Raw genomic sequence first — 113,651 nt, forward strand, 5'->3', positions numbered from 1 at the left:
CCGCCCCACCGGCCACCAGCCCTCCGGCTACCGGCTACCGGCCACCGGCCACCGGCTACCGCCAGCCGGTCACCAGCCCTCCGGCCACCGCCCCTCCGGCTACCCGCTCTTCGCCTCCAGCGGTGGTGAGGTCACGTTTCCGTGGGTGCGGCACTCCGGGCGGACACAGCCCGGGGTCGGCCTGCGGACCAGCGCGAACGCCAGGGCCGACCCCACCACCAGCACCCCCGCGCAGATCGGCATGGCCCGGTCGAACGCCGCGTCGAAGGCCGCGGGCGACCGGTAGGCCTCCGGCCCCATCCCCGCCAGCAGCGGCAGGGCCGCCACCGCGATCAGGCTCCCCGCGCGGGCCGCCGCGTTGTTGATACCGCTGGCGACACCCGCCCGGGCGGTGTCCACGGAGGCGAGGACCGAGGCGGTGAGCGGGGCCACCAGGGTGACCATGCCGGCGCCCATGACCAGGACCGCCGGGAAGACGTCCGTCAGGTAGTTCGCGTGCGCGCCCACCCGCAGCATCAGCATCATCGCCGTGGCGCAGAGCAGCGGTCCGACGGTCAGCGGCAGCCGGGGCCCGATCTTGTCGGCCAGCGCGCCCGAGCGGGCCGAGAAGAGCAGCATCAGCGCGGTGGAGGGCAGCAGGGCCGTGCCGGCGGCCAGCGCCGAGTAGCCGGCCACCACCTGCAGTTGGAGCGCGGTGAGGAAGAAGTAGCCGCCGAACGCGCCGTACACGCACAGGGTGACCACGTTCAGCGCGGTGAACTGGCGGGAGGCGAAGATGTCCAGCGGGAGCATCGGGTCCTGGCGGCGCTTCTCGACGTACACGAAGGCCACGCCGGTCGCGAGGCCCGCGAGGGCGAGCAGGGACGTGGTCCCGGCCTCGATCAGCGCGTAGGTCACGAATCCGAGGGTCAGGGCGGCCAGCACCGCGCCGAGCACGTCGAAGCCGCCGTGGGCGCGCCCTCCCCCACTCTCGGCTCCGCTCGCGCGGGAGGTGCCCTCGGCGGAGGACTCCGGGACATGGCGCAGCGCGACCGGGACGCAGAGCAGGGCCAGCGGGACGTTCAGCAGGAACACCCACCGCCAGCCGGGGCCGTCCACCAGCCAGCCGCCCAGGAACGGGCCGACGGCCGCCCCGATGCCGCCGAATCCGGACCAGAGGCCGACCGCCTTCGCCCGGTCGTCCGGATGGAAGGAGGCCTGGATGAGGGCGAGGGAGCCCGGTGTGAGGAGGGCGCCGCCGATGCCCTGAAGGGCGCGGGCCGCGATCAGGACGATGTCGTCGGGGGCCAGGCCGCACAGCAGCGAGGCGGCGGCGAACCAGACGACCCCGAGCACGAAGATCTTCCGGCGGCCGTACCGGTCGCCGAGCGAGCCGCCGAGCAGGATCAGCCCGGCCAGCGTCAGCATGTACGCGTTGACCGTCCACTGCAGGGCCGCGAGGCTCGTGCCCAGGTCACGGCCGATGCGGGGCAGGGCGACGTTGACGACGGTCGAGTCCAGCAGCACCATGCTGGAACCGAGGACGGTGGTGAACAGGATCCACTTGCCCTGCGAGGAGGCCAGCCGGACGTCGGGCATGGTTCCAGGTATACAGCGGACCCGGTGCCGTAGCATCGGGTCCGTGGAAATGCCGACTACTTGATCTTGTTGCCAGCCGAGCGCAGGTGCTGGGTGGCCTCGACGACACGGGCGGCCATGCCCGCCTCGGCCAGCTTGCCCCAGGTGCGCGGGTCGTAGGTCTTCTTGGAGCCGACCTCGCCGTCGACCTTCAGGACGCCGTCGTAGTTCTTGAACATGTGGTCGGCGACCGGACGGGTGAAGGCGTACTGGGTGTCGGTGTCCAGGTTCATCTTCACGACGCCGTTCTCCAGCGCGGTGGCGATCTCCTGCTCGGTGGAGCCGGAGCCGCCGTGGAAGACGAAGTCGAACGGGGACGCCTTGCCGAACTTCGCGGCCACGCCGTCGGCCAGCTCCTTGAGCAGCTCGGGGCGGAGCACGACGTTGCCCGGCTTGTAGACGCCGTGCACGTTGCCGAAGGAGGCGGCGAGCAGGTAGCGGCCCTTCTCGCCCAGGCCCAGCGCCTCGGCGGTGCGGATCGCGTCCTCGACGGTGGTGTAGAGGGAGTCGTTGATCTCGTGCGAGACACCGTCCTCCTCGCCACCGGTCGGGGTGATCTCGACCTCGAGGATGATGTCGGCCGCGCGGGCCTGCTCGAGCAGCTCCTGCGCGATGGCCAGGTTGTCCGCGAGGGTCTCGGCGGAACCGTCCCACATGTGCGACTGGAACAGCGGGGTCAGACCGGCCTCGACGCGCTTCTTGGAGATCGCGATCAGCGGCCGTACGTACCCGTCGAGCTTGTCCTTCGGGCAGTGGTCGGTGTGCAGCGCGATGTTGACCGGGTACTTCTCGGCGATGACGTGCGCGAACTCGGCGAGCGCGACCGCGCCGGTCACCATGTCCTTGCTGTACTGGCCGCCGAGGAACTCGGCACCACCGGTAGAGATCTGGACGATGCCGTCGCTCTCCGCCTCCGCGAAGCCGCGCAGCGCAGCGTTCAGGGTCTGGCTCGAGGTGACGTTGATGGCCGGGTAGGCGAACTTGCCTGCCTTCGCCCGGTCGAGCATCTCGTTGTAGACCTCGGGGGTTGCGATGGGCATCTGTCCGCTCCTTGAGTGTGCGGGTCGGCGTACTGCTGGTTCTCTACGGCCCTGACCTAGACCTTGAGGTACGACGTCATCGTCGTCCCCATCTTTCCAGACATGAACCGATGCTCCGGGCGCCGGGCGCCGGTCGCATCCGGGTCAATCCCACTCGTCGACCGGGGTGTCAGTCCAGCCCCAGTTCATCCTTCGAGAAGGCGAACAGGTACGGCACGCCCGCACCTTCGCGGATCTTCTCGTCGGCGCCGGTGGCCCGGTCGACGATGGTCGCGACGGCGACGACCTCGGCGCCGGCCTCGCGCACGGCCTCCACCGCGGCGAGCGGGGAGCCGCCGGTGGTGGAGGTGTCCTCCACGACGAGGACCCGCCGGCCCTTGATCTCCGGCCCCTCCACCCGGCGCTGCAGCCCGTGCGCCTTCGCCGCCTTGCGGACGACGAAGGCGTCGAGGTGACGGCCGCGCGCGGCGGCCGCGTGCAGCATCGCGCCGGCGACCGGGTCGGCGCCCATGGTGAGCCCGCCGACGGCGTCGTACTCCAGGCCGTCGGTCAGGTCGAGCAGCACCTGGCCGACCAGCGGGGCGGCGGCACCGTCGAGGGTGACGCGGCGGAGGTCGACGTAGTAGTCCGCCTCCAGCCCCGACGACAGGGTCACCCTGCCGTGCACCACGGCCTTGTCCTTGATCTGTTGCAGCAGCTCAGCGCGTACGTCCGTCATGCCGACCAGCTTAGAGGCGGCGGACTCAGAGGCGGCGCCACGTCCAGATGGTGGTGGCTTCCAGCGGCTCCAGCGGGGTGACGAGACGGGGGAGCGTGTTGAGGCCGTTCGGCGGACCGGTCTGCGGCTCCACGCACACCGCCGCCTCCTGCTCGTCGTAGACCACGACCCACTGCTCGCGGCTGGCGACCTTCAGCTCCAGCTGCCCCGGCCAGGTGAGGGTGACGTCGACGCCGTCGGGCATCCCGAAGCAGTCGTCCCAGGGGCCGGGTTGGGGGTCGATGCGGTTGCCGGTGGGCAGATGGTCCGCGCCGCGCTCCTCCTGCCAGGCGGGGGCGAAGCCGACCTGGGCGTCCTGGCCGCCGAGGTTGCGGTTGAACCAGGGATGCCAGCCGATCTGCGCCGGGAAGGAGTTGTCGTACGTCTCCACGGCCATCGTCAGCGTCAACGAGTCCTCGGTGAGCTGGACCGCGTGCGTGACGCGGGCGGGGTGCGGCCAGGGGTCGCCGAGTTCGCACGTGATCACGGCCTCGTCCGCCGAACGGCGGGCGATGCGCCAGGCGCCGTCGCGGGCCGTGCCGTGGATGGCGTGCGGCGGGGAGTTGAGCGGCATCTGGACGATGTCGGCGCCGTCGCGGAAACGGCCGTCCCGGATACGGCCGCACCAGGGCACCATCGGGAAACAGCCGAAGCGGTCGCCCTGGCGGAGGAGTTCGAGGGAACCGACCTCCAGTCCGGCGATACGGCCGCCGTTGCCGGGGTGCAGGTGGAGGGTGGCGTCGCCAGCGGTCAGCGTGATGTCTTCGTTACTCACGGGATGAGAGTAGTGGGGAGGGGGGTTTGGTTTCGGGTGCGGGTGGGTGGGGGGTTGCTCGCACAGTTCCCCGCGCCCCCAACGGGGCGCATCAACTCATTCAGCCGCGGGCAGTCGTGCCGCTGGGGCGGCACGGGTGGGCGCGGGCGGCCTCCGGCCGGCGCCGGTGAGCGTCCCCACGGCCGGGCCCCAGCGCACCCGCACTTGTCACCGCCGGCGCCGCAACGCCCTCGTCACCACGATCGCCGACGCCAGGGCCAGTGCCGCCGCCGGTGCGGCCCAGCGCAGTGCCGAGGCCGCCGCCACCGTCTGCGGTGCCGGCACCGGCGCGTAGCGGCCGCGGGGCGGCGCGTGGTCGACCTCCTCCGCGCTGCGGCCGATCATCGTGCGGCGGGCATGGGCCGCCTCGGCGAAGATCTCGGGCAGCGGCTCCTCGACCGGTTCGGGCGCCGGCGACGGCGGCGGGACCTCCGTCTCGAAGATCGACACCGGTTGGTCCGGGGGCTCGGGCCGCACCTCCCCCAGGCCCTCCACGAAGCGGTTGAGCAGCCGCGTAGCCGCCGACTCCACGGCCTCCGGCGCCAGTTCCGCGACCCGCCCGTCGGCGGAGGCCGTGCCGGTCACCGTGACCTGGCAGCCCTCGTCGGTGTCCGTGAGGCGGAGCGTGAGCGCCAGCTTCACCGTGCCGGCGCCGCGCGCCTCGGTGGCGTCGCCGTCGAGCGCGTAGGAACCGTCGGCACGGGCGCTGACGCGCAGGGAGCCCCGGTAGGTGATCGAGTGGCTGCCGATGCGGACCTTGACGCGGCCGGTGCCGGGCGCGGCGCCCGTGTCCTGCTGGAGGCCGGGGAGCGCCCGGGCGACCCGCGCGGGGTCGGCCAGCGCCTCCCTGAGCCGCGAGGCCGGGGCCGGGACGTACACCTGGTGCTCCATGCCGACTGAGCCTACCCAGGAGTCAGGCCGGCGTACCCTCCGCGACGCACGGCACGCAGCCGGGGTCCGGGCTCCCCGTGGCCGGGTCCGGGCTCAGTACCGCGGATCCACCAGCGTGGAGGCCGGCAGTTCGGTCGGCGGGCTCTCCAGCGCGTCTTCGCGCAGGTCCCGCCGGGTCAGCGTGTGCAGCCGCGGACCGTCGGCCGGCAGCCGCAGCCGGGGCCCGCGCGAACCCTCCGTCGCCAGGATGAAGCCCCAGTCGTGCGGGGCCCTGGACTCGCCCGCCGAGCGGTCGGGGCCGGGGGTGAAGCCGGGGTCGCGGCCGAGCACCCGGTAGGGGGTCGTGGCCAGGCCGGCGGCGCGCATGGTCGCCGCGACCGTCCAGAAGTCGCGGGGGCGGGCCCGGACCGGGCCCGCGTGCACGACCAGGCGGCCGCCGGGGGCGAGGGCGCGGCGGGCCAGGCCGTAGAACTCCTCGGAGTACAGCTTGGTGCTGGCCGTGATGCCGGGGTCGGGCAGGTCGGCGATCACGACGTCGTACGCGGCGGGCGGCGCGGTCCGGCGCAGCCAGCAGAAGGCGTCGGCGGTGACCACGTGGACGTGCGGGTCGTCGTAGACATGGCCGTTGAGCGCGGAGAGGGCGGGGTCGTGGCGGGCGAGGCGGACCAGGCCCGCGTCCAGTTCGACGACGTCGACGCGGTCGATGCCGGTGTGCCGGAGCACCTCGCGCGCGGCCATGCCGTCGCCGCCGCCGAGGATCAGCACGCGCGCGTGCGGGCCGCTCATCGCCGGCTGGACGAGGGCTTCGTGGTACCGGCGTTCGTCGCGGCCGCCGACGCGCAGCCGGCCGTCGAGGAAGAGATCGAGGGGACGTCCGTGGGTGCCGCCGGTGAGGACTATCTCCTGGACGTCCGTCTGGAGGGCCACCCGGACGTCGTCGCCGTAGACCGCGTGCCGGGCGGCCCGTTCGAAGTCGTCGACGTGGGCGGCGGCGGAGGCGAGGACGCCGAGGACGGTCACGTTGACGGCGAGGAGGATCCAGCGGGCCCGGCGGGACAGGTCGCGGCGGAACAGGCCGAGCACCAGGGCGCCGCCGGCCACGACGTTGACCGTGCCGGTGAGCAGGGTGCCCGTCAACTGGCCGAGGAAGGGCAGCAGGAGGAACGGGAAGGCCAGGCCGCCGACCAGCGCGCCGACGTAGTCCGCCGCGAACAGGTCGGCCACCGCGCCGCCCGCGTCCTGGCGGCGGATGCGCTGGATGAGCTCCATCAGCAGCGGCACCTCGGCGCCGATCAGCAGGCCGATGGCGAGGGAGAAGGCGACCAGGAGGCAGCGCGGGCCGGCCGACCACAGGCCGCCCCAGCCGCCGGTCCAGGCGAAGACGGCGTACAGGGCCATGGCGCTGCAGCCGCCGACCAGTGCCAGCGCGGCCTCCACCGCGCCGAATCCGGCCGCCGCGTGCCAGCGCAGCCGCTTCGCGGCCAGTGAGCCGACGCCCATGGCGAAGACCATCACGGACAGCACCACGGAGGCCTGGGTGACCGAGTCGCCGATCAGGTACGAGGCGAGGGCGACGAGTTCGAGTTCGTACACCAGCCCGCAGGCCGCGCAGACGAAGACGCACGCGAGGACCAGGAACCGGCCCGTCCCCGGCCGCACGGGCAGCGGCGCGGGGGCACCCCAGGGCGGCGGTGCGCCGGGAGGGGCGGGTGCGTGCGGATCGATCACTCTGCGACGTTACGTCACTCGCTCGGTACGCTTCGTCACCCACACGTGTGGAAATCGGCCGTCTTGACGGCCCGTTGGTTTATGTCACCCGGGGAGGTGTCGGGCCACCGGAACCCGGACGCCGACCCTCGTCCGGGTCGCCACCAGCTGGCCGTCCTGCGGGTACGCGTGCCAGGTCCGCCAGTGCACCTGGCCCTCGTGGCGCTGGGCGAGCAGCGCGGTGAACGCGTGCGGGCTGCCCGGGAAGACCCCGGCCAGGCCGTGCGGGTGCTCGGAGACGAGGGCGAGCAGTTCCTGGGCGCGGCCGGCGAAGGAGCCCGGTGACAGCACCTCGACGCGGGCCGCGAACTCGTACTCCCAGTCGCCGATGCGCTTGGCGACCCCGAGCGGCAGCGGGGTGCTGGACCCCGGGATGCACGCCACCGTCTCCGAACAGCCGCCGCACTCCTCCTCCAGGAGTACCTGATGGGACGCGCCCAACAGTCTGAGCTGCAGTTTCGCCCCGGACAGTTCCAGGTCGAGGGTGGCCAGGGCAGGCAGCGGCTCGCGACCCAGGGCCCAGGCGAGGTCGGCCGCGCGCGTATCGGTGTAGGTGGTGTTCAGGGTCGTGAGCATGGATCGGCTCCGCTAACACGCAAATGGGGAGGAGGGGGGGTCCGGCGCACCTCGGTGGACACCGGGAGATCGGCCCGGTCGGCCCAGCCGGGGGAGGGGTGTCGTCAGGACGTCCGAGGCGCTGCTTTGGTGATTTAGAGGGAATCATGAACTGTGGCGCTGCCACAGCGTTTTTACCCAACTTCGTGGGGTTTCCATCCCTCAGAGGGCTCCACAGCTCAACTGTTCAACCACGTTGTGCGCCCTGCTCCCTCTGGCGCACGCCGGGGCGCCCGGAGAAGGCCACCCACTCGCCGTCCGGACGCCCCGCTCCCCCACTGCCCCGCTCCCCCGTGTCCCCCGTGTCCCCCGTGTCACCGAGGCTGCGGGTCAGCTGCCCCCGCCGCAGCCACCCCCGCCGCCGCAGGACGAGCCCCCGCCACCACAGGACGAGCCGCCGCCGCAGGAGGAGTGCCCTCCGCCGCACGAGTGACCTCCGTGCCCCCCGTGCCCGCCGTGCCCGCCGTGCCCGCCGTGGCCTCCGTGCGACGACGACCCCGAGTCGCCGGCCCACCAGCTGCCCGAGCTGTCGTAGGAGGAGGATCCGCCCCGGCCGGACGCCCCCCTGCCCACCCCGCCCTTGCGGGCCGCGCTTCCGACGATCACCAGGCAGACGATCGCGGCCGCCGCCACGATGAAGACGATGCCCATGGCGTCACCTTCTTTCGGTTCGCGCGGAGCGACCCCCCGTGGGCGCCCCGGCCGCCGCGTGACCGCGGCGTGCCCCGGTGATGCCCGGGCCGCCCGGCAGCCAAAGCGGAGTTGAGGAACTCCAGAGCTTGGGCGCAGGATGACCGGCATGACCTCCAGCGAACGCCCTCTACTGAACCGCCGGCTCGCAGAGTTCGGGACCACGATCTTCGCCGAGATGTCCGCCCTGGCGCTGCGCACCGGGTCCATCAACCTGGGGCAGGGCTTCCCGGACACCGACGGCCCCGAGGAGGTCAGGGAGGCGGCCGTGCGGGCGCTGCGCGAGGGGCGCGGCAACCAGTACCCGCCGGGGCCGGGCGTTCCCGAGCTGCGCACCGCGATCGCCGCGCACCAGGAGCGCCGGTACGGGCTGTCGTACGACCCGGACGCGGAGGTACTGGTCACGGCGGGCGCGACGGAGGCGATCGCGGCCGCCCTGCTCGCCCTGGTGGAGCCGGGTGACGAGGTCGTCGCCCTGGAGCCGTACTACGACTCCTACGCGGCGTGCATCGCGATGGCCGGCGGCACCCGGGTCCCGGTCACCCTCCGCCCGGACGGCGCCGCCTTCCGCCTGGACCTCGACGAACTGCGCGCCGCCGTCACCCCGCGCACCCGGCTCCTGCTGATCAACACGCCGCACAACCCGACCGGCACGGTCCTCACCCGCGCCGAACTGACCGCGATCGCCGAACTTGCGGTCGAACGGGACCTGCTGGTCGTCACCGACGAGGTCTACGAGCACCTGGTCTTCGACAAGGCCGGGCACCTCCCCCTCGCGACCTTCCCGGGCATGCGCGAGCGCACGGTCACCATCGGGTCGGCCGGCAAGACGTTCTCCTTCACCGGCTGGAAGGTCGGCTGGGTGACGGGCACGCCGGACCTCGTCACCGCCGTACGGTCGGCCAAGCAGTTCCTGACGTACGTGGCGTCGGGGCCGTTCCAGTACGCCGTGGCCGAGGCGCTGGCGCTGCCGGACACGTACTTCGCGGCGTTCCGTGCGGACATGCTGGCCAAGCGGGACGTGCTGGCGGCCGGGCTCACGGAGGCGGGGTTCAAGGTCTTCCAGCCGGCGGGCACGTACTTCATCACCACCGACATCCGGCCGCTCGGCAAGTCCGACGGCTTCGCCTTCTGCCGCGCGCTCCCGGAGCGCGCCGGGGTCGTCGCCATCCCGAACGCGGTCTTCTACGACCACCGGGAGGCGGGCGCGCCCTTCGTGCGGTTCGCGTTCTGCAAGCGGACCGAGGTGCTTGAGGAGGCGGCGGAACGGCTCCGCAAGGCATTCGCGCACTGACCGCCGCCCTACGGGGAGCTCTCGCGCCGGAGGCCGCCCGGTCAAACGGCAACGAGGGATCGGCAAACCGGACCCGCTCAAGCACGGATTCCAGGGCTATTGGTCGCGCCGCGGCAACGACGAGCACCGACTGATCTACAAGGCCACCGAGGACGCCGTCCTGATCGCGCAGTGCCACTACCGCTACGAGAGCTGACAGGACTCAAGGATCGAGCAGGCCCGCGATGCGCGTTCGGCAGCGCCACCCTGCGCGGCTCCTCCCGGCCGGTCGCGGCCTCCGTCGTCCTGCGGATGACGTTCCCGCCAGCGAGCGGACGGAGTGCTTCCCTGAGCCCGCCCGGTCACGTACGCGCCACAGGGCCAGGCGTTCACCTGCATCTTGTGGCCGCCCGGGATGCTCCAGCTGTTGGAGGCCGACGCGCCCGGCACCGCAGTCGGCACCCGCACGCATGTTCAACAGATTTCTACGGCCTCGCCACGCCCGTCACCATCGCACCTTCGGGCACCCTGCCCTCCAGGGCTACCAGCCCAACTCGGCTCAGCTCCGCTTCGCGCACGTCTTCTGCTTCGCCAGACCCGACACGATCCCGGACACCTTCCCGATGACGGCGTCCTGGTCCTTGATCTGCTGCGACACCGTGACCTCGGCCGCGGGACTACGCCCGTACGACAGGACCGTCTTCACCCCGTCGTGGGTCTTCCTCGCGTTCACGACCCAGTCGACGCCCTTCACCGACGTGCACGAAGCCGACTCCGGAACGTCCGAGATGTTCCCGCACCGCAGAACCACATCGCCATCTCCCCACACAGCCGTCCCCTTCTGGTCGGAATCGCTGCGCTCGTAACCCCCCAGCTTCTGTGGGGCCTTGCCCACCAGACTGGAGCAGGCGGCACTGTCACCCCCCGGAGCCCCCGACACGTTGTAAGAACGCGACGAGGCCCCGCAGGCCGCAAGAGCGGCGGCACACAAGGCGATCACACCGGCCTGTGCCAGACGCCGGGCAGAGGTCATCTCCATGAGTCATCCCTTGTCCAGGTAACGCTGCTATGGGTTCTCTTCGGCGAAGGCCGCCCGGGGTCAGTCCTCGCGGACGCTGAGCAGGTCGCCGGGTTGGCAGTTCAGTTCGCGGCAGATGGCGGTGAGGGTGGAGAAGCGGATCGCCTTCGCCCGGTCGTTCTTCAGGACGGAGAGGTTGACCACGGTCACCCCGACCCTGGCCGCCAGTTCGGAAAGGGTCATGCCGCGCTCGACGAGCAGCCGGTCCAGGTGGACCTGAACCCGGTGTTCGTCCTCTGGCGGCATCAGACCAACCCCTCGGTGTCGGCGCGTAGCTTCGTGCCGCGCCGGAAGACCTCGCCCAGGGCCAGGATGAGGAAGGCGAGCAGGACGTACTCGCCGGTGAAACTGACCGAGAAGGGGATCTGTTCGGCCATGGGGGTGCCGCTCACCAGCACCTGCGTGGTGAGCGCCGGCAGCACTGGGGAGAGGACAGCCAGCACCAGCACCGTGAGCCCTATGACGCTCAGACGGCGGGCGTTCTTCGGCACGAAGACGTCGCCGTCGCGCAGGGTCCTGGCCATCTGGACGAGGAGGGCCAGGACGAGGAGCAGCAGCAGGCTGCCGATGACGTCCGGCAGCGCGAGCAACAGACGCCGGCCCAGGTCGGGATGGGCGAAGACGAGGTCGGCCCGGTGGGTGCCGGTGAGGGTCATGCCGTGGCCCGCCACCGCGTCGGTCACGGTGCCCGGTACCTGCGTCGCGGTCGCGGTCTTGACCTCGCGGCTGTCCACCGGGGCGATGAGGCCGACCACCCCGAGGACCGGGACCAGCACCCCGAAGACGCCGACGAACAGAGTGGCCAGGCCCAGAGCCACCTCGAGCAGTCGGTTGTCGGTCCGGCTCCACCAGGACTTCGTACCCACGGTTCCCCCTGTCGTCCGCAGTGCGCATATCGCTTATCGATACTATCGATAAGCGATATGCGCACTGTCAAGCCCAGGGTGTGACGGCGTGCCGGACGGGCCCTCACGGGAGGAAGGCGAACGAGATCCTCAGGGACGGTTGGTGAGGCTGTCGTGATGGGCGTAGGCACAGAGGGCCGCTTCAGTGCGGCTGGATACTTTGATCTTGGTCATGAGGTTGGTCAGGTGCGCTTTGACGGTGCGTTCGGCGATGCCGAGCCGACGGCTGATCTCGCGATTGTCGGCGGCGTGGCCGAGCAGGGTGAGGACTTGGCGCTCCCGGGGGGTGAGGGAGGGAATGGCGTCGAGGTCCCCGGGAGTGGGAGGAGCGGCTGGGACCGAGCTGAAGTCCTCTCGTGGTCCCGTTCTCTGGTTGTCCGTCGTGCGGTAAGTCACAGCGGTGGTCTCCCCGTTCGTTTCTGTCTGACCGCTCCAGCCGGTTGTCCACGAAGACATGGGCGGGATCGACGACGAAGCCGCGCCGTTCGGCGATCTCGCGGCAGATGGGCTCCTGGCGGTACTGAGGTTGCCCCTGGTGGGCCTGTTACGCGACACGCGAATGGGTGCACGAGAGAGGCGTCACCTGGGTGACCTCGACGCCGGAGCTGGTCGCGGCGGTGCGGTCGGCGAAGCAGTTCCTGACGTACGTGGCCTCGGGCCCCTTCCAGTACGCGGTCGCGGAGGCCCTCGCCCTCCCGGACGCCTACTTCGAGGCCTTCCGCGAGGACATGCGGACCAAGCGCGACATCCTGGCGGGGGGCCTCGCGGAGGCGGGCTTCAAGGTCTACGACACCGCCGGCACCTACTTCATCACCACCGACATCCGCCCTCTCGGAGAGGACGACGGCTTCGCCTTCTGCCGTTCGCTCCCGGAACGGGCCGGGGTCGTCGCCATCCCGAACGCGGTCTTCTACGACCACCGGGAGGCGGGGGCCCCGTTCGTGCGGTTCGCGTTCTGCAAGCGTGCGGAGGTGCTCAGGGAGGCGGCGGAGCGGCTGCGGCGGCTCGGGTAGCCGCGCCCGATACCACCCCCGGGTTCGCCAACGGCCCGCGCCACGCCAGGAGGCGTACCCCTCCGGTACCCCATCGGGCGCATATTTCTCGCACTTCGCCCCGGTCCCCCGCAGGGTGCGAATGTGAGCCACGCCAGCACCACCGCCAGTTCGACCACCGGCACGACCACCGGAACCGCCGCTCTCGCCCCGTCGCTCGTCACCGCGGGCGGTGTCGCGGTGGGGCTGTTCGCGGCCGCCCGGCTCACCGGCATGGCCGTGGTCGCGCTGGCCGCCTGGGCGAGCGGCAGGCATCCGCTGACCCTGCTCGGCCGGTCCTGGGACTCGGTCTGGTACCTGGGCATCGCGGCGCACGGCTACGGCCGCACCCTGTACTTCCGCCCCGACGTCATCCACAGCGACCTGGCGTTCTTCCCGCTCTACCCGGCCCTGATCCGGATACTGACGGCCGTCACCCCACTGAGCGGGGCGGGCGCCGGCCTGCTGGTGTCCTGGACGGCCGCGGGCGTCGCCGCCGCCGGCATCTACGCGCTGGGCGCCCGGCTGCACGGCCGCGCGGTGGGCACCGCCCTCGTCCTGCTCTGGGGGCTGCTCCCGCACTCCGTGGTGCTGTCCATGGCGTACACGGAACCGGTCCTGACCGCGTTCGCCGCCTGGTCCCTGTACGCGGTCCTGGCCGGAAACTGGCTGTGGGCGGGCACCCTGGCCGCCCTGGCGGGCCTGTCCCGGCCGAACGGCTTCGCGGTCGCGGTGGCCGTGCTGCTCGCCGCCGTCCGCGAGATGCACCGCTCCCGGGGCCGGGTTGCCCACAGGCTGTGGACGGGCGCGGGACTCGCCCCGCTCGGCTGGCTCGCGTACGTCCTGTGGGTGGGGCGCCGCGCCGGCGATCCGCTGGGCGGCTACTTCGGCGTACAGCGGCTGTGGGGGTCGCGCTTCGACTTCGGCCGGGGCTCGCTCCGCTTCGTCCGCGACCTGCTGCTGCGCGGCGACCGCTTCGTCTTCCCGACGGCCCTGGTGATCGTGGCGGCGGCGGTGGTCCTCTTCGCGCTCCTGCTGCTGGACCGGGCGCCGCTCCCGCTCGTCGCCTACACCGCCGTGCTCCTGCTGATCACGCTCGGCGGCTCGGGCTTCTTCGAGTCCAAGCCGCGCTTCCTCCTGCCGGCCTTCCCGCTGCTCCTCCCCCTGGCCCGGGCGCTGGTCCGCACGGCGAGAGCCCGGCCCTGGCACGCGTCCGTGGTGGTCGCGGCCCTGGCCGGGCTCTCGTTCGGCTACGGCGCGTACCTGGTCGTCTTCGCCGGCACACCCCTGTAGCGCTGCCTACTCCTCGTCGTCGCCCTCGGGCTGGTCGGCGTCGTTGACGGCCTCCTCCAGGCCGAGCTGCTCGACGAGCCACTTGTCGAACTCGATCGCGGCCCGCACCCAGCTGACCGTGGACGACACGAAGTGGTTGATGTCGACACCCATGCCGATCAGCATCTGTGCCTCGCCGATGAGACGGACGGTGCCGTCGTCATGGGTGTGGGTGTAGACCTTGGGCCACAGCGTCCGGCGGTTCCAGTCGTCGATGGACTCCAGGAGCTGGGGCTTCTCGTCGATCTTGTGGGGGCGGTCGTAGAACGTCCGCACCGAGAAGACCGACTGCTCGTCCTCACCGCGGAACATGAAATACGTACGGAACTGTTCCCACGGCGCCGCGAGGTCGCCCTCGTCGTCGACGACGTACTTCAGCTCCATCTGGTCGAGGAGCTGCTTCACAAGATCCTGATCCGGGACGACGGGGCCCGCCGGTCCTTGGGGCTGCGGCTCGGGCTGGCCCCCGAAGTTCGGAATCGAGGACGGGTCGATGGTCACCGTGATTTTCCCTTCATACGGATCCCGCCATCCTCCCCCATCCGGGGAGGGGGGTGGCAACCCCCGCCCCGGCGGGTTCATCTCCCGTTGGCGGAATTCCGCTCAGAGCGTTTTCCCGGTCTCCTGACCGGTGCTTTCGACGGCTTCACCGGCCGTTTCGGCGGCCGATTCCCCGACCGATTCGCCGACCGCTTCCTCCGCCGTCACCGGGCCCACGATCAGGCCCTCGCCGAAGGCGTCCACCCGGATCGTGTCGCCGTCCTTGACCTCGCCGGACAGGATCTCCCTGGCGAGGCGGTCGCCGATGGCGGTCTGGACCAGACGGCGCAGCGGGCGGGCGCCGTACGCCGGGTCGTTGCCCTCCTCGGCGAGCCAGGCCAGGGCCTCCGGGGTGATCTCCAGGGCGAGCCGGCGGTCGGCCAGCCGCTTGGCCAGCCGGTCGATCTGGAGCCGGGCGATCCGGGCCAGCTCGTCCTTGGCCAGGGCGGAGAAGACGACCAGGTCGTCCAGGCGGTTGAGGAACTCCGGCTTGAAGGAATGCCGGACCGTCTCCAGAACCTGCCGCTTCTTCTCCTCCTCGCCGAGCACCGGGTCGACCAGGTACTGGCTGCCCAGGTTGGACGTCAGCACCAGGATGGTGTTGCGGAAGTCGACCGTGCGGCCCTGGCCGTCGGTGAGCCGGCCGTCGTCCAGCACCTGGAGCAGGATGTCGAAGACCTCGGGGTGGGCCTTCTCCACCTCGTCCAGGAGGACCACGGTGTAGGGGCGGCGGCGGACCGCCTCCGTCAGCTGGCCGCCCTCCTCGTAGCCGACGTATCCGGGCGGGGCGCCGACCAGCCGGGCCACGCTGTGCTTCTCGCTGTACTCCGACATGTCGATCCGGACCATCGCCCGCTCGTCGTCGAAGAGGAAGTCGGCGAGCGCCTTGGCCAGTTCCGTCTTGCCGACACCGGTCGGACCGAGGAAGAGGAAGGAGCCGGTCGGGCGGTCCGGGTCGGCGATACCGGCACGGGACCGTCGTACGGCGTCCGAGACCGCGCGTACGGCCTCGGTCTGGCCGATGAGCCGGCGGCCCAGCTCGTCCTCCATGCGGAGCAGCTTCTGGGTTTCGCCCTCCATGAGGCGCCCGGCGGGAATGCCGGTCCAGGCGGCCACCACGTCCGCGATGTCGTCGGAGCCGACCTCGTCCTTGACCATGGTGTCCCGGGAGGTCTCCACCTCGGCCTCGGAGGCGGCCTCCAACTCCTTCTCCAGTTGCGGGATCTCGCCGTACAGCAGCTTGGAGGCGGTGTCGAAGTCGCCGTCGCGCTGGGCGCGTTCGGCGGTGCCGCGGAGTTCGTCGAGCTTCTCCTTCAGCTCGCCGACCCGGTTCAGGGACTGCTTCTCGCGCTCCCAGCGGGCGTTGAGGCCGCGCAGGTCCTCCTCCTTGTCGGCGAGGTCGCGGCGCAGCTTCTCCAGGCGCTCCCGGGAGGCCGGGTCGGTCTCCTTCTCCAGCGCCAGCTCCTCCATCTTCAACCGGTCCACGACACGCTGGAGTTCGTCGATCTCCACGGGCGAGGAGTCGATCTCCATGCGGAGCCGCGAGGCCGCCTCGTCGACCAGGTCGATGGCCTTGTCGGGGAGGAACCGGGAGGTGATGTAACGGTCGGAGAGGGTCGCGGCGGCCACCAGGGCGCTGTCCGCGATCTGCACCTTGTGGTGAGCCTCGTAACGGCCCTTCAGGCCACGGAGGATGGCGATGGTGTCCTCGACGGTCGGCTCCGCCACCAGCACCTGCTGGAAGCGGCGTTCCAGCGCCGGGTCCTTCTCGATCCGCTCCCGGTACTCGTCGAGGGTGGTCGCGCCGACCATGCGCAGCTCGCCGCGGGCCAGCATCGGCTTCAGCATGTTGCCGGCGTCCATGGCGGAGTCACCGCCGGCTCCGGCGCCGACGACCGTGTGCAGCTCGTCGATGAAGGTGATGACCTGCCCGTCGGAGTCCTTGATCTCGGCGAGGACGGTCTTCAGCCGCTCCTCGAACTCACCCCGGTACTTCGCACCCGCGACCATGGCCCCGAGGTCCAGCGCCACCAGCCGCTTGTTCTTCAGCGACTCGGGCACATCGCCCTTGACGATCCGCTGGGCCAGTCCTTCGACCACGGCGGTCTTGCCGACGCCCGGCTCGCCGATGAGCACGGGGTTGTTCTTGGTACGGCGGGACAGCACCTGCACGACCCGCCGGATCTCCTGGTCCCGTCCGATGACGGGGTCGAGCTTGCCGTCCCGCGCGGCGGCCGTGAAGTCGGTGCCGAACTTCTCCAGCGCCTTGTACTGGCCCTCGGGGTCGGCGGTGGTCACCCGGCGGCCGCCGCGCGCCTTCTGGAAGGCCTCCACCAGCTTCTTCGCGGTGGCCCCCTGCCGGTCGAGCACCTCGCCGGCCGCGCCGCCCTTCGCGGCGATGCCGATGAGCAGGTGCTCGGTGGAGAGGTAGTCGTCACCGAGGTCGCGGGCGCGCTCGTCCGCGTCGGCGAGGACCGCGAGCAGGTCACGGTTGGGCTGCGGGGGCGCGACCGTGGAGCCGGTCACGCTGGGCAGGGCGGCCAGCACCCGCTCGGCGCCCTGCCGTACGACGGCCTGGTCGGCGTCCACGGACGCGAGCAGGTCGGTGATGTTCTCGTTCTCCTGCCCCGCCAGCAGAGCCAGCAGCAGGTGGGCAGGCGTGAGGTCCGCGTGCCCCTCGGTCACGGCCCGGCTGCTGGCCGCGTTGATCGCGTCCCGGCTCCTGTTGGTCAGCTCGGCGTCCACGTTCGCGTTCTCCTCCTCGGCATCGTTCGGCTGACTCAGCCAACGTACACAAAGTTGAGTCTATTCCACTCAAGGTGGAGACGGGACCCCTTCCGGGGACCAGCTTCCGGGTGCGTGGACCCGGCCCGCCGAGGGGCGGGCGCGGAGGGGGCAGATGGCCGGAAGAAGCGGACCGGGGCGGCTCCGGCGGCCGAGCGGGGGGGGCGGTGCGGGCGCCAGGGGGCCGGTGGAGGTGCGCGCAGCGGTACGGGAGAGCGGCGGGGGACCACGGGAGAGTGGCCGGGGACCACGGGAGAGCGGCCGGGGACGGGGAACGCCCTCCGCGACGGCCGTCACGGCCACGATGGCGCGGATTCCGGGGCCGGGGAGCGGGAACGAGCCGCCGGCCCGGGGCGGCCGCCCCGTTCTGTCGGCGCTCCAGCGACAGGTTTCAGCCACGGTGGACCTTGGCCGAAACCGGCCGATAGGCAGAAATGTCCCCAGAAAACTGCAGCGGCGTCACCGTGTTCAGGTCACGGTGACGCCGCTGCGGGGGGAAGCACCTGAGCGATCTTTTACGACGGGGGAATCGCGTCAGGCACTGCGGGGGGTGGCCGAGATGGTCCTCACGTCCGGGACGTCCGGCCCAGCCAGCCGGTGGTCCCGTTGGTCCAGATTCACAAAAATCATTCCGTACCGGACGGCGCACCGCACGGGCTGCGGCGCACCCCGGGGCTTGCGCAGGCACCGGTAGGCCCGTACGTCCTCGTCCTCGTCCCGCGTGACGACGACCGGCTCACCGAAGACGGTCACCATCAGCGAGTCGCCGCTGTGGGGGATGGCGGTGACCAGGTCGATGAAGTGCCAGCCGGAGCGGTAGGCGGTGGCCATTTCACGCCGGAAGGATCGGTCGTCGGGTGGGGTGGTCACGTCAGCTCCCAGCTCCATCTGCTGCAGAATCTGCCCCGCTCGTGTCGCCCGTGGGCGCCGTCGCAGTCACATCCGTCGGCCACCAGGTGTTCGCTCGTACATCACTCTGCGCGCCGAAGACACCACTCAGCGCACAGAGGGCAATAGCGGCCAAGGAGGCGGCAACGAGCGTCGAGCGAAGCACTCTGTCTCGCATAGTCGGCTTCGTCCTCACTTGAAGGTCCCCTTTTCCCCCGTCAGGTAAGACGATGGCTCATTCGGGCACGTGGTGGCCACACAAACAGTGCATCATGTTCCTGCATGTTCAGGACCCTGGGGGGTGGAGATTTGGTGCCGAACCAGCCAAAAGCGACACATCCCCACGCAGCTACCCCGCTGTGCGACGAAGGCAGCCGCATCTACAGCGCCGCCCTCCGTGCGGGACGGGTTGCCCGCGTGGAGACGGAATCGGCCCCCTGCCTCAGGGAGCTCGCCCTCCTCTACCCGGATCCGGACGATCCCAACTGGCTCCACCCGGTGCCGCCCTCGGTCGCCCTGGCCCAGCGGCTGAGCCCCATCGAACATGAGATAACCGAGCGCCGTCGCGTGTCCATCGAACTCGCCGAGGCTTTCGAACCGTTCATGGCGCTCACCCCGATGGCCCCCATGGACAACGACTCCGTCACGGTGCTGGAGGGCAGTGAGCGGATCAACGCCGCCCTCAACGTCGCCACCGCGCAGTGCCAGACGGAACTCGTGACAGTGCAGCCGAGCGCCCGCGTCTCCGAGAGCAGTCTGCTGGCCGGTCTCGAACGCGACCGGCCTCTGATCGAACGCGGCGTGCGGCTCCGCAGCCTCTACCAGCACACGGCGCGCCACAATCCGGACAAGCTGGCCTACGTGGCTCAGCTCTCCAACGGCAAGGTCGAGTACCGCACCATCGACGAAGTGGTCGAACGGTTGATCATCTGCGACGGTACGGTCGCGTTCATTCCAGCCCGCGACGACCAGCAGGTCGCCCTGGAGCTCCGCAACCCCGGCCTCGTCCGCTACCTGATGAAGGTTTTCGAGTACCTGTGGGACCGCGCCGTCCCGATGAACGCGGGCGCCCCCTACGAAACCGCTTCGGACGGCATCACCGACATCCAGCACTCCATCGCCAAGCTCCTGGTCGAGGGCCATGTCGACGAGGCCATCGCCCGTCGGCTGGGCATGAACGTCCGCACCTGCCGCGCCCACATCGCCAAACTGGCCCAGGCGCTCGGCAGCGGCAGCCGCGCGCAGCTCGGCTACCTGATCGCCCACTCCGGGATTCTGGACCAGAAGCTCCCCGAGGAGGGCAGCAACCGTTGACCCGGGCAGCCCCGCACACCGAGCACGGCATCGACGACCTGTGCGCCGCGGGCACGAGACTCTACGAGCGCGCCCTGCGCGAGGAGCACATATCCGCCCAGGACGCCGCCGGCGCCCCCTGCCTCACCGGCCTCGGCCTGCTCCACCCGGCGCCGGACGACCCCGGCCACCTGCGGCCGGTGGACCCGGCCGTCGCCCTGAACCGGCTGGTGCGCGGCGTGCGCGCCCGGGTCGCCGACGAGTGGCGGTTCGAGGAGCGGCTGGTGGACCTCTTCACGCCGCTGACGCGCTTCGAGGGCACACTCGACACGGCGGCGGACTCCCCGGCGCTACGGCTGCTCAGCGGGACCAAGCGGATCAACCAGGCCATCACCGAGGCCATGGCCGAGGCCCACCGGGAAGTCCTGTGCATCCAGCCGCACGCCGGCCTCGTCGGTGAGCGCGGCGCCGTCGCGTACCCCATCGCCAACGAACGCGACCTGGCCTTCCTCGACCGCGGCGGCCGTATCCGCACCCTGTACCAGCACACCCTGCGCCATGTGGCGAACGTGTACGTCTACGTGGAGCAGCTCAGGGGCGACACCGTGGCCCGCGGTCTCGACGAGGTGCCCGACCGGCTCGTCGTCATGGACCGCGAAGTGGCCTTCCTCCCCGCCAACGACGACGGCTCGCTGGCCCTGGAAGTGCGTCAGCCGGCCCTGGTCCGGTTCATCGCGACCGCCTTCGACCGCCTCTGGCGCCTGGCCACCCCGATGTTCCCCGAGGCCGAGCAACGCCCCACCGTCAACGGCATCACCCCCCGCCAGCAGGCCATCGCCGCCCTCCTCGTCGAAGGCCACACCGACGCCGTCATCGCCGAACGCCTCGGCATGAACATCCGCACCGCCCGCGTCCACATCGCCAAACTCGCCACCACCCTCGGCAGCGAGAGCCGCGCCCAGCTCGGCTACCTCATCGGACGTTCCGGGATCCTCGATCAACCGGAGACGGTCTCATGAGCCGCTGCGACCACGGCGTCGAGGAGCTGTGCGCGGCCGGGGCGAAGTGGTACGAACGCGCCCTGACCGTGGGGCACGTATCCGCTCGGGACGCCGCCGAGGCCACCTGCCTCACCGACTTCGGTCTCCTGCACCCCGCCCTCGACGACCTGGACCGGCTGGAACCCGTCGCCCCGACCGCGGCCCTGCACCGGCTGCTGCGCTCCTCGGCCGCCCGGATCGCCGACGAACGCCGCCGCGAGGAACGGCTGACGGCACAGTTCGCGGCGCTGACGCGCATCGAGCACCGGACCGACGCGACGACGGACTCCCCGGCACTGCGGCTGCTCAGCGGCACCCGGCGAATCAACGAGGCCATCACCGACGCCATGGCCGACGCCCGGGAGGAAGTCCTGTGCGTCCAGCCGCACGCCGGCTGGGCCGGTGAGCGGGGCGCCGCCGTCTACCCCGCCACCAATGAACGGGACCAGGCGTTCCTCGACCGGGGCGGCCGTATTCGCACGCTCTACCCGCACACCCTGCGCCATGTGCCGAACGTCTACAACCTCGCCGAGCACCTGGAGGGCGACACCGTGGCCCGCGGTCTCGACGAGGTGCCCGACCGGCTCATCGTCATCGACCAGACGGTCGCCTTCCTGCCCGCCGACGACGACGGCACCCTGGTCCTGGAGGTCCGCCAGCCGGCCCTGCTCAAGTACCTCGCCACCACCTTCGACCGCCTCTGGCGCCTGGCCACCCCGATGTTCCCCGAGACCGAACAACGCCCCACCGTCAACGGCATCACCCCCCGCCAGCAGGCCATCGCCGCCCTCCTCGTCGAAGGCCATACCGACGCCGTCATCGCCGAACGCCTCGGCATGAACATCCGCACCGCCCGCGTCCACATCGCCAAACTCGCCACCACCCTCGGCAGCGACAGCCGCGCCCAGCTCGGCTACCTCATCGGACGCTCGGGGATCCTTGATCAGGAAGGCTGACCACGGCCGGTGTCCCGCTCGCCTCGCCCGGCGGCCGGTCCAGCCCCACCTGCGCTATCCGCACGCCCAGTTGGGTACGGCTGGCCGCGCCCAGCGTCTCCGAGAGGCGGGCGATGTGGGCACGGCAGGTACGGACGCTGATGCCCAGGCGTTCGGCGATCACCGCGTCCTGGTGGCCCTCCGCGAGCAGCGCCGCGATGGACTGCTCCCGGTGTGAGATGCCCTCGATACCGGTGTCGGGGAGCGGGGCGGTGAGGGGGATCGCGAGACGCCACAGGCGTTCGAAGACGGTGACGAAGTACTCGACCAGGGCGGGGTGGCGCAGCTCCAGGGCCATCGTGCGGTCGGCGTTGGCGGGGATGAAGGCGACCGTGCGGTCGAAGAGGATGAGGCGGTCGATGACCTCGTCGAGCGTCCGGGCCTCCACCGCGTCGCCCATCAGCTCCAGGTAGTTGAGCAGGCCCTGGCCGTGCCGGGCGACATGGGTGTACAGGTCCCGCATGCGCACGCCCCGGCCGCGCAGGGCGACCGCCCGGTGCAGTCCCTCGGTCAGCTCCGACTCACGGCGGATACCGCCGGGCTGCACGGTCAGCACCTCACTGGTGCACGCCTCCGTCGCCTCGTCCATCGCCGCCTGGATCCGTGACAGCCCGTCCAGGACCCGGATCGCCGCCGTGCCCTCGGCGGAGGCCGACGCGACCTGCAACTGCCGTCCCAGACCCGCGTACCACTCGAAGGCCGCGACCGCCGATCCCACCCGCCGCTGGCTGTCGGTGACCTCGTCGTAGACCCCGCGCAGCAGCCGGGTCATGACCTCCTGCGGGGAGGTCGGCACCAGCCAGTCCATGTCGTCGGGGTCCGGGTGCAGCAGCGCCAGCTCCAGCAGACAGGGCACCGCGTCGGCGTCCGTGCGCGGTACCCGGCCCCGGCGCACGGCACGGGAATACACGCGATCCCCGGCGGCGCACAGTCGGTCGGCACCGTGTGGATGCTTGTCCGTCCCGTGCCCGGCCATCGCCCATTCCACCCCCGGTTTGCTGCCTCTTCCGCAGCGCAACTATGAGCGGTCCGGACCGGGTCCGCAACACGGCTCCCCGTGCGCCGGGGGGCGTGATACGCGGATACGCACCACTATCTCCCGGCCTCCGCAGCCCGCACTGCAACAAGATGACGGTGTTGGCGGAGAGACCTGCGGGGCATCGTGGACACCGCTTCCCACGGGTGTTCGCCGGACACCCGGAGGGGCCCCGGTCCGGCCTCCCCCGATCGGTTCCGGGGCCCCCGCAACGCGCCCACGGGGGAGGCGCGTTGCGGGGAGGGCCGCTCGCGGGCACGTCACGCGGGGGACCTGGCGAATCCCCGAAATCCGCCGGTGATCACCGTGTTACGTGCCCGCTCTAACGTCCCTTCATGGCGGACATATTTGACGCGTACGCGTTGGCCGACGCGTGGGACGAGATGTTTGTGCGGCCGGGTGAGGTCAGGACCGCCTACGAGCCGGTACTGGCGGCACTCCAGCCGATCGAGCCGAGTGAACTGCGTTTCCGGGCCGACCAGATGGCCCGTGCCTTCACCGACCGCGGGGTGACCTACGCCTTCGCGGGCGAGGAGCGGCCCTGGCCGCTGGACCTGGTCCCCAGGATCCTCGACGCCCTGGAATGGGATCTCGTACGCCGAGGTGTCGCCCAGCGCGTCAGAGCCCTGGAGGCCTATCTCGCGGACGCCTACGGGCACGCCCGGGCCTTCGAGGACGGGGTGGTGCCCTGGCGGCTGCTGCTGTCCTCGCCCCACTTCCACCGGGCGGCGCACGCGGTGGAACCGCCCGGCGGGGTGCGCATCCACGTGGCCGGAATCGACCTGGTGCGGGACGAGGCCGGCGAGTTCCGGGTCCTCGAGGACAACGTGCGGGTGCCGAGCGGGGTGTCGTACGTCATCGAGAACCGGCGGGCGATGACCCGGATCTTCCCCTCGCTCTTCGCCGAGCAGCACGTGCTGCCGGTGGACGGGTACGCCGGGCGGCTGCTCGCCGCGCTGCGCGCCGCCGCGCCCGGCGGGGCGGCGAGCGACCCCCGGGTCGTGGTGCTCACCCCGGGGCCCGGCAACGCGGCCTACTTCGAACACGCCCTGCTGGCCCGGCTGATGGGCGTGCAGCTGGTCGAGGGCCACGACCTGGTGTGCCGCAACAACCGGGTGTGGATGCGGACCACCCGCGGCGAGGTACCCGTGCACGTCGTATACCGGCGCCTCGACGACGACTTCCTCGACCCGCTCCATTTCCGCCCCGACTCGGTGATCGGCTGCCCCGGCATCCTGAACGCCGCCATCGCCGGTCACGTCACACTCGCGAACGCCGTGGGCAACGGCATCGCGGACGACAAACTCCTCTACACCTACGTCCCGGACCTCATCCGCTACTACCTCGGCGAGGAACCGATTCTCCCCAATGTGGAGTCCTACCGACCTGATGAACCGGGCCAGTTGGCGGCGGTTCTTGACCAGCTCGACCAGCTGGTGGTGAAGCCCGTCGACGGCGCCGGCGGACAGGGCATCGTGATCGGGCCGAAGGCCGACGCCGAGACCCTGGAACGCACTCGCAAAGCCGTCCTCGCCGACCCGCGCGGCTTCATCGCGCAGCGTCCGGTCGCCCTCTCCACCTCCCCCACCCTCGCGGGTGAACGCATGGCACCCCGCCACATTGACCTGCGCCCGTTCGCCGTGAACGACGGCGACGACATCTGGGTGCTGCCCGGCGGACTGACCAGGGTTGCCCTCCAGGAGGGCAACCTGATCGTCAACTCCAGCCAGGGCGGCGGCTCCAAGGACACCTGGGTGCTCGCCGAGGGCCCCGCCGAGCGGCCCGCGCCCGCCCCGGCCGGCGCCGTCCCGGAGATCGCCCCGCGCCGCCTGGGCCCCGACGGCACCCGTCCCGACGTACCGGAAGGAGCGCACCAGCAGTGAGCGACGTGATCCTCTCCCGTATCGCCGAGGCACTGACCTGGACCGGACGGTACGTCGAGCGCGCCGACGCCACCGGCCGCATCCTCGACGCCTACCTGCACCGGATGCTGGAGGACCCCTGGCGCGACGAGGACACCGCCTGCCGGTCGCTGTACGCGATCCTCGGTGTCGACGCCGGCCCGGAGCCCGTGGACATGCAGCAGGTCCTGGAGCAGCTCGCCTTCGACGCCCGCTCGACGGGGGCGATCGAGGGGGCGCTGGGCGCCGCCCGCCGGAACGCGCGCAGCGCCCGTGAGGCCGTCTCCTCCGAGATGTGGGAGTGCCTCAACTCCACCTGGCACGCCCTGGCCGGGCAGCGCCTGGCGGCCCGCCGCACCGGCCCGTACTCCTACCTGGAGCTGGTACGGCGCCGGGCCGCCCTCTTCTTCGGCCTCGCCGACTCCACCATGAGCCGCGACGACAGCTGGCGGTTCGTCGTCCTCGGCCGCAGCCTGGAGCGGGTGGACATGACCGTACGGCTGCTGTCGGTGCGCGTGCTGGACGCGGCGCACGCGCCGGACTGGCCGACGCTGCTCAGCGCGAGCGGCGCCGACGAGGCCTACGCGCGGGTGCACAGCGGGTTCGGGGACACCCCGAGAGTGGCCGGGTTCCTGCTCCTGGACCGGGACTTCCCGCGCTCGGTGCTGCACGCCCTGACCACGGCCGAGGAGTGTCTGGCCGCGCTCGGCCGGCCGCGCCAGGATCCGGCGCGGTCACCGGTCGGGCGGCTGCGGACCCGGCTGGAGTACCTGGACACGCACGCCCTGGAGGACCAGCTGCCGGTGCTGCTGCGGGACCTGCGGCAGGCCTGCATGGCGTCCGCCGATGCGGTGGCGGAACGGTTCTTCCCGTACCAGGGGCCCGTCGAGTGGGCCCAGGAAGGAGCCTGACATGGCTCGTCGCCTTCGGATCCGGCACGTCACCCGCGTCGCGTACGCCCGGCCCGCGGCCTCCTCGCACAACGAGGTCCGGATGACCCCACTGACCCTGCCGGGGCAGACCACGCTGGACGCGCGGGTCACCGTCGCGCCGGCGACCACCGTCTGGTCGTACTGGGACTACTGGGGGACCCAGGTCACCGGGTTCGACCTGCTGGAGCCGCACGAGGATCTGACCATCACGGCGTCGAGCCTGGTGGAGACCTCGGCGCCGGGGCCGTTGCCGGAACCGCCGGCCTGGGCGGAGGTGGCCGGACGGGCGGGCGGCTCACGCCTGTCGGAGTTCGTGACCGGGACGTCCCGGACGACGGTGCCGAAGAAGCTGGTGAAGAAGGCCCGGGAGGCCGCGGCCGGGCTGGGGCCGCACGAGGCGGCGGTGGCCGTCTCCCGGATGGTGGCCGACCGGGTGGCCTACCTGCCGGGGGCGACCAGTGTGAACACGTCACCGGCCGAGGCGTGGGCCCAGCGGGCGGGGGTGTGCCAGGACATCACGCATCTGACGATCGCCCTGCTGCGGGGGCTGGGGCTGCCCGCCCGGTACGTCTCGGGGTATCTGCACCCGGAGCGGGAGGCGGAGCTGCACCGCCCCGTCGCCGGGCAGAGCCACGCCTGGATCGAGTACTGGGCGGGTGACTGGTGCGGCTACGACCCGACGAACCGGGTACGGGTCGACGAGTCGCACGTGGTGGTGGCCCGGGGACGGGACTACGACGACGTCACGCCCCACAAGGGGATCTACCGAGGGGTCCCCGGTGGAACTCCTGAGGTGACGGTGGAGTTCACCAGGGTCGCCTAGCGCTCGCGGGCACCGGGCGGGGGCCGGTGCGGGCCGGGCGGGGGCCGGTGCGGGCCGGGCGGGGGCCGGTGCGGGCCGGGCGGGGGCCGGTGCGGGCCGGGCGGGGGCCGGTGCGGGCCGGGGCCGCCCGCCGCGGCGGGGCCTACTTGAGGCCCGCCGCCGCGCACGCCGACTTGTAGTCGGCCGTGCAGATCTGCGAGATCTTGTAGATGCCGTCCGCGACGACGGTGTCCTTGATCTTGCTCTTCGTCACGGCGTTGACCTGCACCAGCTGGGCCGGGATGTTCTTGGTGGTCGGGCTGTCGACCTGGTCCTGGGTGAGCGCGTCGAACTGGATGTCCTTGCCCTGCACCTTGTAGACGGCCATCTGGGCGGCGGCCTCGGCCTCGTCCGGGTAGGGCTTGTAGACGGTCATGTACTGCTGGCCGATGAGGATCCGCTGAATGGCGTCGAGGTCCGCGTCCTGGCCGGTGACCGGCGGCAGGTTGGTGATGCCGGCCGCCTTGAGGGACTTGATGATCTCGCCCGCCATCGCGTCGTTCGCGGAGTAGACGCCGGCGATGTTGTCCTTGCCGATCGCGTCGATCGCCTTGGTGGTCTCCTTGCCGGCGGTCGGCGGGTCCCAGTCCTTGGTGTCGAACATGGCGCCGTCCGGAATCGTCACCTTGCCGGTCAGCTCGGACAGGGCGCCCGTCTTGAACTGCTTGGCGTTCGGGTCCGTCGGCGAGCCGTTGATCATGATGACCTTGTCGGAGGTGTCGACGTTCGACCCGAGGCCCTCCAGGAGCGTACGGGCCTGCACCTCGCCCACCAGCTCGTTGTCGAAGGAGACATAGGCGTCGATCGGGCCCTCGGCGAGGCGGTCGTAGGCGATGACCGGGATGCCCGCGTCCTTGGCCTTCTTCACCGTGGGCGCGATGGCGTGCGAGTCGACCGAGTCCAGGACGATGACGTCGACCTTGTCGTCGATCATCTTCTGCATCTGCTCGGCCTGCTTGGAGGCGATCGACCCGGCGTTCGCGTACGCGATCCGCCCCTGCTTGTTGGTGAGCTCGGCGATCTTGGCCTTCATGATCGGGTAGTCGAAGTTCCGGTACCGGGTGTTGATGATGTCCGGCATCAGCACCCCCACGGTGATGTCGTTGCCCTTGGTGGGGCTCGCGGTGGTCGACGATCCCGTCGCGTTGAACACGCCGCAGCCGGCGAGCGAGAGGGTCATCGTGGACGCGGCCACAAACATGGGTATACGACGCATTCGGGGGCTCACTTCAGGTGCGTTCCGGACATGGGGCTGCTTGCGACCCAGATGTCTGAAAAGACAACGCGTACGCCACACCCGGCGTCAAGCGGAACTACTTAACGAGTGCGCAACACTACCCTCCGCTGCACCTGTGAAGGCGAAGCGGAATCGTCTCCAAACACTCTTTACGGACCCTCCATCCAAAGGGAGTTCACGGGTAGGCAAAGATCAGTACAACCAACTCCTTTCCTCATGAGTCGACATCGGCAACGGCCATCTCCGTCGTAACGGAAACGACCAGAGGATCGAATGAAGCCAGCCAGACGCACCGCGGCCGGCGCCGTGGTGCTCGCCACCGCCGGCACCCTGCTCGGCGGTGCCACCGTGTCCGCCTCGGCGGCCACGACGACCTGCACCGCACCGGTCTACAAACGGCAGCTGTTCGCGAACACCACGTTCAAGGGCACCCCGAAGAAGACCGCCTGCGACTCCGCGATCAGCGAGAGCTGGAGCGGCGCCCCCGCCTCCGGCCTGCCCAAGGACAACTTCGGGGTGCGCTGGAGCGTCACCCGCGACTTCGGCTCCGGCGGCCCCTTCGCCCTCGCCGTCTCCGGACTCGACGGGATCCGGGTGTACGTCGACGGCGGTCGCAAGGTCGACCTGTGGAAGAACACGTCCAAGACGGTGACCAAGACCGTCAACGTGACGATCCCCAAGGGCCGGCACACCCTGCGGATCGACTACGTCAACTGGACCGGAGCCGCCAAGGTCAAGTTCAGCTACACCCCGAGGACTTCGGCCTCCGTCGACAAGGTCAGGCCCCTCACCCCGCTGGATCCGCTGGTGTCCTACGACGGCGACGCCAACGCGACGAAGCTGAGCTGGACGAAGAACCGGGAGATGGACCTCGCCGGCTACCGGGTCTACCGGCGCCTGCGGTCCAGCACCAGCTGGACGAAGGTGGGAACGACCACGGCGACGTCCCTGACCGACATCCCGCCCGCGACCGGCGCCCTCTACTACTACGAGATCCGCGCCTACGACAAGGCGGGTCACGAGTCGACCGGCACCGCCGACGCCCTGGTCACCAGCACCGTGCTGCAGACGCCTGCCCGGTTCACCGCGTCCGCCACCGACACGGGCGCCGAACTGAGCTGGTCGGGGGTGCACGCCGCGGTGAAGTACCGGGTGGAGCGGACCGACTTCTACGGCGTCGTCACCAAGTCCTGGGAGCTCAAGTACACCGTGAGCCTCACCGACGACACGCTGGCACGTGGCGAGGTCGCCAAGTACCGGATCGCGGCCGTGGACGGCTCGGGCCACGCGTCGCCGTTCACCGACCTCCAGGAGGTGACCCGCCCGCTGGCCGCACCCCGCGAGCTCACGGCGACCGCGGGCATCGGCAGCGCGACCCTCCAGTGGACGGTGAAGCCGGAGGACGCCCCGTACGACGAGTTCCGCGTCTACCGCTCGACCACGCTGCCCGTGGACACCTCGACGGCGCGGTGGGTGACCTGCACGACCAGCTTCACCACCCTCTCCGACGGGTCCCGCCGCTACAGCTGCGGCGACTTCTCGGCCGAGGAGGGCACGACCTACCACTACGCGGTGGCGAACGTGCAGGGGCCCCACGTGTCCGCGCTCTCCAACACCGCGACCGTCACCACGCTGGTCTCTGACAAGCCGCCCGCCCAGGTGACCGGGCTGACGGCGACGGCCACGGAGTACGGCGTCGAACTGGACTGGGACGACAACACCGAGCCCGACCTGAACCGGTACGCGGTCTACCGGGGCACGGTCCTCGGTGAGGAGGGCGACGAGCAGGTCTGCTCCGGCTCGGAGTGGGCGTGGCTGCCGGCGGGCACCTCCCACTACCGGGACGTACGGCTGCCGGACGGCGACCACGCCTGCTACTGGGTGGACGCGATCGACAACGCGGGCAACTCCAGCAGATGGCTGGGGCCCGTGTCCGCCGTCACCGTCGACGAACTGGACCTGACCCCGTCGGTGGCGACCCCGGAGGGCTCCCCGCTCACCCTGACGACGGACCCGACCGACTCGGGTGTCGGCCTGTCGTGGAACGCCGTCGAGTCGGCGACGGGCTACCAGGTCTACCGCTGGAACCCGGCCACGCGGACGTACGAGAAGCTGGCGGCCACCACGGACCGCTCCTACGACGACACCACGGCCGCCGCCGGCACCACCCACTACTACTGGGTGACCGCGCTGTACGCCGACGGCACGGAGTCGGCGCCCGGTGCGGACTGGGCGATCCTGGAGCCGTGAGCACGGGAAGGGGCCCGGAGGATCTCTCCTCCGGGCCCCTTCCGCACCAAGCCGCTAGTCCTTGGCCTTCTTCGGACGCCACACCACCAGCGCGCTGGTCTGCTGGACCTCCTGGTACGGGACCAGGTCACGGCGGTACGAGGCGTGTACCGCCGCTTCGCGCTGCCGCATCGCGGCCGCCGCGCCGTCCAGGGCCGCTTCCATCTCGGCCACGCGGGCCTGGAGCGCGGCGACCTGGTTCTCCAGTTCGATGATGCGCTTGATGCCGGCCAGATTGATGCCCTCGTCCTGCGACAACGCCTGCACCTGGCGGAGCAGTTCGATGTCGCGGGCCGAGTAGCGCCGGCCCCGCCCGGCCGTGCGGTCCGGGGAGACCAGGCCCAGGCGGTCGTACTGGCGCAGCGTCTGCGGGTGCAGTCCGGAGAGCTGGGCGGCCACCGAGATGACGTAGACCGGGGTCTCCTCGGTCAGTTCATACGGCCCACGGAAATTGTCACTGCGTCGACGGCCGTCCATCTCAGTCATGCTCCCTTCGCGGCCTCGAACAGCTCGGCACGCGGGTCCTCACCCGCGGTCGCCTCGCGATACGCCTCCAGCGCGTCACGAGCATTCCCCGACAGGTCCTTCGGGACCCTCACCTCGACGGTGACCAGGAGGTCGCCGCGGGTGCCGTCCTTGCGGACCGCGCCCTTGCCACGGGCGCGCATGGTCCGGCCGTTGGGCGTGCCCGGGGGCAGCTTCAGGGTGACCGGCGGTCCGCCCAGGGTGGGCACCCTGACCTCGCCGCCGAGCGCCGCCTCGGTGAAGGTCACCGGGACGGTCACCGTGAGGTTGTCCTCCTTGCGGCCGAACACCGGGTGGGTGTCGACGTGGACCATGACGTACAGGTCGCCCGCCGGACCGCCGCGCTCGCCCGGTGCGCCCTTGCCGCGCAGCCGGATCCGCTGGCCGTCGGTCACCCCGGCGGGGATGCGGACCTGCATGGTCCGGGACGACTTGGCGCGGCCGCTGCCCTTGCAGTCGAGGCAGGGGTGCTCCGCGATCAGGCCGCGGCCCTTGCAGTCCGGGCAGGGGTCGGTGAGCGAGAAGCCGCCTCCGGATCCCCGCGCCACCTGGCCGGTGCCGACACAGGTCGGGCACACGCGCGGTGTGCCGTTCTTGTCGCCGGTGCCCGAACAGGCCTTGCAGGGGGCCTGCGAGGACATCCGCAGCGGGACCGTGGCGCCCTCGATGGCCTCCGTGAAGCTGAGCGTGACCTCGGACTCGATGTCCTGGCCGCGCCGGGGCTGGGTGCGCGTGCCCGCGCCGCCGCCCCGGTTGAACAGGCCCCCCAGGACGTCGCCGAAGCCCCCGCCGAAACCGCCCCCGCCCTGCTGTTGCGCGTTGCCCCCGAAGAGGTCGCCCAGGTCGAAGTTGAAGTTGCCGCCGCCCGCGCCCGGCCCCGGGCGGAAGCCGCCGTTGCCGAAGAGGGCGCGTGCCTCGTCGTACTCCTTGCGCTTCTTGGGGTCACCGAGGATGTCGTTCGCCTCGGAGATCTCCTTGAAGCGCTCCTCGGCCTTGGCGTTGCCCTTGTTGGCGTCCGGGTGGAACTCGCGGGCGAGCTTCCGGTACGCCTTCTTGATCTCGGCCTCGGTGGCGTCCTTGGGGACGCCGAGGACCTTGTAGTAGTCCTTCTCGATGAAGTCCTTGGTGCTCATCCCCGACGCCCCTCCTTCCGCTCGGTACTTATTACGTCAGCCCTCCTCAGGGCCGTTGTCCTTCTCGTCGCCGGCCGCGGGGGCCTCTTCGGTCCCCTCGGCCTTCACCGGGGTCGCTCCCGGCTGCGGTTCGGCGACCGCCACCCGCGCGGGGCGGATGGTGCGCTCGCCGATGCGATACCCGGGCTGCAGAATCGCCACGCACGTCGTCTCGGTGACGTCCGGCGCGTAGCTGTGCATCAGCGCCTCGTGGATCGTCGGGTCGAAGGGCTCGCCCTCCTTGCCGAACTGCTGCAGGCCCATCTTCGCCGCGACCGTTTCGAGCGACTCGGCCACCGACTTGAAACCGCCGACCAGTTCGCCGTGTTCCCGTGCCCGGCCGATGTCGTCGAGCACCGGCAGGAGTTCGGTCAGGAGGTTCGCGATGGCGATCTCCCGGACCGTGATCCGGTCGCGCTCCACCCGGCGGCGGTAGTTCTGGTACTCGGCCTGGAGGCGCTGGAGGTCCGCGGTGCGCTCGCCGAGGGCGGTGCGCACCTGGTCCAGCTGGGCCGTCAGACCGGTCAGCTCGCTTGCGTTTGCGTCCCCGGCCGGGGCCGCCCCCTGTGCGGGAGCGGCCTTCGGCTCGGCATCGTCGGAGGTGGCGCCGGAGGGGACGTCGGGCTTCTCCTCGAAGCCCGGGGTCTCCTCCGTCACGCGGCACCGTCCTTGCGCTCGTCGTCGACGATCTCGGCGTCCACCACGTCGTCGGCGTCACCGGCGGCCTCACCGGCGGGACCGCCGGCGGCGGTCTGCGAGGCCTGGGCGTCGGCGTACATGGCCTGGCCGAGCTTCTGGGAGACGGCCGCGACCTTCTCGGTGGCGGTGCGGATCTCGGCGGTGTCCTCGCCCTTGAGCGTCTCCTTCAGCTCGGCGATGGACTCCTCGACCTCGGTCTTGATCTCGCCCGGGACCTTGTCCTCGTTGTCCTTGAGGAACTTCTCGGTCTGGTAGACGAGCTGCTCGCCCTGGTTGCGGGTCTCGGCGGCCTCGCGGCGGCGGTGGTCCTCCTCCGCGTACTGCTCGGCCTCCTGGCGCATCCGGTCGACCTCGTCCTTCGGCAGCGAGGAGCCGCCGGTGACGGTCATCTTCTGCTCCTTGCCCGTGCCGAGGTCCTTGGCCGTGACGTGCATGATGCCGTTGGCGTCGATGTCGAAGGCGACCTCGATCTGCGGGACACCGCGCGGGGCCGGCGGCAGACCGGTCAGCTCGAACATGCCGAGCTTCTTGTTGTACGCCGCGATCTCGCGCTCGCCCTGGTAGACCTGGATCTGGACGGAGGGCTGGTTGTCCTCGGCGGTGGTGAAGATCTCGGACCGCTTGGTCGGGATCGTCGTGTTCCGCTCGATGAGCTTGGTCATGATGCCGCCCTTGGTCTCGATACCGAGGGACAGCGGGGTCACGTCGAGGAGCAGGACGTCCTTGACCTCACCCTTGAGGACACCGGCCTGCAGGGCGGCGCCGATGGCGACGACCTCGTCCGGGTTGACGCCCTTGTTGGCGTCCTTGCCGCCGGTCAGCTCCTTGACGAGCTCGGCGACGGCGGGCATACGGGTGGAGCCGCCGACGAGGACCACGTGGTCGATCTCGCCGAGCTGGATGCCGGCGTCCTTGATGACGTTGTGGAACGGCGTCTTGCAGCGCTCGAGGAGGTCCGCGGTCAGCTGCTGGAACTGGGCGCGGGTGAGCTTCTCGTCGAGGTGCAGGGGGCCCTCGGCGGAGGCGGTGATGTAGGGCAGGTTGATCGAGGTCTCGGTGGAGCTGGACAGCTCGATCTTGGCCTTCTCGGCGGCCTCGCGGAGGCGCTGGAGGGCCATCTTGTCCTTGCCGAGGTCCACGCCGTGGCCGGCCGCGAACTGCTTGACCAGGTAGTCGACGACGCGCTGGTCCCAGTCGTCACCACCGAGGTGGTTGTCGCCGTTGGTGGCCTTCACCTCGACGACGCCGTCGCCGATCTCCAGGAGGGACACGTCGAAGGTGCCGCCACCGAGGTCGAAGACGAGGATCGTCTGGTCGTCCTTGTCGAGGCCGTAGGCGAGCGCGGCCGCGGTGGGCTCGTTGACGATACGCAGGACGTTCAGGCCCGCGATCTCGCCGGCCTCCTTCGTCGCCTGGCGCTCGGAGTCGTTGAAGTAGGCCGGGACGGTGATGACCGCGTCGGTCACCTTCTCACCCAGGTAGGCCTCCGCGTCCCGCTTCAGCTTCTGCAGGATGAACGCGGAGATCTGCTGCGGGTTGAAGTCCTTCCCGTCCAGCTGGATCTTCCAGTCGGTGCCCATGTGACGCTTCACGGACCGGATGGTGCGGTCCACGTTGGTGACCGCCTGACGCTTGGCGACCTCGCCGACCAGAACCTCGCCGTTCTTGGCGAAGGCGACGACGGACGGCGTGGTCCGGGCACCCTCGGCGTTGGTGATGACGGTGGGCTCGCCGCCTTCAAGAACGCTGACGACAGAGTTAGTCGTGCCCAGGTCGATGCCGACCGCACGTGCCATGGTGATTTCCTCCAGCTGACTTGAGTGGAACGGACTCAAGTGTGCATCAAGCCCGGCCACGGGTCAACAGACCTGAGTCGTCAAGGCTCAACTCTTATCCGTTCCTTACACGCAAGTACCCGCTGACCTGCGTGGATTCCAGACGCCGGGGCCCATACACCGGCACCCGAAGGAGTAGCAGCACGACGCTGACGGTGACGCAGGCGACGCATGTGGCGCCTGTCCGCCCGACCCAGCCGCCATGCACGAGCACCCCCACGAGTACCCCCGCGAAGGATCCGGCGCCGAGGACGACGGTCACGCCCGGCGGGGTGAGCCCGAGCCGCCGCAGCCGGTGGGCGAGATGGTCGGGCCCGCGCCGCAGCACCGGCCGCCCGGCAAGCAGCCGCGACAGCACGACGAGCAGGACGTCGGCGCTCGCGACGGCGGTGAGCGCGAACAGCACGCCCGCGCTGGCGCCGGGGTCGTACCCGGTCCGGGTGATCAGCGCGGCCGCGGCCAGCACGAACCCGGCGAACAGCGAGCCGGTGGCGCCCAGCGCGATCCGCGCGGGGTGCCAGTTGTGCATGAGGAACCCGGTGAGCGCCGCCGCGAGCACGCTCAGCAGCACGGCCAGCCCGTCCATGACCTCGGCGGCGGCGCAGGCCCCCACCCCGAAAGCGGTGATCACCCCCACGGTCCCGGCCAGCCCGTCCGCGTGGTCGAGCCCCTTGAAGGCGACGGCGACGAAGGCGATCCAGCCGACCCCGAGCAGCCCTTCGCCCACCCCGAACTCCCCGTACGGCACCACACAGGCGGCCGCCACGGCCGTACCGAAGAGCAGGAACCGGGTCTTCAGCCGCCACACGTCGGCGACCAGCCCGAGGAGCGCCACGGCTCCCCCCGCGGCCAGCAGCTCCCCGACCCCGGTACCGAGCGGGGCGACCCCGCTCCAGTCGCCGGCACCGGCGACCAGACAGGTGGCGCCCACGACGGCGAACCCGCCGAGCACCGGGACAGGGCGCGCCCGCCGGCGGTCGACGAGCCCCAGCCGCAGGGCGAACGGCCGGATCAGCGCGGCGAGGACGGCGGCGAGCAGCAGGGCGGTGGTGGCGGCGGCGATCCCGTAGAGCACAGGTCTAAATTAGACCTAAATGTAACAATTCCGTACGAGTAACACGAATAACACGATCACTTTGCCGCCGCAAGGCAGCGGCAGGTCAGGCACACCTCAGCGATTCAGATCACCCCGCACCTGACTACAGTGCGAGTAAAGATGCGGGTAGTCTCAGACCGACTGCATAAGTTACCGCTTAGTAATTTCGGGCACCCTCGCGCAGAGACCCGAAGAGACCCCTCGCAGGCCCGAGGAGCCCCCATGCAACTCGCCGCGATCATCGTGTCGCTGGTTCTGATCGTGGTCGGCGTGGCGTTGTTCGCCCGCGCCGTCTTTCAGATCTACAACTTCATGCGGCTCGGCCAGAACGTGCCCGCCGGCACCCGTACCGACGAGCCCGTGCAGCGGACCGTCACGGTGGTCAGGGAGTTCCTCGGCCACACCCGGATGAACCGGTGGGGCATCGTCGGCGTGGCGCACTGGTTCGTCGCGGTCGGCTTCTTCTCGCTGCTGCTGACGATCGTCAACGCCATCGGCCAGCTGTTCCAGGCCGACTGGCTGCTGCCGGTCATCGGCGAGTGGGCGCCGTACAACGTCTTCGTCGAGTTCATCGGCACCATGACGGTCCTCGGCATCCTGGTGCTGATCGTCATCCGCCAGCTGAGCAAGCCGAACCGGCCGGGCCGCAAGTCCCGCTTCGCCGGCTCCAACTTCGGCCAGGCGTACTTCGTCGAGACGGTCATCCTGGTCGTCGGCGTCTGCATCTTCATGCTGCACGCCCTGGAGGGCGCCCAGCACCACGTGGACTCCTACGAGGCCTCCTTCTTCATCTCCTACCCGGTGGTCCACTGGCTCGGGGGCATGGACGTCTCCACGCTCCAGAACCTCACCTACTTCTTCGCCGGCCTGAAGATCGCGACCTCCTTCATCTGGATGATCGTGGTCGCCCTCAAGACCGACATGGGCGTCGCCTGGCACCGCTTCCTGGCCTTCCCGAACATCTGGTTCAAGCGCAACGCCACCGGTGAGACCTCCCTGGGCGCCCTGCTGCCGATGACCTCCGGCGGCGAGCCGATCGACTTCACCGACCCCGGTGACGACGACGTCTTCGGCGTCTCCCAGGTCGAGCAGTTCTCCTGGAAGGGCCTGCTGGACTTCTCCACCTGCACCGAGTGCGGCCGCTGCCAGTCGCAGTGCCCGGCCTGGAACACCGGCAAGCCGCTCTCCCCCAAGCTGCTGATCATGTCGCTGCGCGACCACGCCCACGCCAAGGCGCCCTACCTGCTCGCGGGCGGCGGCAAGACCATGGAGGGCGAGGAGAAGGCGAGCGAGGAGCAGCTGGCCGGAGTGCCCGCCGCCGCCCTCGCGGAGGCCGAGCGGCCGCTGATCGGCACCGCCGAGGAGAACGGCGTCATCGACCCGGACGTGCTGTGGTCCTGCACCACCTGCGGCGCCTGCGTCGAGCAGTGCCCGGTGGACATCGAGCACGTCGACCACATCGTCGACATGCGCCGCTACCAGGTGATGATCGAGAGCGCCTTCCCCTCCGAGGCGGGCACGATGCTCAAGAACCTGGAGAAGAAGGGCAACCCCTGGGGCCTGGCGAAGAAGCAGCGCCTGGAGTGGCTCAAGGAGGTCGACTTCGAGGTCCCGGTCGTCGGCAAGGACATCGAGGACCTCACCGAGGTCGAGTACCTGTACTGGGTGGGCTGCGCCGGTTCACTGGAGGACCGCGCGAAGAAGACCACCAAGGCCTTCGCCGAGCTGCTGCACATCGCGGGCGTCAAGTTCGCGATCATGGGCGGCGACGAGAAGTGCACCGGCGACTCCGCCCGCCGCCTGGGCAACGAGCCCCTGTTCCAGGAGCTCGGCATGGAGAACGTCATGGCGCTGAACATGGCGTTCGGCGAGGAGACGGACGACGACGGCAAGGTGACCGAGGAGTCCCGCAAGCCGAAGTCGGCCAAGAAGATCGTCGCCACCTGCCCGCACTGCCTCAACACGATCGGCAACGAGTACCCGCAGCTCGGCGGCGACTACGAGGTCATCCACCACACCCAGCTGCTCCAGCACCTGGTGGACGAGGGCAAGCTGGTCCCGGTCACCCCGGTCGAGGGCATCATCACCTACCACGACCCCTGCTACCTGGGCCGCCACAACAAGATCTACACGCCGCCGCGCGAGATCATCGCCAGCGTCCCGGGCCTGCGCAACGAGGAGATGCACCGCCACAAGGAGCGCGGCTTCTGCTGTGGCGCCGGCGGTGCCCGGATGTGGATGGAAGAGCGCATCGGCAAGCGCATCAACAACGAGCGCGTGGACGAGGCGCTGTCGGTGAACCCCGACATCGTCTCCACGGCCTGCCCGTTCTGCCTGGTCATGCTCACCGACTCGGTCAACGGCAAGAAGAACGACGGCAAGGCCAAGGAGTCCATCCAGGTGGTCGACGTGGCCCAGCTGCTCCTCGACTCCGTGAAGACGCCGGCCGACCCGGCGGGCGAGGCGGAGCAGGAGAGCGCGCCGGAGCCGGAGCCGGTGAAGTAACCCGTTCACACGAAAGCGCCCCCCGACCCATTGCGGGTCGGGGGGCGCTTTCGTGTGCTTCCGGCTCGGTCAGCCGCGCGGGCGCTCGAAGGTGAGCAGCAGGCCCTCGACGGCGCCGGGACCTATCCGGCCCTTGACGTCGGCGGAGGTGATGGCCTTGAGGCCCCAGCCGTCCTCGGCGTGCTTGTTGAGGACCTTCTCCAGCTTGTCGCTGTCCAGCGCGTCGCCGATCAGCGACTCCCGGAAGGTGACGACCTTGTACTCGTACGCGTAGGCACTGCTCATGACTGAGGGATCCTCCTGCCGGCGGGGCCGGGTCGGGACGGGTTGCCGGGGCCAGACAATCACCCCGGGGCACCGCCGCACACCGCGGGACCGGAATTGGGGGAGCCGGCCGCGTCAGGCCGCGGCGGCGGTGGCGTTGACGGTGACCGGGATGTTGCCGCGTGTGGCCTTGGAGTAGGGGCAGATCCGGTGGGCGGCCGCACCCAGCTCGGCGGCGGTGGCCTGGTCGACGCCGCCGAGTTCGAGATCGAGTACGGCGGCCAGGCCGAACTCCCCGTCGTCACCGTGATGGAGGGTGACCTCGGCGGTGATGGCGGTGCTCGTCAGCCGGACCCCGCGCTCGGCGGCGGCGCGGCGCACGGCGCCCAGGAAGCAGGCCGCCCAGCCCGCCGCGAACAGCTGCTCGGGGTTGGTGGCGTCGCCGGCGCCGCCCAGCTCCTTCGGGATGGCCAGCGTGGTGTGAAGGAGCCCGTCGGCGGAGTGGACCCGGCCGCCGTTGCGGCCCTCTCCGTCGACGTTCACGACGGCGGTGTAGCTGACTGCCATGACAGTTCTCCCTTGTTCGTCACCTGTCGAAGCGGTGATCGGATACTTGCAGGCTCCTCGTCACCGGTCAAGCAGGTGACGAATCGGAGGGCGAGCAGCCAATAGAGCAGCCCCATCGATCATCGTCACCGTCTTGACCGGTGACGATCCCCGTGCGACAGTCACTGGGTATCGAGCCGGACGAAGGGAGTTCAGCCATGGAGAGCCGGAACACCACGGACTTCACGGGGGCCGCGGCCGCCACGGACGACGCGGCGGCGGCGCTGCGGCGCGCGCGGTTCGGGGCGCTGCCCGCACGCATCCGCTACGAGGACATGGTCGAGGAGCACACCGCCACCCCGGCCGACCCGGCCCGGTACGCCTACGACCCCGAGGGGTCCTGGCAGTCCTTCTCCTGCCTCGCCGCCGACCTGGGCCTCTGAGCGCGGGCCTTGATGACAGGGGAGTCACCCGTCAGAATGGTGATGTGAACCTCGACCATGTATTCGTCTGCGGAAACCCGGCCCTCGACTTCGCCGCCACGCTCCGGGCGCGCCGTTCGGTGCGCTTCGAGATGTTCGTGACGCCGGACCGGCTGAACGCCTGGTACGTGGAGTCGGGCATCGTCGACGCGGTCTCGCCCGGCGAGGAGGCCGACGTCGAGCAGGCGAGGACCGTGCGCGAGGCCGTCTACCGGCTGGTGACCGCCCGGCGGCTGGGCGAGGAGTACGACGGGGCGGCGCTGACCGTCGTCAACAACGCGGCACGCAGGCCGCCCGCGGTGCCGCAGCTCACCCCGTCGGGACGCTGGACGCAGGCGACGCCGGAGGAGGCCCTCTCCCTGGTGGCGCGGCACGCCGTCGAGCTGCTGAGCGGGCCGGACGTGCCGCTGCTCAAGGAGTGCGAGAACCCGGAGTGCACCCGCACCTACATCGACCGCTCCCGGGGGATGCGCCGGCAGTGGTGCGGGATGGAGTCCTGCGGCAACAGGATCAAGGCAGCCGCGTACCGGGCCCGCAAGAAGACCGTGCCGTCGGCGGCCCGCTGACGCGCAGGTGCTCGATGCCGGTGTCGAGGGCCGCCCTGAGGTGGGTCGAGTCACCGGTGGACATCATGATCGAGACACCGCCCTGGATGCCCGCGAGCAGTGCGGCGGACGTGCGGTCGACGTCGAGGTCCGGTGACACCAGCCCGTTCTCCTGGAGGGCGCGCATGCCGCGGGCCAGCTGCTGCCGCCACTGCCGCATCAGCTCCGCGACGATCGCCCGTGCGCCGGGGCTGGACCGCCCGACCTGGAGGAACAGCGAGCCCAGGGGGCACCGGTCGCCCTGGAGTTCGTAGCGTGCCACCACCACGTCCCGCCACTGCCGCCAGGACTCCCAGGAGTCCAGCCGGCCCAGGTGCGGCTGCTGGTCCGCCAGGACGCGGTCCGCCTCGAACCGGGCCACCGCGAGCAGCAGGGCGTCCTTCCCGTCGGGGAAGTAGTGGAAGAGCTGGCTCTTGCTGGTACCGGTGCGGCTGCGGATGTCGTCGAGCGTGGTGGCGGCGACCCCCTGCGCACGCAGCACCTCGGCGGCCCCCTCGACGATCCGGGCCCGGGTGGCCCGCCCCTTCGCGGTCAGCTTCTCCGACATCCGGCTCTCCCTCCGAACTCCGGTGACGTGGTCCGCCCCGACGGTCGACTTTCTGGACTTGCCGGTCCATTTTATGCGACGCACAGTGGACCGCACACCGCGCGCCGCGGGACAACGGACTGAGGGAGACGGCGTCATGAGTGAACGGCTGCGGAACAAGACGGCCCTGGTCACGGGGTCGACGAGCAACATCGGGCAGGCCATCGCCGAGGCGCTCGCCGCCGAGGGGGCACATGTCATCGTCTCCGGGCGCAATGCGGAACGGGGCGCGCGGGTGGTGGCGGGGATCCGCGCCGCCGACGGCCGGGCCGACTTCCTGGCGGCGGACCTCGACGGCAGCCCGGAGGCTTCCCGGGACCTGGCCGCCCGGGCCCGGGAGACCCTGGGCGGGCGGATCGACATCCTCGTCAACAACGCCGGCATCTATCCGTCCCCGGGCACCACCGCCACCGACGAGAAGACGTTCGACCAGGTCTACGCGGTCAACGTCAAGGCGCCGTTCTTCCTGACCGCCGCCGTCGCCCCGGCGATGGTGGAGGCCGGCGGTGGGGCGATCATCAACCTCGGCTCGTGGATCGCCCGGCTCGCCGTCCCCGTCGGCGCGCTGTACAGCTCCACCAAGGGGGCCATGGAGACGCTCACCCGGGCCTGGGCCGCGGAGTTCGGCCCCCAGGGGGTGCGGGTCAACGCCGTCTCACCGGGCGTGATCCTGCCCCCGACCCCGCCGGGCGCGCAGCCCCACCCGGGCGAGGTCATGATGAAGGGCACCCCGGCCGGTCAGGTCGGCACCCCGGACGCCATCGCCCATGCCGTGGTCTGGCTGGCCGGCGACGAGGCGTCCTTCGTGCACGGCACCGTGGTGGATGTCGACGGGGGCAGGACCGGGGTCGCCGTCATCGCCGCGTAGCGCGGCCGGCCGGTGCACCGGCCGGCCGGGCGTCGGGGAGCGGATCACGGCCCGAGCCGTCGCCCCTTGCCGGTCGCCGCTAGTGCAGACCGATCGCCGCGCAGTCCGCCGCGTACTTCGGGGTGCAGATCTGGTCGACCGAGTAGACGCCGTCCGCGACCACCGTGTCCTTGATGTTGTCCCTGGTGAGGGAGACCACCGGCACGAGGGTCGCGGGGATCTTCCGCCCGCTCGAACCTTCGACCGTGTCGCGGGTCAGCGCGTCGTACTGGATGTCCTTGCCCTGCACCTTGTACACCGCCATCTCGGCGGCCTGGGTGGCCTCGTCCAGGAACGACTTGTAGACGGTCATGTACTGCTCGCCCGAGACCACCCGCTGCACCGCGTCCAGGTTGGCGTCCTGCCCGGTGACCGGCGGGATCCGGGTGGCCCCCGCTTTCTTCATCGCGTCGATGACGGCGCCCGCCATGCCGTCGTTGGCCGAGTAGACGGCGGCGATGTTGTTGAGGCCGACGGTCCGGATGGCCTTCTTCATGTTCGCCTCGGCGACCGCCGGCGACCACTTGTCGGTGTCGTACGCCTTGGCTATCCGGACCTTGTTCCGGAGTTCGTCGAGGGCGCCGTCCTTGAAGCTCGCCGTGTTCGGGTCCGCGGGGTCGCCGTTCATCATGACGATCTCGCTGGTCTCGGCCTTGCTGCCGAGCGCCGCCGTGATGGCGCGGCCCTGGACCTCGCCGACGAGTTCGTTGTCGTGGGAGACGTACGCGTCGACCGGGCCCTGGGCGAGACGGTCGTAGGCGATGACGGGGATGTCGGCGTCCTTCGCCTTCCGGACCTCCGGCGCGATGGCCTTGGCGTCGACCGCGTCCACCAGGATGATGTCGACCTTCTGCTCCACCATCCGCTGGAACTGCCGGCTCTGGGTGGCCGGGCTCGACTCGGCGTTGGCGTAGACGACCCTGCCCTTGCCGTGGGTCAGGGAGGCGACCTCCTTCTTGAATATGGGGTGGTCGAAGGCCTCGAACCGGGCGGTGTCCTTGTCGGGCAGGAGCAGACCCACCGTGATGTCGTCGCCCTTCGTCGCGGTCGCGGAGTCACCGCTCCCGCCGATGCCGTCGACGACGCCGCACGCGGTGAGCGCGAGAGCGGACGTGAAGCCGGCCAGGGCCAGGGCGATACGGGGCACGGGGGTGCCGAAGAGGACAGGAGCGCTCACACCAGGCGCCTTCCGAGTGGGGGGAACATCATGCGCAACCGACGATGTGAAGGAAGCAAACGCGGAGCGGACTTGCGCGTCAAGCCGTGAGGGCAGCCGCCCCGTTGGGCGGTACCGGGCACATCGGGGCGGCAACGGGTGACAGAGCGGGGGTTGTTGCTGGTCAGGGCGGTGCGGACGGGAGGGCGAGCGACAGGCCACCGAATGTGCGGATTTCGGTGGGCCTGAGGCGAGGAACGGTGAAGGCCGTGTGACGCCCTGGCCGCTTCGCGACCGCTATCGCCGGTAATCAGCCCGCTCGCCGGTCCCGGCGCCCGACTCGGAGCCCGGCTCGGAGCCCGACCCGGAGCCCGGCGCCGGCTGCCCGGAAGCGGTGTGCGCGGGCGGCGCCAGGGCATGGAGCGCGGACAGCGCGCCGTTCGTGATCGGGGACGGTGGCGCCGACTCGGGCGGGACGGCACGGAAGGCGCTCGGGGGCAGGCCGTAGACCGCGCGGAACCGGCGCGAGAAGTGGTACGCGTCGGCGAAGCCGCACTGGACCGCGATGGCACGCAGCGAGAGGTTGCTCAGCCACAGCAGTGGTTCGGCGCGCGCCAGACGGAGCCGTTCCAGCGCTTCCACGGGGCCGGCGCCGAGACGCCGCCGGCAGATCCGGCACAGCGTGCTCTCCGAGACCCCGGCCGCCCGCGCCAGCCGCCCCAGGGCGAGCGGCCGGGCGACACCGTCCGACCAGTGGGCCCGGACCGCGGCCATCATGGCGACCAGCGGCGGGGGGAGCGTGCCCGCGCCGGTCTCGGGGCCGGGGCCGTGCACGAAGGTGAGGAGCAGCAGCCGCAGCGTCTCCTCGGCGTGCCGCTCCCAGCCCGGCGGGCGGCCCGCGCCGAGCGTCAGGAGGTACTGGCAGAGCGCGGCCATCGGATCGCCCCGCCCCGTGAGGTCGCGGACGACGGGCCAGCCGGTGTCGTCGGGAGGGTGTGCGCCCCGTGCGGCCGGGGGCAGCCGGAAGTGCGTGTAGCCGTGCCGGGTGGGCCGGTTGGGGTCCCAGTGGAAGGTGTCGCGCATACCGGGTCGTACGAGCAGCAGCGCGCTCGGCGTCAGCGGCACGGTCAGATCACCGCAGACCCAGCGGGCGCTGCCGTGCAGCAGCCAGACGAACTCGTACGACCCCGCGTCCCGGGGGCCGAAGACCGACCCCGGCGGGTAGTCGGCGACGGCGGGACCCAGCCGGGCGAGGAGCGCGGGCGCCAGGAGCGGGACGGACCCGGCGTCCTCCGTCATGGCCTCACCGGTCGCAGCCCCCGGACCGGTCGCGGCGTACCCGGGGGGTGCGGATGCCGGTGGTGCCCTTGTAGGCGTACGGGTCGCTCCCGGCGACCAGCACGACGTCCCGGAAGTCGGCCTGGGCCATCGGTGTTCCGGCGTCGGGGGGCGCCCAGGGAAGCAGCGACGAGGCGCTCATGTAGTGGTTGACCAGGGCTCGCCGGAAGCCCCGCCGGCCGGTGTTGGGCAGCGACTTGTGCAGCAGGTAGCCGTTGAAGAGCAGTACCGATCCGGCGGCGATCTCGACGGGTACGGCGTCCGTCTCGTCGTACGGGAAGCCGTAGGACTGGACCGTGCAGTCGTAACGGGCGTCGTCGTGCTCGCGGTTGGGGTAGATGACGCCGGGCCGGTGCGAGCCCGGCAGCACCCACAGGCAGCCGTTGTCGACGGTGGCGTCGTCCAGGGCGAGCCAGGCGGCGGTCAGGGACCGGTCCCGGGTGGGGATGAACATCTCGTCCTGGTGCCACGCCTGGCCCGGCCTGCCCTCGGACTTGACGAACAGCATCGACTGCATCGACTTGACGTCGGGTCCGATCACCTCGGTCAGCGGCCCGACGACGGCGGGATGGCGCATGGTGTCGAGCATGAGCGCCGACAGCTTGTGCGGATAGTGCACGCACAGGAACCGGCGCACGGTGTCGTCGTCGCTCTCGCCCGCCACCGGCACCGGCGCCCCCTCGACGGCGCCCCGTTCGCCACGGCAGATGCGTACGGTCTCCGCGCGCAGCTCCGCCACCTCGTCCGGTGTCAGGGCGCCCGGCAGCACGGCGTAACCGTCCCGGTCGAAGCGGGCGGCGAGATCATCTTCCACGGTGGCCCGGACGGTCATCGCATTCCCTTTCCTGCCGGAGCGCCGGCGGCACGACGGAGAACGGCCGTGATCCCGATGTTCCTGAACGGCCCGCCCGCCTGCCATGGCTCGCCCGCGCACGAGGATGGCGAATCCTGTCACCCGGCCTGATCGAAATGCGCGGGAAACGGTCCCGGCAAAGGGAGTTCACGCGTCTTGACGTGTTTCGCGACGCCCGAGTAGCGTCACTCGGCACCTGTTAATACGTATTAACCGGGGGTGCTCATGGTCCCTCCCGAACGGCGTAGACGCTCCACCCAGCGGGACATCGCCCGGCACGCCGGCGTCTCCCAGGCGACGGTGTCACTGGTGATCAGCGGCGGTGCGGCCAGTGCGCAGATCGCGGAACCGACCCGCCGGGCCGTGCTGGCGGCGGCCGAGGAACTGGGCTACGCGGCCAATGTCGCCGCACGCAGTCTGAAAGGCGGCCGGAATCGGCTGCTCGGGCTGTACACGTTCGAGTCGGTCTTCCCGACCGACCAGCGCGATTTCTACTATCCCTTTCTGCTCGGCGTGGAGGCGGAGACGGCCCGGCAGGGATACGACCTGCTGCTGTTCTGTTCCGGCGGGGGCGGATCCGGTCCTTCGGCGGCCGAGCGGTCGATCTACGTCGGCGGCGCCAACCGGCTGAAGATCGCGGACGGTTGTGTGCTGCTCGGCCGGAACGTCCGCCGCGAGGAACTCTCCGCCCTGGTCCGGGAGGACTTCCCCTTCGTCTTCGTCGGCCGCCGCGAGGTGGACGACGGTGAACTCTCCTACGTGGCCGCCGACTACGTCTCCGCGACCGCGGCACTCGTCGCCGAACTGGCGCTTCTCGGCCACCGGCGGATCCTGTATCTGCGGGCCCTGGAGGACAGCGAGCCCACCCGGGACCGCGAGGAGGGATACCGGCGCGGGCTCGCCGAGGCCGGTCTCGACCTGGACGAGGCGCTGATCCGGAGCCTGGCCGACCCGGCGGACCTGACGGTCGAACACGTCGAGGACTGGATCGGCGGGCTCGGGATCACCGCGCTGCTGGTCGAGCCGGCCGAGGACAACCGGCTCACCGAGGCGCTGGCGACGATGGCCGGCACGGAGCGCATCCGGTTCCCGGCGGACTGCTCACTGGCCCTGCTGGGCGATCCGCCGTCCTGGACACCGGAGTTACGGAACTGGACCCGGTTCTCCCTGCCCCGCGCGCAGATGGCGGGTGAGGCCGTGCGGCTGCTGATCGAACTCCTCGACCAGGAGACCTGCGAGCCACGACAGCTGACGGTGCCCTGCGCGTTCGTGCCCGGCGACTCGATCGGACCGGCCCCTACCGACGGGAGGCCCGGCGCGTGATCCGGATGATCGTGCACCGGCTGCTCGTCGGCGTCTTCGTGATGTGGGGCGCCGCCTCGCTGATCTTCCTCATCGTCCGGGCCGCGCCCGGCGACCCCGCGACCGTGCTGCTCGGACCCGACGCCGACCAGAGCCAGATCGACAGCCTGCGCGCCTCGCTCGGACTGGACCGGCCGCTCGGCGCGCAGTACCTGAGCTACCTCGGCGACGTCTCCCGCCTCGACTTCGGCGAGTCGCACCGGCTCGGCAGGCCCGCCATGGACGCGGTCCTCGACCGGCTGCCCGCCACCATCGACCTCACGCTGACGGCCACCGTGATCGCGGTGATCGTGGGGCTGACGCTGGGCATGCTGGCCGGCGGACGGCCGGGCGGCGTGGTGGACCGGGTGGTGTCGGCCTGCACGATCGCCCTCCAGTCGTTCCCCACGTTCTGGATCGGCATCATGCTCGTGCTGGTCTTCGCCCTGGGCCTGCGCCTGCTGCCCAGTTCCGGCTCCGGCACGCCCCAGCATCTGGTGCTGCCGGCCGTCACCCTCTCGTTCCCGTTCATCGCGATCATCGCCCGGCTGACCCGGACCAGCCTCGCGGAGACGATGCGCGAGGGCTACATCCAGACCGCGCTCTCCAAGGGACTGACCGGACGTCAGGTGCTGCTCGGGCACGCCCTGCGCAACTCGCTGATCCCGGTGGTGACCGTGGTGGGCGTCCAGGTCGGGGCGCTGGTCGGCGGCGCCGTGATCGTCGAGAACGTCTTCGCCTGGCCCGGCCTCGGCTCGCTGGTGGTGGACGCGGTGGCCAACCGCGACTACGCCGTCGTCCAGGGCGCCACCCTCCTGGTCGCCGGCATCGTCGTCGTCCTCAACCTGGTGGCCGACCTGCTGATCGCCCAGCTGGACCCGCGGATCCGGACGGGAGCCGTCTGATGGCCGACCTCGCCACCGCCCCCGAGACGCTGCCGGCGGCCCCGCCGCGGGCGCGGCGCCGCGGGCCGCTCTCCCGGATCCCCGCCGTGGTCGTCGGCTGCTACCTGCTGGTCGCCGCCGTGGGACCGCCGCTGATCCACTACGACCCGGTGCACACGTCCCTGGACGACCGGCTGCTCTCCCCCGGCTCCCGGACCTCCACCGGGGGCACGGCCTGGCTGGGCACCGACGGGCTCGGCCGCGACCTGCTGGCCCAGATCGTCTACGGGGCCAGGACGTCGGTGCTGATCGGCGTGTCCACGGTCGCCCTCTCCTGCCTCGTCGGGGTCCTCCTCGGTGCCGTCGCCGGTTACTTCCGCGGTGCCGTGGACGCCGTACTCGCCCGGGTCTTCGACATCCTGCTGGCGTTTCCGGCGATCCTGCTGGCGATCGTGATCGCGGGCGCCTTCGAGCGCAGCGTCCTGCTGGTCGTCCTCGCGCTCTCGGCGACCGGCTGGATCACCTTCGCCCGGGTCACCCGCGGTGTCGCGCTCTCCCTCAGGGAGCGGCCCTGGGTCGACGCGGCCCGGGTGCTGGGGGTGCCGGGCCGGAAGATCCTCACCCGGCACGTCCTCCCGTTCACGGCGGGGCCGGTCGTGGCCCTCGCCACCCTCGAGTTCGCGCTGGTGGTGCTGGCGGAGGCCGGTCTCAGCTTCCTCGGCATCGGGCTGCCCCTGTCGACCGTGTCCTGGGGGCAGACCATCGCCAACGGCAAGGAGTACCTGGAAACGCAGTGGTGGATATCCACCCTGCCCGGCATCGCCCTGTCCTTCCTGATCGTCAACGTCGGCATCCTCGGCGACCAGCTCACCGCCCGCTACGGGCGGGGCCGCTCCGACTGAACTTCCCGGACTTCGCGCACCGCTCTCGTTCCCAGACAGGAGCACCTCCATGACCAAGACGCGTGCGTACGGGCGGAGCCGGCTGATCCGGCTCGCCACCACCTGCACGGCGGGCGCGGCCCTCCTCGCCGCCTGCTCGACGGCCTCCGGCGGCAACGGGGGCGGGGCCTCGGGCGACGTGACGGTCGCGGGCACCTACCCGATCGAGAGCCTGGACCCGCACGGCGCCCAGGGCGCCTCCACCGGGACCCAGCTGGCCGCCCAGGAGATCTTCAGCCGACTGGTGAAGCCCACCGCGGACGGCACCCTCAAGGGCGACCTCGCCAGCTCCTGGAAGCCCAACAGGGACGTCACGCAGTGGACGTTCACGCTGCGCTCCGGCGTGACCTTCTCCGACGGCTCCCCGCTCGACGCCGACGACGTGGTCGCGTCGTTCCAGCGGATGATCACCCTGAACGGCCCCAACGCCGGCAACTTCCCCGGCTACACCATGACCAAGGTCTCCCCCACCGAGGTGGTCCTCAGGAGCCCGGCGCCCGACGCGTCCGTCCCGGGCAAGCTCGGCACCTTCTACGTCATCCCCTCCGGCGTCGGCAAGGAGGACACCGCCTTCTTCAACCACCCCGTGGGATCGGGCCCGTTCACCGTCGACGGGTTCACCCCGGGCCAGTCGCTGGTCCTGGTGCCCAACAAGAAGTACCGGGGCACGAAGCCCGCGCTCCACCAGGTCACCGTGCGCAACGTCCCCGACCTGTCGTCACGCCTGACCGCGCTGCGCACCGGCGAGGTGGACGTCGTCTGGGGCATCCCCGACGACCAGCTCGCCGCGCTGAAGGGCGACAAGGACCTGACCGTGCGGACGGTGCCGAGCAGCGCCGAGTTCACCATGTGGTTCAACTCCTCGACCCCCGCCCTCAAGGACGCGAAGGTACGCAGGGCGATCTGGCAGGCGGTCGACTTCAGGACCATCATCGCCAAGCTGTATCCGGAGACCGGCGAGCCGGCCGACGCGCCCGTGACCGGCGTCGTCCTCGGCCACGTACCGCAGTCGCCGGTGGCCTACGACCCGGCCGCCGCCAAGGCCGCGCTCACCGCCGCGGGCTTCGACTTCTCCAAGAAGCTGCGGCTCCAGTTCGCCAACGACGAGTTCCGGCCCTTCATCCAGGCCGTCGTCTCCGACCTGCGGAAGGCCGGCGTGCAGGCGGACCCGCTGGAGAAGGAGCAGGCCACCTTCACCGAGGACCTGATCGCCCTCAAGTGGGACATCAACTTCCAGCAGCTGGCCACCCCCAGCTACGACGCGGCCAGCAACCTCGGCCGCCTCTACACCTGCGCCGCCAACCGGATGGGCTACTGCAACAAGCAGCTGGACGGACTGCTGGCGTCGGCGGGCGCGACGGCCGACAAACAGAAGCGCACCGACCTCTACGGCCGGGCGAGCCAGATCATCTGGCGGGACGCCGTCGGCATGTACCCGATGTCGGTCAGCATCGCCTACGCGTGGAACAGCGACCTCAAGGGCTTCGTCCCCGACGCCAGCGGCCTGCCGGACTTCGCCGGCGTACGGACCGACGGCTCGTGACCCCCGCCGGAACCGCACCCGAACGCGGGGCCGCCGCACCGGCCCCGCCCGCGACCGACGGGCCGCCGCTGCGCGTCGACGACCTGGTGGTGGAACTGCCCGGCCCGCACGGCACCCGGGTACGCGCGGTGGACGGCGTCTCCTTCGACGTGCCACGCGCCACCACCGTCGGGCTGATCGGCGAGTCGGGCAGCGGAAAGACCATGACCGCGCTCGCGGTCCTGGGCCTGCCGCCCGAGGGCGCCACCCTGGCGGGCCGGCTGCTCTGGCACGGCGAGGACCTGATCGCCGCCGACCCGGCCCGGCGCCGGGCCGTGCGCGGCCGGGAGATCGCGATGATCTTCCAGGACCCGCTCGCCGCGCTCAACCCGACCCAGCGGATCGGCCGCCAGGTCGGCGAGATCCCCCGTCGTGACCGGCTGCCGCGCGCCGAGGTGACCCGCCGGGTCGTCGAACTCCTCGGCCGGGCCGGTGTGCCGGACCCGGAGCGCCGGATGCGCGCCTACCCGCACGAACTCTCCGGCGGCCTGCGCCAACGCGCCATGATCGCCATGGCGTTGGCGGGCCGGCCCACCCTGCTGCTCGCCGACGAGCCCACCACCGCGCTCGACGTCACCGTGCAGTCCCGGATCCTGCGGCTGCTCGCCGACATCCGGACGGCGGACGGCCTGTCGATGCTGCTGGTCAGCCACGACCTGAGGGTCGTGTCGCACGTGGCCGAGCAGGTCGTGGTCATGTACGCGGGGCGGGTCTGCGAGCGCGGCCCCGCCCGCGACGCGCTGCGGCGCCCCGCCCACCCCTACACCGCCGCCCTGGTCCGCAGCGTGCCCGCCGTCAGGACCCGCACCGCCCTCGCCGACCCGCTGCCGGGCGCCCCGGCGACACCGGGAAACCGGCCGGCCGGCTGCGCCTTCCACCCACGCTGCCCGCTCGCCCGCGCCCGCTGCCGCGCCGAAGTACCGGAGGTGCGGGAGGTGGCGCCGGGCCGCCGGAGCGCCTGCCACTTCGCCAAGGAGGTGCTGGGTTCGTGAGCACGAGTGAGGCCCCACTCCTCGATGTGCGTGATCTGCGCGTCAGTTACGGCGGGCGGGGGCCGGGCCGCCGGGGCGGCCTGGTCGCCGTCGACGGGGTGAGCCTGTCGGTCGCACCCGAGGAGACACTCGGCCTGGTCGGCGAGTCCGGCTCCGGCAAGACGACCGTGGCCCGGTGCGTGGCCGGACTGCTGCGGCCCGGCGCCGGGACGATCGCCTTCGACGGCCGGCCGCTCGGCCGCGCGGGACGCAGGCCCCCCGAGTTGCAGCGCGCGGTGCAGATGGTCTTCCAGGACCCGCGTTCCTCCCTGAACCCGCGGATGACGGTCGCCGCGATCATCGCCGAGGTGTGGCGCACCCATCCGGTCACCGCGCCCGACGGCGACCGCACCGAAGCCCTGCACCGGCTCCTCGCCGACATGGGGCTCGACCCCGAGGTGGCCTCGCGGCGCGCGGGCGACCTGTCGGGCGGCCAGTGCCAGCGGGTCAGCATCGCCAGAGCGCTGGCGGTACGGCCCCGGCTGCTGGTCTGCGACGAGGCGGTGTCGGCGCTCGACGTGTCGGTGCAGGCCCAGATCCTGCGGCTGCTGGTGGACCTGCGGGGCAGGCACCGGCTCGCGATGCTGTTCATCTCCCACGACCTGGGGGTGGTGCACCAGATCGCCGACCGGGTGGCGGTGATGCACCGGGGCGTCCTCGTGGAGGAGGGCCGGACCGCCGAGGTGCTGACCGCGCCACGGCACGCGTACACCAGGGCCCTGCTGGACGCGGCCCTGGACCTGGACGACTCGGTGCCCGGCGACGGCACCGCCGACGACAAGGCGGTCGTATGAGCGAGAGGCCCGCCGCGGTGACTCCGGCGCCGACCGGCTGGAACACCTGGGACGTCCGTACGCACACGGGTATGAGCAGGCTGCCGAGCGGCCCACGGGTGCGGTTCGGCCTCCTGGGCCCCGACGGCCCGGTCCTCGACGGCTTCACCTGGCGCGACGGCCTCGACCGCCTGGGCCCGCACACCGTGGACGGCAGCTACGCCGAGGTGACGGTACGCGCGGCCGGCCACCGCCTGCGCCTGGCCTTCGCGGGCGGCCCGGGGGACGTGCTGGACGCCCGCGCCGAGAGCACGGGCCTGATCGTCCTGTCGGTGGAGGGCCTGGACGCCGTCGAGGAGCCGACGGGCCTGACGACCACCGTCCGCGCGGGCGGCACCCGTTGGACCGTCTCCGTCTCGGCGCCGGCCCGCAGGATCGAGGGCCCGGCGGGGGCGCTGACGCTGGCATTCGACACCGAGGCGGGCGAAGGTGCCGTAGATCTACGGATCACCTCGGCCACATCGGCGCCCCTCAGAGGCGCGGGGAACCGCGCGACCAGCCACAACGGCGCGGCAGCCGACCGACGGCAGAACATCACGGCGCCCACAGCGGGGCGCCTCGCGGCCCACCGCGCCGCCGCCGACCGGACCCGGCTCTGTTCCACCGGCTGGCTGGGCCCCGCCGCCGACGCCCTGACCAGGGCCGTCACCTGGAACACCGTCTACGCCCCGGACATCGGCCGCGTCCTGACCCCCACCTCGCGGGACTTCGTCTGCGCCGAGCGCAACGGCTTCTACGGCACCTGGGCCCTGCACGCCTGGGACACCTTCTTCACCGGCCTCGCCGCCTCCGCGGTCGACCGGGACTACGCGCGCGGCATCTTCGGGCAGATCCTCCCGTACGCGGACGCGGCCGGGATGATCCCGAACCGGATCTCGGACGAGCGGGGCCGCACCGACGACCGGTCGCAGCCGCCGGTGGGCGCAGTCACGGTCCACCAGGCCTACCTGGCGGGCGGCCTGTCGCCCGGGACCCGCGACACGACCCTCCTCGCCGACACCTTCCCGGCGCTGCTGGCCTGGCACGACTGGTGGCCCCGGGCCCGGCGCGGACCGCACGGGCTGCTCGCCTGGGGTTCCGACCCGGTCCCGGACGACCCCGCGTCGGCGACCCTGGACCGGGCCAAGCGGGAGTCGGGACTGGACGATTCGCCGATGTACGACGAGGCCCGCTACGACCCGGCGACCCACACCATGGATCTCGCCGACGTCGGCCTGAACGCCCTGCACATCGCCGACGCCGAGGCCCTGGCGGAGATCGCCGGCATCCTGGGAGACGGTGCGACGGCCGACCGGCTGCGCGCCGAGGCCGCCACGGCCAGGGCGGACGCCGACCGGCTGCTGTGGGACCAGGAGCGCGGCGGTTACCGCAATCTCACGGCAGCGGGTGCGCACGATCCGCATGTCTCGCCGACCATGCTGTACGCGCTGCTCGGCGGGTTGCCGGACGCCGACCGTGCGGCGGCCATGGCCGCCGACCTGCTCCGGCCAGAAGTACTGGGCGGGGAGCGCCCGTTGCCCAGTGTGGCGCGCAACGACCCGGGTTTCGCCGCCACCTACTGGCGCGGCCGGATCTGGGCGCCGATGGCCTATCTCGCGGTACGCGGGCTACGGCGGTACGAACTCACCGAGTTGAGCCGGCCGGTGGTCGGGGCCCTGCTGCGGCTCTTCCTCGACGAATGGCGGGAGTACGGGCATGTCAGGGAGAACTATCCGGCCGTGGCGGGCGAGAACCTGACAGGCCTCCAGAAGCGGTCGGACGGGCTGATGGCCTGGGGCGGGCTGCTGGCCTATCTGGCCTTCGGCGAGCTGGCCGACGCGCGGACCGACGGCTGGCGGTTCGCGCACCCGGGCGAGCCCGCCGAGCTGTGCAACCTGCCGCTCGGTGAGGGCCGCCTGGACGTCCGGGCGGCCGACCGGCTCACCGTCGGCCTCGACGGACGGGTGCTGCTCGACATGGCGCCCGGGGTCGTCGTACGCGGCTACCGGCTGACCGGCGACCGGGTGAGCGGGACCGCGGAGGGTGTCGGCGACGTCCTGGTCGCCCCGCCGGGCGGTGGCCCGCCCGTGCCGGTGGACGTGCGGGGCGCACCCCGGAGCTTCGTGTTCGGCCCGGACCGCGGGCGTGACGTACAGGACGGGAGCGGGACATGAGCGCGGAGACGTCGGCGGCCGCGGACATCCTCGTGGTGGGCGGGGGCCTCGGTGGGGTGGCCGCCGCGCTGGCCGCCCTCGACCGGGGGCGGTCGGTCCTGCTCACCGAGGAGACCGATTGGATCGGCGGTCAGCTCACCAGCCAGGGCGTACCGCCCGACGAGCACACCTGGATCGAGCAGTTCGGCGCCACCCGCACCTACCGGGCGCTGCGCGAGGCGATCCGCGACCACTACCGCAGGTGGTATCCGCTCACCGAGGAGGCCAGGCGGCGCCGGTATCTCAACCCGGGTGAGGGGCGGGTCAGCGCGCTCTGCCACGAGCCGAGGGTGGCCGCCGCCGTACTGGAGGCCATGGTCGCGCCCTATGTGGCGGCCGGCCGGCTGCGGATCCTGTACGGATACCGGCCGGTGGCCGCCTCCGTGGCCGGCGACCGGGTGCGGTCCGTGCTGGTCGAGGGCCCGGACGGGGCCGGGGTCGAGGTGTCGGCGCCGTACGTCCTGGACGCGACGGAACTCGGCGACCTGCTGCCGCTGACCGGCGCCGAGCACGTGACGGGCTTCGAGTCGCGTCGGGACACCGGGGAGCCGAGCGCGCCGGAGGAGGCTCAGCCGGCCAACATGCAGGCGTTCTCCTGGGTGTTCGCCGTCGACCATCTGGCCGGGCAGGACCACACCGTCGACCGCCCGGCCGGTTACGACGCCTGGGCCGCCTACCGCCCCCCGCGGTGGCCGAACCGGCTGCTGAGCCTGAGCGCGCCCGACCCGAGGACGCTGGAGACCGTGGAGCGCGGCTTCACGCCGAACGCCGATGCGGCGGGGCCGGTCGTCGCCGACCAGGGCAAGGACGCGGGGGACAAGGAGCTGTGGGAGTTCCGCCGGGTGGTCTCCCGGAAGCTGTACCGGCCGGGCTTCGCGGCGAGCGATGTGACCATCGTCAACTGGCCCATGATCGACTACCTGCCCGGGCCGCTGATCGGGGTGGACGACAAGGAGCGGGACCGGCATCTGGCGGGGGCCCGTGAGCTGAGCATGAGCATGCTCTACTGGCTGCAGACCGAGGCACCCCGCCCCGACGGCGGCACCGGCTGGCCGGGACTCCGACTGCGCGGCGACGTGTTCGGTACGGCCGACGGGCTGGCGAAGGCCCCGTACATCCGGGAGTCCCGGCGGATCGTGGCCCGGCGCCGGATCGTCGAACAGGACCTGTCCCTGGCCGTCCGGGGCGAGCGGGGCGCGGTGCGCCACCCGGACTCCGTCGGCATCGGGATGTACCGGATCGACCTGCACCCCTCCACCGGCGGCGACACCTACATCGACGTCGCCAGCAGCCCCTTCCAGATCCCGCTGGGCGCCCTGCTCCCCGTACGGCTGCGCAATCTCCTGCCGGTGTGCAAGAACATCGGCACCACCCACATCACCAACGGCTGCTACCGCCTGCACCCCGTCGAGTGGAACATCGGCGAGGCGGCCGGATCACTGGCGGCACACTGCCTCGACAACCGCCTGGAGGCCGACCAGGTGTACGAGGACGCCGAGTTGCTGAGCCGCTTCCAGACCGAACTCACCCACGCCGGAGTCGAACTGGCCTGGCCCGAGGTCAGGGGGTACTGATGGGCGACCAGGAAAGGAACACAGAGAGGGAAAGACAGGTCGACCTGAGTGAAGCGCCCCACAGGGGCGCGGGGAACTGCGCGGCCAGCCCCCACGGCGCCGCAGACGACCGACGGCAGCTCGACGGCCGCGCGCTCCTGACCGGCGTCACCGTCCCCTTGGTCACACCGATGGACCGGCCAGGGCGGCCCTCGGCCGCGGCGGCCGACGCCCTGCTAGGCGCACTGGCCGCGGCAGGCGCCCGCGGCGTCATGCTCTTCGGCAGCAACGGCGAGGGCCCGCTGCTCCCCACGGCGGAACTGGGCGAGTTCGCCGTGGGGGTCGCCAGACGCTGGCGCCAACTGGTCGACGGCGGCCCGGTGCTGATCAACGTCACCGCACCCGGCACCGCCGGGGCGCTGGCACGGGCGGAGGCCGTTCTGCCCGCCGCACCGGACGCGCTGGTGCTGAGCCCGCCGGTCTACTTCCACCACCGGCACGACGAGATCGTCGCCCACTACGCGGCCCTGGCCGGCCTCGGCGTTCCCGTCGTCGCCTACAACGCCCCCCGCTACAGCAACCCGCTCACCCCCGCCCTGCTCGACGAACTGACCGGCCTCGCCCACCTCGTGGGCATCAAGGACAGCTCGGGCGACCCCGCGCTGTTCGGCCACGCCCTCACCGCGGCCCGGCGGCGCGACGACTTCGGGGTCGGCCAGGGCGCGGAGCGGCAGGCACTGGACGCGCTGCGCCTCGGGGCCGACGGGGTGGTCCCCGGGGTGGCCAACCTGGCGCCGGGCGCCGCCGTGGAGCTGTTCCGGGCCCACCGCGACGGCCGGGACGGTGACGCGCGCCGCGCGCAGCAGCTGCTCGACCGGGTGCTGGCGCTGCACACCGTACGACCGGGAGTGCCGGCGGTGAAGGCCGTCCTCGCCGCACGGGGGCTGTGCCCGCCGCATGTCGCGGCCCCCTTCACCCCGTGCTCCGACGAGGAACGACAGGCCCTGCTCGACCTGCTCGCGCCGATCGACGCACATCTCATACGCGCCTGATCCCGCACCCTCCCCGCTCCCGACCGGTACCCGCCGGCTCCCGTTCCGCCGTACCGCCTCCTCCGTACCGCCCGAAAGGGGTGGCCCACCATGTCCGACAACGGACCGCAGCGCACCGCCATGAACCGCAGATCCTTCGCCCTGGGCGTGGCCGGCGTCTCCGCGGCCGCCGCGTTCGGGCCCGCGGCCCTCGGCTCCCCGGCCCACGCCGCCGACCGGGCCTCCGGGTCCGGCCGGCCCGGCACCTTCTTCGAGGAGCAGACCCTCTGGGACTCCGTCGCGGGCCCGCTCGTGAACTACCACGTGCACGCGCTGGCCGTGCTGCCCGACGACACCGTCCTGGCCGTCACCGAGGGCCGGCACGAGGTGTGCGACGCCGGGCCGCGCGATCTGCTGCTGCGCCGCAGCACCGACGGCGGCCGGACCTGGGAGGAGAGCCGCACCCTGGTCGCCTCCGTCGACGGCGAGTCCTGGGGCAACCCGGCGCTGGTCGTGGACCGGCGGACCCGGGAGGTCTTCCTCTTCTACATGCTCTCGCTCCGGCTGCCGGAGAACACCTCCTGCTCGGGCGACTCGGGCGACCTCTACCTGATCTCCAGCCGGGACAGCGGCCGGACCTGGGGCGAAGCACGGCACCTGGCCGGCCTGTTCGACGGGTTTCCCTACGACTGGGCGCTGCACGGCCCCGGCCCGGGCCACGGACTCCAGCTGAGATCCGGCCGGCTGCTGCTCAACTGCCTGCACCGCAGGGTGATCGTCGGCAACACGGTGGCCGAGCGGTACTACGGCGTGGCGCCGGTCTACAGCGACGACCACGGCGCCACCTGGCAGGCGGCCGGCGAAGTGCCCGTACAGGTCGCCTACCCCATCAACGAGGCGCGGATGGTGCAGCGCGCCGACGGCAGCGTGCTGGTGAACGGCCGGGCCGCGGCGGGCGGTGAGGGGCAGCGGATCGTCTCCGTCAGCGAGGACGACGGTCTGACCTGGTCGCAGCCCGCGCTCGACGGGGGCACCGGTTCGATCAACGCGGTGGACGCGAGCCTGCTGCGCCACACCGGCGGCCCCGGCGGCCACGACACCGACCGGGTACTGTTCAGCCGCCCCGACTCCCCCGTCAGACGCAACATGACGGTGTCGGTCAGCTACGACGAGGGCTACTCGTACCGGTACTCGCGGGTCGTCAACGAGAACCGCGCCTTCTACTCCGACCTCGCCCACCTCTCCGACGGCACCGTGATCCTGCTCTACGGCTGCGACGGCGACTCGGCGAGCGTCCCGCTGCGGGTCAACGTCTGCCGTTTCTCGCTCGACTGGCTGACCCGCGGCCGCGACAGCCTGCGCCACGGCCCCCGCTACCGGGAGACCGTCGTCGCCCTGGCCGCCACGGACCGCGAGATCACGGGCGGCGGCACTGTGACCACCGTCGGCGACCCGCTGGCCCGCGGCGGCGAACGACTGGTCTTCACGCCCGCACAGGTCGGCGACACGGTCCGGTTCACGATCCGGGTGCCGCGCACCGGCGAGTACGAGCTGCTGCTGCGCCACCACCGCTCGGCGGACGGCGGCCTCGTCACCGTCACGGTGGACGACGGCACCGGGCTGCCCGCGTACGCGATCGACACCACGGCGCAGACGGCGGCCGGCTTCGACCTGGCCCACCTCGGCGCCGCCCGGCTGCGCGCCGGACGGCACACCGTGCGGTGCGCGGTGACGGGGCCCGGCAGGGGTGGCGGAACCCTGCTGGGCCTCGACTCGCTCAGCCTGATCGAGGCGCCGGGCTCGGCCGACGTCCGCGCGGAGGTGGTCGTGGACAACGACCGGCTGGGCTTCGAGGTGGTCTCCGGCAGCTGGCCGACGGCGACGGCGGATCCCGGCTTCTGGTCGGGCAACTACCGCACGGCGCCCGCCGGTCCGGGCACGCGGAAGGTGCGCTGGCGGCCGGTCGTACCGCAGGACGGCGGGTACGAGATCCAGGCGTCGTATCCCCCCGCGGCCACCCGCGCGAGCAACGCCCCGTACACCGTCGTGCAGGCGGACGGCACGGCCACCACGGTCCGGGTCGACCAGCGGGCGGCGGGCGCCACCGACCCGCGCGGCGGCACCTGGGTCTCCCTGGGCGAGTACCACCTGCCGGCCGGTCTCGGCACGTCGGTCGAGCTGACCAACGACGCGGACGGGACGGTGGCCGCCGACGCGATCCGCCTGCTGGGGCCGCGGACCTGAAGTCCCGCGGTCCGGCGGTCCCGCGGTCCCGCGCGAGGATTGCCGACCGGGCCGCGATGCCCCTTCCGTCGACCGGAGTTGCCGCTGTTGCCGCTGCCCGTGCTGTCCGGATCTACTGATGTCCGGAGTTGCCGTGTCCGGAGTTCTGGGCCGCGCTCACGATGAGGTCGGTGACCTCCTGGGGGTGCGAGATCAGGGACACGTGCGAGGAGTCGATCGCCACGGTCTTGCGCGCGTGGGCGCGCTTGGCCTCGTACTTCTCCAGGCTCGGGTTGATCGCCCGGTCCTGGTTGCCGACGAGGACGTAGACCGGCTTGTCCCGCCAGGCCGCCGCGGTGAGCTTGTCGGTGAACGCGGACTGCGCGATCGGGCGCTGCGTCGCCGCCAGGACGGCCGTCTGCCGCTGCGGGAGATCCTGGGCGAAGGTCGCGCGCAGCTTGGCGGGCTGGATGTACACGTCCGTGCCGGTGGTGCCGTCGCCGTTACGGAACGGGACCGGCTGGAACGCATTGGTGAGCGGGACTGCCGGGAACTTGCTGGAGAGACTGGAGAACGACTCGCCCTTGTCCGGCATGATCGCGTTGATGTAGACCAGCGCCTTGACGTTGTCGAGCCCGGCGGCCGCCTGCGAGATCACCTCGCCGCCGTAGGAGTGTCCGACGAGGACGATCGGCCCCTTGATGGTCTTCAGGAGGCTGTTCAGATACGTGGAGTCCTGGGGTATCCCGCGCAGCGTGTTGGGCGGCGCGACGACCTGGTAGCCGTCCGCCTGCAGGCGCTGCGCCACCGCGTTCCAGCTGGACCCGTCGGCGAACGCTCCGTGCACGAGCACCACGGTCGGCTTCTGGCCCGCCGGGGCCGCGCCGGAGCCGTCCGCCGCGTGCGCCGGCACCACGGTCAGGGCGGCGAGCACCGTCACTCCCAGGGCCAGCCTGCCCTTGCCTGATTTCAAGATCCCAGAGGCGGTCATGTGCTTCCACTTCCTCGACGTACAAAGCTCGACGTGCACAGCGAAATGGGAGGCCCGAAGGGTCGACATAAGGGGGCCAAATCAGCCTAGTACCCTATCGACGGCGGTCAAGCGGAGACCCCCACTCATAGTCGAGCGGCAATTGATCTGCGCTTCTGAAACGCATTTCACGGACGTCACGATCCGTGTTCCGCGATATCGGTATCCGTACCTGCGCGCGCACGGGCCGGTCACCGGTTGCCGCCCCCGAGGGACCCGCTCAGACTTGTTGCATACCTCCAATCAGCCACGGAACTTCCGGAGTTTCCCATGGCCAAGATCCTGTGTGTGCTGACCGGCGCCAGCTACTGGACGCTGAAGGACGGGCACCGACATCCGACCGGCTACTGGGCCGAGGAGTTCGTGGCGCCCTACAGCGTGTTCACCGATGCCGGACACGACGTCACCGTGGCAACTCCGCACGGTGTCGTGCCTGTTGTGGACACGATGAGCCTGGAACCGCGGATGGCGGGCGGCGAGGAGAACTCCCTCCGCGAGGAGGCCGTGATCGAGAAGGCGGACGAGCTGCGGCACCCCGTCTCCCTCCAGGACGTGCGCCTCGAGGACTACGACGCGGTCTACTACCCCGGCGGACACGGCCCGATGGAGGACCTCTCGGTCGATACCGAATCGGGGGAACTGCTGCGCAGAGCACTGGCGTCCGGTAATCCGCTCGGCATCGTCTGCCACGCCCCGGCGGCACTCCTCGCGACCCGGGACGCGAACGGCGAGACGCCTTTCGCGAACTACCGTCTGACGGGTTTCTGCAACGAGGAGGAAGCCGGCGTCGGATTCGCCGACAAGGCCAAGTGGCTGCTGGAGGACGAGCTGAGGAAGCTGCCCACCGAGTATTCGCGGGGCCCCGCCTGGGAGCCGTACACGGTCTCGGACCGCAACCTCTACACCGGGCAGAACCCGGCCTCCTCGGGCCCGCTCGCCGAACAACTCGTCAGCGTCCTGTCCGCACCGGACAGCTGAATGATTCATGGCCCACGGTCCCCTTCGGCGGCGTCCAGCGCAGTGGCTACGACCGCGAGCTGTCCGGCCTCGGCATGCGCGAGTTCATGAACGCCAAGACCGTCTGGATCGGCCAGGACGCCTGAGACCCCCGGAGGAAGGAACCATGACCCGTGCCGGTGTCGCCGCCGCGCGTTCGAGCACGGCGGACCTGGCGGAGATCGTGCTGCGGACGGACGACGAGCAGTGGGAGCTGCCCTCGGCATGCGCCGGCTGGCGGGTCATCGACGTGATGGCCCACCTCGCGGCACTCGCCTCCGAGGCGGTGGACCCGCCGCCGCCCGACCCGTCACTGCCGACGAACCGCGAGCGCTACCACGACCTGCGCGTCGACGAACGCCGGGGCCGGAGCCATGCGGAGGTCCTGGACGAGTGGCGGCGCAGCACCCCCCTCCAGCTGGACCTGCTGGAAGCGGCCCAGGAGCCGCCCGCCGCCGGCGAACCCGTCGAGGTGGCCGGGCTCGGGACCTATCCGCGTCACCTGCTGGCGAACACCATGGCGTTCAACGTCTTCTGCCATCTGCGCAACGACCTGCTCGCCCCGGACGGCCCGCTCCCCTTCGTCCTGCCGGAGCCGACCGACGAACTGGTCGCCCCCGCCGTCGACTTCATGCTCGCCGGGCTCCCCCAGATGCAGGGCCCCGAACTCACCGCCACTGTCGGCAGCCCCCTCGTGCTGGACCTGACCGGTCCGGGCGCCACCACGGTCACCGTCCTTCCCGCGGCCGGTCCGGACGGGCGGCTGACCGTGGCTGCCGGCACGGACGCGGAGGCGACGACGCGGATCCAGAGCACGGCACTCGACTTCATCGCCTGGGCCACCACCCGCAGACCCTGGCGCGACCACTGCCGCATCACGGGAGACGCCGCCACCGCCACACCGTTCCTCGACTGCCTCGACATCGTCTAGCAGAGGCCGCTCCCCGGCCGGGGTCATTCGCCGCCCAGGTCCAGGAGGATCTTGGACGCTCTCGTACGGTCGCCGGCCAGGTCGAACGCCTCGACCGCGCGGGCCAGGGGCAGGGTGTGGCTGACGACCGGGCCGACGCCCAGGCCCGAGGCCAGGAGCGCGAGTGCCTCGTCGAATTCGTGGTCGAAGCGGAAGGCGCCCCGGAGGGTGATCTCGCGGGTGACCACGACGTTGCCGAGGAAGCCGGTCTCGCCGGGCGGGAGCAGTCCGAGGAGGACGACGGTGCCGCCCCGGCGGACTCGCCGGACACAGGTGCCCAGGCCCGCCCCGGAACCGGACGCCTCCACGGCCACGTCGACGTCGTCCGGCCAGGCCGGATCGCCGGGGCGGTCCGCCCGGACGGTGGCCGTGGCGCCGACGCTCCCGGCGACGGCCAGGGGAGCGTCCAGCAGGTCACTGACGATCACCTCGGCGGCTCCCGCGTGCCGCAGCGCGGCGACCACCAGGGAACCGATCGGACCGGCGCCGGTGACCAGCACCCGCTTGCCGTCCGGGCGGGTCGGGCCGCAGGTCCGGCGGCGGCACCCGTTCCGCCGGGCGCGGTCCGCCCGGGCGGTCAGGCTCCCACGCTCCCGTCGATGCCCTCCCGCAGGAAGTCGGCGTGTCCGTTGTGGCGGCCGTACTCCAGGAGGACGTGGGTCATCACCATCCGGAGCGACACCTCCTCCTCCCACCTCGGCTGGTACCCGGCCTGGTCCAGGGAGCCGGCCTCGCGCTCGATGCGGCGCGAGGTCTCCACCTCCGCCTCCCAGGCCGTGAACGCCTCGTCCCGGGTCGACCCGCTCGCGTCGTAGGCCGCCTGGAAGTCGATCTCGTCGGACCAGACCATGGGCGCGTCGTGATCCTCGAACACCCGCCGGAACCAGGCCCGTTCCACCTCGGCCAGGTGCCGCACCAGACCGAGCAGCGAGAGCGTGGACGGCGGCATCGACTGCCGTCGCAGTTCCTCGTCGGTGAGTCCTTCGCACTTCATGGCGAGGGTGGCCCGGTGGTAGTCGAGAAAGGCCCGCAGCATGTCGCGTTCGCTTCCGAAGGCGGGCGGTCCTGTGCGCTTGTCGCTGGTCACCGGCGGCTCCTCATCCGTTCCGTCGTCCGGGTGCGGCAGCGTCGCCCGGAAAGGATCATCCAAGGGCCTCCCCCACGTCGCGGGCAAGGCCCGGACGAACACCGGTCGTACGGCAGCGGGCTCCCGGCTCCCCGGGTTTCCGCGACCCCTGTACCGGGCCGCCCCGTCCGGCAAGGTCAACTCCAGCGGCAACCTCTCGGTCACCCTCACTCTGAAGCGGAAGACCAGGCTCACGGCGAAGTTCCCGGGCGACGCCCGCTACGCGCCGAAGACGGCGACGAGCACGGCCGGCGCGCGGGTCAAGGTCTCCACGGCACTCAGCGGCCACTACCGGACCAAGTACACGTGGAAGCACACGTACTACTACTTCCACCAGTCCAAGGACCCGCTCGTCACGACCACGATGACGGCGTACCCGGGCCGCAAGCAGCTGCTGCAGATCCAGATCTACGCCGAGGGCGTCTGGCAGACCACGGCCAAGGAGTACTTCAAGCTCGACTCCACGGGCAGGTCCGCCGTCAAGCTCACGGGCACCCCGCCCAAGGGATACCGCTTCCGGGTCCGCGACTCCTACGTCAGCGGCTCGGGCGACAGCGTGAACACGACGACGTACGGCGCCTGGAAGTACTTCACCTTCACCAGCTGAGGCCGGCGTCCGCCGTGGCCTCGGCTCACCGGGTCCAGTACCGGGCGAGGGCCCCTTCCCGGTACGGGGAGGGGCTCACGCTGAGGTCGCCGGCGAAGGGACGGTCCAGGACGAAGACCAGGAGCAGGCTGAAGCCGACGAGCCCGGCGACCGAGGCGACGAACAGGATCTGGACCCTCAGTTTGCGCATGCCGTAGAGGAACGTGAGCGGGACCAGGACCAGCGCCCCGCCGACGGCCAAGGCCTGCAGCAGCGGCGGGAGTTCCTGACGGGCCATGGTGATGCGGGCGCGGCGCTGGGAGGCCACGTCGTCGAGATGGCCGACGGCCTGCTCGTAGAAGACCTGCTCCCGCTCGCTCTTCGGGTCATAGGTCTGGAGCACCCGGAAGGCGTCCTGGAGATGGCCTTCCGTGGCCCCGTAGCTGGGGTGCCCCGCGCGCATCCGGGGCCACTGGTCCTCGACGACCGCGTGGACGTAACCGCTCAGGGCGGAGTCGAGACGGGCCCGCACCGTGGTCGGGAACGAAGCGGCGTCGCGCGTGATGAGCGCCGCGTCGGTGGCCTCGGAGGCGACGATGGTCTGGGTGTCCTCCAGCTGCGTCCACAGGGTGACGATCACGAACGCGAGGATGATGCCGTAGATGGCGCCGAACATCCCCAGCGTCACACCGACCATGTCGTTGTGCTCTCCGCGGGTCAGCGACGGGTACCTGCGGCGCATCAGCACACTGCCGGAAACGGCCAGCAGAACGGTCCCGCCGACGGTGACGACGGCCAGCGTGAGGGTGCTGAAGTGGTTGAGCAGCCAGAGCGACATGTGCGCGGAGTCTAGGCCGGACACAACCCCCCAAAAACCTCGACTTCGGCGCCCGCCGCGGGTGTACGGGACGAAGTTCACACCACCGAGTGAGAGCCCGGCACCGGTCCCCTGCGGCGCGTGACCATGACGCGTACGGCACACGCCCGCACCTCGCCCCTTCCACGGTCGGGCGCGGGCCACCGTGCCCTGTGTCGTTCCTCTGCGGGCGCTCAGGGCAGCAGGTCGCCGAGGAGCCCCCTCTCGATCGTCCGCCACACCTCCTCCCCCGCCGCCAGCGCGACGGGCAGCAGCAGGGATTCGGCCGCCATGAGGAAGGCGTGGTCGGCGTCGAGCGTCACGCCGGCCTGCGCCGCGGTACGGATGTTCTCGGCGGCCAGTTCGGCGACAGCACGCAGTTTGCCCGGCGTCATCAGCCCGGCCGGGGCGTCGAGCGCGGCGAGACGCCGCGCCAGCTCCGCCAGGGCGGGCGCCGACGGATCGGTCCTGCCGTCGCCGGACGGCCCCACGGGTGCCCGGTCCAGGTCGACCACCCCGAACTCGTCCAACAGATCGTCGCCGAGGGACTGCGCGAGGGCGGCGGCCGACATCGACGTGGTGACCACGAGGCGCCAGGAACCGCGCTCGGGCGGGGCGTCGGACCACGGTGACGGGTAGTCGAGCCTCTCGGTGTACCGGCGTGCCCGGACGGCCGAGATGCCGGCCGCGAGCCGCGGCGTCGACGTGGTGCGCAGCAGGTCGACCAGGCACCAGGACCCGGAGTGATACGCCTCGCCGATCGCCTGGTGCAGGGCCGTCGTGGCCGTCGAGGTACCGAACGAGGACACATCGGGCGGTCGGTAATCGAAGGGACTGCTGGACGGCGACCACATCGCCTCGTGGGCTTCCTCGGTGCCTGCTACGACCTTTATCGCGGAGCACAGCCCGCGGGCCCGCGCCTGCCGCAGCAGCGCAACCGCCAGCGTCGTACGTCCGCTGCCCGCGCCGCCCCGGATGACCAGATGGCGGCCGGCCCTCAGCACCGCCACACAACGGAAGGCCGTCAGCGGCGCGTGAGCCGTCGCCTCGGCCACGACGTCCCGGGCGCGCAGCTCCCGCACGCTCGGCGCCGAATGTGCCAGGCCGGCGAGGCCGGACGGCGGCAGGACGGACTCCACGTCGCCGGGTGCCAGCTCGCACAGTCCCCCTGCCGCCTTTTCACCCAGGGCCACAGGGACCGCGACCGGCGCGGGGAACACCCACACGCGGTCGAACACCATGGCCGCTGTGGCCGACGCCCCGTCGGCCTCGGCCACCCGGCGCGCGGCCACGGCGGCCGGGTTCACCGAGGCATCACCCGCCACCACGGTGACTACCCAGTCGCCGGGAGACAAAAGGGCATCGCCGTCCGGCGCCTGCCAGAGATCGACGGCGACCGGCGGTGCCCCGCCGGGTTCCCACTGGACCCACACACGGCCCTGGACCACGTCGGGCGGGACCAACGGCGGTGGCGGGGGAGCAACCTGCCCGCCCGGACCGGGGTGAGCCTGCTCGGCCTTCGACACGACCGCACCGCACCCCTGCGGAGCGAAACCGGCAAGCTCACCCGCGTAGGGACTGTCCGGCACGGAACAGGTACTCATCAACGTCGACACCGGACCGCCCGCCGCCCGCAGGATCACGACCCCGCCCAGTAAGGACGAATCGGCGGCGGCGACCGAGGCCAGCAACTCGGCCTGCGCGGCCGCACACTCGCTCTCGTCGAGGCAGACGACCACCGCGTACTTTCCCTCGTTCCGCAGAGGCTCCAGACCCTCCGTGTACCGACCCGCCACGAACTCTCGGTCCTGCTGCCAGTCGCTCATCCCGAGGCGACGAGCCAACGCCCGCGAGGCCCAGTGCCATCGCCGGTCCTCCGGGTCGTTGAGCCGTACCTTCGACACCTCGGTCAGGAGAAGGTCATGCATGGTGCCCCCTCAGGAAATGCGGGACGGCGACGAAGTCGTCCGGCGGCCGTTCATGTCAGTGCTCTGCGCGACGAGGCAGCGTCACCCCGCGTCGAAGGGCAGGTCCTGCCGCATCGCGGCTATCAGGGGACCGATCCGCAACTCGTCCGTCACCGAGAACTCTCCGTTCGTCATACGTCGTCTGGCGGAGTCCTCCCAGGCCAGCGCCAGCGCGACTAGATGCGGCGGCCCCAGTAGCCGCACCTCGGAGTTCACCTGGGCCAGCACTCCCAGGCACTCTTCGACACGAACGGGATCCGGGACAGCGCCCACTCCGGCAGCCTGGTCCTTGCTCATCCGCTGCACGATGCGCGCGGCGACGATCAGACGGGCGTACACCTCCCGCTTCTCGGACAGCAATCTTGCGGAGCGTTCGCGCCGGTGCGCCGCACGGGCGAACAGCCCCGAGCCGAGCTGCTGGACCGCGACTCCGGCGAGCGCGAAGCCGCCGCCCACCAGGGCGTCGACCGACGCCATCATTCCGCCCTCCGTCCATGGTCAGCCGTCCATTGCGGGTCCAGCAGCGCATGGACGTCGGCGCGCGCGTACATCCCGCGCAGGTCCTTGGCCGCAACCTGCCGGTGCACGATCAACAGGCGGTTGAGCAGGTCCTGTGCGGAGATCTCCACGGAGCCCGCCGCGTGTTGGGCACCGATGGCCATGGCTGTCTTCGGCGCGTCCGGCGACAGCGCGTCCTCCGCCAGCTCGCGCACCGTTTCCAAGTTCAGTCGCCGGCAGATCTCCAGCAGGTTGTGGGTGTCCCGCTCGATCACCGCCGTCGACGACGCCTCCTCGAGCAGCCGCCAGCCGCCCAGCTCCGCGATCTGCGCGAGGACCGATCGGACCTCCGGTGCGTTCGTGTAAGCCTGTACGGACAGTGGGTTCAGCGGGAGGTCGAGTTCCCCGGAGGAGACGTTCTTCGAGTAGGTCTCCTCCAGCTGGGAGGCCTGGACCGCGAGACTCGAGAACTGCTCGTCCGCCACGCCGAGCAACGCGCTGAGCCGAGCGAAACTGCGCCGCAGAGGCAGGGGGGTCTGGTCCTCGCGCTTGTAGATCAGCTTGTGGCTGATCGACGCCCACGCGTGTTGCAGCACCGTCCGTACCTGGATCTCCGCGGTCAGGCCGGCGAACTTCTGCCACTCGTCAAGGTGCGAGCGCTGCTCCGCGAGCCGTACGACGAGGTGGCTCGACTCGTAGCCGAACTCTCCGGGGGCGTCCGGCCTGTGGGTGTCCTGGCCGGACACGTCGACGGCGAAGTTCCTCGCAAGCAGGCCTGTTACGCGGTCCACGTCCTCCAGGTAGTACGTCACGATCCTGATCCCGGTCAGATCCGTGATCTCCGCAAGCGGATCGCGGTACTTGTCCTTGCGGCGGATCTTCTCCACCAGACTGTCCAGACTCTTGGTGCGCCCCTGAACCTGCGCCACAGTGATGTCCGCCGCGGAGAGCAGCACCGTGAGCAGGTTCTGCAGCCGCTCGGTGAACTCGCCCTGGAGCACGAGCCTGTGGCGGTAACGCACCTCCGCGTCCAGCTCGGAAGCCTCGGCAGGGGAGCGGCGACCGCTGTCTTCGGCACGGCTCACGGCGTGCCCTCGGTCCAGCGGGCGATCGCCTGGTTGGTGAAGCGTGACCGGAGGGTCAGCACGACGGGCCGCTTGTTCTCGTAGACGAGCAGCGCGGTCCCTCGCTCCATCCCGCGGATCCTCCGGGGGCCGTTCCAGGTGCTGTTCTCTGCGTTGGCGACACTCTCTCCACGCATCAGCTTCTCCACGTAAGCGAGCGTCTCGTCGTCGCGGGTCCCCGGGAGCACCACGAAGGCCGAGTGGTTACTGACGATCGACCGGGCCGGGTAGAGGCCGTACACCTTCGCGATCTGCGACAGGTCATGGAAGATGGTCACCATCTGGACGTACGTGCCCGCGGCTGTGGTCGCCAGTGTGGAGAGGTTCTTCAACGGTGCGATGTTCCCGGCCTCGTCCAGCAGCATGAGCAGGGGGGTCAGCTCCCGCGTCGGGCGGATCACATCGCCGTCGACGGCCGCCGTACTCCGGTCGCTCTTGTAGTCGGAGACAAGCGTGTTGCGGGCATACGCCTCGCGTACGACGGTGCGTACCAGGCCTGTGAACAGATCCCGGTACTCCTCCTGCTCGTCCGGCGGGGCGCAGAGATACAGGGTGTCGCCGGAGGAGTCCAGGAAGCTGTCGACGTCCAGGAAGGGCGGCTCGTCGACGGCGACATCGTCGAAGTCGAAGATGCGCAGGACCGACGCCGCGGTGGTGTAGACGTTGCTCTTGGTCCGGTCCTCCCGTTGCCACGCGGCTTCGGCCGAGGCGAGGGCCGTGGGGTGGCCGAGCTTTTGCAGCAACGTCCGGACCTCGAACTCCTCCTGCTCTTTGATCCATTGCACCAGGGCACGCATCGGCAGTCCGGACGCTGCCGCCGCGAAGAGGTGCGGTGCCAGCAGTTGTGCCGCCAGCGATCCCCAGAAGTCGCCGTCCGCCAAGGCGTTCAACTGACGTGCCTCGGTGAGCGCGTTGGCAGTCCGCACGCACTCGCTCCAGGTCCGGCAGTGGTCGAGGACGTCCCAACTGTGCCGGAACCGTTCGTACTGCGTCCCCTTCAGCGAACCGGACGGGTCGAAGACGCAGATCTTCCCCGACTTCGCGCGGTGCTGGTACGTGTGGTCGAGAACATCACGCCGTACCGAGGTCACCAGGGCCGGCCCGCTCCACTCGAGGAGCGTCGGCACGGCGAACCCGGACGTCTTGTAGCTTCGCTGCGGCCCCAGCACGAGGACCGGCCGGAACGCCTCAGCAGCGAATGTGTAATGCCCGACTGTGCCAAGGCGGACCCGGTGACCCCCCAGATCCGAGCCGTTGGGCGCGGTGCTGATCAGCTCACCCCAGCCGGCTCCAGCGGACCGTTCGCTCTCCATGAGCTCCCTCCGAACTGCCTGGCTACCAGAAGGCCGGCGTGTGGAACGTGAACGCGATAGGTGACGACGGTCCGGCGTCTTCCTCGTCGACCTGCGCGGGCTGTTCCTCCGTGCCGTACAGAATGTCTCGGACGAATCCGCACAGGCAGCGCTGGCGCAGGAAATCCAGGTACGCTTCCGCCGCCGTCTCCCCGGCCAGAAACTCCTTCTGCTCGAACTTCTCCCGGTCACCGTCGGACGGCACGTACGTCTCACCGACGTAGCCGAACTTGAACATCAACAGCTTCCACCGGTTGTTGCTCGGGGCGGAGACGCTGTAATGCTCTGACACCTTCTTCTCCCGGTTCCAGCGGGAGACGCTGTAGTCGATCCTGCCGAACTCTCCGGGCTCCATTTTGGCGGGATTGCTGAGCCGACCCGTCGCGGAGGGAACCCGATTCACAAGGGTCGCGTTCAGAACCTCGATGTTGGGCAGGACCAAAGGGTTCTGATCCGGGTTCAGCAGATCGATCTGAAGGGCTACGTTGAACGTGTAGGAGGCGCGCTCCGCCTGGATGATCCGCTTGCGCTTTCCGGGCCTCGTCGGATTCTGTTCCGCCTCGTCCGCGCTGAGCCCGGTCAACTCGTCGTCGATGGTCTCGATCGTCTTGAAGGCGATGTGCGGCAGCGACGGCATGAAGTTCCGGTACCACTCGTGGAACGCGACGGCCGAGGAGGCGGGGCGCTTCAGGGCGATGCGCCCGCGCCCGTCGATCGCGTAGCTGAACTGGTAGTCGGGGTCCAGGTACTGGAACTCGATGCCGTCACGGAACCGTCGGGCCTCCAGCGCCGCGAGATTGTGAAACCCGGAGGCCTCCAGGGCGTCCTGGATGGTCCGCTGGAGGAGCAGGGTGACCCGGCGCTCCTTCTCCTCGGACCAGCCGCCGAGAAAGTTGGTCTGTGCCATGAAGGTGAAGTCTCCGACATTCGTGATTCTGCTCAGAATGTCGGGATCCGCCGAATTCTCGAGATACCGCTTGTACGTTTGCTGCTCAATCCCCTGATCGGCCATTCTTTCGGTACTCCACTCGCCGAGCCAGTTCCTCTGCGGTCTTCTTGTCCAGGTGCACCCGTGCGGGGCGGGAGACGGCGCGCTCCACTTCTTGACTCAACAGTGAGAGCAGCGGAAAAAGGATCTGATGCAACCCCCGCGCACCGATCTTCAATTTGGCGGCCGCGGCCGCGATCCAGTGCTGCGCTTCGTCGGCGATGGAGAGCTCCACACCCAGGGAGCGCAGATATGTCACATAGAACTGGGAGGGATCGGTCGCCTCGTTTCGCATGATCCCTACGAGCTCCTCCTCGCCGAGCCCAGAGAATTCGATGATGACCGGGATACGGGCGATGAGTTCCGGCATGAAGCCGTAGCGCACCAGGTCCTGGGAGATGACATGGTTGTGACGCGCCATCCCCCGCATCACTTCATGCGGACGTCCACCGAGGTCCTCGAGCAGATCGGTGAAGGCGCCGGCCACCAGGAACAGCACCCCCGCGGTGTCGAACGGCAGCTCGTCCTCACCGATGTGGTTGCCCGGCCGCAGACTTACCCGGGTGCCGTCGATGAACTGCAGCAGCCGCCGCTGCACGAGTTCGTTGCGGTCATCGCGTACACGCGCGTCCGTGGCGAGCTTGTCGAACTCGTCGATGAAGACGATCCCCTGTTCGGCGTCCTTGAGCTCCTCCAGCTCGGACAGGTCCGCCTTGTCGAGCAGGGGCTGGCTCGCGTGCTGTTTGAGCCTGCCACGGGAAGCCCGCAGCAACTCGATGAGCACCTCGTCCAGCTGTTCGTCCCCGTAGGCGGAAGTCGCGAGACGCGTCGCATCGACGATGGCCAGGGGCAGTTCCAGGACGGCAGCCGCGGTCCGGATCGCATGGGTCTTTCCCACGCCGGTCGGTCCGATGATCAACGCGTTCGGTGCGGTGTGCGCCGGGTTGACGGGCCGCTTGACCTGTCCCTGCACGTGCATGGCGAGCAGGGTCGCCAGATCCCGCTTGCCGTTCTCCTGGCCGATGACATCGCCCAGCCCCTCGTAGATGGCCGACGCGCCGCTCGCACGCTGTCCACCGGAAGAAGGCGCCCCCTGGCTCATGCGTCCCCCCGCAACCGTTCGGTTCCGTGCGCCGTCGCGGGGCGCGTCCGAGGAGTCTATGGGCGTTCTCAACCTCTTGTCATGTGTTACGACGGAATGCCTTTTCTATGGTGTTCATGGCACTAAATGCGTCGATCGACCACTTATGAGCCATGTGTAAGCGCGCGTCACCTCACGTACAGGGCGTGAAAGTTGAGACGGAGGCGGCGGCGTATCACCTTGGGCCGCAAGCAGCGGTGTGCCTGACAACGTCTACGGCGTGGACCTCGGGCTTCACCTGGCGACCGACCACTGACATCCGCCGGTCCGCCCGCGGCTCGACCGCCGGGCGGTTGGCTCAGAACACCCCCTTGTAGCCCTGCCAGCAGGTGGCGATCTTCGTGCGGACGCCGAAGGGGCCCTTGCCGTTGCCGCTGTTGCGCCAGACGGTGCCGGAGGTGCACGGGAGACGAGGTCGGCCCTGCCGTCACCGGTGCCCGGGAACCCGGACGTGCCGTCGTGCCGTCCCTCATGGCTGCCCCGGGGACTGCCCTCGCGGACCTGTGGGTGAGGGCAGGGCTCCGGTAAGGATGGACAGGCAGTCGTACGGGGCGAAGGGAACGTCATGCACGCGCGGGGAGAGCGGGACCGGTCGTCGGACGAACGGGACACCGCCCAGCGTGTGATCCGGCCCAGTCCGCTGGTCCAGCGGATGCTGGACCTCCAGCAGACGGCGGGCAACACCGCGGTGGCCCGCATGGTCGAGCAGGAGCGGCACCGGCACGGCCCGGGATGCGAGCACGTGGATCCGGCCGTCCAGCGCCGGGAGGCCCCGCACGGCCACCGGCACGACGGTGCCGAGGAGACCCACCCGGCGGACCAACGCAGCCTCATCGACGCCGCGATGGCCACGCCGAGCAGCCCGCTCCCGGGCCCCTTCCTCACCAAGGCGAAGTCCTTCTACGGCAACGACGCCCTCTCCGTGGGCCGCGTCCACGACAACGCGACCGCCCAGCGCGCCACCGCGGCGCTGGGCGCGCAGGCCATGACGATCGGGAGCCACATCTTCCTCGGCTCGTCGGCCGTCGGCGACACCGAGATCCTCGCCCACGAGACCAGCCATCTCGACAAGAACCTCCGGGGAATCCGCGAGACGGGCAACGACAACGGCGCCGGTGTCACGGTGACCGACCCGGGACAGGGCTCGGAGCGCGCGGCCGTCGCCGACGGCGCCGCCTTCACGGCGGGCGCGGCCACCGCGCCGTCGGCCGTGGCCCAGCGCGCGGTCGGCCACGAGGCGGGCGGCGCGGAGGCGGGCGGCGCGGAGGCGGGCGGCGCGGAGCGGACGGCCCAGCGGGTCCCGGACGCCGGGACGGCCGAGGTACGGGACGGCGGCCCGCACGGCAGCCCGGCGGTCCAGCGCGCGGTCTGGGAGTTCGACCAGGCCGCCAGCTTCAGCGACCCCCGCTCGGGCCAGGAGACCCGCTGGCGCGACAGGAGCAACCCGAACGACGTCCGCACCGCCACCCAGCTGGGCATCAACATCCAGGGCACCCCGCGGCACGGGGACGTCTACGACGACGCGACCCACCAGGTGCACAGCAGCGCGAACGCGAGGTTCTCCAAGAAGGGCACCATCCCGGAGCGGGAGTACCCGCAGCGCGAGTCCCGGACCCGCCGGGCCCTGGTCGAGGCGAAGCAGGCCATCTCGACGGCCCTCGCCCTGCTGACGGCGGCGGGAGACACGCCGGGCGGTCAGCTGCTGACGGCACTCCAGTCGGGCTTCCCGGCGTTCCGGGCCGCGACACCCGGGCAGGTCGCCGCCTTCCTGCCGCGGATCGTCGAGGTCGTGCGGCGCATCCAGGCGGGACTGAACGCCCAGGGGGCGGAGATCGCCCTGGTGGGCGAAGGCAGCGTCCCCCGCGGCGTGGCCGGCTGGGTCGGCTCCAGCTGGTACGACGTGTACAGCCGCGTGACCAACCCGGAGCAGCAGAAGAGCGAGGAACTCCCGACCCTGGACACCGGCCGCAGCGGCCCGATCAACCTCACGGACGAGGGCCAGAACGCCTGGTACATCATCCACGAGGCGACGCACCGGTTCGCCGGCACGCTGGACTACCAGTACAGCCCGCGCGCCTCGGAGTTGCAGGAGGAGGACTTCAACGCCGGGATGGCCGCCGTCGATCCCGGCGCGGCGGCGGCGAGCGACGCGGCCTCGCTCGCCAAGCGCGCCCTGCGGGACCCCTCCGAGTACAGCGGTGAGAACAACGACTCCAACCGCCAGCCGAACTGGTACTCCATGGGCCGCCGCGCCCTGATGAACGCCGATTCCTACGCCCAGTTCATCGTGACCGCCTCGGGGGCCCCGGCCCCGCGGTTCTGACCCACCGGCACGCCCGGGTCTCCTCGCCCGACGGGTGCCGCGTCCACCGCCCGTCAGACCCTGCGCCAGCGCGCGTTGGCCCAGGAGAAGACCCCGAAGGCCATGAGGCCGACCGCTATCAGCGCCAGCAGCCAGGGACCCGCGGGGGTGTCCGCGAAAGTACGCAGGGTGTTGTCCATGCCCTTGGCCTTGCCGGGCTCGTGCTGGACCGCCGCGGCGATGGCGAAGCCGCCCGCGGTGGCGAAGACGACGCCCCGGGCCGTACCGCCGAACACCCCGAGGAAGGAGACCACTTTACGTGTCTTCTCCGACATCTCCGACATCTTCAGATGCTTCTCGAACTTGCGCATCACGGCCCGGACGGCGATCCAGATGCCGGCAGCGGTCACCGCGGCACCCGCGACACCGACGATCCACTGCCCGCCGGGCCAGTCCAACGCCCTCGCCGTGACGTCCTGGGAGTTCTTGTCGGAACTGCCGCTGCCGCTGCCCTTGTCCCCGGCGGCGTAGGAGAGCACCGAGTAGGCGACGAATCCGTAGAAGACGCAACGGCCCGCGGCCGCCACCCTCTTGCCCGGCTTGCCGCCGTCGGGACCCGCCTGCCCGAAGGCTGCCTCGGACAGCCGCCACAGGGCCATCCCGGCCAGGGCGATGCCGAGCAGCCACAGCAGTACGGCGCCGAAGGGCTTCTGGGCGATCTCGGCGATCGCGCCGCCCCGGTCCGCCTGCTGGCCCCCGCCGGAGAAGGCGATCCGCAGGGAGAGAACGCCGATCAGTGCGTAGATGACCCCGCGGGCGACGAAGCCCGCACGCGCCGCCGCCGCGACCGCTTTGCTGTTCGCGGCACGTTGAGCCTGCCCGCGTCCGCCTGCCGTTGCCGATCCAGTAGCCATGCCCTACCGGATGCCCCGGAAGAACGAGGCCATCCCGGACGGCTGAGAACACCCGGCGCCCGGCGGTCACGCACGGCTGCCGCCAACGGGACGAGGCGCGCAGGCATGACATTCGGCAGTCGGGGTAGACGCGTGCTTGCCGGGCGACGGACCGGCGAGGACGAGGGCGACCGACCGGGAGGGGCATCATGCCGACGACGACCTTGCAGACCGCCGGACGGACGGTGGAAGTTCCGGAGATAGCGGACCCTTCCAAGGTCGCGCCGAAGGACGCGCGGGAGTTGTCGAAGCTGTTCTTCGACCAGCTGGCGGTGGTCGAGGAGGGCACGCCCGAGTACCAGTACGCCCGCAACACGCTGATCGAGATGAACATGTCCCTGGTCCGCTTCGCGGCCGGCCGGTTCCGCAGCCGTGGGCCGGAGGAGATGGAGGACATCGTCCAGGTCGGCATGATCGGGCTGATCAAGGCGATCGACCGCTTCGACCTCTCCCGGGAGGCCGAGTTCACCTCTTTCGCGATCCCCTACATCGTCGGCGAGATCAAGCGCTTCTTCCGCGACACCTCCTGGGCCGTGCACGTTCCGCGCCGGCTCCAGGAAGCCCGTGTCCAGCTCGCCCGCGCCACCGAGGAACTCCGCAGCCGCCTCGGCCGTACCCCCACGGTCAGGGAACTCTCGGAGCTGATGAGCCTGCCCGAGGAGGAGGTGCGCGAGGCCCGTCTGGCCGCCAACGGCTACAACTCCTCCTCCCTGGACGCCACGATCAACGCCGGCGAGGACGGCGAAAGCGCACTGCAGGACTTCATCGGCGCCGAGGACACCGCGCTGGAACTGGTGGAGGACTTCCAGACCCTGGCCCCGCTGATCGCCGAACTCGACGACCGTGACCGGCAGATCATCCACATGCGGTTCGTCGAGGAACTCACCCAGGCCCAGATCGGCGAACGCCTCGGCGTCTCGCAGATGCACGTCTCCCGGCTCCTGTCCCGCACCCTCGCCCGGCTTCGCGAGGGCATGCTCACCTGATACCTGAGGGGAGCGGCCCGTCATGCCCAAGGGGTGGCGGGCCTGCGCAGCCGGAGATGAGCGACGACCTGTTTGCCGGTGTCCCGTGCGACGGTGTGCAGCCGGCCGCAGAGCCGGGTGACCAGGTACAGGCCGTGTCCCCCGACGCGGCCGGCGTCGGGTGCGCGCAGTACGGGCGGGCGAGGGGAAGTGTCGCTGACGGTGATGCGCAACAGCGCGGCGTCGGGTGACACCTCCAACGCCAGGCCGACCGGGCCGGGCGCGTGCCGCACCGCATTGGTGACCAGTTCACTGACGACGAGTTGGGCGTCCTGGCTCGGCCGGTGCCGGGGATGGTGGCCGACCCGGGCCAGCAGCACGCGCACGGCAGCTCTCGCGTCGGCGATCGATGTGTCCGTCGTGTCCCAGGCGGCGCTGTAGCGCAGCGGCGCCGCGGGCTCCCGTTCATCCGATGCCCGGTACTTCAGCGAGGTGACCATAGAACTCTTCCTGAGGGTCGTCCTTTGCTCTTCGCCACAGGCTCCCGTCTTCGTCACGGGCTCCCGCCTGTTTTTCGGCACCGGCGCTCGCGGGCGGAAGGCGGCGCCGGGGACTGGTACGGGCCGGAAGACGGACCGGACGCCGATGTCTTCCGGCCCGTGTCTTCCGGCCCGTGGTGTGCCCGGGCCGCGTGCGCTCCGGGCTGGTGCCCGCCGCGACGGCCCGGTGCCGGGCCAGGCGCGAGGAGCGCACCGGAGGTGCGGGGAGTGGGTCACCAGTAGTGGCGGCGACCGCCCACCGCGTGGCCCACGGAACCCAGGACCCACAGGATGAGACCGATGACCAGCAGGACGATTCCTATCGTCCAGAGAATGCCGATTCCCGTGAGGAATCCGACGATGAGCAGAATGACACCGAGAGCGATCATGACTCCTCCAGTGGGTAATCTTCGCGGCTCACCGAGTACCCGTCCTCCGAGGATGTACGCGGCCGGAGATGCCTGCCCGGGAGGATGTCCGTCAGCTGGGTCCGTCAGGGCGCCTCAGCTGGGTCCGTCCGGGCTCCGGGAGAAGGCCGTGTCACCGGCCATCGCCACGATCGCGTCCTTGACGAACAGCACTCGCGGCGGATACCCCTGCGCCTTGTCCCCGGGGTCGTCCAGCGCGGAGGTGCGCCAGACCTCCGCTCCGGTGCGGCTGTCCAGTGCCAGCAGACGGCCGAAGCGGTTGGAGAAGTAGACCCGCTTGTACGTCGCCGACACCGCGGGCGCGGAGAGGCTCTCCACGTCCGTCACCTTGTGCCAGAGCTGCCTGCCGCTGTCCGCCGACACCGCGGTGACCGTCCCGTCGGACCGGACGAAGTAGACGACGCCGTCCACCAGGGTGGCCGCGCCGGTCAGCGGATGTGCCAGCGGTATCCGTCTGATCTGCCCGGTTTCCCGAACCACCCGCAGCAGTGCGTTGTACGGCCGCTCGTAGCCGGCTTCGTACACGTCCTTCGCGGTCTGGGGGGCGAGGAAAAGGGGCTGTCCGCCGACCGTGCCGAGCGCTTCCGCCTTCTTGGGCAGGGTGGCGGTCGAGGTCAGGCTGCCGGGTCCGAGTTTCATCAGCTCGACCGGGGCCTTGCCGGGCTCGGTGCCCTCCGAGCACAGGGCGTAGGGGACGCCTCCCAGCGCCGACGGAGTGCAGTACTCGGCCAGCGAGGGTGCCTGCCACAGTTCCTTGCCGGAAGGCCCGTAGGCCACGAACGACGAGTAGTCGGGGGACAGGGTCAGCAGCCCGCCGTCGTACAGGACCGCGGCCTCGGACTTGTTGATGTCGCGTTGCCACCGCCGGTGCCCGGTAGCGGCGTCGAGGGCCACCACGCGCCTGGTGCTGTCGTCCGGATCCTCGTACACATAGACCAGCCCGTCGCGGACGCCGATCGGCTGCGCCCCCTGAGGGCGGGTACCGGTCCGCCACAGGGTGCGGCCGGAGGCCGCGTCGATCCTGGCGGCCGTGAAACCCGTACCGCCGCAGAACAGGGCGCTTCCCGCCGCCACGCATCCGGGGCTGTCGTAGTCGAGAGGGACACCCTTCACGTCGTACCGCAGCTCCTTCTGCCACGGCCGCCAGCCGGCGGGCAGTGACGCGGGACGGGCGGTGGCGTCCGAGGCGGTCCGGGAGGCGGGGGTGTCCGGAGCGGAGGCGAAGACGCCCACCCCGACGGCCAGCCCCGCGACGGCCAGCGCCGTGCCGAGGCCGGTGAGCAGTATCCGGGCCCGACGTCGCTTCCCGGTGCCGGTGCCGGTGCCGGCCGCGGCGCCCGTGGGGGCGGTGGCCGCGCTCCGAGGAGTGGGGCGGACGCGGTGTTCCGCGGACCGGGCCCCCGGGGACTCGGCGGCGTCGGATTCCGGCAGCGCCTGGAGCATGCGGTGGATGTCCGTCAGTTCCGGCCGTGCGGCCGGGTCCTTGTCCAGGCAGCGCTCGACGATGCCCAGGAACGCTTCGGGCACGCCGGCGAGGTCGGGGGTCCCGTGCACCACCTGATAGCCGGTTATGTACGGGCTGTCGGCGTCGAACGGTCCCGTGCCGACGGCCGCGAACACCAGTAGTGACCCCAGCGAGAACACGTCCGAGGCCGGGGTGACGTCCCGGGGCGAGGCCAGTTGTTCCGGCGACATGAAGGGCGGGGTGCCGATCATCCGCCCGGTCGTGGTCAGGTTCTGGTTGTCGGAAGCGCGCGATATGCCGAAGTCGATGACGCGCGGCCCGTCCTCGGTCATCAGGACGTTGCGCGGTTTGAGGTCCCGGTGCACCAGGCCCGCCCGGTGGATGTCGCGCAGCGCCTCGGTGAGCCCCAGCCCCAGCGCGCGCAGTTCCGCCCGGCTCAACGGGCCGTCCTTCTCCACGACTTCGGCAAGGTTGGACCCCGGCACGTAGAGCGTCGCCATCCACGGCCGGTCGGCGTCCGGGTCGGCGTCCACGACCGGCGCGGTGAAGGCGCCGCTCACTCTGCGCGCTGCCGCGATCTCCTGCCGGAAGCGCGTGCGGAACTCCTCTTCCTGAGCGTACGGCCCGTGTACGAGCTTGACCGCGACCTGCCGTCCCGAGGCGGAGACTCCCAGATAGACGACTCCCATGCCGCCCGTCCCGAGCCGTCCGAGGAGGGTGTAGCCGCCTATGGACTCCGGGTCCCCGGTGCTCAGGGGCGTCATCGCCGATCACCCTTCCCAGCGCCTGCCTGCCTCACGGGGATCACATTAGGGCCTGCCGTCCCGGAAACGGAGCCGCACCCAAGCCGGAGCCGATGGCGGCGCCGACACCGAAGCCGACGCCGCAGCCGATACCGAAGCCAACTCCGCAGCCGACGCCGCAGCCGACGTCTCGTCAGCCGCCCGCACGGTCCGCCATCCCATTCGGCATTCCAGGAGGACCACGTTTCCGCAGCTCAGAGCCGGTATGGGCATTCCAGCGTCCCGAAACTCCCGAGGGGAATGGCGGACGGGACGCCGCAGGGCACAGGCTTCGGTCATCGAGAACGGCGCCCCACCGGACGGGGCGATCGTCCTCGCTCAACCCCGCGTTCACGGCCCGCACTTCCGGCGCGCCCACGCACACCACACGCAGCGCACCAAGACAGGTCCGTCCGGCACAGCCCACAACCGGAAGTTCGCCTTCCGAATGTTCGCAGAAAGCAGCTCACTCATGCGTATCGCCACTCGTCTCGTCTCCCGCGCGGCCGCCTCCTCCATGGTCGTCGCCGCCGCCCTCGCCCTCGTCGGCTTCCAGGCCACCGAACAGACCGCCTCCGCCGCCACCAAGAAGGCCACGTCGGTCGTCACCTGCACCACGGCGAACACCAAGCTGACCGTCACCGAGGTGTCCCGCCCGATCAACCACCTGCTGCTCAAGGCCACCAACACCGGCACCAAGCCCTGCTACGCCTACATCGCCCCCTACCTGAGGGCCGGCGCCGACGCCCAAGCCCCGCTGCCGTGGGCCGAGGAGACCACGCCGCAGGCCGTGGTGACGCTCGACCCCGGCCGGTCCGCGTACGCGGGCATCACGACGTCCTCCCCCGAAGGCGAAGGCGGAGCCAAGGAGAAGACCCTGGGCGTGCTCTTCGCCGACCGGAAGGGCAAGGCGATCAACAAGGAGAAGACCCTGAAGCTGCCGAATGCCGGTGTCTTCTTCAACAGCGCCGCCACCGTCACCTACTGGCAGGACAACGCGAGGGACGCCCTCGCCTGGTAGCGGCCCCGGCGGCCGCCGCCGGTCCGCCTCGCCGACGGCGACGGCGACGGCGACGGCGAAACGGCGGCCGCACGCACATGCGGGGGCCGACCGCGGTGTTCCGCGGTCGGCCCCCGCTGAGCGGGTTCGGGCCCCGAGGGGTCAGATGCGGCGCTGGTCCGTGTAGTAGCTGCCCACCTGCTCGTGGTAGCCCGCGTCGCCCACGTGCTTGTCCTTGTCGAACTCCGGCGAGTTCTTGATCTCGTCCTTGGTGAGGTCGACGAAGATCTTCCGCTCGGCCTGGTCGACGGTGCGCACGGTGCCGGCCGGCAGCAGAACGTGCTTGCCGAAGATCCAGACGCCCGTGTCGACCACCAGATACGAGGAGTTGACGTCGTCCGAGTGCTTGTCGACCTTTCCGATGGCGCCGTCCGTGGCTTCGACCTTGTACCCGATCAGGTCGATTCCGGTGGTGTGGCCGGAAGTCGGCTGGTAGCCCCAGATGTTGTCACTCATAAAACTACTCCCTCATAGAGATTGCACGACAGACATTTCACGACAGAGATTTCACGCTGAACAGCCGAAACCACGCAGCGGATCAGCGGCTCTGTGATATTCGGATACGCTCTGTCAAATCAGTGGGTGCCCATGATCCGAAACCCCACACATCAACTCGGCAGAAAATCCTGAAAACCTCTTCGGCCCGTCGAGACGTGCTGTCGGCAACGCGGTGACCACCTCCCGCCCGGCGGCGCAGGGCGGCACTGACGGGACAGCGGGACAGCGGGACAGCGGGACAGCGGGACAGCGGGACAGATCAAGCCAACGCCTCGTCGATCAAAGAAATTCACGTACCCGGGCTGTCATCTCACGCGTTTTCCAAAAGAGCGCCCTGGGCCGGATATCTCGCGGACGGGAGAGCGTCGACGCATGTTCCCTCTGGGTCCGGTGTTTCGGTGGCGGACACGGATGTGGCTGTGACGTCACGCGGCCCGCGTTCTTCCGCCGGCCCCGGGCCCTACCGCCGAACATGCCGAACATGCCGAAGAAGTCTGAAGGCTGAAAAGCGATTACGGGGGCACCCGGTTTCTGCGGCACCGATGAGTGCCGCCCCCCTGAAGAAGGAGAAACCCGTGTACATAGGTCTGGGCACCATCGTCGTGATCATCGTCATCGTCGTTGTCGTCATGATGCTGCGCCGCTGACCCCGCGCTTCATGGCGCCCGGCCATCCATGATCAAGGCCCGCCCCGGAGGCCGCGAAGGCGCGAGCTCAGTCGGCGCCGAGTACGGAGTCGTCCTGGGGGCGGGCGCCGGGAAGCCGGTGGCGGGCGGCGACGAGGGCGAAGTCGACGTCCTGGGCGCCGGTCGAGACGCACAGTGTGTAGGCGATGTCGTCCATCCGCCGCTGTGTGGCGGGGCTGCCGTTCTCGGCGTGCAGCACGCGCAACGTGTCGTACTGCGCGACCAGGTCCTTCAACACCGCGGGGTGAGCCATCAGCACCAGAGGTCTCCCTTCACTTGGCCTGCGACACGCGATGCGGTTACCCCCGGCCCACCCGCCCATGCGACGGGCTGGTCACAGCGGTACGCCGTGCACCTCGCCACTCGCGGTCGCCGCGTACACGGCCTCCTGCGAGGGGGCACAGACCACGGCGAGCACCTGACCGCGCATGTCGAAACTCTGCAGTGAGGTGCCCTCGAGCCCGTCGACGACGTGCAGGCGCCCCTGCCACCCGCCCCACACCACGACGGTTCCGGTGGCACACAGCGCGAAGACCTCGTCCCCTCCCGGGCCGGCGCTCCGCCACCTCTCCGCTCCCGTGGCGAGATCACGGGCGTGCACCACTCCGGCCGTGTCGCCGACGACCACCGCGTCGCCCACCCGCACCGGCGCGGCGACGACCGGCGCCCCCAGCCGTACCCGCCAGCGCAGCGCGCCGTCGGACGCCGCAACGCAGTACAACGCGCCCCGCGTGTCGGCGAGGTACACCGCGTCCCGCTCCGGCAGCGGCATCGCCCGCACCGGTGCCTGCAGAGCGACCGGCGCCGCCCAGGCCACCCTGCCGTCCTCGTCGTCGAGGGCGTGCAGCCGCCGTCCGTGATCGACGAGCGCGTACACCCGCTGCCGGCCGGCGGCCAGCGCGGTGGCGATCGGCAACGGTTCGCCCTGCCACCACACGAGACGGGTGTCGGCGTCGAAGTGGTGCACCCTTCCCCCGGCGTCGCCGAGCAGGACATTGCGTCCGTGCAGCAGCGCCGGAGCCGGGCCCCGGCCACCCGGTTCAGGCACCGACCAGCGACGCGTCCGGGACACGGTGTCCCAGGCCTCCAGCCGTCCGGCGGCGTCCTGGACGAGGATCGCCCGCTCTCCCCCGTACAGCCGCAACGGCGGCCGGAATCCGACATCGGTGCGTTCCACCGCGCCCGTCCCCGGGTGCAGCCAGTGCAGCCGGCCCGCTCCGTCGGCGGTGGCCACGGTGTCGTCCCCGACGGCCGCGAGGGCGTGCGCCCACTCCCCCACCCGCCTGCTCCAGCTGCGGCGGCCCGGCCGGAACGGCACGGTGAGGTCGGCCTCGTTGTCCGCGCCACGCAGGAACTCCGTGAGCAGGGCGCGGTGTGTGTCCAGGGCCCGCCGGACACCGGCCGGCAGCGTGAAAGCGCCGGGCTCGCCGAGCGCCGAGCGCAGTTCGCCGAGCGAGGGCCGGTCGCCGGCGCGTTCGGCGAGACAGGCGGCGACCGTCTGCGCGGCCTGGTCCCGCGGAAGCCCGGACAGATCCGCCGCCCGCCCGGCGGCGGTCCGCGGTCCCGGGTAGGGCGCGTGCCCGGTCAGTACGTAGAGCAGGATCGCCGCGATCCCGAAGACGTCGGTGGCCGCGTCCGTCTCGGCCAGGCCCGCCAGCTGCTCCGGCGCGCAGTAGTGGGGATTGCCGAAGGCCTGGTCGAGGGGCCGGGTCAGCTGCTGGCCGCGGATCCGGGTCAGACCGAAGTCGATGATCCACGGCCCGTCCGCCGTCAGCAGGACGTTCCCCGGGTGCAGGTCGCGATGCCACACGCCCTGGTCGTGCGCCGCGAGCAGGGTGTCGACCAGGTCGGCTCCCACGGCGTAACCGGTCCCGGCCGGCAGCGCTCCGCCGTGCACCGCCATCACCCGGTACAGGGCGGGCCCGGGGATGAACCGGGTGGCGATGGCGGGCGGCCTGCCCGCGTCGAACTCGAAGGACAGCAGTTCGGGGATGCGGGCGCCGGCCCCCCGCAGGAGCGCCTTGCTCTCCTGACGGAAGCGCTGCACGTGCAGGGTGTTGCCGGAGTACTCCTGCTTGAGCAGTTTCACGGCCGCCAGCGTGTACGGGTCGCCGCCCGGGTCCACGGCGTGGTCGACCGCCCGTCTGCCCAGGTAGATGTGGCCGAAGCCGCCGGTGGCCAGCCGGCCCAGCAGCCGGAACCCCGCGGCCTCGGCGGGGTCGGACCGCTCCAGGGCGACGATCGGGGCGGGACCCGGGTGCGGGACCGCGGGCGCGGAGGGGTCCACCTGTGCTCCCGTCACCGGTCGGACGTGTGGGAGAAGCCGATCCCGCACAGGACGGTCGACTTGCCGAGTTCGCACTCCCCGCTGTCGACCAGGCGGGGGGCGTTGGCGCGTACGGGTTCCCGCACGCACTCCACGGCCAGCACCGTGCGCCCGGCCGGGCCCCGTCCGCGGACCCTGACCCGGGCGCGTACCTGTGCGACCTCGACGTCCTTCGCGAACAGCCGCCCGTCCAGGGGATGGTGGACCCGGTCGCCCGAGCGCAGGTCCGTGATGACGAGCGTCCCGGACAGCGGGTGGTTGCGCCGTCGGTACGCCGTCCACCCCGCCAGCACCCCGCCGAGCACCAGCACGACCAGCACCGGGTACAGCCACGCGGGCGGTTCGCCGGGCACCTGGCCGTGCAGCCGCACCCGCGCCGTGGCGGGATCGGCGAGCCGGAAACCGGGGTAGCCCAGTGCCCCGTGGACCGTGGGCGTCCATGACGACGTCACCTCGGCGGAGACGGCCAGTCCCGTCTCGAAGGGCTTGGTGGAAGGGGCGAGGGCGGACCGCGGGTCCTGACGCCAGAGCAGGGTCAGGTGGTAGGTCCGCCGCGCACCCGGTGCGAGGGTGACGGCCTCGTCCGGCAGTCCGACGGAGGTCACCGCCGGGCCGCCCCCGTCGGTTCGGGTGTGCAGCCGGACCCGGAGCGGCACGTGGTGGGCGGTGGAGGTGACGGTGAGCCGTACCGTCTGCCGCCGTGCGCCTTCGCGGTCGCCGGTGCCGAGGTCGAGTGCGTCGGAGCCGGTGCCGGAGGTGCCGTCGGTCAGGGACAGCCGCACCCCCGCGCCGGCGTCGTCGCGCAGGGTGCGGACCGCCTTGTCGGTCCGGACCCGGTCCTTGGCGCTGTTCAGCTGGGTTCCCAGGGCGGCCGCGCCGACCGGGAGGATGCGCGGCGTCGCGACGACCGCGCCCAGGATGTCGGAGACGTGCGTGTCGTCGGCGAGCGGCAGTCCGTAGCCGACCACCGTGCGGTCCTGGCCCAGCGCGCGGTAGCGCTCGCCGAGCTTGCGCCAGCTCGGCGAGCCCAGCTTGGCGTACGCGCTGTCGGGGGCGTTGATCGCCCCGTCGGTGAGCAGCAGCACCGCCGCCACCGGCGTACGGCTGTCGCGCAGTTGGTCGGCGGCGGTCTCCAGGGCGCTGCCGGGGTCGCTCGCGGTCTCCGTGGCCCGCGCGGGCAGGTCGTCGACCGCGTCCCGCGCGCCGGCCGCCGGGCCCAGCGGGTGGACGACGCCGACGGAGCGCCCGAAGGAAACCAGCGCCACCTGGTCCGAGGGCCCGAGTCCCGCGAGGAACGACCGCAGCCGTTTCCGCACGGTGTCGTACTGGGTGGCGCCGTCGGGGCCGCGGTCCTCCATCGAGGAGGAGGTGTCGACGAGGACGACGTACGAGGCGGGCACGTCGTCGACGTGCAGGGAGCGGCAGATGTCGTCGGGGGACGGCGCCGCGGGCAGGTCGTCGGCCCGGGGCGACGAGGCGCCGAGGAGCATCGCGGCGGTGAGGAACAGGGCCGTGGCACTCGCGCGTACGCGCAGCGCGGACGGAGCGGATGTGATCATGACGTGCCAACTCTTCCTGGGCGTGGCCCGGTCGAGACTCGCGGGTGGTGAACACCCCCGGCGCGATGGGTGGTTCGCGTACGGACGGGGTCGGTGGTCGGGTCGCTCAGCGGCGGGTCAGGTGCAGCGTTCTGAGCACCTGCCGGCGATGCCGGGCCTCCTCGCGCAGTTGCTCGTTGCGTCGGATGGCGTCCGTGGCCCGCTCCTCCTGGTCCCGCAGGTGGGCCTCGGCCGCCTCGAAGTACGCGCTCCACAGCCGCTCGCCGAGCCGCTCCCACAACTCCTGCTCCAGCAGCGCCCGTTGCTCCGGTCCGGCCGGATCGCCCTGTTCCCGGTAGGCCTCCCGGTAGGCGTCCAGCAGCTCCAGCACCGCCGTACCGGGGCGCGCCCGGCCTTCCGCCCAGGCGGCCAGCGGGCCGCAGAGCTGGGCTCGGGTCGCACCGGCGCGCTGCGCCGAGCGCAGCCTCCTGCCGAACTCCTCGGCGCTCAGGGCCCCGTCCCGGGCCACTTCGCCCAGTGCGTACAGGCGCAGTGTGCCGCTGATCTGCGGTACGGACTGCGCCAGCCGCTCCAGCCAGGCGGCCTCCTCGTCCTGCGCACGCCAGCCGGGCGCCGCCATCAGGTCGGAGACGGACTCGGCGGTGATGCGGCGCAGTGCGGGGTCCGTCGGCTCCTGCACCAGGCGTTCGGTCACGGCCCGGGCCGCCGCTCCCGGGCGCCGTCCGGTGGCCGGGTCGAAGCGCAGCAGACAGCGCAGCAGGGTCTTCGCGGCGGTCTTGCGCCGATGCTGGGACAGCTCGTCCAGGTGGCGTTTCAGCGTGTCGGCATAGGGGTTCAACTCCTGCCTGGACAGCGCCTCGGCGTCGTGCGGCAGCGCGCTCGGGGCCTCACCGGCCAGTGCGCACAGCAGGTCCCAGCGGGCTCGCGAGGCCAGGCCGAGGGCGGCGCGGGGTCCGGCGGCCAGGGTGGCCCGCAGCCCCTCCTGTTCGGTGCGCGCACCGCGCAGGCGCAGGACGCGGCCCGGCCCGCCCGACCCCAGGGCGTCGCTCAGATCGTCGAAGAACGACGAGGTCAGCAGGGTGTCGCCGCGTCCGCAGGCGACGGCCAGGCTCAGCAGCCGCGCGGCCTCGTCGGGATGCTTGGCGGGCCGCCATCCGGACTGCGGCTGCCAGACGACCGTCTCCGGCCGCAACAGGTCGTACAGCAGCGCCAGTTCCTCACGGGCGCCGCTGTCGAGCCACTCCAGCCAGCGGCGGACCGAACCGGCGGGGTCCGGGGTGCCGGCCGCGCCGTCCAGCAGGATCCAGGTCAGCTCGGGCCGGGCGGCCACCGCGCCGCGCGCGATGGGCATGGTGCCGGGGGTGAACGGCTCCAGCGACGGCAGCAGGTTCAGGGTGGCCGTGATGTCGATGTCCTCGTCGGGTCCGTCGACCGGGGCCACGAGGTAGCCGAGGGCGTGGTCGACGACGTCGAGGTTGGTGCCCTCCACGCGGGTGGCCCGCAGCAGGCTGTTGACCTTCTCCTGCGCGGCCGCGAAGCGTCCGGCGCGCAGGTCCTCGCGCAGCCGCAGCTGGAGCGAGGCCGCCACCTGGGGATCGTCCAGGTACGGAGGCAGCAGCGACAGGTCGGTGGAGGTCCCGGAGAGCTTCGCCCGGGCCATCATGCTGGCGGTCCTGCGGTTGGTCCGCGGATCGCGCAGGAAGCCGTCGACCACGTCGTCGGCCACCGGCCCGCCGCGCAGCACCTCCGCCTCGACCTGGAGTTCGTGGTCCATGGCGCACAGCGACCGATGTGCCTGCTGTGCCGTCGGCAGGCCGGCGTGAGCGCTGTCGGGCAGGGCCGTGCAGCGGGCCAGATGGTCCAGGACCGTGTGGCCGCCCCGGGACTCCCAGGCGTGGATCAGCAGGTCGTGGTAGTGGCGCGCCACGGAGGACAGCCGCTCGACGCCCACCGCGCCGCCCCAGGGCACACAGGCCCGTCCGGGGGCGGCGCGCCCCCAGGACAGGCCGATGCGGTGGTTGGCGCCGGAGGAGGTGGCGGTGGCGGCCGACAGGCACGCGCGCAGGCCGTACGGCAGCATGGCGGCGATGTTGTCCAGGAGTCGCAGCCGTTCCAGCGGGTCGTCCTCCGGTGCGCCGGTCACCACCACCGGGCCGTCCAGCAGCAGGGCGGCGACCGCCGCGTGCCAGTGCAGCAGGGAGTCGCTGGCCGAGACGAACTCCTCGTCGAAGCCGTTCATCAGGTGTTCGTCGGTGGACAGCGGCAGGCGTACCGGGCCGTGGAGCGCACCGGACTCGCCACCCGCGGCGATGCTGGAGAGCCCGGTCCGGCCGGCCAGGGCGGCGCGGGCCAGGGAGCTCCAGCCGAGACCGCGGTCGGCCGCCTCCTCGTAGGAGACCCAGAAGTGGGTGACGTGGTTGATCGGCCGGCTGTGCACGTCGGCCGTCTCGGTCCGGTCGAGGACGAAGACCCCGAGGGACATCCGGTTGTCCGGGTTCGTGCCCGGCCCGACCGTGACCCACGGCAGCCGGTCGGCGGGCGAGGGCGTGCCCGGAGACCAGTGCTGGATCGCCTTGGTGTAGTAACTGCTCCACTGCGGTGGCCAGGCCGCCATCACATGGAAACCCTGCGGGCTGTGGGGGCGCTTGCCCCAGACCGCCCAGCCCGCGCTCAGCCCGGCGCCGTCGGACGACATGGGCGCACCTCCCTCTCTCTCGCTCGGGACGTCATCGCTGCCGGGACAGGCCGCGCAGGAACAGGAAGGGCTCCATGACGTTGACCGGCCGGGGCGGGGCCACGAACCGGACCTTGTCGTCGACGGCGTTGACCAGCGAGGGGTTGTCGAAGTCGAAGCCCCGGTCCGGATCGACCCAGAAGCCGACGGCGCTGCACACGAAGTAGCCGACGCGCTCGGGCACGAAGTAGCGGCCGATCTGGTTCCTGATCTCGCCGAGGCTGCCGTGCGGGAAGCGGTCGCACAGGTCGTCGAAGAGCCGTTTGGCGTCGACGGCCTCGGGCTGGCCGGTGCGCGGGTTGAGCCGTACGTTGCCGTGCTCGCAGGCGAACCGGAACACGTCGTCGTCGTCGAACTTGGCCAGGCAGACGGCGATGCTGTGCGGCAGCCGGTGCCCGTCGCGGTGCCCGCGGATGGCGATCTCGGTCGCCACCCCGTCCAGGACCTCGGTGAAGAAGTCGGCGCTCTGCCGCTCGTCCTCGTCCACGGGCCCGTTCTCGCCGTTGACCCGCCACTCGCGGGCCGCGTCGAGGACGTACACCATGGCCCGCGAGTCGGCCAGGTCGGTGACCAGCCGCGGCCCCATCAGGGCGCCCATCTCCGAGCGCAGGTCGAAGGCCTCCCCGGGCATGTCCCGCAGGGAGACCCGGAATTCGAGCACGTCCGCCGCGGGCTGCCCGCCGCGGCGCCACCGCCGCCTGCCACCGGACCTGCTGGAGTAGGGAGTTCCGCCGACGTCCCCGACCAGCGTGAGCCGGACGGGCAGTTGCTCGTCCTGGGTGGCGCTGGGAAAGACGCGTTCGCGGTAGAAGGTGTGGGCGAGATCGCTGAGGTACTGCTTGGAGGCGTGGTCCTCGGGAAACACGTTCCACGAGCCGTACTCGGGATCCATCAGCGCCCGGGTGAGCGCGGCCAGCAGGGTCGACTTGCCGCTGCCCATGCCGCCCCACAGCGTGATGGTGGACGCGACCGTGTCGCTCCCGTCGGCGGTCGGGGCCGGGGCGACGGACTCCTCGGTGCTCTCGGCCCACTTCGCCGGCGGCTCCTTGCCCGGCCCCGGCCGGGTGCGGGGCAGCGGTGGTGTCCGTTGTTCCACGTCCTCCGCCACCCGGACGTCCTCCTGTGCGGGGAACGTCATGGGCGGGCCGGGCGAGGGTGTGGGGCCGGGCAGCGCGAGGTGCTGTTCGAAGGCGGCATACGGGTTCTTGCGGCCGCTGTCGGCGCGGCTGCGCCCCGCCTGCTGCGGTTCGGATTCGGTGGTGTCGTCTCGGTCGTTCATGTTCCCCCTGGGTCGGCGGCCTCCGCACGGCGCGGAAGCCGGTGTGCGGCACCCGACGTCGTGTCAGGGCGCCTGCGGCGGCACGTACGGCAGCCAGCGCTCCGGCCGGCCCGCCGCCAGGGCGAGCCCCGGAAGCCCGGCGTCACCGGTCCCGGCGCGGGTGTCGAGCAACAGGCCCGTCACCACCCGCTCCGGGTCCTCGTGCGCGTCGAAACAGCCCTGGGCGCCGATGTGGGCCCAGGCCTGGCGGGCCCAGCGGGCCACCAGCGGTTCGCCGTCGTCGTCCATCCAGTCCGGCTCGTCCACCAGGGCGAGGCAGCTGAGCTGCTGCTCGTGGCGGAGCCGGGCCAGCGCGGTCACCCAGTCCAGCCGGTCGGGACAGACCCGCACCGGGGCCCGTCGGCGCACCGCCTGCGGTTGCCGGCTGTGCGGATGCGGCGGGCGCGATCCGACGACGATCAGGCCGCGCAGGCTGCCGGGGCGCCACCGGCCCTGCCAGGAGTGCAGTTCGTGCGGGACGTGTTCGAGGCCGGTGGCGAAGTCGTGGTGGAGCGGGCTGGGCTCCCACTCCTCCAGGATCCGCAGCGCCGAGGTGACGGGGGAGAATCCGGTCCGGTAGTGGAGGGGGCTGGTGTCGCCGGGGCCGGCCAGCGGCATGTGGTCCCGGTAGCCGATGAGCGCGACCCGCAGCGACTCCGGGTGGCGGGTGCCGTCCCGCACGGCCTCGACGACGGCCTTCGCCCGGCGGACGCGGGCGGCCAGCTGGGCCGCGCCCTGCCGGCGCCGGACCGCGGTCTCCACGGCCAGGACCAGGTCGAGGGGGCGCGGGGGTGCGAGTCTGCGCGGCAGTCTGCCGACGAGCGTGGTCCAGGCGGTGGACTCGGGCCGGTGACCGCCCTCGTACAGGAGCCGGACCCGCCCGGGCCCGTCGAGCCGGTAGCGCAGCGTCGCCTGTCCCGTCGCCGGGAGCACCAGCCGGTCGGCCCGGACGGCGTGCCAGTCGGCGGGGGCGTCCTCGACCGGTCCCGTGACGACGACGGCACCGGCGTGCGGCTGTTCCTCGCCGTCGGAGTGGGCCTGCACCTCTACCTCGGCGAGCTGCTCCGCGGGCCCCCGTCCCGGCACGGGTGCCGTGCTGCCCGCCCAGAACAGCGGCTGCCGCACCACCTGCACCGCTCCGGTGGACGGCTGGACGCGCGCGGCGGCGAACCACAGGGTCCGGCGCAGCGGGGTCGGGGCGAGCAGGTCGTCGGGGCCGTCCGGCCATCCGGCCGGGAGTCGCAGCCACAGCAGGGCCGTGGGCGGAGCGAGCCGTTCGACGGCCTGCTCCAGGCAGGTCCAGCCGGCCGCCCGCACGGCGACGACGAGCGGTATGTCCCCGGCCAGGGGCTCGGGCAGCCCTCGCAGGGCCCGTTCCAGCGCCTGGCCCAGGGACCGGTCGAATTCCTCGGCCGTGGGCTTTCCGGACGCCAGCTCGAAAAGTCGTCGTATTCGGCCGGCGGAGCGATCTCCCTCGCCGGCCGGGAGGGTGTCCCATTCCGCTTCGAAAAGAACGCGACCGCTCGGAAAGGCGTCACCCGTGTCTCCCGTGACACGGGTGACGCGGATTCTCTCGCAGCCGCATTCCACGAATGTCGCCTCGGCCATTTCCCCGCCGGCGAGTGCGGTGGCGAGCCACCCCCGTCCCGCCGGAAAGAGGTGCCGCCGCTCCTGTTCGCCGATTTTCCGCAGCGCCGCCCGCCATCGCTCGGGCGAGTGACGGGCGACCTCGGGCAGACGATCCCTGACCGTTTGTTCGACCTGCTCAAACACCTGCTCGGGACGCGGTTCGGCGGTGGCCGCCGCCGGTGCGCCCAGGGCGTGCACCACACGGGCGGCGGCTGTCAGGATGTCGTCACGGCCCAGAACCCCGTTGTCTTGCTGCGCTCTCACGTGCCCCCCAGGGCAGGACGCTCCGCGGTACGCGGATTGCCCTGCCCTCACATAAATCGAACGAATGACGCCCCAGCGGATTCAGAAGGGCGCACAAATGCACGAATACGCGATGATGCGATTTGTGTGACGGTCGTGAAGATACACGAAATTGCGCCACCGATGGAGGTATCGGTGATTTTCCCGGAGGGGTATCGGGCGGGTATCGGACGCGAAACGGAGGGGTATCGGGCGGGAAACGATCGAGTCGCCGTTCGGTCTCCCGGCGCCCGCACGCTTCACCTGCGACCCGCCGGCCTCCGTTTCCACCGACCCGCCCGTACAGCGGCGACGTGTCAGCTCTGGCAGCCGCATCCCGACGCGGCCTTGGCCTCGGCCACCGTGGCCGAGGGGTCGGCGGCCCGCTCGTCCGAGGAGCAGCACGCGGAGACACCGCAGCACGTACCCGCCGCCGGAGCCGAACCGCTCTCCTCGGCGACGCCGGAGGGCTTGACCGCGCGGACGACGGCGGAGTGCATGCCGTCGGCGACCGGGTGCGTCGGGGTGATCTCGACGTCCGTGAGGCCGGCGGCGGCCAGGCCCTCGCGGTACTCGGCGAAGGACAGGGCACCGGCGATGCAGCCGACGTAGTCCCCGCGTTCGGCCCGCTGTCCGGCGGTGAGGGCGTCTTCGGCGACGACGTCGAAGACGCCGATACGGCCGCCGGGCTTCAGGACGCGGAAGATCTCGGCGAAGACGGCGGGCTTGTCGACGGACAGGTTGATCACGCAGTTGGAGATGACGACGTCGATGGTGTTCGCGGGCAGCGGGACGGCCTCGATGGTGCCCTTGAGGAACTCGACGTTGGTCGCGCCCGACTTCCTCGCGTTGCCGAGCGCCAGGGCGAGCATCTCCTCGGTCATGTCCAGTCCGTACACCTTGCCGGTGGGGCCGACGCGGCGGGCGGAGAGCAGGACGTCGATACCGCCGCCGGAACCGAGGTCCAGGACGCGTTCGCCCTCGCGGAGTTCGGCTACGACGGTGGGGTTGCCGCAGCCGAGGGACGCGGCGACCGCTTCGGCGGGCAGCGCCTCGCGCTCGTCGTCGGCGTAGAGGGCGGAGCCGAAGTTCTCGTCGACCTCGACCGGTTCGGGCCCGCAACAGGCGGTGCCGCCCCCGGTGACCTTCACGGCTGCGGCGGCATACCGCTGCCGGACGGTTTCGCGCAGGTCTGTGGACTGCTCGCGCATGGCGTCACTCCTGGGTGAGACGGGGCATCGCGATACCCCGGAACGGCCTGTATTGACGTTCGTTGATGCAACCTTGCGGCTTGGATCGAAAAACGTCAACATAGAGGCATGTCGAAACAAGAGCTTGAGGTGCTGGGCCAGGACACGGCCTGCTGCCCGGGGCTGACCGCCGCGCCGCTGGACGAGGAACAGGCCACCGAGCTGGCGAAGGTGTTCAAGGCCCTCGGGGACCCGGTCCGGCTCCGCCTGCTGTCGATGATCGCCTCACGCGGGGAGGGCGGCGAGGTCTGCGTCTGTGAGCTGACCCCGGCCTTCGACCTGTCCCAGCCGACCATCTCCCACCACCTCAAGCTGCTGCGGCAGGCCGGACTGATCGACTGCGAGCGCCGCGGCACCTGGGTCTACTACTGGGTGCTGCCACCGGCTCTCGACCGGCTCGCCGTGTTCCTCACGACTCCGGCGGCCGTCAAGGCGCCGGCGTGAGCACCTCTCTGGGGCGCCGCGCCCTGGCCGAGGCCGTCGGCACCGCCGCGCTGGTCACAGTCGTGGTCGGTTCGGGCATCCAGGCCACCGAACTGTCCCACGACGTCGGCGTCCGGCTGCTCGCCAACTCCCTGGCCACCGTCTTCGGCCTCGGCGTCCTCATCGTGCTGCTCGGCCCGGTCTCAGGCGCCCACTTCAACCCCGTGGTCACGCTCGCGGCCTGGTTCATCGGCCGGCGCACGGGCGGCGGACTCGGCGGCCGGGACGTCGCCGCGTACGTTTCCGCCCAGATCGCGGGAGCGGTCGCGGGAGCGGTCCTGGCCGACGCCATGTTCGGCACGCCGCTGGTGCGCTGGTCGACGCACGACCGCTCGGCGGGCCATCTGCTGCTGGGCGAGACCGTGGCCACCGCGGGCCTCGTCCTCCTGGTCCTCGGCCTGGCCCGGGCCGGCCGTGACCGCTTCGCCCCGGTGGCGGTGGCGTCGTACATCGGCGCCGCGTACTGGTTCACGTCGTCGACGTCGTTCGCGAACCCGGCGGTGACGATCGGCCGGGCCTTCACGGACACCTTCGCCGGCATCGCACCCGGCTCGGTCGCTCCGTTCATCGCCGCGCAGGCCGGCGGCGCGGCACTCGGACTGGCGCTGGTGACAGCGCTCTTCGGCCGCCCGGCCCCCACGCGGGCACCGACGCCACCGGTACCTGGCGAGCCCGAACTCGCCGCTCCCACCCTCCCCTGACCCACCGCCCCGAAAGCCACCACCATGACCAGCACTCCCGCCGGCGACCGGCCCTCCGTCCTCTTCGTCTGCGTCCACAACGCGGGCCGCTCCCAGATGGCCGCCGCCTTCCTCACGCACCTCGCCGCGGACGCCGTCGAGGTCCGCTCTGCCGGCTCGGCGCCCGCGGACACGGTCAACCCCGCCGTCGTCGAGGCGATGAGCGAGGTCGGCATCGACGTCTCCGCCGAGACCCCCAAGATCCTGACCACGCAGGCCGTCCGGGCGTCGGACGTGGTGATCACGATGGGGTGCGGCGACACCTGCCCCGTCTTCCCCGGCAAGACCTACCTGGACTGGAAGCTGGACGACCCGGCCGGGCAGGGCGTCGACGCCGTACGTCCCATCCGCGACGAGATCGAGAACCGGGTCCGCGGCCTGCTCGCCGACCTCGGCGTGGAGTCCGGTGCCTGACGGCGACCGGCGTCGGCCGACCCCCAACGACCCCGGCGTCTACACACCGGGGTCGCCCTTCCAGGCCGGTCGCACGTGAGAGTGTGCCGACCCGCTTTCACCCTATGCCTGATGCGCATTTCGGGCATCAGGGGTCTCGTGCTCCGCTCGGGGTCGCTGGAAGTGGGACGTACGACCAGGTCCCGTCCCCGGCGATACCCCGGCCGCCGGAGCGGCGGTCCGTTCGGCCTGTCCGAGGAGTACGGTGGAGTCACCGAGGATATTTCGCGCACCGGCTACCACGCTCGTGTCGTTTTCGGCGATTGAATAGGCCGGGCCGATCGCGGTCGGCCCGGGGCAGGGTTCGCGTCATGACTGCGGCCATTTCCTTCTCGCCGACACTCGAAGACCGGTTGTCGTCGTCCGCATTGTCTCCGTCGTCCGCTTCCTCTTCGTCCTCCCCCTCGTCCCCCTCGTCCCCCTCCTCCTCGCCTCCGCTCCGCCTGTCGCTGGCTCCCGTCGGTCCCGCACCGGCTCTCCTGGACGGCGCCTGGTGGCCCCGCTCCCGTGACCTCGGGGCGGAACTCCCCACTCTGACCGCCGTGCTGGACCCGCTGTGGGGGCGGATCACCCGGGTCACGGTGAATCCCACCCACTGGCCGGTCGTTCCACGCAAGGTGCCCGTCGCCGGGCATGTGGTCAACGTGGGCTGGTTCCTGGCCGAGCAGGACCCGAACGAACTGCTGCTGCTCTCCTACCGCGTGGGCCGGTGGAACCTGCTGGTGATACCGCCGGGGACGGACCAGCTGTCGGCCGCCTGGCTGATGACCGCCGCGAGCGACCCACTGGGTACGTCGACCGCGAGCCGGCTGATGGAGGAGGCGGCACGTCTGCGGACGGTGTCCGAGGCCGACCGGGCGGTGGAGGCGGTCTGGGACTCCGAGGGCGGACACCGGGCCCATGATCCGGCCGATCACGCCGCCTCGAGAGTCGACTGTTCCTCCTGATCCCTCCACAGAGGGTTTCTGACCGCGCTCGCGCCGCGATGGCCGTGGCGCGCACGGCCACCGCGCTCGCGCCGCGATGGTCGTGGCCGCGCACGGCCACCCCCGCCCCACCCCGCTCACCCCGTGCGTCCGAACAGAGGATCCATGACCCTCCCACAACTGAACGTGCAGGATCCCCGTCGCCATGGGCGGTGCGCTGTGACGGGCCCGTCCCGGCCTGTCGCCATGGGCGGTGCGCTGTGACGGGCCCGTCCCGGCCGATCCGTATGTCGGGTCCTCCCGCGCGCGCCCGGTGCGGAGTACCGGCACCGGGAGACGTCTGAACGGCGGCCGACCGGCGCCGTCGGACAGCCCGGCTTCGCCGGGTCGCTGGGTAGGGTCGGAGCGTGGACCGCAGCAGCAGGCAGCCGGGCGACGCGTTCGCGGGTGAAGCCGGGGGTGAGCCGTCGCCGCGTGCGGTGCGGGCACTGTGGTGGGGGTCGGGCGGGCTGGTGCTCGCCGTCCTCGGCACCTCGGTGTTCGTCGCCGGCGCGGATCGCGGAGGGCGTCTGCTCGTGGCCGTGGTCCTGGTTCTCGTGCAGGTCTGTGCTCTGCGGTGGCAGGTGCGCGCCCCGGCCGCCGTACTGGCCGTGAACGCGGTGACGGGGCTCGTGGTGTGGACGCTGCTGCCCGCGGTGTCCTTGACGGGCGCACTGCTCGCGGCGCAGGTCGCGTTGTGCGTACTGTCGGCCACCGGACCGCGCCGGGCGTCGGTGTGGGCGCTCGCGGCGATGTGCCTGCCGGTGCCACTGGCGTTCCGGGCGGGCGGTGGCCCCACGGGGATGACGGTCTATCTGCTGGCCGTGGTCCTCGCGTGGACCGCGGGGCAGTGGCGCCGGGCGCAACAGGCGCGGCGGACGGCGGAGACGCGCCGGGCCGTGGCCGAGGAACGGGCACGGATGGCGCGCGAGGTGCACGACGTGGTGGCGCACACGCTGTCCGTGATGGTCGTTCAGGCGGCCGCCGCGGAGGACGTGTTCGCGGCACGGCCCGACCAGGCCCGGCAGGCGCTGCGTGCCATCGAGACCGGCGCCCGCTCGGCCCTGGGGGAACTGCGGCTCCTGCTGCGTGCGTTCGGGCCCGATGCGCGGGACGACGAGGCCGGGGAGCAGCGCAGACCGGGCCCCTCGCTCGCGCGCCTGGACGAGCTGGCCGACACCGTGCGCGCGACCGGGATGACCGTGCGCGTGCACCGCGAGGGTGTCCTCGACGGGCTGCCGGCCACGGTGGACCTGGCGGCGTACCGGATCGTCCAGGAGGCCCTCACCAACACGCTGCGTCACGCGGCCGGTGCCGACGAGGTGAGCGTGCACGTGACCGTCGACGGGGAGTGCGTGAAGGTCATGGTGGCCGACAACGGACGTACTCCCCAGGGAAGTTCGGTCCCGGCCGGTGAGGGACGCGGTCTGGTGGGGATGAAGGAGCGGGCGCGGCTCGTGGGCGGCAGCCTGCGCGCGGGTCCGCTGCCCGGGGGCGGGTTCGAGGTGACCGCGCGGCTGCCGGTGGAGGGCGTGTCATGACGTTGCGTGTGGTGGTGGCCGACGACCAGGCCCTGGTCCGTACCGGATTCCGCATGATCATCGACGCCCGGGACGACCTGGAGGTGGTCGGCGAGGCGTCCGACGGCCTGGAGGCGGTGCGGCTGACCCGGGAACTGGCACCCGACGTGGTGCTGATGGACGTACGCATGCCCGTGCTGGACGGCATCGAGGCGACCCGGCGGATCGTGGCGGACGGCAGTCGCGCCCGGGTGCTCGTGCTGACCACCTGGGACCTGGACGCGCACATCGTCGCCGCCCTGCGGGCCGGGGCGAGCGGTTTCCTGCTGAAGGACATGCGCCCCGGCGAGCTCGTCGACGCGATCCGCGTCACCGCGCGCGGTGACGCGCTGCTGGCGCCGACCGTGCTGGGCCGCGTCCTCGACCGGTTCCTGACCACCGCGCCCGACCAGGCACCGCCACCCTCCCTGCGGGACCTCTCCGGCCGCGAGCGGGAGGTGCTCACCCTGATCGGGCAGGCGTTGTCGAACGCGGAGATCGCCGAGCGGCTGCGTCTGTCGGAGGCCACCGTCAAGAACCACGTCACCGCGGTACTGCGCAAACTGGACCTGCGCGACCGCGTCCAGGCCGTCGTCGCCGCCTACGACCACGGCCTCGTGCAGCCGCGCCGCCCCTGACATCGGGCCTCCTCCTCAGGGAGGAGGCCGGGCCGCGGTCCTCCCGCGTTCCCAGAGCCGTTCCGTTCCCGCGGCCGATCCGGGGCCGGGGTGCCCGGCCCTAGCGTCGAAGGGTGAACGACGACCTGGCCTGCCTCATGTATCTGCTCGCCCACGACGCCGCGGCCGAAGGCCCCTTCGACCGTTCCCGTACCCGGTTCCTGGTGCGGGCCGCCGCCCTCGTCGACCTCGCGTCGCGCGGCCGGCTGGGAGAGAACGGCGGCAGGGTCACCGTGTCCGGCACCGGACCGACCGGTGACCCGGTCCTGGACGGCGTGCTGCGCGACGCCGCCGCCGGACACGGCTGGAAGCGTCTCGTACGCCGCCACCGCAGGCAGACCCTGACCCGGGTGGAGGACCGGCTCGCCGCGGCGGGAGTCCTCACCGTGAAGGCGCCCCGCACCCGCTTCGGCACCCGGCGCCTGACCGTGCGCGACCCCGCCGTGCCCGCCGCACTCCGAGCCCGCGTTTCCGCGGCGCTGCACGGTGACCGCCCCGTGCGGGAGCTCCCCGCCGCCGACGCCGCGCTGCTGGCACTGGCCGCCGCGGGCGGCATCCGCTCGGTGGTCTCACGACAGGACCACAAGACCTTCCGGGCCCGTATCGACAGCTGCACGGGGTCGCTGGCCGCGCTCGCGCCGGGCCTGGAGAAAACGGTACGCACACTGCCGATGACCATGATCGCCGCACAGGGCGGTATGGGCGGCAGCTGACCGAACGGGGAAACGATGACCAAGCACCGCATCCTGACCACCCTGGGCTGCGCCCTCACCGCCGTCCTCGCGACGGCCTGGTCCGCAGCGCCACCGCCCCGCCCCGCCGGGGCCGCCACCACGACGGTACGTGTCCACGACGGCCTGGTGCGGGGCACCGCCCACGACGGCTACCGCACCTTCGAGGGCGTTCCCTACGCCGCGCCCCCGGTCGGCACCCTGCGCTGGGCACCGCCCCGCCCCGCGGCCCCCTGGCCCGGGGTGCGGGACGCGACCCGGCCCGCGAGCGCCTGCCCGCAGCCGGCCGGCGAGGTGCCGGGCGGCAGCACCTCCGAGGACTGCCTCCACCTGAACGTCACCACGCCCGACAGCGCGGCACCGGCACGCCCCCGGCCGGTGATCGTGTGGCTGCACGGCGGCGGCTTCACCACCGGAGCGGGCAGTTCCTACGACGCCCACCGCATGGCCACGCGAGGCGACGTCGTGGTCGTCACCGTGGACTACCGCCTCGGCGCCCTCGGTTTCCTCGCCCACAGCGGGCTGCCCGGCTCCGGCACCTTCGGCCTGGCCGACCAGCAGGCGGCGCTGCGCTGGGTCCGCTCCGAGATCGGCGCCTTCGGCGGGGACGCGCACGACGTGACGCTGGCCGGTGAGTCGGCGGGCGGCTACAGCGTCTGCGCCCAGCTCACCTCACCCGCCGCCGCGGGCCTCTTCGACCGCGCGATCGTCGAGAGCGGCCCGTGCACCGGCAGCCCCGACCGCCCGTTCGCGCCGTCCGCCGTCCCGCTGCCCACGGCGCGTGCCACGGGCGCGGGCCTCGCGGCGAAGGTCGGCTGCGGCTCCGCCCGCGACGTGATGGCCTGCCTCCGGCGCGTGACCGTCCCCCGCCTGCTCGCGGCCCAGGACACCGACCAACAACCCGCCTACGCCACCCCGCTGTTGCCCGGCGACCCCGCGGCAGCGATCACCGCCGGACGCTTCCACCACGTCCCCGTACTCGTCGGTGACAACCACGACGAGGGCAACGGCTGGGCCGCCGGGATCATCCAGGCCGGCAACCCGGTCACCCCCGACACCTGGCCCGACGTCGTGTCCGCCTTCTTCCCCTCCCCGGGGCAGGCCGAGGCGGTCGTCCGCGAATACCCGGTGCACGGCACCGACGGGGGCCCGGTGTTCGGCGCGGTCATCGGCGACGCGGACTTCGCCTGCCCGACGGCGCGCACCGACGCCCTGCTCACCGCCCACGTACCCACCTGGCGCTACGAGTTCGCCGACGAGCACGCCCCGCCGCTCACCTCCGGCACGCCCCCGTTCCCGCTCGGCGCACCGCACGCGAGCGAACTGCCCTACCTCTTCGACCTGGGCGGCCGCCCCCGCGACCTGACCGCGGCACAGCACCGGCTGGCCGACACCATGATCGACTACTGGACCCGCTTCGCCCGCACCGCCGACCCCAACGGCCCCTCGTCGCCGCACTGGCCCCGGCAGACCGTGCTCTCCCTCGCCCCGGACCACATCGTCCCCACCCACACGGCGGAGGTCCGCCACCACTGCGCGTTCTGGAACGCCCACGGGTGACCGCCGCGCGGGCACGAAGGTGCGAGGTGGACGCCGAGCCGGGTACCTGCCCGAGAACCGTCGCGGTGGCGAGGCCATCTGGTTCACCATGGGGTGTGCGATTCGATTCCGTGCCCATGCCGGCGACCGTCGAGGCAAGACCTCGTGACAGCCGCGGCTATCCCGTGCCCGCCATCACCCCGTGGGAGGGCGACGAGCCCCGGTTCGCGCTCACCGACTACGGGCGCAGCGCCGAGTGCGCGCGACAGCGTCTGTGTTCCGTCTGCAACACCCTGATCCCCAGGGGTCCGGTGTGGCGGGTGGTCGGCGCCGCGGAGAGTGCCGCGATCCGCGATGCGCTCGCCGCCGGGCGGCCGTACCGCAACATGGCGGCGACGCTGGAGGCGCCGGGGCACCGCGCGTGCATGCTCTACGCCTCGATGGTCTGCCCGTATCTGGCGCGCCCCAACGCACGGCGGGGGCTGACGGCGCAAAACCCGGACGACATGACCGCGCATGTCGTCCGGGGCGCCGTTCGTGGGGACATGGGTGCCGTGGTGGGGTACGGCGACTACGAGTTCGCCGTCACCAAGACCCAGGTCCTGTTCCGCTTCCTCGACGTGGTCGAGTACCTGCCGCACGACACCGCCGACCAGCACCTGCCCGAGCTCGAGGCCGAACTCGCCCGCTCCGGCGGCCGTTTGGGTGGCGGTCAGCCGCGGTAGGCGGGCAGGCCGGTGTGGTGGGAGACCTTGACGGGCTTGCCGAAGCCGTGGGCGGTCTTGGTGATGGTGTAGGTGCCGGTCGGGGCGCGGAAGGCGATGGTCTTGCCGTTGGGCGACCAGGTGGGCTCGGTGTAGTCGGTGGTGGCGTTGGGGGTGACGTCCTTGACGACGTGGGTGGAGCCGCCGAAGTCCTCGACGAAGAGGTGGTCGTGCCCGTGGACGGAGCGGACGAAGACGACCTCCTCGTTGTCCGGGGAGAGAGCGGGCTCGGAACCCTTGGTCAGCGCGCCGCCCTGCTGCCGCAGGTAGTCGTCGCGGATGTAGACCTCGCCGGTGTGGGTGTTCTCGTAGACGGCCGAGCCGTAGTTGCCGCCGACATTCGGCCAGGTGTTGTTGGTCTGGGGGACATTGCCGTCCCCCGGGTCACCGTTCAGGCTGATCCTGGCCGGCTTGCCGTGGTTGCTGGTGGCCTTGACGCCCTCCAGGACGGTGCTGCCGTGGATCTTGGCCGAGAAGATGAGGTTGTTCTTCGCGGGGATCTGGTTCGCCCGGTCGGCGGCGGTCACCTGCCAGGTGGGGTGGGACCAGGTCTGCCCGCCCGGGTTGGCGGCGACGGTGACGCGGTGGCTGCCGTCGGGGTTGGAGACGACGAGGTCGCCGTGCCCGTCGACGAAGGCGGCCTTGCTGCCGCTGGGGTTCCAGGCCAGGTCACGGACGGTGGTACCGAAGTCGATCGACTTGCCGTTGACCAGGACGTGGCGGGTGCCGTCGCTGATGGAGAGTCCCCTGGGCACGGTGACCGTGTGGTCGGACACGGCCGCCGCGACCATCGCGGCGCTGCCCTTGGCGTCGCCGCCGGAGGACGGGGCGGCCGTCGCGGCTGCGGCCGTGCCGCACAGGGTGAGCAGAGCGGCGGCGCCCGCGGTGGTGACAGCTGCGGTGTTCCGACGGTTACGAGCGGGCATCGAGGTTCCCCCAGGAATGTGATGGGCACGGCGACGAGAGTGACGCGGGAACCGCCTGCCGTCCCCGAGCCCTGAACCGGTCCGTCGGCTTGCCGCCCTTCGCGATGAGAGAAGTCTTCCCGCAGCGAGTGACAGGGTTGTGCGCTCGCCGTCACAGCCGTGCAATAGCCGGTCCCATGAGATGAGGAAACATCGAGATGCCGTAGTGATCCCTGAACCCGGCAGCGATCCGTGGCTCTGTCGAGACCGAGCGATGCGGGTCATCGAGGCCGAGATTCGACCTCTTGGGGCGGGTGCCGGTCATTGCCGGTTGCCGCGTGCAGCGCGGCCGAGGGGACGACGGGCACGGCGCCTCCCCGTCCAGGCGGCCGCGGGACGACCGGCCCATGAGCTCCGACACCCCAGGAGCATCACTGTCCGCCGGTGAAACGCGGGAAGTGCGAAGGCGCCCGGTGACATCAAGTCCCCGGGCGCCTTCGGCGGGGCGAGCTCAGCCCCTACGAAGAGGCCTTGCAGCCGCTCCATCCGCGCCTACGACAGGGCCTTGCAGCCGCTCCAGCCGCGCCTACGACAGGGCCTTGCAGCCGCTCCAACCGCGCCTACGACAGGGCCTTGCAGCCGCTCCAGCCGCGCCTACGACAGGGCCTTGTAGCCGCTCCATCCGCTCGCGATCTTCACCCGCGCACCGAACGAGCCCTTTCCGTCGCCGCTGGTGCGCCACACGTTGCCGCTGGTGTCCCGGGAGACCAGGTCCGGCCTGCCGTCGTCCGTGATGTCGCCGACCCCGACGACCGCGTTGTACGTGCCGCCCCAGTTCGACAGCACCTTGACGCGGGCCGCGAACGTGCCGTCGCCCTTGCCGTTGTAGCGGTAGACGTTGTTGGACGTGTCCTGGGCCAGGAGGTCGGCCCTGCCGTCGCCGGTGATGTCGCCGGTGCCGACGATCTTCTTGTAGCCCTTCCAGTTGTCGTAGAGCTTGACGCGGGAGGCGAGCTTGCCGGCGCTCGTCCCCTTGTAGAGGTAGACCGCTCCGGTGGACGCGTTCCTCGCGATCAGGTCCGGGCGGCCGTCACCGCTCACGTCGCCGGGCGAGGTGAGCGCGTTGTACTGCGTCCAGCCGCTGGTCCCGAGGGTCGTGTACGACGTCGACGGCTTGACCGCCGCCCCGCAGCCCGGCTTGTACAGCCGCAGCGCGCCGCTGCTGTAGCGCACGAGGACGTCGTTGCAGCGGTCGCCGCTGAGGTCGCCGAAGGGGATCGCCGTGATGGTCCTGGGCCAGCCGGTGCCGGTGTACTTGTCGCCGAACCTGCCCGTCCCGGTGCCGCTGTGGAAGGTCAGGCCGCCCGAGGAGTTCAGGGTGAGCAGGTCGCCGCGGCCGTCCGGGCCGTCGGGGCTGACGAAGTCGCGGCGCACCGCGGCTCCGCGCTGCAGGAAACCCTCGCCGCTGCTCACCGTGTTCGCCGTGGCGGTGCCGAGGCCGGTCGCCTTCAGGGTCCAGGTGAAGTGGCCGTTGGGGAAGTAACTCCCGCTCGCCGCCTTGCCGTTCCAGGTCGCCGTCACCCGGGCCGGGGTCGCGCCGCCGGTGAGCGTGCGGGTGGCCCTGCCGTTCGCGCCGCTCTGGACCGAGGTGAGGGTGAGCGACCAGGAGGTGGCCGGGCGGGACAGCACCCAGGCGCCCTCGAAGGGCATCCCCGGGTCCACATAGCTGCCGGCCGACGTCTCGAAGGCCGTGACGGCGGACGGGGCGATGCCCGTGGTGGTGACGTGGGTGCGCTCGTAGTCGTCGAACCAGGCGACCAGGCCGGTGTACTCGTCGACCGTCCAGCGGTAACGGCGGTCCACCGAGCCCTTGCCGGGCAGGCCCGAGGCGATCGTGCGGCTGGTGCCGGTGGCCGCCTCGGTGAGGATGAGCGTGCCCGCGCCGTGGTCGTGGCGGACGGTGAAGCCGTCGCCGAGCAGCACGTCGCCGGGGGTGACCGTCCTCGACGTACCGGCCTTGGTGTCGTACACGCCCGCCGAGTGCGTCCCGCAGGCCCAGTACACCCAGCGCCCCGCCGCCTGGAGCTCGCTCGGCACGCAGGCCAGGCCCGGGACGGTCACCGTGGTGAGCGTCTTCGCCAACGGGATGCTGTACGAGGTGACCTTGCCGGCGGTGGTGGTGGCGCTCCACAGGGTGGAGCCGTTCAGGGCGGCGGCGCGCACGGACCGCTTCAGCTTGCGGCCCTGGCCGAACTCGCCGACGTACTGCGCGGGGCTGGTGCCCCCGGAGTCGAAGACGGCGTAGCGGTCGGAGACGTCGACGATGTGGCCGCCCCGGCCGCCGAAGTCCAGGTCGTTGCCACCGATCTCGACCAGCCGGTCGTCGCCGAGGCCCTCGCCCTCGTCGGTGCCGCCGTTCGCGTCGAGGTAGACGTCCCGGGCGTCGAGGTTCCCCCACAGCGCCGAGCACGTGGTGCCCTCGTACGGGCAGAGGGCGGCGTAGATCGAGCGGCTCGGCGTGGCCCCGGACGCCGTCAGCGTGGCGGAGCCGTCGGTGGTGAGGGTGCGCACGGACGTGGTGTCCGCGGTGGCGTCCGGGTCGTCCTCGGCGACCCGCAGGCTGCCGCGGCTGAGCGCGATACCCGTCTTGGCGTTCTCCACCGCAGGGGTCTGCTGGACCTTCTCCACCTCCAGCGTGCCGTCCTCGGCCTGCTTCACCCGTCGCACCCACCAGTCGGTGGCGTCGGTGCCGCCGGTGACCAGCGCGCTGCCGTCACCCGCCGCCAGCGTGTACTGGCCGGCGCTCGCCAGCAGGGTCTGCTGCACCGAGGGATCGTCGACGTCGACCGCGAGCAGCCGGGAGCCGAGCGCGCTGGAGGACAGCGGCAGCAGCAGCCGGTCGCCGACCAGGACCGGGTCGCCGTCGAGCGCGCCCGGGTGGGCGGGCAGCGTGACGACCTGCTCGGCGGCGGCGAGGTCGGTGCGGGACTTCAGGTGCAGTTCGGCCTTGCCGGCGTCGTACCAGCCGATGCGGTCCTCGCTCATCACGTAGTGCGAGGCGTAGGTGGCGTCGGTGAACACGGTGGTGTTCACCGCCGACGCGATGTCGATGTAACGGAGCGAGCCGTAGGTGTTCTCCGACACGAACACACCGGCGGGGTCCGCGGCGAGCACGTCCTCACTCCCGACGTTCGTCGCGTCACCGGTGACCTTGCGGGTGCGCCACTCGCCGTCGACGCCGTCGACGCCGTCGACCTTGTCGACCTTGTCGATCAGGGAGTTGGTGGTGACGATCGTGTCGCCTGCGAGGGCCCGATAGTAGCCCTGGCCGTACTGGATGGAGCTGTTCCAGCTCACCTTCTTGGCGGTGGCCGTCGCCGGATCCCACAGGGTGGCGTACGCGTCGTTGGCCGTGGCCGGCAGCGCGACCAGATCGCCGTCAGAGCCGTACCAGGCCTTACGGCATTCGGAGCCGATGGACGTGCAGCCGGTGCCCGGGGTGTAGACGCCGTCGGCGTTCTCGACGGTGACGGTCCTGCCGGTCGCGTAGTCGGTCCACAGCAGTCCGGTCCTGCCGGTCTGCCGGTGCAGAAAGCCGGTGTCGCCCGCGACGTACGGGCGGTCGGTGCGCGGTGTGGTCGAGCTGGGGTCGACCAGTGTGATCGCGGTGGTGTCGGCCTCGGTCGCTTCCGCGGAGCCGCCGCCCTCCGACAGGACGACGGACGCGGCCACGACGGCGACCGCGAGCGAGGAGACGGCGGCGGTCAGGCCGCCCCGTCTCAGGGCGTGTCTGCCCACGTGATGTTCCCTCCCCTACGAGGGTCCGCACCCTCGCACAAGTGGCCGGATCTTACCAAGGATTGGTAAAGCCGACGATGCTCTCGCAGGTGAGAGGGGACGGGATCAGCGGCTCCCCGAGTGCCTTGGCTACGGGCGAACCTTCGTCGGCGAGTGAGCTGTACCGGTCCGGCCCGGATCCCTCCGGCCGCATCCCGGCCGGCCTGGTACTGACCTGTGACTGAGGCTGCATCATCTGGTCGCTGGTCGACTTCCGTGACCCTGCGGGCCCCATGTGACGCAACTCTCCGACCTCTTCGCGACCGGAAACGACCGAATCTCCACAGCGAATGCGCAACTGCGGCACGGGTGCATTCGGTTGGTGCGGATTTGTCCTGGCCGGAACTGCGGTGGCAATAGTTGTCGGTTTCCTATTGCGGGGTTACCTGTAGAGAAGCTGCCCCCAATTCGTGTGCGTGCGTGCATGGATGAGTAGCCGACCGTTTCAAGTTCCCTGCCGGGAGCAGTCACTGACTGGATGCCGGGCACGCCCCGTGATTTGATCCTTCGCGCCGCCGGGATCGCGCCAAGGTGTCCGGAAACGGACGGCGCGGACCTGCGGTCGCGGCCCATCGGCTATCCCCAGCTTGGCCGCTACCCCCTTGTGGACCATCCATACGAAGGGCAGTTTCATCATGAACTCCGCTCCCCAGGTTCAGACCCTTGAAATCTCTGACGCCGAACTCGACACCGTTTCCGGCGGCCTGAGCCCGCAGGTCGGCATCGTCGCCGGCCCCACGGCGATCAGCAGCTCGGACCTCGTGGCTCAGCTCGGCGCGGTCAAGGACGGGGTCCTGGCCACCGTCGGCCAGTACCACCAGGTCGGCGTCACTGCCTCCTTCTGATCGTCAGATCGCGGGACTTGCTCATCGCGGGATCGCCGATACCGGCAGCTCGACCGCCGATCGGCGTCCACGGCGACAAGCCCCCTACCCGCGGGTCTTCGCTGGTAGGGGGCTTGATCATTAGGGGTTGCCGATTCTTGTCCCGGGTCTTGTCCCGGGTCTTGTCCCGGGTCTTGTCCCGGGTCTTGTCCCGGGTCTTGTCCCGGGGTCTTGTCGGGGGGATCTTGGTGACCTGCGTTTTCCCTGCTCGGCAGGGGGTGGGCCCTTGCGCCTGGCGGTCGCCCTTGAGCGGCTTGGAGTGACACCCGCGCACCCCTCGGGCGGCCCACTTGCCTGAACTCAGGACACGCAGGGGGCATGCCTGGTGGGGGATCGCACCGCTGGTGACCGTGGTTCGCCGGTCGTAAGGGCATGCTGTGGGCACGTCGTCGACTCGGAGGCGTGGATGACCGCTCCACGTGGCCGGCGGGCGACCGAGCTCGGGAATCGAGCGTTGGCCGGAAGGGCGTCGTCGCGGGAGCACACGGAGGGCGGCTCGGCAGTGACGGAACATCTCGGGCGTACGCGCGGGCCGGGAGGTGCTGGGATGCGGTGGTGGGCCGGGGGATGGATGGTCGCCGTGGTGGTTGTCCTGGCGGGGTGCCACACGTCGGAAGGTGGCGGATCGGTGGGAGGACCGTCGGAGAACAACAACTCGGCGGGGCCGTCGGCCAGTGCGTCGACGCACACGCCGGCAGCGCCGTCCGCAAGCCAGACCGGGGGGAGCCCGTCGGTGTCGGCCACCAGTCCCTCCCCTGCGCCGGGGAGGTGTGCCGCTGGGCATACGGAGGTCACCGTCAGTCCTGGTGACGCGGTCGAACAGCGGCTCTGTGTACGGCCCGGGACCGTGGTGTCGCTCGTCCTGCGGCCTCGCACGGATGACAAGCGGTGGACGGCCGTGCGGAGTTCCGCGCCGGTTCTCGTCCTGGCGTCCGGATGGCGGGTGGACGCGGACGGTACGTCCCACGCGTCGCTGCGGTGTGCGGGGACCCGGGCCGGTGCGGCCGAGGTCACCGCGTCGGCGAAGGCGCCGGATGTGGCGGGTGCGGCGAGGGTCGCCTTCACGCTGCACGTGAGCGTGGTGCCGTACCCGACGCAGGGGTGACCCCGGCACTCCGGGACCACCCCTGCGATGTCGCCGCGTCAGTGGCAGTCGCGCACGTCGATCGTGTAGATGCCGCGGCCGTGGGTGGCCGCGTACAGCGTCCTGCCGTCCGGGCCCAGCTTGAGCTGGAGCACGGCGACGGCCGGGAGGTTCCCGACCCGCTGCCAGGTCGTACGGCCCGGTGCGCGGTAGACGACGCCGAGGTCGGTGGCGACCGCGAGGCCGCCGTTCGGTGTGACGACCGCGGAGTTCGTCGGCACGTCGGGAAGGTTCTTCGAGATGTCCTTCCAGGTGGTGCCGCCGTCGGTGGACTCGAAGACGTGGCCGACACCGGCACCGGGGCCCTCGGTCCAGTGCCGGGAGAAGCCGTTGACCGCGAGGTAGACGTGGTCGGCGTTCCTGGGGTCGACGGCGAAGCCGGCGAGGTAGCGGTTGGGTACGGTGCCGTCCGTGCCGGTGGCCGGGAGGGTGATGTCGTGCCAGCCGGTGCCGTCCGCGTTGCCGACGGAGATGCCGCGGGCGAAGCCCTGGTTGTTGCAGGGGCCGCACCAGGCCGCGTACACCTTGCCGCCCGAGGCCGCGACGGCGGTCGCGGTACGCCCGGCACCGAGGTCGTAGACGCTGGTCCACTCGTCGCCGCTGCGGATGGCGTAGCCGTGGGTCTGGACCCAGATGTGGCGGCCGCCGGCGATCCAGGTCGCCGGGTTCTTCGCGTCGGCCGTGATCGGGGCGATGAAGCGGGCCTCACCGGTGGCGTTGTCGGCGGGAGCCACGTTGTACGACGTGATCTTGCTGGGGTCGGTTACCCAACTCCCGTCGTTCACGGCGCAGTTCTGGGTCACCTGGATGGCGAGATAGACGTACTCCTCCGCGATGTCGCAGCCGTCGGCCGGGTCGGTGAGGGTGTCGCCGCCGTCGCCGCCGAAGTCGGAGCCCATGACCTTGTCGTTGCTGCGCAGGATGGACTGGCCGTTGTCCTGCAGGCCCCCGGTGACGGACACCCCGCCGTAGGTCAGGTCCTTGCCGACGCCCACCGAGTAGTACTGGAGGGTGTCGATGGTGCCGTCGTTGAGCGAGGTCCAGTCGGTGGCGTGCCCGGAGGCGTCCTGTGAGCCGTTGAGCGGGCGCTTGTAGACGCCGCCGTCGTTGCCGACGTAGACGAAGCTCCTGCCGTGGTAGCTGCCGATCGCCACGCCGTGCTGGTCGGAGTGGGTGGTGGGGTTGCAGTCGCCCGTCTGCTTGGTCGGGTCGATGCTCCAGCACGGGAAGCCGAAGTTCCAGTAGGGGCCGACGGTCGACCAGCTGCTGCCGCCGTCCTTGGTCTCGTAGACCTCCTCCAGGCCCGCGTACACGTGCTCCGCGTTCGCCGGGTCGACGGCCAGGAACTGGTTGTACCAGGCCTGCACGCCCGGCATGTAGCCGCTGGAGGTCAGCGCCGAGCCGTCGGCGGCCAGTCCCTGGTAGTCGGCGATCTTCGTCCAGGGGCCGGTGGGCGAGCCGGACTTGGAGACGTAGATGCCCTCCAGGCCGCTGTCCGGGTTGGTGTTCAGCTGCTCCGGGGACTGGTCGATGGCGTAGTAGCGGGAGCCGTCGGCGGAACGGGCGAAGGTGACGTTGCCGACGTCGTCAGCGTCAGCCGGCAGGTCACCCAGGCCGCTGGTGATCCGCGTCCAGGTGCCGTCGGAGCCCTTGGTGTAGAAGCCGTTGTAGTCGTCACCGCTGCGCCATCCGACCGCGAGGACCACCTTGGAGGGGTCCTTCGGGTCGATCGCGATGTCGTTGGCTATGTTCTTGTACGCGGCCGAGTCGTCGTGCGCGAGCGAACCGCCCGGCAGATAGTCGGGGTTGGGTGCGAACTCCAGCTTCCAGGCGCCGCTGAGCCTCTTCGTGGAGTGGCTCCAGACGCCCTCGCTGGTCGCCGCCCACACCTTGCCGCCGCCGAAGCGCAGTTCGTGGATGGTCGTGGACTCCAACTCGTCGCCGCCGACCCGGCTGCGGGAGGAGAAGGTGCCATGGCGGGGGTTCGACAGGACGTAGACGCCGCTGCCGAGATACGCGTCCGCATTGGTCGTCGCCTCGCCCGTGCCCAGCCACAACCGTCCGGCGCCGTCCAGCGCGAGCGCGCCGGTGGACTGCGAGGGCAGCTTGTCACTGATGGGCTGCCAGTGACCGCCTCCGCTGTGCGAGCGCCACACTCCGCCGCCCGCGCTGCCCGCGTACACGTACCCGCCGTCGTCGGCGGCCATCGCTGCCATCCGGCCGGTCACATTGCCCGAGCCGCCGCTGGAATTGGAGTCGTAGTCGCGGTAGCGCGGGTCGTCGGAGTTGTAGGGCAGGTCGGTGATGTTGCGCCAACTGCGACCGGTGGTCGGCAGGTTGGTCAGACTCGTCCAGGCGGCGCCGTACGCGCCCGGTGCGACGATGCCGGGTGAGGTGCGGGCCTCGGCGTACTGGTCCGCGCCCTCGGCTATCTCGTCGGCCTCGTTGCCGTCGTCACCGCCGCCGTCGTCGTCCCCGGCTTTCGCCTTTGGGCTGACGGAACCCACCGACTGCCCGCGTTCGGCGGCCAGTTGAGCCAGTGCGCGGGCCCCGAAGGGGCTGCCGGCTCCGCCGGGCGCGGCGCCGGCGGGTATCGCCACGAGTGCGGCGGATGCGGTGATGGCACAGATCGTGAACCAACGTCTCTTGCGGGTCGGTACTGACACCAGGTCCTCCCGAACGGGCACGGATACAGCCGTCGGGGACGACCCGACCATCGGAGGCGGGAGGAGTCCGGCATTTGGACAGCCCTTGACCAGAACCTGTCACTATCGATGGCCGGAAGCAGACCGGCCCAGCCGCGCCTTCGCCGGCCTCGCCGCGCCTTCGCCGACCCAGCCGCGCCTTCGCCGGCCTCGCCACGCCCGCGCCGGCCTCGCCGCGCCTTCGCCGGCCTCGCCACGCCCGCGCCGGCCACTCCGGGTCAGACGGCCGCGGTCCGCCCGCGGGCGACGACCGGCAGCACACCGGCGAGAGCCAGCGCGATGCCGCCGGAGGTCAGCAGCGGGAGGTGGCCGTCGGAACCCCAGGCGAGGCCGGCCCACACGCCCGCGAGCAGGACGGCGGCGCCGGTGGCGCCCTGGTAGAGGCCCTGCGCGGTGCCCTGCTGGTGGTCGGGGACGAGCGTGGAGATCCAGGCCTTGCCGACGCCGTCGGTGCAGGCCGCGAAACCGCCGTAGAGCGGCAGCACCACGAACACCGACCAGGGGCTGTGGATCAGGCCGAGGCCCAGGTAGCCGATCGCGAAGAAGACCAGACCGGTGGCGAAGACCAGCGGGCGCGGCAGTCGGTCGGACAGCGCCCCCGCGGGGTAGGACAGGGCGGCGTACACGAGGTTGTAGACCGCGTACGCGCCCACCACCCCGGCCGTCGAGAGGCCCAGGTCGTGCGCACGCAACAGCAGCAGCGCGTCGGGGAAGTTGACGAGGTTGAAGGCGAGCAGCACCCCGAGAACCCGCCAGTAGGGGCGGGGCAGGGACCGCCAGGGTGTGCGGGCGGCGGCCCGCGCCGAGGAGCCGCCCGCCCGGTCGGTTCGGGGGTCGCGGACGGCGGCGACCAGCGCGACCGATGCGACGGCGGGGATCACGGCGATCCAGAACAGCGGGCGCAGCCGGTGGTCGAGCGCCTCGTACAGGACCAGCCCGACGAGCGGGCCGACCACCGCGCCGGCGGTGTCGGCGGCGCGGTGCAGGCCGAACACCTTGCCGCGCTGTCCGTTCGGAACGCCCTCGACGAGCAGGGCGTCGCGAGGCGCCCCGCGCATGCCCTTGCCGAGCCGGTCGGTGACCCTGGCGACGAGCACCATCGGCCACGCGGTCGCGAGCGCGATCAGCAGCTTGCCCACCGCGGCCAGCCCGTATCCGGCCCCGATCAGCGGACGACGGGCGAACCGGTCGGCCAGGCGCCCGGCGGCCACCTTGGTGATCGAGGCGGCCCCCTCGGCCGCTCCCTCGATGGCGCCGACCGCGACGGGCGGGGCGCCGAGCACCACGGTCAGGAAGATCGGCAGGATCGGATAGAGGAGTTCGCTGGCCGCGTCCTGGAGAAAGGACACGCCGCACAGCACCTGCACGTTGCGGGTCAGCCAGGCGGGGCGGCGTCCGTCCGGCCGCGGGGCGCTGCTGGTTTCTGTCACGGGTACAGGATCTCCAGGAAGCGGTCGGGCGCCATGGTGACGTCGGCCGGGACGAGGGCTGTCGCGGCGACCAGGACCGCCGCGCGAACGGACACCGACGTGATCTCCTCCCCCTCGACCGGCGGGACTTCCCGGCCGTACGTCGCTCGGGCCGCCACAGGACGTTCCGGATCCTGCCTGACGACCTCCCGCTTTGACACGAGGCCCCGCTGCCAAGCATCCACTCACGCACCCGGCTTGGCCTTCTCGTTCCGAGACCTGGAACCTGCTGCACCTCGCCCGGACGCCGAAGGATCTCGGAGGCATCCCCGCCTACGGCAGCCGGCGCCCCGCCTGGGAGGCCGGCTGCCACCGCGACTACGCGCACCCCCGAGCACCGCTGAGCCTCGCCGCAGTGCTGGATCCCGCGGACCGCTCCCGCCTCACGAGCGGTACGGGATGTGGAGGTGTCATGACTTGACCTGTTCCTCGGGCTTCGGTCCGAGGAACAGGTCAGTGCACGTGGACGTACGTCTCCGGGCCGCTGGAGTCGATGTGGTGGCTGTCGGAGGTGAACCACACGACGGTCCAGGTGCCACCGCGAGTTGCCTTGCCGCTGTGTGCTGCCCGCACTGGTCGCCGGGTTCGGCGGTCCAGGTGATGTGCGGGGGCTCGACGCGTGCGCACAGAGGGCCGCCGGCCGCATCGGTCAGGCCGAGGCGGCCGGTCAGCAGGCCGTGCTGGGGCCGCGGCACCCGCCCAGGCCCGGCGCGCCTTCGTCGTGGGCTCAGTCGAGGGTGGCGAGATGGTCGGCGTCGCCGCCTCGCCACTCGATGAGGAAGATGGTCGCGTCGTCGCTCGTGGTGCCGCCGCGTTCCTGTTTCAGGGCGTGGGAGAGGGCTCGCACCACCGCCCGCACCTCGGTGCGTTCGCGGAGGATCCGGTTGGTCCACTCGACGAGCTGCTCCTCACCGAACTGTTCCCCGCCGGCCTGGTGCTCCTCGATCAGGCCGTCGGTGAAGCACAGCAGCCGGTCCCCGGGGCGCAGCATCCGCTCGGTGACCACCGGCTCCTCGCCGCCGAAGCCGACCGGCAACGTGGTCGGGCTCTCCAGCCGGTCCACCACGGCGCGGTCCCGGATCAGGAACGGGGCCGGGTGGCCGGCGTTGACCCACCGCAGCCGTCCTGTGGCGATGTTCAGAACCATCATCTGCGCGGTGACGAAGTGGTCTGGGCCGAACTGCTCATCGATGGCCCTGTCCATGAACGCGTACACCCGGGACAGGTCCGTGTCGGACCGCCGCGTGTGGCGGTAGGCGCCGATGGCCACCGTCGCCATGGTCGCGGCATCCAGTCCGTGGCCCATCGCGTCGATCATGGCCACGTGCAGGATGTCGCCGTTGAGGGCGTAGTCGAAGCTGTCCCCGGCCACGTCGTAGGCGGGCTCCAGGATTCCGGCCACCTCGACCTGGGGAACGGTCATCGACAGCGGAGGCAGCAACGACCACTGGATCTCCGCGGCCACACTCATCGGGGCGCTGCGGCGGGCCTGGAAGAACAGGTCGGTGTAGGCGTCCTTGGTGACGATCATGTCCGCGACCAGACCGGCGAGTCTGCGGAGCAGGCGCCGGTCGTCGTCATCGACCCTGTCCAGGGTGACGGCCATCGCCCCGATCTGGTCGCTGCCGTCCAGCAGCGGCAGGTACATCCGCACACTGCCGTCCTGTGGCACCTCCACCGTTCTGCGGCTCAGGAACGCCTTGCCGGCGGGCGAGTCGTCGACCGACTCGGGGCCGCCGACCCTCAGCCTCCGGCCCGGCAGCGGCACCAGCAGCACCTGTTCGTAGTCCTGCAGGAGGATGGAGACCTCCCGCCCTCCAACCCTGGCCACCTCCTCCGCGACGAGCGGGGCGATCAACTCCGGCGGCATCTCGTGAGCACGGTCCAGCAGCACACCCAGCAGTCGTTCGCCGAACCCCTCCGACCGGTCCACCCCGATCCCGCCCGGCATGTGCCCACCGTCCGTCATCGCTGCCTGCTTCCCTTCACCCCGCGGCGCGATCTACCGGGGGAACCCAAGGGGCGGCCGCGTCCACGAAGTGTTCGCCAGGCGGCCCGGTACCCCGGCCTCGTCGAACCGCAGCCGGTGCGGGGCGGTGACGGCCGGAACGGGGCGTCAGCGCCTACGACGTCCGACCACCTGTCCCGCCCCACGGCGCCCCGACGCAACGCACACCCCGCCCTCTCGCATCCATCCGTCAGCCAGCGGCGACCGGCGTGCCACAACGCTGCCGACCGGCCCAGGTTTGCATCGCCGACCGGTCCGACGAGCCGATTACGCCAAGGGCGGCATGTCGGCCCCCAACTGGCCGTCGCCACAAGACGCCGGGGCGAAGAGGACATGAGTACGCCGGTGAGCGGGCCCGCACCCGGGGTACCGATCTGATCGAACCGGGCCGACGGTGACCATGGCCTGCTTCCGACGGCGCGTCGGCCGTCCTCCAACGACCCCGGCGTACGCACACCGGGGTCGCCCTTCCAGGCCGGTCGCACGTGAGAGTGTGCCGACCTGCTTTCACCCTGTGCCCGATGGGTATTTCGGGCATCAGGGGTTTCCTGCTCCGCTCGGGGGTCGCTGGGAGTGGGACGTATGCCCCCCTTCCCCCGGCGATACGCCGCCTGCAGCCACCGTGCGGGGACCTCGTCCGCGCCCCCGGGCATCGTTTGTTTCCGCCTGCTGATCAGTCGGTTCTCCGGACAGCGTCTTGGGACTGGGCCCGTCCGAAGGAGACCGTCCGGCAGAGGAGCGCTGGGGGGCGGTTCATCCGCCGGTCGTTCCACGCAAGGTGCCCGTCGCCGGGCATGTGGTCAACGTGGGCTGGTTCCTGGCCGAGCAGGACCCGAACGAACTGCTGCTGCTCTCCTACCGCGTGGGCGTGCCCGGCCTCTACTTCGCCGGAACGCTGATGCAACAGCGTGACTTCAAGAAGTCCACCGGTGGCTTCATCCACGGTTTCCGGTACGCCGTACGCGCCTTCGGCCGCATCCTCGACGAGCGCCACCACGACCGGCCCTGGCCGTACCGCCCGCTGGACGCGTCCCCGTCCACGCCGGCGGACGCCGTGGTGGCCAGGGTCAACCGCAGTTCCGCGCTCTGGCAGCAGTTCGGTGTGATCGGGGACCTGATCGTCGCGCCGCCCGGCGAACCGGCCCGCTACCACGAGGAGGTGCCGGTCGCGTACGCCCGTGAACGCCAACTGAGCTAGAACAGCGCCTACTTCACCGTGCCGCCGGTATACGGTCCGGACCACGACAACGTCGACCCCTTCGACATCACCGTGCGCCGCACCGCCCAGAACCCGGTCGACGGCGCCTTCGACGCGGCGTACCTCCACCCGGTGATCCGGCACCACGGCGGCGGCGAACTCCTCGGCACCCACCACATGGCCGAGAACCTGGAGAACCACCGGGCCCACCCGGACGTCCACCACGCCCCGCTGGCACTGCGCCATGAACGTCCTCCACAGCCTCCACCTGGAACCTGCTCCACCTGGCCCGCGCGCTGAAGGACCTCGGGGGCATCCCCGCCTACGGCAACCAGCGCACCGCCTGGGACGCCGGCTGCCGCCGCGACTACGAGAACCCCGAACACCGGTAGG

At 71.4% G+C, this 113,651-nt stretch carries 96 protein-coding genes and 5 pseudogenes; 45 read left to right on the plus strand and 56 right to left on the minus strand.

What is annotated here, in order from left to right:
- Positions 1-99: 99 nt before the first annotated feature.
- From ACWDGI_RS22910 to ACWDGI_RS22945, 8 genes are all read right to left on the minus strand, one after another.
- Positions 100-1,578 (minus strand): MFS transporter, encoded by a 1,479-nt coding sequence (locus tag ACWDGI_RS22910; RefSeq protein WP_450761766.1) that lies wholly within the window; start codon positions 1,576-1,578, stop codon positions 100-102.
- 56 nt (positions 1,579-1,634) lie between these two features.
- Positions 1,635-2,657: a class II fructose-bisphosphate aldolase gene (fbaA, locus tag ACWDGI_RS22915; protein ID WP_450761768.1), complete on the minus strand. Its 1,023-nt coding sequence runs from the start codon at positions 2,655-2,657 to the stop codon at positions 1,635-1,637.
- A 169-nt stretch (positions 2,658-2,826) separates the two neighbouring features.
- Positions 2,827-3,375, minus strand: coding sequence for an orotate phosphoribosyltransferase (gene pyrE, locus ACWDGI_RS22920; protein WP_450761770.1), 549 nt, complete (start codon positions 3,373-3,375; stop codon positions 2,827-2,829).
- 25 nt (positions 3,376-3,400) lie between these two features.
- Positions 3,401-4,189 (minus strand): aldose epimerase family protein, encoded by a 789-nt coding sequence (locus ACWDGI_RS22925; RefSeq protein WP_450761772.1) that lies wholly within the window; start codon positions 4,187-4,189, stop codon positions 3,401-3,403.
- Between the two features lie 207 nt (positions 4,190-4,396).
- On the minus strand, positions 4,397-5,119 hold the full coding sequence (locus ACWDGI_RS22930; protein ID WP_450761773.1) for an SRPBCC family protein: 723 nt from the start codon (positions 5,117-5,119) through the stop codon (positions 4,397-4,399).
- 93 nt (positions 5,120-5,212) lie between these two features.
- Positions 5,213-6,847: a polyamine aminopropyltransferase gene (locus ACWDGI_RS22935; protein ID WP_450761775.1), complete on the minus strand. Its 1,635-nt coding sequence runs from the start codon at positions 6,845-6,847 to the stop codon at positions 5,213-5,215.
- 84 nt (positions 6,848-6,931) lie between these two features.
- Complete coding sequence (locus ACWDGI_RS22940) at positions 6,932-7,462, minus strand: DUF2617 family protein (protein ID WP_450761777.1); 531 nt, start codon at positions 7,460-7,462, stop codon at positions 6,932-6,934.
- Between the two features lie 369 nt (positions 7,463-7,831).
- Complete coding sequence (locus ACWDGI_RS22945; protein WP_450761779.1) at positions 7,832-8,152, minus strand: hypothetical protein; 321 nt, start codon at positions 8,150-8,152, stop codon at positions 7,832-7,834.
- Positions 8,153-8,291: 139 nt separating this feature from the next.
- Between ACWDGI_RS22945 and ACWDGI_RS22950 the strand changes: the two genes are divergently transcribed.
- Together ACWDGI_RS22950 and ACWDGI_RS22955 are read left to right on the plus strand one after the other, a co-directional pair.
- Complete coding sequence (locus ACWDGI_RS22950) at positions 8,292-9,485, plus strand: pyridoxal phosphate-dependent aminotransferase (RefSeq protein WP_450761781.1); 1,194 nt, start codon at positions 8,292-8,294, stop codon at positions 9,483-9,485.
- Complete coding sequence (locus ACWDGI_RS22955) at positions 9,442-9,681, plus strand: Txe/YoeB family addiction module toxin (protein WP_450761783.1); 240 nt, start codon at positions 9,442-9,444, stop codon at positions 9,679-9,681. The genes ACWDGI_RS22950 and ACWDGI_RS22955 overlap by 44 nt, the downstream gene beginning before the upstream one ends.
- Positions 9,682-10,023: 342 nt before the next feature.
- Here ACWDGI_RS22955 and ACWDGI_RS22960 read toward each other — a convergent pair whose 3' ends face one another.
- The 4 genes from ACWDGI_RS22960 to ACWDGI_RS22975 form a co-directional block, all read right to left on the minus strand.
- Positions 10,024-10,503, minus strand: a complete 480-nt coding sequence (locus ACWDGI_RS22960) for a DUF3515 domain-containing protein (protein ID WP_450761785.1) — start codon at positions 10,501-10,503, stop codon at positions 10,024-10,026.
- A 60-nt stretch (positions 10,504-10,563) separates the two neighbouring features.
- The gene (locus ACWDGI_RS22965; protein WP_450761787.1) at positions 10,564-10,788 is read right to left on the minus strand and encodes a helix-turn-helix domain-containing protein; all 225 of its coding nucleotides are present in this window, start codon (positions 10,786-10,788) and stop codon (positions 10,564-10,566) included.
- Positions 10,788-11,408 (minus strand): DUF2975 domain-containing protein, encoded by a 621-nt coding sequence (locus ACWDGI_RS22970; protein WP_450761788.1) that lies wholly within the window; start codon positions 11,406-11,408, stop codon positions 10,788-10,790. The genes ACWDGI_RS22965 and ACWDGI_RS22970 overlap by 1 nt, the downstream gene beginning before the upstream one ends.
- Positions 11,409-11,537: 129 nt before the next feature.
- Complete coding sequence (locus ACWDGI_RS22975; RefSeq protein ID WP_450761790.1) at positions 11,538-11,843, minus strand: helix-turn-helix domain-containing protein; 306 nt, start codon at positions 11,841-11,843, stop codon at positions 11,538-11,540.
- A 182-nt stretch (positions 11,844-12,025) separates the two neighbouring features.
- Here ACWDGI_RS22975 and ACWDGI_RS22980 point away from each other — a divergent pair.
- Both ACWDGI_RS22980 and ACWDGI_RS22985 read left to right on the plus strand, forming a co-directional pair.
- A pseudogene (locus ACWDGI_RS22980) lies at positions 12,026-12,460 on the plus strand (aminotransferase class I/II-fold pyridoxal phosphate-dependent enzyme); the annotation flags it as partial.
- A 123-nt stretch (positions 12,461-12,583) separates the two neighbouring features.
- A complete protein-coding gene (locus ACWDGI_RS22985; protein WP_450761792.1) occupies positions 12,584-13,771 on the plus strand; it encodes a hypothetical protein in 1,188 nt (395 codons plus the stop codon).
- Positions 13,772-13,777: 6 nt separating this feature from the next.
- On the opposite strand, the gene ACWDGI_RS22990 is transcribed toward ACWDGI_RS22985, so the two are convergent.
- From ACWDGI_RS22990 to ACWDGI_RS23000, 3 genes and pseudogenes are all read right to left on the minus strand, one after another.
- The gene (locus tag ACWDGI_RS22990; RefSeq protein WP_450761793.1) at positions 13,778-14,311 is read right to left on the minus strand and encodes a YbjN domain-containing protein; all 534 of its coding nucleotides are present in this window, start codon (positions 14,309-14,311) and stop codon (positions 13,778-13,780) included.
- 195 nt (positions 14,312-14,506) lie between these two features.
- Positions 14,507-17,095 (minus strand): annotated as a pseudogene (gene clpB / locus ACWDGI_RS22995) (ATP-dependent chaperone ClpB); the annotation flags it as partial.
- Between the two features lie 573 nt (positions 17,096-17,668).
- Complete coding sequence (locus ACWDGI_RS23000) at positions 17,669-17,965, minus strand: (2Fe-2S)-binding protein (RefSeq protein WP_450761998.1); 297 nt, start codon at positions 17,963-17,965, stop codon at positions 17,669-17,671.
- A 339-nt stretch (positions 17,966-18,304) separates the two neighbouring features.
- Between ACWDGI_RS23000 and ACWDGI_RS23005 the strand changes: the two genes are divergently transcribed.
- Genes ACWDGI_RS23005 through ACWDGI_RS23015 form a run of 3 tightly spaced genes read left to right on the plus strand, consistent with a single transcriptional unit; the run spans position 18,305 to position 21,311 of the window.
- Entirely contained in the window at positions 18,305-19,336 is a 1,032-nt protein-coding gene (locus ACWDGI_RS23005) for a helix-turn-helix transcriptional regulator (RefSeq protein WP_450761795.1), read from the plus strand.
- Positions 19,333-20,334, plus strand: coding sequence for a helix-turn-helix transcriptional regulator (locus ACWDGI_RS23010; RefSeq protein WP_450761797.1), 1,002 nt, complete (start codon positions 19,333-19,335; stop codon positions 20,332-20,334). Before ACWDGI_RS23005 ends, ACWDGI_RS23010 begins: the two co-directional genes overlap by 4 nt.
- Positions 20,331-21,311 (plus strand): helix-turn-helix transcriptional regulator, encoded by a 981-nt coding sequence (locus ACWDGI_RS23015; RefSeq protein WP_450761799.1) that lies wholly within the window; start codon positions 20,331-20,333, stop codon positions 21,309-21,311. The genes ACWDGI_RS23010 and ACWDGI_RS23015 overlap by 4 nt, the downstream gene beginning before the upstream one ends.
- Here the strand turns inward: ACWDGI_RS23015 and ACWDGI_RS23020 are convergent.
- On the minus strand, positions 21,274-22,326 hold the full coding sequence (locus ACWDGI_RS23020) for a LuxR C-terminal-related transcriptional regulator (protein ID WP_450761801.1): 1,053 nt from the start codon (positions 22,324-22,326) through the stop codon (positions 21,274-21,276). The two genes, ACWDGI_RS23015 and ACWDGI_RS23020, sit on opposite strands and share 38 nt — an antisense overlap.
- 395 nt (positions 22,327-22,721) lie before the next feature.
- Here ACWDGI_RS23020 and ACWDGI_RS23025 point away from each other — a divergent pair, with 395 nt between their 5' ends.
- From ACWDGI_RS23025 to ACWDGI_RS23035, 3 genes are read left to right on the plus strand one after another with little or no spacing between them, the layout of a single operon-like run.
- Positions 22,722-24,269 carry a circularly permuted type 2 ATP-grasp protein gene (locus tag ACWDGI_RS23025; RefSeq protein WP_450761803.1) on the plus strand — a complete coding sequence of 516 codons (1,548 nt, stop codon included), beginning with the start codon at positions 22,722-22,724 and terminating at the stop codon, positions 24,267-24,269.
- A complete protein-coding gene (locus ACWDGI_RS23030) occupies positions 24,266-25,198 on the plus strand; it encodes an alpha-E domain-containing protein (protein ID WP_450761805.1) in 933 nt (310 codons plus the stop codon). Before ACWDGI_RS23025 ends, ACWDGI_RS23030 begins: the two co-directional genes overlap by 4 nt.
- 1 nt (position 25,199) lies before the next feature.
- Entirely contained in the window at positions 25,200-26,042 is an 843-nt protein-coding gene (locus ACWDGI_RS23035; RefSeq protein WP_450761807.1) for a transglutaminase family protein, read from the plus strand.
- 142 nt (positions 26,043-26,184) lie between these two features.
- Here the strand turns inward: ACWDGI_RS23035 and ACWDGI_RS23040 are convergent, their stop codons facing one another.
- Positions 26,185-27,297 (minus strand): sugar ABC transporter substrate-binding protein, encoded by a 1,113-nt coding sequence (locus ACWDGI_RS23040; RefSeq protein WP_450761809.1) that lies wholly within the window; start codon positions 27,295-27,297, stop codon positions 26,185-26,187.
- Between the two features lie 294 nt (positions 27,298-27,591).
- Here ACWDGI_RS23040 and ACWDGI_RS23045 point away from each other — a divergent pair, with 294 nt between their 5' ends.
- Complete coding sequence (locus tag ACWDGI_RS23045; RefSeq protein ID WP_450761811.1) at positions 27,592-29,568, plus strand: PA14 domain-containing protein; 1,977 nt, start codon at positions 27,592-27,594, stop codon at positions 29,566-29,568.
- 54 nt (positions 29,569-29,622) lie between these two features.
- Here the strand turns inward: ACWDGI_RS23045 and ACWDGI_RS23050 are convergent, their stop codons facing one another.
- The 5 genes from ACWDGI_RS23050 to ACWDGI_RS23070 form a co-directional block, all read right to left on the minus strand.
- Positions 29,623-30,084, minus strand: coding sequence for a heat shock protein transcriptional repressor HspR (locus ACWDGI_RS23050; protein ID WP_362574813.1), 462 nt, complete (start codon positions 30,082-30,084; stop codon positions 29,623-29,625).
- A gap of 5 nt (positions 30,085-30,089) precedes the next feature.
- Entirely contained in the window at positions 30,090-31,265 is a 1,176-nt protein-coding gene (gene dnaJ / locus ACWDGI_RS23055) for a molecular chaperone DnaJ (RefSeq protein ID WP_450761812.1), read from the minus strand.
- 36 nt (positions 31,266-31,301) lie between these two features.
- Positions 31,302-31,961: a nucleotide exchange factor GrpE gene (gene grpE / locus ACWDGI_RS23060; protein ID WP_450761813.1), complete on the minus strand. Its 660-nt coding sequence runs from the start codon at positions 31,959-31,961 to the stop codon at positions 31,302-31,304.
- Positions 31,958-33,799 carry a molecular chaperone DnaK gene (dnaK, locus tag ACWDGI_RS23065; RefSeq protein WP_450761815.1) on the minus strand — a complete coding sequence of 614 codons (1,842 nt, stop codon included), beginning with the start codon at positions 33,797-33,799 and terminating at the stop codon, positions 31,958-31,960. Before dnaK ends, grpE begins: the two co-directional genes overlap by 4 nt.
- A 94-nt stretch (positions 33,800-33,893) precedes the next feature.
- Positions 33,894-34,913: an MraY family glycosyltransferase gene (locus ACWDGI_RS23070; RefSeq protein WP_450761817.1), complete on the minus strand. Its 1,020-nt coding sequence runs from the start codon at positions 34,911-34,913 to the stop codon at positions 33,894-33,896.
- A 243-nt stretch (positions 34,914-35,156) separates the two neighbouring features.
- Here ACWDGI_RS23070 and ACWDGI_RS23075 point away from each other — a divergent pair, with 243 nt between their 5' ends.
- Entirely contained in the window at positions 35,157-37,439 is a 2,283-nt protein-coding gene (locus tag ACWDGI_RS23075) for a (Fe-S)-binding protein (protein ID WP_450761819.1), read from the plus strand.
- Between the two features lie 69 nt (positions 37,440-37,508).
- Here the strand turns inward: ACWDGI_RS23075 and ACWDGI_RS23080 are convergent, their stop codons facing one another.
- Positions 37,509-37,724, minus strand: a complete 216-nt coding sequence (locus ACWDGI_RS23080; protein ID WP_352222334.1) for a DUF4177 domain-containing protein — start codon at positions 37,722-37,724, stop codon at positions 37,509-37,511.
- 114 nt (positions 37,725-37,838) lie between these two features.
- A complete protein-coding gene (locus ACWDGI_RS23085) occupies positions 37,839-38,270 on the minus strand; it encodes an Ohr family peroxiredoxin (RefSeq protein WP_450761821.1) in 432 nt (143 codons plus the stop codon).
- A gap of 197 nt (positions 38,271-38,467) precedes the next feature.
- Here ACWDGI_RS23085 and ACWDGI_RS23090 point away from each other — a divergent pair, with 197 nt between their 5' ends.
- Both ACWDGI_RS23090 and ACWDGI_RS23095 read left to right on the plus strand, forming a co-directional pair.
- Complete coding sequence (locus ACWDGI_RS23090; protein WP_450761823.1) at positions 38,468-38,692, plus strand: hypothetical protein; 225 nt, start codon at positions 38,468-38,470, stop codon at positions 38,690-38,692.
- A gap of 44 nt (positions 38,693-38,736) precedes the next feature.
- Positions 38,737-39,297 carry a CGNR zinc finger domain-containing protein gene (locus ACWDGI_RS23095; RefSeq protein WP_450761825.1) on the plus strand — a complete coding sequence of 187 codons (561 nt, stop codon included), beginning with the start codon at positions 38,737-38,739 and terminating at the stop codon, positions 39,295-39,297.
- Here the strand turns inward: ACWDGI_RS23095 and ACWDGI_RS23100 are convergent.
- On the minus strand, positions 39,242-39,883 hold the full coding sequence (locus ACWDGI_RS23100; protein WP_450761826.1) for a TetR/AcrR family transcriptional regulator: 642 nt from the start codon (positions 39,881-39,883) through the stop codon (positions 39,242-39,244). The two genes, ACWDGI_RS23095 and ACWDGI_RS23100, sit on opposite strands and share 56 nt — an antisense overlap.
- Before the next feature lie 136 nt (positions 39,884-40,019).
- On the opposite strand from ACWDGI_RS23100, the gene ACWDGI_RS23105 reads away from it, so the two are divergent.
- Positions 40,020-40,790, plus strand: a complete 771-nt coding sequence (locus tag ACWDGI_RS23105) for an SDR family NAD(P)-dependent oxidoreductase (RefSeq protein ID WP_450761828.1) — start codon at positions 40,020-40,022, stop codon at positions 40,788-40,790.
- 79 nt (positions 40,791-40,869) lie between these two features.
- Here the strand turns inward: ACWDGI_RS23105 and ACWDGI_RS23110 are convergent, their stop codons facing one another.
- From ACWDGI_RS23110 to ACWDGI_RS23120, 3 genes are all read right to left on the minus strand, one after another.
- Complete coding sequence (locus tag ACWDGI_RS23110) at positions 40,870-42,006, minus strand: sugar ABC transporter substrate-binding protein (RefSeq protein WP_450761830.1); 1,137 nt, start codon at positions 42,004-42,006, stop codon at positions 40,870-40,872.
- 276 nt (positions 42,007-42,282) lie between these two features.
- Complete coding sequence (locus tag ACWDGI_RS23115; protein ID WP_450761832.1) at positions 42,283-43,284, minus strand: helix-turn-helix transcriptional regulator; 1,002 nt, start codon at positions 43,282-43,284, stop codon at positions 42,283-42,285.
- A gap of 4 nt (positions 43,285-43,288) precedes the next feature.
- Positions 43,289-44,155 carry a phytanoyl-CoA dioxygenase family protein gene (locus ACWDGI_RS23120; protein WP_450761833.1) on the minus strand — a complete coding sequence of 289 codons (867 nt, stop codon included), beginning with the start codon at positions 44,153-44,155 and terminating at the stop codon, positions 43,289-43,291.
- Between the two features lie 246 nt (positions 44,156-44,401).
- Between ACWDGI_RS23120 and ACWDGI_RS23125 the strand changes: the two genes are divergently transcribed.
- From ACWDGI_RS23125 to ACWDGI_RS23170, 10 genes are all read left to right on the plus strand, one after another.
- Complete coding sequence (locus ACWDGI_RS23125) at positions 44,402-45,499, plus strand: LacI family DNA-binding transcriptional regulator (protein WP_450762000.1); 1,098 nt, start codon at positions 44,402-44,404, stop codon at positions 45,497-45,499.
- Between the two features lie 5 nt (positions 45,500-45,504).
- Positions 45,505-46,422: an ABC transporter permease gene (locus tag ACWDGI_RS23130; protein ID WP_450762002.1), complete on the plus strand. Its 918-nt coding sequence runs from the start codon at positions 45,505-45,507 to the stop codon at positions 46,420-46,422.
- Entirely contained in the window at positions 46,422-47,303 is an 882-nt protein-coding gene (locus ACWDGI_RS23135) for an ABC transporter permease (RefSeq protein WP_450761835.1), read from the plus strand. The genes ACWDGI_RS23130 and ACWDGI_RS23135 overlap by 1 nt, the downstream gene beginning before the upstream one ends.
- A 49-nt stretch (positions 47,304-47,352) precedes the next feature.
- Positions 47,353-48,885 carry an ABC transporter substrate-binding protein gene (locus ACWDGI_RS23140; RefSeq protein ID WP_450761837.1) on the plus strand — a complete coding sequence of 511 codons (1,533 nt, stop codon included), beginning with the start codon at positions 47,353-47,355 and terminating at the stop codon, positions 48,883-48,885.
- Positions 48,882-49,916, plus strand: a complete 1,035-nt coding sequence (locus ACWDGI_RS23145; RefSeq protein ID WP_450761839.1) for an ABC transporter ATP-binding protein — start codon at positions 48,882-48,884, stop codon at positions 49,914-49,916. Before ACWDGI_RS23140 ends, ACWDGI_RS23145 begins: the two co-directional genes overlap by 4 nt.
- Positions 49,913-50,749, plus strand: coding sequence for an ATP-binding cassette domain-containing protein (locus ACWDGI_RS23150; RefSeq protein WP_450761841.1), 837 nt, complete (start codon positions 49,913-49,915; stop codon positions 50,747-50,749). Before ACWDGI_RS23145 ends, ACWDGI_RS23150 begins: the two co-directional genes overlap by 4 nt.
- A complete protein-coding gene (locus ACWDGI_RS23155) occupies positions 50,746-52,941 on the plus strand; it encodes an MGH1-like glycoside hydrolase domain-containing protein (protein ID WP_450761843.1) in 2,196 nt (731 codons plus the stop codon). The genes ACWDGI_RS23150 and ACWDGI_RS23155 overlap by 4 nt, the downstream gene beginning before the upstream one ends.
- Complete coding sequence (locus ACWDGI_RS23160) at positions 52,938-54,554, plus strand: FAD-dependent oxidoreductase (RefSeq protein WP_450761845.1); 1,617 nt, start codon at positions 52,938-52,940, stop codon at positions 54,552-54,554. Before ACWDGI_RS23155 ends, ACWDGI_RS23160 begins: the two co-directional genes overlap by 4 nt.
- Entirely contained in the window at positions 54,554-55,585 is a 1,032-nt protein-coding gene (locus tag ACWDGI_RS23165) for a dihydrodipicolinate synthase family protein (RefSeq protein ID WP_450761847.1), read from the plus strand. The genes ACWDGI_RS23160 and ACWDGI_RS23165 overlap by 1 nt, the downstream gene beginning before the upstream one ends.
- 90 nt (positions 55,586-55,675) lie before the next feature.
- Complete coding sequence (locus ACWDGI_RS23170) at positions 55,676-57,808, plus strand: golvesin C-terminal-like domain-containing protein (protein ID WP_450761849.1); 2,133 nt, start codon at positions 55,676-55,678, stop codon at positions 57,806-57,808.
- Between the two features lie 112 nt (positions 57,809-57,920).
- On the opposite strand, the gene ACWDGI_RS23175 is transcribed toward ACWDGI_RS23170, so the two are convergent.
- Positions 57,921-58,778, minus strand: a complete 858-nt coding sequence (locus ACWDGI_RS23175; protein WP_450761851.1) for an alpha/beta fold hydrolase — start codon at positions 58,776-58,778, stop codon at positions 57,921-57,923.
- A gap of 309 nt (positions 58,779-59,087) precedes the next feature.
- On the opposite strand from ACWDGI_RS23175, the gene ACWDGI_RS23180 reads away from it, so the two are divergent.
- Together ACWDGI_RS23180 and ACWDGI_RS23185 are read left to right on the plus strand one after the other, a co-directional pair.
- Entirely contained in the window at positions 59,088-59,795 is a 708-nt protein-coding gene (locus tag ACWDGI_RS23180; RefSeq protein WP_450761853.1) for a type 1 glutamine amidotransferase domain-containing protein, read from the plus strand.
- Between the two features lie 145 nt (positions 59,796-59,940).
- The gene (locus tag ACWDGI_RS23185; RefSeq protein WP_450761855.1) at positions 59,941-60,744 is read left to right on the plus strand and encodes a maleylpyruvate isomerase family mycothiol-dependent enzyme; all 804 of its coding nucleotides are present in this window, start codon (positions 59,941-59,943) and stop codon (positions 60,742-60,744) included.
- A gap of 23 nt (positions 60,745-60,767) precedes the next feature.
- Here ACWDGI_RS23185 and ACWDGI_RS23190 read toward each other — a convergent pair whose 3' ends face one another.
- Entirely contained in the window at positions 60,768-61,283 is a 516-nt protein-coding gene (locus tag ACWDGI_RS23190) for a zinc-binding dehydrogenase (RefSeq protein WP_450761857.1), read from the minus strand.
- 77 nt (positions 61,284-61,360) lie between these two features.
- A complete protein-coding gene (locus ACWDGI_RS23195) occupies positions 61,361-61,870 on the minus strand; it encodes a DinB family protein (protein ID WP_450761859.1) in 510 nt (169 codons plus the stop codon).
- On the opposite strand from ACWDGI_RS23195, the gene ACWDGI_RS23200 reads away from it, so the two are divergent.
- A complete protein-coding gene (locus ACWDGI_RS23200; protein ID WP_450761860.1) occupies positions 61,851-62,516 on the plus strand; it encodes a hypothetical protein in 666 nt (221 codons plus the stop codon). The genes ACWDGI_RS23195 and ACWDGI_RS23200 overlap by 20 nt on opposite strands.
- Positions 62,517-62,541: 25 nt before the next feature.
- Here ACWDGI_RS23200 and ACWDGI_RS23205 read toward each other — a convergent pair whose 3' ends face one another.
- From ACWDGI_RS23205 to ACWDGI_RS23235, 7 genes are all read right to left on the minus strand, one after another.
- Entirely contained in the window at positions 62,542-63,333 is a 792-nt protein-coding gene (locus ACWDGI_RS23205) for a bestrophin-like domain (protein WP_450761862.1), read from the minus strand.
- Between the two features lie 212 nt (positions 63,334-63,545).
- Positions 63,546-65,279 (minus strand): hypothetical protein, encoded by a 1,734-nt coding sequence (locus ACWDGI_RS23210; protein ID WP_450761864.1) that lies wholly within the window; start codon positions 65,277-65,279, stop codon positions 63,546-63,548.
- A gap of 81 nt (positions 65,280-65,360) precedes the next feature.
- Positions 65,361-65,798, minus strand: a complete 438-nt coding sequence (locus ACWDGI_RS23215; protein ID WP_450761866.1) for a hypothetical protein — start codon at positions 65,796-65,798, stop codon at positions 65,361-65,363.
- The gene (locus tag ACWDGI_RS23220; protein WP_450761868.1) at positions 65,795-66,901 is read right to left on the minus strand and encodes a GTP pyrophosphokinase; all 1,107 of its coding nucleotides are present in this window, start codon (positions 66,899-66,901) and stop codon (positions 65,795-65,797) included. Before ACWDGI_RS23220 ends, ACWDGI_RS23215 begins: the two co-directional genes overlap by 4 nt.
- The gene (locus tag ACWDGI_RS23225) at positions 66,898-68,253 is read right to left on the minus strand and encodes a type IV secretory system conjugative DNA transfer family protein (RefSeq protein WP_450761870.1); all 1,356 of its coding nucleotides are present in this window, start codon (positions 68,251-68,253) and stop codon (positions 66,898-66,900) included. The genes ACWDGI_RS23220 and ACWDGI_RS23225 overlap by 4 nt, the downstream gene beginning before the upstream one ends.
- Positions 68,254-68,275: 22 nt before the next feature.
- Entirely contained in the window at positions 68,276-69,304 is a 1,029-nt protein-coding gene (locus tag ACWDGI_RS23230; protein WP_450761872.1) for a hypothetical protein, read from the minus strand.
- Positions 69,285-70,382: an AAA family ATPase gene (locus ACWDGI_RS23235; RefSeq protein WP_450761874.1), complete on the minus strand. Its 1,098-nt coding sequence runs from the start codon at positions 70,380-70,382 to the stop codon at positions 69,285-69,287. Before ACWDGI_RS23235 ends, ACWDGI_RS23230 begins: the two co-directional genes overlap by 20 nt.
- A gap of 604 nt (positions 70,383-70,986) precedes the next feature.
- Between ACWDGI_RS23235 and ACWDGI_RS23240 the strand changes: the two genes are divergently transcribed.
- Positions 70,987-72,744, plus strand: coding sequence for an eCIS core domain-containing protein (locus ACWDGI_RS23240; protein WP_450761876.1), 1,758 nt, complete (start codon positions 70,987-70,989; stop codon positions 72,742-72,744).
- 53 nt (positions 72,745-72,797) lie between these two features.
- On the opposite strand, the gene ACWDGI_RS23245 is transcribed toward ACWDGI_RS23240, so the two are convergent.
- Complete coding sequence (locus ACWDGI_RS23245) at positions 72,798-73,637, minus strand: DUF1206 domain-containing protein (protein ID WP_450761878.1); 840 nt, start codon at positions 73,635-73,637, stop codon at positions 72,798-72,800.
- Positions 73,638-73,825: 188 nt separating this feature from the next.
- Between ACWDGI_RS23245 and ACWDGI_RS23250 the strand changes: the two genes are divergently transcribed.
- Positions 73,826-74,662 carry an RNA polymerase sigma factor SigF gene (locus ACWDGI_RS23250; protein WP_450761880.1) on the plus strand — a complete coding sequence of 279 codons (837 nt, stop codon included), beginning with the start codon at positions 73,826-73,828 and terminating at the stop codon, positions 74,660-74,662.
- A 20-nt stretch (positions 74,663-74,682) separates the two neighbouring features.
- On the opposite strand, the gene ACWDGI_RS23255 is transcribed toward ACWDGI_RS23250, so the two are convergent.
- The 3 genes from ACWDGI_RS23255 to ACWDGI_RS23265 all read right to left on the minus strand — a co-directional run bounded on the left by ACWDGI_RS23255 (position 74,683) and on the right by ACWDGI_RS23265 (position 77,837).
- On the minus strand, positions 74,683-75,141 hold the full coding sequence (locus tag ACWDGI_RS23255) for an ATP-binding protein (RefSeq protein WP_450761882.1): 459 nt from the start codon (positions 75,139-75,141) through the stop codon (positions 74,683-74,685).
- 272 nt (positions 75,142-75,413) lie between these two features.
- A complete protein-coding gene (locus tag ACWDGI_RS23260) occupies positions 75,414-75,569 on the minus strand; it encodes a DUF6131 family protein (RefSeq protein ID WP_404168753.1) in 156 nt (51 codons plus the stop codon).
- A 114-nt stretch (positions 75,570-75,683) separates the two neighbouring features.
- Positions 75,684-77,837 carry a serine/threonine-protein kinase gene (locus ACWDGI_RS23265; protein ID WP_450761884.1) on the minus strand — a complete coding sequence of 718 codons (2,154 nt, stop codon included), beginning with the start codon at positions 77,835-77,837 and terminating at the stop codon, positions 75,684-75,686.
- 490 nt (positions 77,838-78,327) lie between these two features.
- Between ACWDGI_RS23265 and ACWDGI_RS23270 the strand changes: the two genes are divergently transcribed.
- Positions 78,328-78,876, plus strand: coding sequence for a DUF4232 domain-containing protein (locus ACWDGI_RS23270; RefSeq protein ID WP_450761886.1), 549 nt, complete (start codon positions 78,328-78,330; stop codon positions 78,874-78,876).
- Between the two features lie 141 nt (positions 78,877-79,017).
- On the opposite strand, the gene ACWDGI_RS23275 is transcribed toward ACWDGI_RS23270, so the two are convergent.
- The 8 genes from ACWDGI_RS23275 to arsM form a co-directional block, all read right to left on the minus strand.
- On the minus strand, positions 79,018-79,371 hold the full coding sequence (locus ACWDGI_RS23275) for a PRC-barrel domain-containing protein (protein ID WP_360492481.1): 354 nt from the start codon (positions 79,369-79,371) through the stop codon (positions 79,018-79,020).
- Between the two features lie 756 nt (positions 79,372-80,127).
- Positions 80,128-80,358 carry a DUF5133 domain-containing protein gene (locus ACWDGI_RS23280; protein WP_450761888.1) on the minus strand — a complete coding sequence of 77 codons (231 nt, stop codon included), beginning with the start codon at positions 80,356-80,358 and terminating at the stop codon, positions 80,128-80,130.
- Between the two features lie 75 nt (positions 80,359-80,433).
- Positions 80,434-82,401, minus strand: a complete 1,968-nt coding sequence (locus ACWDGI_RS23285) for an outer membrane protein assembly factor BamB family protein (RefSeq protein WP_450761890.1) — start codon at positions 82,399-82,401, stop codon at positions 80,434-80,436.
- Positions 82,398-83,984 carry a VWA domain-containing protein gene (locus ACWDGI_RS23290; protein WP_450761892.1) on the minus strand — a complete coding sequence of 529 codons (1,587 nt, stop codon included), beginning with the start codon at positions 83,982-83,984 and terminating at the stop codon, positions 82,398-82,400. Before ACWDGI_RS23290 ends, ACWDGI_RS23285 begins: the two co-directional genes overlap by 4 nt.
- Positions 83,985-84,090: 106 nt before the next feature.
- Positions 84,091-86,679: a hypothetical protein gene (locus ACWDGI_RS23295; RefSeq protein WP_450761893.1), complete on the minus strand. Its 2,589-nt coding sequence runs from the start codon at positions 86,677-86,679 to the stop codon at positions 84,091-84,093.
- Positions 86,680-86,710: 31 nt separating this feature from the next.
- A complete protein-coding gene (locus ACWDGI_RS23300; RefSeq protein ID WP_450761895.1) occupies positions 86,711-87,997 on the minus strand; it encodes a hypothetical protein in 1,287 nt (428 codons plus the stop codon).
- Between the two features lie 63 nt (positions 87,998-88,060).
- Positions 88,061-89,929: a hypothetical protein gene (locus ACWDGI_RS23305; RefSeq protein WP_450761897.1), complete on the minus strand. Its 1,869-nt coding sequence runs from the start codon at positions 89,927-89,929 to the stop codon at positions 88,061-88,063.
- A 335-nt stretch (positions 89,930-90,264) separates the two neighbouring features.
- The gene (gene arsM / locus ACWDGI_RS23310; protein WP_450761899.1) at positions 90,265-91,158 is read right to left on the minus strand and encodes an arsenite methyltransferase; all 894 of its coding nucleotides are present in this window, start codon (positions 91,156-91,158) and stop codon (positions 90,265-90,267) included.
- Between the two features lie 108 nt (positions 91,159-91,266).
- Between arsM and ACWDGI_RS23315 the strand changes: the two genes are divergently transcribed.
- The 9 genes from ACWDGI_RS23315 (at position 91,267) to ACWDGI_RS23355 (ending at position 99,069) form a co-directional block, all read left to right on the plus strand.
- Complete coding sequence (locus tag ACWDGI_RS23315) at positions 91,267-91,641, plus strand: ArsR/SmtB family transcription factor (RefSeq protein ID WP_450761901.1); 375 nt, start codon at positions 91,267-91,269, stop codon at positions 91,639-91,641.
- Positions 91,638-92,381, plus strand: coding sequence for an aquaporin (locus tag ACWDGI_RS23320; RefSeq protein ID WP_450761903.1), 744 nt, complete (start codon positions 91,638-91,640; stop codon positions 92,379-92,381). The genes ACWDGI_RS23315 and ACWDGI_RS23320 overlap by 4 nt, the downstream gene beginning before the upstream one ends.
- A 24-nt stretch (positions 92,382-92,405) precedes the next feature.
- A complete protein-coding gene (locus ACWDGI_RS23325) occupies positions 92,406-92,834 on the plus strand; it encodes an arsenate reductase ArsC (RefSeq protein WP_450761905.1) in 429 nt (142 codons plus the stop codon).
- 350 nt (positions 92,835-93,184) lie between these two features.
- The gene (locus ACWDGI_RS23330) at positions 93,185-93,820 is read left to right on the plus strand and encodes a DUF5994 family protein (RefSeq protein WP_450761907.1); all 636 of its coding nucleotides are present in this window, start codon (positions 93,185-93,187) and stop codon (positions 93,818-93,820) included.
- A 386-nt stretch (positions 93,821-94,206) separates the two neighbouring features.
- A complete protein-coding gene (locus ACWDGI_RS23335) occupies positions 94,207-95,379 on the plus strand; it encodes a sensor histidine kinase (protein ID WP_450761909.1) in 1,173 nt (390 codons plus the stop codon).
- Positions 95,376-96,035, plus strand: a complete 660-nt coding sequence (locus tag ACWDGI_RS23340) for a response regulator (RefSeq protein WP_450761911.1) — start codon at positions 95,376-95,378, stop codon at positions 96,033-96,035. Before ACWDGI_RS23335 ends, ACWDGI_RS23340 begins: the two co-directional genes overlap by 4 nt.
- Positions 96,036-96,148: 113 nt before the next feature.
- Entirely contained in the window at positions 96,149-96,787 is a 639-nt protein-coding gene (locus ACWDGI_RS23345; RefSeq protein WP_450761913.1) for a GOLPH3/VPS74 family protein, read from the plus strand.
- 15 nt (positions 96,788-96,802) lie between these two features.
- Positions 96,803-98,365, plus strand: coding sequence for a carboxylesterase/lipase family protein (locus ACWDGI_RS23350; protein ID WP_450761915.1), 1,563 nt, complete (start codon positions 96,803-96,805; stop codon positions 98,363-98,365).
- A 116-nt stretch (positions 98,366-98,481) separates the two neighbouring features.
- Positions 98,482-99,069 (plus strand): hypothetical protein, encoded by a 588-nt coding sequence (locus ACWDGI_RS23355; protein WP_450762004.1) that lies wholly within the window; start codon positions 98,482-98,484, stop codon positions 99,067-99,069.
- On the opposite strand, the gene ACWDGI_RS23360 is transcribed toward ACWDGI_RS23355, so the two are convergent.
- Together ACWDGI_RS23360 and ACWDGI_RS23365 are read right to left on the minus strand one after the other, a co-directional pair.
- Positions 99,057-100,034 (minus strand): TolB family protein, encoded by a 978-nt coding sequence (locus ACWDGI_RS23360; RefSeq protein ID WP_450761917.1) that lies wholly within the window; start codon positions 100,032-100,034, stop codon positions 99,057-99,059. The genes ACWDGI_RS23355 and ACWDGI_RS23360 overlap by 13 nt on opposite strands.
- 633 nt (positions 100,035-100,667) lie before the next feature.
- Positions 100,668-103,811 carry an FG-GAP-like repeat-containing protein gene (locus ACWDGI_RS23365; protein WP_450761919.1) on the minus strand — a complete coding sequence of 1,048 codons (3,144 nt, stop codon included), beginning with the start codon at positions 103,809-103,811 and terminating at the stop codon, positions 100,668-100,670.
- A 674-nt stretch (positions 103,812-104,485) separates the two neighbouring features.
- Between ACWDGI_RS23365 and ACWDGI_RS23370 the strand changes: the two genes are divergently transcribed.
- Positions 104,486-104,695 carry a hypothetical protein gene (locus ACWDGI_RS23370; protein ID WP_450761921.1) on the plus strand — a complete coding sequence of 70 codons (210 nt, stop codon included), beginning with the start codon at positions 104,486-104,488 and terminating at the stop codon, positions 104,693-104,695.
- Positions 104,696-105,632: 937 nt separating this feature from the next.
- The gene (locus ACWDGI_RS23375) at positions 105,633-105,839 is read left to right on the plus strand and encodes an acetyl-CoA synthetase (RefSeq protein ID WP_382137910.1); all 207 of its coding nucleotides are present in this window, start codon (positions 105,633-105,635) and stop codon (positions 105,837-105,839) included.
- A gap of 38 nt (positions 105,840-105,877) precedes the next feature.
- Here ACWDGI_RS23375 and ACWDGI_RS23380 read toward each other — a convergent pair whose 3' ends face one another.
- From ACWDGI_RS23380 to ACWDGI_RS23395, 4 genes and pseudogenes are all read right to left on the minus strand, one after another.
- Positions 105,878-108,544 carry a glycosyl hydrolase gene (locus ACWDGI_RS23380; protein WP_450761923.1) on the minus strand — a complete coding sequence of 889 codons (2,667 nt, stop codon included), beginning with the start codon at positions 108,542-108,544 and terminating at the stop codon, positions 105,878-105,880.
- 257 nt (positions 108,545-108,801) lie between these two features.
- Positions 108,802-110,013 carry an MFS transporter gene (locus tag ACWDGI_RS23385; RefSeq protein WP_450761925.1) on the minus strand — a complete coding sequence of 404 codons (1,212 nt, stop codon included), beginning with the start codon at positions 110,011-110,013 and terminating at the stop codon, positions 108,802-108,804.
- 623 nt (positions 110,014-110,636) lie between these two features.
- Positions 110,637-110,729, minus strand: a pseudogene (locus ACWDGI_RS23390) (DUF5990 family protein); the annotation flags it as partial.
- Positions 110,730-110,779: 50 nt separating this feature from the next.
- Entirely contained in the window at positions 110,780-112,021 is a 1,242-nt protein-coding gene (locus tag ACWDGI_RS23395) for a PP2C family protein-serine/threonine phosphatase (protein ID WP_450761927.1), read from the minus strand.
- A 793-nt stretch (positions 112,022-112,814) separates the two neighbouring features.
- Here ACWDGI_RS23395 and ACWDGI_RS23400 point away from each other — a divergent pair.
- From ACWDGI_RS23400 to ACWDGI_RS23410, 3 genes and pseudogenes are all read left to right on the plus strand, one after another.
- Positions 112,815-112,928, plus strand: a pseudogene (locus ACWDGI_RS23400) (DUF5994 family protein); the annotation flags it as partial.
- Positions 112,929-113,276: 348 nt separating this feature from the next.
- Complete coding sequence (locus ACWDGI_RS23405; protein WP_450761929.1) at positions 113,277-113,558, plus strand: hypothetical protein; 282 nt, start codon at positions 113,277-113,279, stop codon at positions 113,556-113,558.
- Positions 113,510-113,650, plus strand: a pseudogene (locus ACWDGI_RS23410) (flavodoxin family protein); the annotation flags it as partial. The gene ACWDGI_RS23405 and the pseudogene ACWDGI_RS23410, both read left to right, overlap by 49 nt.
- Position 113,651: the final 1 nt, after the last annotated feature.

The sequence above is a fragment of the Streptomyces sp. NPDC001220 genome, assembly GCF_053597895.1.

What these genes read in the sequence shown, in the direction of transcription:
- ACWDGI_RS23170 (WP_450761849.1), top strand. Translation starts at nt 55,676, where the DNA reads ATGTCCGACAACGGACCGCAGCGCACCGCCATGAACCGCAGATCCTTC.
- ACWDGI_RS23185 (WP_450761855.1), top strand. Translation starts at nt 59,941, where the DNA reads ATGACCCGTGCCGGTGTCGCCGCCGCGCGTTCGAGCACGGCGGACCTG.
- ACWDGI_RS23000 (WP_450761998.1), bottom strand. Translation starts at nt 17,965, where the DNA reads ATGGCCACCGCCTACCGCTCCGGCTGGCACTTCATCGACCTGGTCACC.
- ACWDGI_RS23085 (WP_450761821.1), bottom strand. Translation starts at nt 38,270, where the DNA reads ATGGCAGTCAGCTACACCGCCGTCGTGAACGTCGACGGAGAGGGCCGC.
- ACWDGI_RS23270 (WP_450761886.1), top strand. Translation starts at nt 78,328, where the DNA reads ATGCGTATCGCCACTCGTCTCGTCTCCCGCGCGGCCGCCTCCTCCATG.
- ACWDGI_RS23125 (WP_450762000.1), top strand. Translation starts at nt 44,402, where the DNA reads ATGGTCCCTCCCGAACGGCGTAGACGCTCCACCCAGCGGGACATCGCC.
- ACWDGI_RS23255 (WP_450761882.1), bottom strand. Translation starts at nt 75,141, where the DNA reads ATGGTCACCTCGCTGAAGTACCGGGCATCGGATGAACGGGAGCCCGCG.
- ACWDGI_RS23355 (WP_450762004.1), top strand. Translation starts at nt 98,482, where the DNA reads ATGCCGGCGACCGTCGAGGCAAGACCTCGTGACAGCCGCGGCTATCCC.
- ACWDGI_RS23245 (WP_450761878.1), bottom strand. Translation starts at nt 73,637, where the DNA reads ATGGCTACTGGATCGGCAACGGCAGGCGGACGCGGGCAGGCTCAACGT.
- pyrE (WP_450761770.1), bottom strand. Translation starts at nt 3,375, where the DNA reads ATGACGGACGTACGCGCTGAGCTGCTGCAACAGATCAAGGACAAGGCC.
- ACWDGI_RS23160 (WP_450761845.1), top strand. Translation starts at nt 52,938, where the DNA reads ATGAGCGCGGAGACGTCGGCGGCCGCGGACATCCTCGTGGTGGGCGGG.
- ACWDGI_RS23230 (WP_450761872.1), bottom strand. Translation starts at nt 69,304, where the DNA reads ATGGCCGATCAGGGGATTGAGCAGCAAACGTACAAGCGGTATCTCGAG.
- ACWDGI_RS23040 (WP_450761809.1), bottom strand. Translation starts at nt 27,297, where the DNA reads ATGCGTCGTATACCCATGTTTGTGGCCGCGTCCACGATGACCCTCTCG.
- ACWDGI_RS23165 (WP_450761847.1), top strand. Translation starts at nt 54,554, where the DNA reads ATGGGCGACCAGGAAAGGAACACAGAGAGGGAAAGACAGGTCGACCTG.
- ACWDGI_RS23205 (WP_450761862.1), bottom strand. Translation starts at nt 63,333, where the DNA reads ATGTCGCTCTGGCTGCTCAACCACTTCAGCACCCTCACGCTGGCCGTC.
- ACWDGI_RS23015 (WP_450761799.1), top strand. Translation starts at nt 20,331, where the DNA reads ATGAGCCGCTGCGACCACGGCGTCGAGGAGCTGTGCGCGGCCGGGGCG.
- ACWDGI_RS23175 (WP_450761851.1), bottom strand. Translation starts at nt 58,778, where the DNA reads ATGACCGCCTCTGGGATCTTGAAATCAGGCAAGGGCAGGCTGGCCCTG.
- ACWDGI_RS23050 (WP_362574813.1), bottom strand. Translation starts at nt 30,084, where the DNA reads ATGGACGGCCGTCGACGCAGTGACAATTTCCGTGGGCCGTATGAACTG.
- ACWDGI_RS23045 (WP_450761811.1), top strand. Translation starts at nt 27,592, where the DNA reads ATGAAGCCAGCCAGACGCACCGCGGCCGGCGCCGTGGTGCTCGCCACC.
- ACWDGI_RS23325 (WP_450761905.1), top strand. Translation starts at nt 92,406, where the DNA reads ATGACCAGCACTCCCGCCGGCGACCGGCCCTCCGTCCTCTTCGTCTGC.
- ACWDGI_RS22965 (WP_450761787.1), bottom strand. Translation starts at nt 10,788, where the DNA reads ATGCCGCCAGAGGACGAACACCGGGTTCAGGTCCACCTGGACCGGCTG.
- ACWDGI_RS23180 (WP_450761853.1), top strand. Translation starts at nt 59,088, where the DNA reads ATGGCCAAGATCCTGTGTGTGCTGACCGGCGCCAGCTACTGGACGCTG.
- ACWDGI_RS23235 (WP_450761874.1), bottom strand. Translation starts at nt 70,382, where the DNA reads ATGAGCCAGGGGGCGCCTTCTTCCGGTGGACAGCGTGCGAGCGGCGCG.
- ACWDGI_RS23340 (WP_450761911.1), top strand. Translation starts at nt 95,376, where the DNA reads ATGACGTTGCGTGTGGTGGTGGCCGACGACCAGGCCCTGGTCCGTACC.
- ACWDGI_RS22930 (WP_450761773.1), bottom strand. Translation starts at nt 5,119, where the DNA reads ATGGAGCACCAGGTGTACGTCCCGGCCCCGGCCTCGCGGCTCAGGGAG.
- ACWDGI_RS23025 (WP_450761803.1), top strand. Translation starts at nt 22,722, where the DNA reads ATGGCGGACATATTTGACGCGTACGCGTTGGCCGACGCGTGGGACGAG.
- ACWDGI_RS23115 (WP_450761832.1), bottom strand. Translation starts at nt 43,284, where the DNA reads ATGACGGAGGACGCCGGGTCCGTCCCGCTCCTGGCGCCCGCGCTCCTC.
- ACWDGI_RS23105 (WP_450761828.1), top strand. Translation starts at nt 40,020, where the DNA reads ATGAGTGAACGGCTGCGGAACAAGACGGCCCTGGTCACGGGGTCGACG.
- ACWDGI_RS23350 (WP_450761915.1), top strand. Translation starts at nt 96,803, where the DNA reads ATGACCAAGCACCGCATCCTGACCACCCTGGGCTGCGCCCTCACCGCC.
- ACWDGI_RS23020 (WP_450761801.1), bottom strand. Translation starts at nt 22,326, where the DNA reads ATGGCCGGGCACGGGACGGACAAGCATCCACACGGTGCCGACCGACTG.
- ACWDGI_RS23300 (WP_450761895.1), bottom strand. Translation starts at nt 87,997, where the DNA reads ATGAACGACCGAGACGACACCACCGAATCCGAACCGCAGCAGGCGGGG.
- ACWDGI_RS22960 (WP_450761785.1), bottom strand. Translation starts at nt 10,503, where the DNA reads ATGGAGATGACCTCTGCCCGGCGTCTGGCACAGGCCGGTGTGATCGCC.
- ACWDGI_RS23240 (WP_450761876.1), top strand. Translation starts at nt 70,987, where the DNA reads ATGCACGCGCGGGGAGAGCGGGACCGGTCGTCGGACGAACGGGACACC.
- ACWDGI_RS23290 (WP_450761892.1), bottom strand. Translation starts at nt 83,984, where the DNA reads ATGATCACATCCGCTCCGTCCGCGCTGCGCGTACGCGCGAGTGCCACG.
- ACWDGI_RS22945 (WP_450761779.1), bottom strand. Translation starts at nt 8,152, where the DNA reads ATGGGCATCGTCTTCATCGTGGCGGCGGCCGCGATCGTCTGCCTGGTG.
- fbaA (WP_450761768.1), bottom strand. Translation starts at nt 2,657, where the DNA reads ATGCCCATCGCAACCCCCGAGGTCTACAACGAGATGCTCGACCGGGCG.
- ACWDGI_RS23315 (WP_450761901.1), top strand. Translation starts at nt 91,267, where the DNA reads ATGTCGAAACAAGAGCTTGAGGTGCTGGGCCAGGACACGGCCTGCTGC.
- ACWDGI_RS23275 (WP_360492481.1), bottom strand. Translation starts at nt 79,371, where the DNA reads ATGAGTGACAACATCTGGGGCTACCAGCCGACTTCCGGCCACACCACC.
- ACWDGI_RS23215 (WP_450761866.1), bottom strand. Translation starts at nt 65,798, where the DNA reads ATGATGGCGTCGGTCGACGCCCTGGTGGGCGGCGGCTTCGCGCTCGCC.
- ACWDGI_RS23155 (WP_450761843.1), top strand. Translation starts at nt 50,746, where the DNA reads ATGAGCGAGAGGCCCGCCGCGGTGACTCCGGCGCCGACCGGCTGGAAC.
- ACWDGI_RS23100 (WP_450761826.1), bottom strand. Translation starts at nt 39,883, where the DNA reads ATGTCGGAGAAGCTGACCGCGAAGGGGCGGGCCACCCGGGCCCGGATC.
- dnaJ (WP_450761812.1), bottom strand. Translation starts at nt 31,265, where the DNA reads ATGAGCACCAAGGACTTCATCGAGAAGGACTACTACAAGGTCCTCGGC.
- ACWDGI_RS23210 (WP_450761864.1), bottom strand. Translation starts at nt 65,279, where the DNA reads ATGCATGACCTTCTCCTGACCGAGGTGTCGAAGGTACGGCTCAACGAC.
- ACWDGI_RS22940 (WP_450761777.1), bottom strand. Translation starts at nt 7,462, where the DNA reads ATGCTCACGACCCTGAACACCACCTACACCGATACGCGCGCGGCCGAC.
- ACWDGI_RS23135 (WP_450761835.1), top strand. Translation starts at nt 46,422, where the DNA reads ATGGCCGACCTCGCCACCGCCCCCGAGACGCTGCCGGCGGCCCCGCCG.
- ACWDGI_RS23250 (WP_450761880.1), top strand. Translation starts at nt 73,826, where the DNA reads ATGCCGACGACGACCTTGCAGACCGCCGGACGGACGGTGGAAGTTCCG.
- ACWDGI_RS22950 (WP_450761781.1), top strand. Translation starts at nt 8,292, where the DNA reads ATGACCGGCATGACCTCCAGCGAACGCCCTCTACTGAACCGCCGGCTC.
- ACWDGI_RS23295 (WP_450761893.1), bottom strand. Translation starts at nt 86,679, where the DNA reads ATGTCGTCCGACGGCGCCGGGCTGAGCGCGGGCTGGGCGGTCTGGGGC.
- dnaK (WP_450761815.1), bottom strand. Translation starts at nt 33,799, where the DNA reads ATGGCACGTGCGGTCGGCATCGACCTGGGCACGACTAACTCTGTCGTC.
- ACWDGI_RS22910 (WP_450761766.1), bottom strand. Translation starts at nt 1,578, where the DNA reads ATGCCCGACGTCCGGCTGGCCTCCTCGCAGGGCAAGTGGATCCTGTTC.
- ACWDGI_RS23080 (WP_352222334.1), bottom strand. Translation starts at nt 37,724, where the DNA reads ATGAGCAGTGCCTACGCGTACGAGTACAAGGTCGTCACCTTCCGGGAG.
- ACWDGI_RS23120 (WP_450761833.1), bottom strand. Translation starts at nt 44,155, where the DNA reads ATGACCGTCCGGGCCACCGTGGAAGATGATCTCGCCGCCCGCTTCGAC.
- ACWDGI_RS23330 (WP_450761907.1), top strand. Translation starts at nt 93,185, where the DNA reads ATGACTGCGGCCATTTCCTTCTCGCCGACACTCGAAGACCGGTTGTCG.
- ACWDGI_RS23130 (WP_450762002.1), top strand. Translation starts at nt 45,505, where the DNA reads ATGATCGTGCACCGGCTGCTCGTCGGCGTCTTCGTGATGTGGGGCGCC.
- arsM (WP_450761899.1), bottom strand. Translation starts at nt 91,158, where the DNA reads ATGCGCGAGCAGTCCACAGACCTGCGCGAAACCGTCCGGCAGCGGTAT.
- ACWDGI_RS23260 (WP_404168753.1), bottom strand. Translation starts at nt 75,569, where the DNA reads ATGATCGCTCTCGGTGTCATTCTGCTCATCGTCGGATTCCTCACGGGA.
- ACWDGI_RS23360 (WP_450761917.1), bottom strand. Translation starts at nt 100,034, where the DNA reads ATGCCCGCTCGTAACCGTCGGAACACCGCAGCTGTCACCACCGCGGGC.
- ACWDGI_RS23090 (WP_450761823.1), top strand. Translation starts at nt 38,468, where the DNA reads ATGGAGAGCCGGAACACCACGGACTTCACGGGGGCCGCGGCCGCCACG.
- ACWDGI_RS23075 (WP_450761819.1), top strand. Translation starts at nt 35,157, where the DNA reads ATGCAACTCGCCGCGATCATCGTGTCGCTGGTTCTGATCGTGGTCGGC.
- ACWDGI_RS23370 (WP_450761921.1), top strand. Translation starts at nt 104,486, where the DNA reads ATGAACTCCGCTCCCCAGGTTCAGACCCTTGAAATCTCTGACGCCGAA.
- ACWDGI_RS23035 (WP_450761807.1), top strand. Translation starts at nt 25,200, where the DNA reads ATGGCTCGTCGCCTTCGGATCCGGCACGTCACCCGCGTCGCGTACGCC.
- ACWDGI_RS23005 (WP_450761795.1), top strand. Translation starts at nt 18,305, where the DNA reads ATGTTCAGGACCCTGGGGGGTGGAGATTTGGTGCCGAACCAGCCAAAA.
- ACWDGI_RS23225 (WP_450761870.1), bottom strand. Translation starts at nt 68,253, where the DNA reads ATGGAGAGCGAACGGTCCGCTGGAGCCGGCTGGGGTGAGCTGATCAGC.
- ACWDGI_RS23265 (WP_450761884.1), bottom strand. Translation starts at nt 77,837, where the DNA reads ATGACGCCCCTGAGCACCGGGGACCCGGAGTCCATAGGCGGCTACACC.
- ACWDGI_RS23395 (WP_450761927.1), bottom strand. Translation starts at nt 112,021, where the DNA reads ATGACGGACGGTGGGCACATGCCGGGCGGGATCGGGGTGGACCGGTCG.
- ACWDGI_RS23140 (WP_450761837.1), top strand. Translation starts at nt 47,353, where the DNA reads ATGACCAAGACGCGTGCGTACGGGCGGAGCCGGCTGATCCGGCTCGCC.